The organism is Salinibacter ruber DSM 13855 (genome assembly GCF_000013045.1).
GTDB lineage: Bacteria > Bacteroidota > Rhodothermia > Rhodothermales > Salinibacteraceae > Salinibacter > Salinibacter ruber.
The window spans coordinates 2,067,099-2,181,458 of the sequence record NC_007677.1 but is presented as its reverse complement, the minus strand read 5'-3'; the positions used below and the strand labels follow the sequence as shown (position 1 = coordinate 2,181,458).

The window sequence follows — 114,360 nt, the reverse complement described above, 5'->3', positions numbered from 1 at the left end:
CTTTCGGTGTCGGGGCGGTCCTCGATGCGCCTCGTCCGCCACCCCTGTGCGGGCCGCGCTGACGAGGCGTTCCCCACACCGCATTCGCGGACGTAGCTCAACTGGGAGAGCAGCGGACTCCAAATCCGCCGGTTGGGGGTTCGAGTCCTCCCGTCCGTGCCACACTACGGGCCGGGTGAATGCCCGTTCGAATCGGCCTTTCTCGTGCTGGCGAGCCGCTCCGACGAGCGCGTTCTGTCGCAGGCCACGGTCTGCTCATCTGACTCTTTGCCCATGACCTGGATACGTGAGTACCTGGAAAACGTCGTTGCGGAGATGGAGAAGGTGAACTGGCCCGGCCGTGACGAACTGATCAGTAGCACGCTCATCACGATCGTCGCCACACTGATCGTCTCCGGATTTATATTTCTGGCCGACCAGGTCATCCAGCGAATCCTGGAGATCCTCTACCGGGTATAACCCGAGAGGTGGGCCGCGCATCGACTGCTGCAGGCATTTGACATCCGCTATGGCTGAAGACACAGAGACAGACACGTGGTACGTGCTCCGCACGTTCTCGAACCATGAGAAAAAGGTGCGTCGGTACCTGGAAAGTGAGATCGAGCGAATTGGGCTTGAGGACCAGGTGGAGGAAATCCTGATTCCCACGGAAACGGTCTTCGAAATGAAAGGGGGAGAGAAGAAGACAAAGGAGAAAACATTCTTTCCCGGATACATCCTCCTCAACTGCACCCTCACGTCCGACCTCCGCGACCTCGCCGAGGACCTTCCGTCGGTGATCGGGTTCTTGACGACGGGGACCGGAGACGAACCGACCCAGCTCCGCGAGGAGGAGATCAAGCGCATCCTCGGCAAGATGGATCGTGCGGAGGAGATGGGGGAGCAGCCCGAAATGCCGTTCAAGGTGGGCGACCCGGTGAAGGTGGTGGACGGGCCCTTCGACAGCTTCAATGGGATTGTAGAGGACGTCTACCCCGACCAGATGAAGGTCAAGGTGATGGTCTCCATCTTCGGGCGAAAGACCCCTGTTGAGCTCGACTACCTCCAGGTCGAGCACGAAGAGTAAATGCACACTTCGCAATGACGGCGCCACTGGGGCCGTCGCCCTTTCTCGTGTTTCTCGAACAAACCGGCGGAAGTGGGCCCGACTCCCATCGGGCAACGTTTGTACCGCCCATACGCACATGGCAGCACCGGTCGAACAAACCATCAAGCTTCAAATCAAGGGCGGACAGGCCAATCCCGCCCCGCCCATCGGCCCGGCCCTCGGGCAGCACGGCGTGAACATCATGGAGTTCTGCAAGGCATTCAACTCCCGCACCGAAGACCGGATGGGGACGCTCCTCCCGGTCGAGATTACGGTGTACGCCGACCGCTCCTTTGACTTCATCGTCAAGAGCCCGCCGGCATCCGTTCTTCTGAAGCAGAAGGCCGACATCGAAACCGCCGCGGGCGACCCGCTTCGGGACGATGCCGGCACGGTCACTTGGGACGATTGCCTGGACATTGCCGACCAGAAGCTTCAGGACCTGAATGCCCACACCGTGGAGAAGGGGGCGAGCATGGTGGCGGGCACGGCCCGGTCCATGGGAATTACCGTAGAGGGCAAGCCGGCCCACGAGTAGGTCCCCCGTCCTTTTGGGGGACGACCGCTCAGATCCGTATTGTCGCCGCATTCGTTGTTCACGTGGGAGTCGTCTCGGTACCGATCGAGGGGACGCTCGTACCACACAACCGCATCTGTTATGGCAAACATTGAAGGCAAACGATACCAAGACGCCAACGAGCTCGTGGAGGAGCAGGACGAGCCTGTGAAGCTGCGAGAGGCCGCAGGGTTGGCGAAAGACACCGCAACCGCCAATTTCGACGAGTCGATTGACCTCGACCTTCGTCTCGGCGTCGACCCGCAGCACGCCGACCAGATGGTGCGAGGGTCGATCACCCTTCCCAATGGCACCGGTCGAGAAGTCACCGTGCTGGTGTTGGCCAGTGAGGGCAAGCAGCAGGAGGCCGAGGAGGCAGGCGCCGACTACGTGGGGCTCGACGAATACATCGAGCGCATCGAAGAGGAAAACTGGCTCGACTTTGACGTGGCCATCGCCACGCCGGACGTCATGGGGCAGGTGGGGCAGCTCGGGCGCATTCTGGGCCCGCGCGGCCTCATGCCGAACCCGAAAAGCGGGACCGTCACGATGGACGTGGCCGACGCGATCGAAGAGATTAAGGCCGGAAAGATTGAGTTCCGCGTCGATCAGAGTGGCAACCTGCACACCCCCATCGGAAAGGCGTCCTTTTCCCCCGACGAGCTGTACGAGAACGCCCAGGCGCTCCTCCGCGAGGTCATTCGGCTCCGGCCGGCCTCGGCGGGCGGGCTCTACCTGCGCTCGATCACGCTGTCGGCCACGATGGGGCCGCCGGTGCGCGTGGATCGGAGCTCCGTGCTCAGTGAAGCCCGGTAGCCCCGTCGCCCCTGGCCGTCGTCGTTGCACACCGACCAACTTGCCCATTCCATGTCGAAGAACCGAGCCGAGAAAGCCGAAATCATCGAAGAGATCGGGGAGAAGCTCAACGAGTACCCGATTATCTACCTGACCAACTTTGAGGGCTTGACCGTCGCCCAGTCGAACGACCTCCGGGGGCGCTTTCGGGAGGCGGGCGTCGAGTATCAGGTCACCAAGAACACCCTGGCCCGCCTCGCCCTCGATCGCATCGAGGGGAAGGACGCCCTGGAAGAGTTTTTTGCGGGGCCTACGGCCATCGCCTTCAGCGAAGACCCGGCCAAGCCCGCTCGGGTTCTCCAAGACTTTTTGGAGGAGGAAGAGCTGGGCCGCCCGGAATTGAAGGTCGCCTGGATTGAGGGCGACATGTACGACGATCCGGAGGCGCTCGATACGCTTGCGGAGCTGAAGTCGCGCGAGGAGCTCATTGGGGAGGTCATCGGTCGCCTGCTGGCGCCGGCCCAGAATCTGGTGGGCGGCCTTCAGGGGCCCGGTCAGCGTCTGTCCGGCCTGCTCCAGTCCCTCGCGGACGAAGAGGAAGACGAGTAGCGCAGGTGGCGTTCCGGCCTCACGAACGAGGTCCAAGCCACCGGCGTCCCGACCATCCACACTCGCCTTAATTCGCGGCGCAGCGCCGATTGTGGTCGGTGCCAAGACCGCCGCAGGACCAACTACACAACCAAACCTATGGCTGACATCGAAGAACTTGCCGAACAGCTCGTTGGGCTTACCATCCAGGAAGCCAACGAGCTCGCGAATCATCTTGAAGAGGAATACGACATCCAGCCGGCCTCGGCGGGCGTTGCCGTGGCGGCCGACGGCGGAGGCGGTGCCGACGGAGACGCCGAGGAGGAAGAGCAGACGGCATTCGACGTTGTGCTCACCGGCATTGGGGGCAACAAGATTCAGGTTATCAAAGAGGTCCGCTCCATCACGGGCATGGGTCTCAAGGAGGCCAAGTCGCTCGTGGACGAGGCACCGAATCCGGTGAGCGAAGGCGTCTCCCGTGAGGAGGCCGACGACCTCAAGGCGCAGATTGAAGACGCCGGGGGCGAGGTTGAGCTCCAGTAGGCGCCTGCCTCCATATGAATGAGAAAGCCAAGACAGGGCGGAGACGAGCCCTGTCGCGCCGGTGAGAGGCTTCTTGCCCGCGAAGGCCGATCCTGGACGATTCGGGTTCCGTCCCGAACGTGCTCGGGATTGGCCTTTGGCTTCTTTGGGGGGAATCCCCCCGAAACCCGAAGGGCGGTCCTGAAACAAGCCGTCACGGACGACCGTAGATGCCGTCCTGTCTGAGTGTACTTTCTCGGGTGAACCTTGCCCGCGGGGCCTCTTGCTCAGTCAGGGCCTATGTCTCATGCCGGAAGCGGTGGTTCCGGCGGTCGCCTTCTCCATCTTTGAGCCCGACTCGTGGACTGTCGCGAATGAGCCTGCAAGGCCGGGCGCAGAAGGGCGCTGCGCATCTGACGTACCGAGGCACCGGGACGGCGGCTTGTGGCTTGACCGATGGCTCATGGGCCTGCGCCCCCCGACGACAGACATGGATCCCCCTGCTTCCGAGGCCCCACGCACGGTATTCGCACCCGTGCCGTCCGGCGTGTCGGATGTTTTGCGAACGCAGTATATTCACGCGAGCGATACCTACAGCCTATGCCGACCTTTTTAAACGGAGACATCACCACCCCCGGTCACCTTGTGGACCCGGATCCGCGCGAAAGCTTTGCGGACATTCCGGAGGTGTGGGATTATCCGGACTTCCTGGACGTCCAGCTGAAGACGTTCCACGACTTTGTGCAGGACGACGTGCCGCCCGCCGACCGGGAGGACGTTGGCCTCCAGGCGGTCTTTAACGAGCACTTCCCGATCAAGGACAACCGGGACCGCTACACCCTTGAGTTCGTCAACTACGAGCTCGACGCCCCGAAGCACACGGTCGAGGAGTGCATCGCGCAGGGCCTCACGTACTCGATTCCCCTGAAGGCCACCCTCCGCCTCACGAGCAAGGAGGAGGAAGGGGGCGAAGAGGCCATCGAGGCGATCGAGCAGGAAGTATACCTGGGGACGCTTCCGTTCATGACCGACCGCGGGACGTTCATCGTGAATGGAGCCGAACGGGTCATCGTCTCCCAGCTCCACCGCAGCCCCGGTGCGTTCTTCGAGAAGGAGATTCACTCGAACGGCACGGAGCTGTTCAGTGCCCGCGTGATTCCCTTCCGCGGTTCGTGGATGGAGTTCTCCACGGACGTTCGTGACGTGCTGTGGGCCTACGTCGACCGCAAGAAGAAGGTGCCCGTCACCACGCTGCTTCGTGCGCTGGGCTTCTCCAGCGACGAGGAGATCGTGAAGATGTTCGATCTGGCCGACGCGGTTGACATCGGCGACGAAGACGAATTCGAAGAGCACCTCGGCCGCGAGCTCGCAACGAGCGTCACGATCGAGAAGACGATCGAGATCGTCGACGAGGACACCGGGGAAGTGGTCGACGAAGAGATGGAGCGCGAGGTGCTGCTGCCCGCCGAGCACGAGCTGGAGGAGGGGGATTGGGAGGAGCTCGACGAGTACGACGTGAGCCGCCTCTATCTCGTGCGGGAGGATGTTGAGGACGAGGCACTCGACAAGAGCACGCTCGTGGAAACCCTCCAGAAGGACTCCTCGCACACGGAGGAGGAGGCCCTTGAGGTCATTTATGAGAAGCTGCGTGGGAGCGAGGCGCCCGACCTTGACTCTGCCCGGGAGGCCCTTGAGCGACTCTTCTTTAACGAGGACCGTTATGACCTGGGCGATGTGGGGCGTCACCGCATGAACGCCCGGCTGGACGTCGACGTGGACACCGACGAGAAGGTCCTCACGAAGGAGGATGTGGTCGGCATCGTCCGTGAGCTCATTCGACTCCAGAATGGAGAGAGCACGGCCGACGACATCGACCACCTCAGCAACCGCCGCGTGAAGTCCGTTGGCGAGCAGCTTGGGTCCCAGTTCTCCCTGGGCCTGGCCCGCATGGCGCGCACCATCAAGGAGCGCATGAATCTGCGGGACGCCGACAAGTTTACGCCGAAGGACCTGGTGAACGCCCGGACCATCGAGAGCGTGATCAACACGTTCTTCGGGACCAACCAGCTCAGCCAGTTCATGGACCAGACCAACGCCCTGGCCGAGATGACCCACAAGCGCCGCATGTCGGCGCTGGGGCCGGGCGGCCTGACCCGCGAACGGGCCGGGTTCGAGGTTCGAGACGTCCACCACACGCACTACGGGCGGCTCTGTCCCATCGAGACGCCGGAGGGGCCGAACATCGGGCTGATGCTGTCCCTCTGCGTCCACTCCACGATCAACGACTTCGGCTTCCTGGAAACCCCCTACCGTGTGGTGGAGGACGGCCGGGTGACCGACCGGGTCGAATACCTCTCGGCCGAAGAGGAGGACCAGGCCACGGTGGCCCAGGCCAACGCCCCGATCGGCGACGACGGACACTTCGAGCGCGACGAGGTGCGCTGCCGGCACCAGGGAGACTTCCCCATCGTCGAGCCGGAGGAGGTCGACTACATGGACGTAGCGCCGAACCAGATCGTCTCGCCCTCGGCCAGCCTCGTGCCCTTCCTCTCCCACAACGACGCGAACCGCGCGCTGATGGGATCGAACATGCAGCGGCAGGGTGTGCCGCTGCTCCGAAGCGACTCCCCGATCGTCGGGACCGGTCTTGAGGGACGGGTGGCGAAGGACTCCCGCTCCTGCGTGGTGGCGGAGGGCGAGGGCGTCGTCGAGTACGTAGACGCGGAGCGCCTCGTTGTGCGCTACGACGAGGAGCAGGACAAGACCGACCTAACCTTCGGCGAACCGGTCCAGGAGTACGAGCTGACCAAGTTCCGCCGGACCAACCAGGGCACATGCATGAACCAGAAGCCCATTGTCCAGGCGGGCGACCGCGTGGAGGAGGGCGAGGTCCTCACCGATGGGTTCGCGATGGAGAAGGGCGAGCTCGCCCTCGGCAAGAACGTGCTCTGCGCCTTCATGCCCTGGCACGGGTACAACTACGAGGACGCCATCGTCATCAGCGAGCGCCTCGTGGCCGACGACGTGTACACCTCGGTCCACATCGAGGAGTTTGAGCACGAAGTGCGCGACACGAAGCGCGGTGAGGAGGAGCTGACCCGCGAGATTCCGAACGTGAGCGAGGAGGCGACGAAGGACCTCGACGAGCGGGGCATTGTCCGCGTGGGGGCCGAAATCACCCCGGGCGACATCATCGTCGGGAAGATTACGCCGAAGGGCGAAACCGACCCCACGCCGGAAGAGAAGCTGCTCCGCGCCATCTTTGGGGACAAGGCCGGCGACGTGAAGGACGCCTCCCTGAAGGCCAAGCCGGGCATGGAGGGCGGTGTCGTGATCGACACGAGGCTCTTTAGCCGCCGTGAGCTCGACCCGGCCTCCAAGAAGATGGAGGAGAAGCGCCTCGAAAACATCGAGAGCGACCACGAGCGTAAGCTGGCGGACCTTAACGAGCGCTTCTGGGAGAAATTCTTTGCCCTGGTCGAGGACGCGACGAGCGCCGGCCTCGAAGACCGTGAGGGCGAGGTCCTCCTCACCGAAGGCGCGGACTTTGAGGAAGACGCCTTTGACGAGGTCGACCCGTCCGACCTGAGCACCCGTGCCGAGTTCACCGAGGACGAGGAGCTGAACGACCAGATCAGCACGCTCCTTCGGAACTACAAGTCGCGCCGCCGCGACATCGAGGGCACCACCAAGCGCCAGAAGCACCAGGTCGAGATGGGCGACGAGCTGCCCTCCGGCGTCGTGCAGATGGCGAAGGTCTACGTGGCGCGGAAGAAGAAGATTGAGGTGGGCGACAAGATGGCCGGACGCCACGGCAACAAGGGCGTGATCGCGAAGATTGCGCCGGTCGAGGACATGCCGTTCCTCGACGACGGCACGCCCGTGGACCTGGTGCTAAACCCGCTCGGGGTGCCGTCCCGGATGAACCTGGGACAGATCTACGAGACGCTCCTCGGCTGGGCGGGCGACCGGCTTGGGGTCAAGTACGCGACCCCGATCTTCGACGGTGCGTCGCTCGAAGACGTGGGCGACGAACTGGAGAAGGCCGGCCTCCCCCGCGACGGAAAGGTGCAGCTCTACGACGGGCGCACCGGCGAGCCGTTCGACGAGAAGACGACGGTGGGCCAGATCTACATGATGAAGCTGGAGCACCTTGTCGAGGACAAGATGCACGCCCGGTCCATCGGCCCCTACAGCCTCATCACGCAGCAGCCGCTGGGCGGAAAGGCTCAGTTCGGCGGGCAGCGCCTTGGAGAGATGGAAGTCTGGGCCCTGTACGCCTACGGGGCCTCCAACACGTTGCAGGAGATGCTCACCTTCAAGTCCGACGACGTCGAGGGCCGCTCCGAGGCCTACGAGTCGATTGTGAAGGGCGAGAACCTGCCCTCGCCCGGCGTCCCCGAGAGCTTCAACGTGCTCGTCCGGGAGCTTCAGGGGCTCGGGCTTGAGGTGACGCTCGACTAATTGCGGAGTGCGAAGTGCGAACCGGCGACTCGGTCTGCGGGCCGTGTTCGTCACTTCGTTCGCTCCCCCCCTCCCACTCCGCACGATCCATTCTAGATTTAAAAACCGCATATGCCGTACGGTAATTCCAAGGAGATCGAAACTGACTTCGACAGCATCACCATCAGCCTGGCCTCCCCGGAAGACATCCTGGAGCGGTCTTACGGCGAGGTGATGAAGCCCGAAACGATCAACTACCGGTCGTTCAAGCCCGAGATGGGCGGGCTCTTCTGCGAGAAGATCTTCGGCCCGGTCAAGGACTACGAGTGCCACTGTGGGAAGTACAAGCGCATCCGGTACAAGGGGATTATCTGTGACCGGTGCGGTGTGGAGGTCACCCGGAAGGCGGTCCGCCGAGAGCGCATGGGCCACATTTCCCTGAGCGTGCCGGTGGTCCACATCTGGTACTTCAAGACGCTGCCCAACAAGATCGGGCACCTGCTTGGGCTCAAGTCCAAGGACCTGGAGAAGGTCATCTACTACGAGAACTACATCGTCATCCAGCCGGGCACGGCCGAGCGGCTCGGGGTGGAGGAGAACCAGCTCCTGACGGAGGAGGAGTACTACGAGATCCTCTACCAGATCCGGGACGACAACAACCGCCTCCAGGACGACAACGAGGAGAAGTTCATCGCCAAGATTGGTGGCGAAGCGGTCGAGACGATGCTCGAACGGCTCGAGCTCGATAAGCTCGCCCAGGAGCTCCGCTACCAGGTGCGAACCGAGACGAGCCAGCAGCGCAAGTCGAAGGCGCTGAAGCGGCTCGACGTGGTGGAGGCCTTCCGCGAGGCCAACGAAGACGGCACCAACAAGCCGGAGTGGATGGTGATGCGCGTGATTCCGGTCATCCCGCCGGAGCTGCGCCCGCTCGTCCCTCTCGACGGCGGACGGTTTGCGACCAGTGACCTGAACGACCTGTACCGCCGGGTCATCATCCGCAACAACCGCCTCAAGCGCCTCATCGACATCAAGGCGCCGGAGGTCATTCTGCGGAACGAGAAGCGGATGTTGCAGGAGGCGGTCGACTCGCTCTTCGACAACAGCCGCAAGTCCAACTCGGTGCGCGGCTCCTCGAACCGGCCCCTCAAGAGCCTCAGCGACATGCTGAAGGGCAAGCAGGGGCGCTTCCGCCAGAACCTCCTCGGCAAGCGCGTCGACTACTCGGGCCGCTCGGTCATTGTCTCCGGGCCGCACCTGGAGCTGCACCAGTGCGGGCTGCCGAAGGAGATGGCCGTCGAGCTCTTCAAGCCATTTATCATTCGCCGTCTCATCGAGCGCGGCATCGTCAAGACGGTCAAGAGCGCGAAGAAGTACGTCGACAAGAAGACCGAGGACGTGTGGGACATCTTGGAAAAGGTGATTCAGGGCAGGCCGGTCTTACTCAACCGTGCCCCTACGCTCCACCGGCTCGGCATTCAGGCCTTTCAGCCCGTCCTCACCGAGAACAAGGCCATCGAGATTCACCCGCTCGTCTGCCCGGCGTACAACGCCGACTTCGACGGGGACCAGATGGCCGTCCACGTGCCCCTCTCGCACGAGGCCTGCCTCGAGAGCATGGTGCTCATGCTGTCGAGCCACAACGTCCGCAGCCCGGCCGACGGCGGCCCGCTCGCCGTGCCGAGCCAGGACATGATTCTGGGCCTCTACTACATCACCAAGGCGAAGTCCAACCAGAAGGGCGAGGGCATGCGCTTCGCCAACGTGCAGGAGGTGCGCCAGGCCTTCGACCAGGATCAGGTGGCCCTCCACGCCAAGATCCAGCTCCGCGACCCCGACGGGTCCGGAGAGATGATCGACACGACCGTGGGCCGCGTCATCTTCAACGAAACGCTGCCCGACACGCTCGACTACGTCAACGAGGTCCTGAGCACGAAGAACGTGCGGCCGGTCATTGCCCGCGTCCTGAAGCAGACCGGCTTTGAGGAGACGGCGGACTTCCTGGACGCGATCAAGGACATGGGCTTCCGCCGCTCCACGACCTCGGGCATGACGTTCTCCCTCTCCGACATCATCATTCCGGACGAGAAGGAGGAGCTCATCGAAGAGGCCAACGAGACGGTGGAGGAGGCCGAACAGAACTACTCGATGGGCTTCATCACCGACAACGAGCGCTACAACCAGGTCATCGACGTCTGGACGAAGACGAACAACAAGGTCTCCGAGGTGCTCTTCGACGCCCTGAAGGAGCACAAGGAGGGCTTCAACCCCATCTTTACGATGGCCGACTCCGGGGCTCGCGGCTCGCAGGAGCAGATTCGCCAGCTCGGCGGCATGCGAGGCCTGATGGCCAAGCCGCAGAAGAACATCGGCGAAGGCGGCGGGGGCGGCGAGATTCTCGAGAACCCGATCCTCTCCAACTTCAAGGAGGGCCTGACGGTGCAGGAGTACTTCATCAGCACCCACGGGTCGCGGAAGGGACTGGCCGACACGGCGCTCAAGACCGCCGACGCCGGCTACCTCACGCGCCGCCTCGTCGACGTGTCCCAGAGCGTGACGGTGACCGAGCACGACTGTGGCACCCTGCGCGGCATCAACGTCGGCGCGCTGAAGGACAACGAGGAGGTCGTCGCGCCGCTTTCCGACCGGATTACGGGTCGGGTGTCGGTCCGCGACGTGTACGATCCCCACACCGACGAGCTCATCGTGGAGGCGAACGAGCTCATCACCGACGAGATTGCCGACGACATCGCGCAGACCTCCATCGAGGAGATCGAGATCCGGTCGGTGCTTACCTGTGAGGCCGAGCGCGGCGTGTGCACGCTCTGCTACGGCCAGAACCTCGCCACCGGCCGCATGGTCGAGGTGGGCGAGTCGGTCGGCGTGGTCGCCGCCCAGTCGATTGGGGAGCCGGGCACGCAGCTTACGCTCCGGACCTTCCACACCGGCGGCACCGCGACGCGCGAGGTTGGCGAGTCGACCATTCAGGCGAAGTTTGCCGGCACGCTCGAGTTCGAGAACCTCCGTACGGTCACGTACGAGGACACCGACGGGCCGAAGGAGGTCGTGCTCTCCCGGCAGGGCGAAGTCCGAATCATGGACACGGACGGCGACCGCCGCGAGCTGACCAGTTACGTCGTGCCGTACGGCGCGGAGTTGCTGGTCGACGAGGGCGAAGACGTCGAGGACGGAGACGTGCTGGCGAGCTGGGACCCCTACAACAGCCTGATCCTTACGGAGGCCAACGGCACGGTGCGGTTCGAGGACATTATCGAGGACACCACCTACCGCGAGGAGACCGACGAGCAGACCGGACACAAGGAGAAGGTCATCGTCGAAAGCCGCGAGCGCACCCTCACGCCCGCCGTCATCGTCGAGACCGAGGATGGGGAGCAGCGGGAGTACAACATGCCCGTCGACGCCCGAATCCAGGTCGACGAAGGGGACGAGGTGCAGGCCGGCCAGACCCTCGCGAAGATGCCGCGTCAGGCCGCCCAGACCAGCGACATTACCGGTGGTCTGCCGCGCGTGGAGGAGCTCTTCGAGGCCCGTACGCCGGACGAGCCGGCCGTCGTCAGTGAGATTGACGGCATCGTCAGCTTCGGCGATCAGAAGCGTGGCTCGCAGGAGGTCATCGTGACCAGCCGCGACGGGGACATGGAGAAGAGCTACATGGTCTCCCTCTCGAAGCACATGCTGGTGCACGAGGGCGACTACGTAGAGGCCGGCGACCGGCTCTGTGACGGACAGATTGCCCCGCACGACATCCTGTCCATTAAGGGGCCACGGGCCGTGCAGGAGCATCTCCTCAACGAGGTCCAGGAGGTCTACCGCCTCCAGGGCGTCGACATTGACGACAAGCACTTCGAGGTCGTGATCCGGCAGATGATGAAGCGGGTGAAGATTACCGAGCCGGGCGACACCAACTTCCTCGAGGAGGACCAGGTGGATCGCCAGAAGATGGCGAGCATCAACGACGACCTGTACGACAAATTCGTCGTCAAGGACCCGAGCGACGCGAACGTCGAGATTGGCGAAGTCATCGGCCGCCGGCGCCTGCGCGAGCTCAACTCGGAGCTGAAGCGCGAAGACAAGCCGGAGATTGAGGTCCGCGAGGCTCGACCCGCGGTTGGTGAGCCGCTACTCCTCGGCATCACGAAGGCGTCCCTCGCCACCGACTCGATGATCTCTGCGGCCTCGTTCCAGGAGACGACGAAGGTGCTCACGAACTCCGCCATTCGGTCCCGGACGGACCCCTTGGAAGGGCTCAAGGAGAACGTCGTCGCGGGCCACTCCATCCCTGCGGGCACGGGCCAGCGCGAGTACCGCGACCTGGTCGTGGGCTCGAAGTCCGAGCTCGAAGAGCTGCAGGCGGCCATCGGCGGCGACGGCGAAAGCCCGAGCGGCGACGGGGCGGCCGGCGACGGTGCGCCGAGCGAGGAGGACGTCGAGCAAATCGAGGCGTCCGGCTCCGAAAACTAGCCTCCACCACGTTGTATAGCGTCTTTCCGCCCCGGTCGCGCCGCCAAGCGTGCCGGGGCGGTTTTGTTTTGGGGCGGTGTCGTTGTCCAACAGCGAATCCTCTGTTCGAATGCCTGGTCTTCCCCTTTCTGGAACGGAGAGCCTGATGGTTCTAGGGGCATTGGTCGGACTCGGGGGGCTTGTCGGGCTCGGTGAGAGCCTCCGTGCCTGGGGCCTCCGAGCCTCCACCACACGCCGCCTCGTCCACACGGGCGTCGGTCTGTTCGTGGCCGCCACTCCTGTTCTGTTCGGGCGGCCGCTGCCGGTCTATCTGCTGGCGGGCGTCTTCACGGTGGCGAACGCGACCGCCCGGGCTCGGCACTGGTGGCCCGGCATTCATGCGGCCCGGCCGGGGAGCTGGGGCACGGTTGCGCTGCCGGTGTCCGTGATTGCGGCGCTGGGCATGACGTGGTCCATCGCTCCGGACCGTCTGTTTGCGTTCCAGGGGGCGTACCTCGTGCTCGCCCTGGCGGACCCGGCGGCGTCGTGGGTGGGCGAACGGTCGACGAGGTCGGGGACTGCTCCCCTGAACGCCACTGTGCGGGGCAGCCTCACGTTTGCGGGCGTCGCCTTTGGGCTGTCGGTGCTCGTGCTCGGTGGCGGCACCTCGTGGGGCCTGGGGGCGGTGGTTGGGGCGGCGACCGGAGCGGCCCTGGTCGCGACGCCCGTGGAGGCGGTCAGTGCACGGGGCTGGGACAACTTTTTCGTGCCGGTCGCGCTGGTTCTCGTGTGGGTGCCGTTGCAGGAGGAGACCCTCCGCATCGGCGCTCTCGGCGGGGCGCTCCTCGTGGGCATCTTGTTCGGGGGGCTCGCCCACGGGGCGGATGCGCTGGACCTGCGAGGGGCCGCCGTCGGGGGGCTGTTTGCCGCGTCGCTGGTGGGGCTCGGCGGGACGGCCTGGGTCGTTCCGGGGGTGGTTTTCTTCGGGTTGTCGAGCGCACTGACCTACGTGCAGGACGACCGCCACGCGGCAGCCGCGGCCGGCGCCCCCCGGCGAACGGAGGCCCAGGTTCTGGCGAACGGAGGGGTGGCGTGGGCGGCGCTGGCCAGATCGGCGGTCGTGCCGTCCGGGGGGGCGGTGCTCGCGGGCGGCTACGCCGTCTTCGTCGGGGCCCTGGCGGCGGCCGCGGCGGATACGTGGGCGACGGAAGTGGGCACGCGTTTCTCCACGGCCCCGTGGTCGCTGCGCACCGGGCGGCGAGTCGCCGCCGGCACCTCCGGGGCGGTGTCGGTCACGGGAACAGTCGCGGCGATGCTCGGCGCGGCGAGCGTGGCGGGGGCGGCGGTGCTCACGAACGGCCCTGTGACGGGGGACGTGCGGGGGGACGTTGCCCTGCTCGTGGGGGCGGGGCTGCTGGGCATGGCCGCCGACAGCCTCGTGGGGGCCTTCCTCCAGGCGCAGTACCGGGCCGATTCGGGGGAGTGGAGGGAAACACCGCCGGCCCAAGGGGCCGCGCCCGTGCGGGGATGGGCGCCAATGGGAAACAATGCCGTCAATTTTGTGGGCACGACCGTAGGGGGCGGAATCGCGCTCGCAGGCGTCCTGCTGGTGGGGTAGCCGCGTTGCGGCCGGGAGTGGGGGCCGTTTCGAACGCAGGCACCTGCACTCCTCCCGAGCCGGCGGGGTTGTAGAGGAGGACGATGTGCCTTTAGTTTAGGCGTGTCAAGAAAAGCAGAGCGCCCTTTCTGTCTCCTCCGCGTCAAGTAGAGTGTGCTTATGCCCTGGTACAAGAAGCTTCACTGGCAAATTATCATCGGGCTTGTGCTCGGCCTCGTCTACGGGGTCGTCGCCGCGTCCGCCGGATGGGGCCAATTCACCAGCGACTGGGTCGCGCCGTTCGGGACGATTTTCCTGAACCTCCTCCAACTCATTGCGGTGCCGCTTATTTTGGCGTCGTTGATTGTGGGGGTGGCGTCGCTCGGCGACCTCGAACAGCTGTCGCGGATTGGGGGAAAGACGCTGGGGATTTACATCTTGACCACCACCATCGCGCTCGTGATTGGGCTCGTCCTGGTCAATACCCTTCAGCCGGGCCGAACCGTGCCGCAGGAGATGCGCACACAACTGGAGCAGAAGTATCAGGGCGACATTGAGCAGAACATGGAAGTGGCCGAACAGGCGGAAGGGCGTGGCCCCCTGCAACCGCTGGTCGACATCGTGCCGTCGAACTTCTTCGAGTCGGCCTCGGACAACGGAAATATGCTCCAGGTCGTCTTCGTGGCCCTGTTCCTCGGGGTCGTGCTCCTCCTGCTTCCCGGTGAGAAGTCGGAGCCCTTGCTGGCGGTTTTCGACAGCTTATTCGAGGCGATCATCAAGGCGGTGGAGATCATCATGCTCACGGCGCCGGTGGGGGTGTTTGGGCTTCTGGCCGATGCGATTACCTCGATTGCCGCCGAGAGTCCCGCGGACCTTGCCAGCCTCCTCGGTGCCCTCGGGTTTTACTGCCTGACGGTGGTGATCGGGCTCGCGATCATGGTGTTTGTGGTCTACCCCATCTTTATGCGGCTCTTTACGTCCATCTCAATCGCGGACTACTTCCGGGCCATCGCCCCGGCACAGCTGGTCGCCTTTTCCACGTCGTCGAGCGGGGGCACGCTGCCGGTGACGATGGAGGTGTCGGAGAAGAACCTCGGCGTGTCGGAGCAGGTCTCCTCGTTCGTGCTGCCCCTGGGGGCCACGGTCAACATGGACGGGACGGCCCTCTACCAGGCCGTCTCGGCGGTCTTCATCGCACAGGTGCTCGGCATCAGCCTGGCCTTCACCCAGCAGCTCAACATCGTCCTGATCGCGGTGCTGGCCTCCATCGGAACCGCGGCGGTGCCGAGTGCGGGCATCGTGATGCTCGTTGTGATTCTGGAGTCGATCGGGGTGCCGAGTGCCGGCCTTGCTCTCATTCTCGGCGTCGACCGTCCGCTCGACATGCTTCGAACCACCAACAACGTCACGGGCGATACCATGGTCGCGTCCGTCGTGGCGGCCACGGAAAACCAGCTCAACTTCCCTACCAACGGCGTGAGCGTTGCGACGACCGACGTGCAGGGCGGCGTCCGCGAGGAAACGGCGAGGTAGGGACGAAACAATCGGGTCACGTTCGGGGGGCGGGGCGCACGTCCAGGAAACGGCCGTCGCCCGTCCCGTTGCATGCCCATGCACAAGTTGATCACCACCCCTCCCGTACATGAGCCTTCTTCCTGACCGCATCCAGCCGCTAAACGACAAGGGTGTTCAGGAGGGCGCCCGGTACGTTCTGTACTGGATGGAGCAGTCGCAGCGGGCCCAGCACAATCCCGCCCTGGAACGGGCCCTCCACCATGCCAGCGAGACGGGCCTGCCCCTGCTGGTTGTGTGCGGCGTCACGGACGATTTTCCGGAGGCGACCCTTCGGCACCACACCTTTCTGCTGGAGGGCCTCCAAGAAACAAAACAACGCCTCGCCGACCGCGGGCTCAAACTGGTCGTGCGTGAAGGGGCGCCGGACGACGTGGCGCTCGCGCACGCCGGGGCGGCCGCGGTCCTGGTTACCGACCGCGGGTATCTCCGTCACCAAAAGCAGTGGCGGGCCCGCGTGGCGGAGGAGGCCCCCTGTCGGGTGGAGCAGGTGGAGGGCGACGTGGTGGTGCCGGTCGAGACGGTCACCGACAAGGCGGAGTACGCCGCCCGGACCATCCGGCCGAAGATCCACGAGCACCTGGAGCGGTGTCTACAGCTGCCGGAGCCGGTGCCCGTGGAGACCCCCTCCCTCGACCTGGACATCGATTCAGGACGCTCGCTCGACGACATCGCGGCCGTCACGGACCAGATGGATCTCGACCGGGGCGTGGGGGCGGTTTCCGATCTGTATCCGGGCGGCGTTTCCGAGGCCGAGGCCATCCTGGACGATTTCCTCGCGGAGCATCTGGACGGGTACGACGAGAACCGCAACCAAATCCACTCCCACGCGGTCTCGCACATGAGCAAGTACCTCCACTACGGGCAAATCTCGCCCGTGTGGCTGGCCCAGCAGGTGCGCCGGGCCGAGGGCCCGGAGTCGGACATCGAATCCTACATCGAAGAGCTCGTGGTTCGGCGCGAGCTGACGATGAACCACGTCCACTTCCGGCCCGACACCTACGACTCGTACACGTGCCTGCCGGAGTGGGCCCGCGAAAGCCTGGCCGAACACGCCGACGACGAGCGTGAGTACGTCTACAGCCTGGACGAGCTGGAAGGAGGGACCACCCACGACCCGTACTGGAACGCGGCAATGAAAGAAATGCGGGAGACCGGCTACATGCACAACTACATGCGCATGTACTGGGGCAAGAAGATTTTGGAATGGTCCCCCGACCCGAAGACGGCCTACGACCGCACGCTTCGGCTCAACAACCGGTACTTCCTCGACGGACGTGATCCCAACTCCTTCGCCAACGTGGCGTGGGTATTCGGGCTTCACGACCGCGGCTGGAAGGAACGGCCCGTGTACGGAAAGGTGCGGTACATGAGCCAGGGCGGCCTGGATCGGAAGGCCGATCCGGACGCCTATGTTGAGAAGGTAGACCGTCTTGCGACGGTCGCGCAATCTGCGTAGCCACCGCTGCAACCGTCATGACCAACGACACGAAGGAAACCCTCTTTCCGATCACCTACGCCAGTGCGGTCTTCTTCTACGCGTGGGCAATCATTTCCCTCTGGGTGGGCCCTGATCGGGGCCTGACGGGCGACTGGTACCTCGTCCTTGGGGTCATCCCTGCTTTTCTGGGGGTGACGAGCACCGTGATGGCCCTTGCGCTTCACCTGGAGCTCCAGGACGGAGACTCGGCAAGCTAAGACCGGTCCCGCTCGGCCGCGTCTACGCCGTGGAGCGTGTCGACGACTTCTCGGACTGGATCCAGGCCGGATTGAGGCCGCCGATAATGGAGCCGTAAACGAGGTGAAGCAGGAGCGTCGCGACGACGTACTTGGCCGTCGAGCCGAGATGGAGGGGATCGCTCGCGGCGAGCGTGTGGCCCGAGCCCCCAATTCCGAAGACGCCCCACCCGATGAGCGGGGAATAGACGAGCATCATGAAGGCCCAGAGGCCCGTGGCGAGATAGATGCCTCGTCGAACGTTTGCGTCAGATCCGTACAGGCCCACCAGCACCAGGGACCAGGTGGCCCCGTAGCCGAAGTGAACGAGAAGCGGGAGGGGGCCTGTGTTCAGCCCGAGTTGCTCCAAGAAGGCAGCGGACGGGGGAAGGTTGAAGGGGGCGATGCCCGTTCCGTGAATGCCGAGCATCATGAGCAGAAACATCACGAGGCTTCCGAGGACGCCGACGAGAATCGACTTGAGCCACTTCATAGAAAGGAGACAGGCTGTGAGCACGAGGATGAGCGTGTAGCGGGCGTCGCCACCCCCTTTGGTGAAGACTGCCCCGCACCGTTACGCGCCTGCCCCCCTGATCCGATCTACTGAAGGGACAGGCCGAGCGCGGAGGGGGAAAAGTGTAGCACGTACCCGCAGTACTTACACACCACATTGATGCGGGGGACCGTCGAAGAACTGTCCCCATCTGTCGAGAGGAGGGTCACCTCTTCCTGCACCGTCATGTTGGCGGCGCCGCAGATGGGGCATTGTGGCGGCTGGGCCCGGGACTTGAGGTGACTGGCTACTGCACGTTGCTGTTCTAGGGTCAGAGGCATATCGAGGGAAGGAGGAGGGGTGAGAAAAGGTGACAGGCTTTCAGGAACGCGCCTGTGGGCGAAGAAACGCGAGTCGGTTCACAGGCCCTTTGCCGGGCTCCTGCCATTCGGGCAGGGTTCTCTGCCTGGCATTGCTTTTGGAAGGCAATACCACTGCGTGCGTCGGGTCGTTGCTCGGCCGCCGAAGATGTTTGAACATTTTCGCCCCGTTTGCTCTCACAACCCACAGTCCGGTATGGTTGCCCAGCAGCACTACCAGCGTCTGAAGCATCTCTACTCGGCCGCCTCTTCGGAGCATGCCACCGGCCCCGTAGACATCTCTTACGGATACGCCGAGGTGGTGGGTGCGATTGACGGAGAGACGGACCGCGCCTTGGTCCCCCATGTCCCCCACCAGCAACTCTTGGCTGACGTCGCGTCCCTGGCAGCGGGCTCCGTCGAGAAAGAGGGGCGACTTTCATTGGAGCGCTTCAACATGAGTGTCAGTCAGCCCGATTACCAGGGATCGGTCCAGGCCAACGCAGAGGTGGTGCTTGCGGAGCCGCCCCGCTACCACGTCCGGGCAACCCTATTTGGCGAGGACGGGAACGAGATTGCGGAGGCGCTGGCGTTCTTTGAGCCGAGTGGGGAGGCGCTGCCCCCCGATCCCGCCCCGGAGGCCGACGCCGAAGCCGACGGGACCGCGCCGCCCCCCGCCCCCTTCATGCCCGTCCACGTGACCCGGTACGGGTCGCTGTGTCTGAACTAGCGTCGGGGGTGAGGAAAGGCGACCCCCAAACGGACCGAACACGATGGGGGCGGGGCGTGACCGCGCACGGCCGCGTGTCCGACGGCGCAACGGGATGCGGAGGAGAGAACCCCGCAGTGCAGAGATCTGAGCGCGGGGGCGTCCTGTTCGGAACTTGTGCCCGGGCGGGTCGTGGCGAACGTCGGCACTGTGACTCCGTCGTTCCGACATGCCCCGCATGCTCCCCGACTGGCTTCCAGGACCGTATCTCCTGATCGGCACCGGACTGGCGCTCGGAGCTGTGCTTGCCGTCGTCGCGGTCCGGACCAGCCAGGTCGAGTCGCGCCAGACAGAGACGGAGCCGGTGGCCCCGGCGGTCGCCGCCGATGCGCCCCGGCGGCTTGCCGAGGCCCTCAAGATCCGAACCATTACCCGGCGGGATCCTGCGAAGCTCGACTCGGCGGCGTTCCGAGACTTCTATCGGCACGTGGCCCAGGCCTTCCCGACCGTCCACACCGCCCTCGACACGACGCACGTCAACGGGCTGAGTCGCCTCTATACCTGGAGGGGAAGCGCCCCCTCTCTCTCGCCGATTGTACTCATGGCGCACGTCGACGTGGTGCCGATCGAAGACGCCTCGGCCTGGACGCACCCGCCGTTTGGGGGGCGGATCGCCGACGGATACGTGTGGGGGCGCGGGGCCCTGGACGACAAGGCGAGCGCCGTCGGCATCCTGGAGGCCATCGAGGCCCTGCTGAATCGGGGCGTAACGCCGCGGCGGACGGTGCACGTGGCGCTGGGGCACGACGAAGAGGTGGGCGGGACGCGGGGCGGGCGTGCCCTGTCCGAGCGAATTACGGCCGGAGACGTCTCCCCGGCACTGGTGGTGGATGAAGGAGGCGCCATCACGCGGGGCGCGCTCCCCGGCCTGACGGACCCCCTTGCAGTCGTAGGGGTGGCGGGCAAAGGGTTTTTGAGCGTGGCGCTCAAGGCCGACGGGCCGGGGGGGCACTCGTCCGTGCCGCCGGCTCGGACCAGCATCGAGGGGCTTAACGAGGCGCTGACCCGGTTGCGGGCCAACCCGCTGCCGTCCCGCCTCACGGGGGTGGCGGGCACCATGTTCGACTACCTCGCGCCGGAGGTGACGCTTCCGATGCGGACGATACTGGCAAATCGGTGGCTCACCACCCCAATCCTGCGAGCTGTACTGAACCGCCGCCCGGCGACCCGGGCCGCAATCCGGACGACGACCGTGCCGACGCGCCTCGACGCCGGGGTGAAGGACAACGTCATTCCGACAGAGGCCCGGGCCGTCGTCAACTTCCGGATTCTGCCGAGCCAGTCGGTCGACGAGGTCGTGGCCCACGTCCGGCGTGTCCTGGACGGGCTGTCCGTCCAGGTGGAGCCGATCCGGTCGACCCCCCCTCCGTCGGTTTCGAAAATCGACACGCCGGCGTTCCGGATGATGCAGCGAACCATCGGGCAGGTCACGGCGGACTCGGTCGTCGTGGCCCCCTACCTCCTCCCCGGGCGCACGGACAGCGGCTACTACGCCGACGACAGTGACGCCGTGTACCGGTTCGTGCCGTATCAGCTCGGCCCGGACGACCGGAGCCGCATCCACGGGGCCAACGAGCGCATTGCGGTCGACGACTACCGGACGGTCGTCCAGTTCTACACGCAGCTTATCCGCAACGCTGATCGCCTCCCGGTGGCGCACACGTCCGGCGCCGAGCCGGACGGCTGACGGCCTCCGGTCCATCTCCTCTTGAACCATGAACGCCACCTCCATGTCGCGCTTCGATCGTCAGCTTGGGGGACGTATGGGGCTCCTTGCGGGGCTCTTGATGCTCGTCGTGGGGGCGGGGAAAACGGCCGTCGCCCAACCGGCCACCGAGCCGCAGTCGACCCGGGCGTACATCCGGTCCGTCGTCACCGACACGATCGAGGCCGCGCCGTACACGGGCGCACTCTGGGGCATTGAGGTGACCAACCTGGAGACGGGCGAGCGCCTGTTTCAACACAATCCGGACCACCTGTTCACGCCCGCATCCAACGCCAAGCTTCTGACCGCGGCCGCCGCCCTCCGCCGGTTGGGCCCCTCGTACCGGTACAACACGAGGCTTTACGTGGACGGGCCGGTGCGGAACGGCGTCCTGCGCGGGAACCTGATCGTGCGGGGGAGTGGGGACCCGACGCTGGGCGGCTACGCGCAGCGGGACGACCCCACGGCGGTCTTTCGGGACTGGGCGGATTCGCTGCGGGCGGCCGGCATCACGCGCATCGAAGGCGACATTCTGGGGGACGACAACCCGTTCAGCGACGTGCCGCTCGGGGACGGGTGGAGCTGGAACGACGTGCCCTACGCGTACGCCGCGGAGATCAACGGGCTCGTCTTCAACGGCAACACGATTGACCTGGAGGTGCGGGGCCGTCAGGTGGGGGCGCCCGGCCGCGTTACCTGGTCGCCCTTCGAGACCGATTTCGTTCGGGTCCGCAATCAGAGCCGAACGGTGCCCCGGGACTCGACGTCCGACGAGGACTACGAGCGCCCATTCTCGGAAAACACCTTCACGGTCCGTTCCCGAATCCATCCGAACGAGGTCCAGGAGGAGACCCTCACCATCACGGAGCCGACGAAATACTTCACCCACACGCTGCGGTCCGTCCTGCTCCGGGAGGGCATTTCGGTAGGGGGGCAGGGGCGGGACGTGGACGATTCGCCCCTCACGCCGCGCTACGAGGCCGACTCGGTGCGGCGGGTCGGGACGTACCGGTCGCCCCCGCTGCGGGAGGTCGTGCAGACGATGAACCACGAGAGCCAGAACCTTTACGCCGAGCAGCTCCTCCGCACGCTCGCAGTGGTGGGGCCGCCGGACACCACTGCCGACGACCTCACAGAGGGATCGGCGGCGCTGGGTGCCCTGGCCGTGCGCACGGAGCTATCGGAGGTGGGCATCGACACCAGTCGGGTGCGGGTCGTGGACGGCTCGGGCCTCTCGCGCAAGAACTACGTGCGGCCCCGTGCCATGACTCGGCTCCTCGTGCACATGTGGAGTGAGGCACCGTCCGACCGCCGTGCGGCGTTCTACGACTCGCTGCCGATGGGGGGACGGGAGGGCACCCTTGAGTACCGGTTCCCCCGAGGCGCCGCGGCCCGGGGCGAGGTGCGCGCCAAAACCGGCACGTTGACCGGGGCCAGTGCGCTCAGTGGATACGTACGTACCCCCCGCGGCACGCCGCTCGCCTTCGTGATCTTCTGCAATCACCACCTGGCCGACGCGGAGGACGTGCGGGCCGCCCAGGACGCCATCGTGAACGCGCTGGCCGAACGGCCCCTGTGACACCCCCCTAGTCGTTCTGGGGCGGGACGCAGACCGGATTCCTGCACTATCCGAACAGCAACTGCACCATGTACACCGACGCGAGGAAGCCGACGAAATCGGCGAAGAGGCCGGCGGGGACGGCGTGGCGCGTATCCCGGATGTTGACGGCGCCAAAGTAGACCGCAATGACGTAGAAGGTGGTCTCGGTGGAGCCGAACATGGTCGCGGCCATCTTCACCACGAGGGAGTCCTCGCCGTACTGGTTGATCATGTCGGCCACGAGGCCCGCGGAGCCGGAGCCCGTGAGGGGGCGCACGATGCCCATTGGAAGGACCTCGGCGGGCACCCCGATGACGCCCAGCACGGGGTCGAGCACGTTCACCAGGTAGTCCATGGCGCCCGAGGCCCGAAACATCCCGATGGCGAAGAGGATGGCGATCAGGTACGGAATGATGGTCACGGCGACGTCGAAGCCCTCCTTGGCGCCCTCGACGAATACCTCGTAGACCCGGACGCCCTTGATGAGGCCGTACAGGGGAAAGCCGACGAGCAGGGCCGGCAGCACGAAGGCCGACAGCACGCCAACGACAGAGCGGATGGTTTCAAGCATGGCGGTAGAGGGGAGTGCGTGTATGGGGGGCAGAAGGGCGAGTCGAGAATTACTCGTCCGGGTCCTCGGCGTCGGCCGTGCGGTGCGGGGCCGTCGCCCGGAAGTACGGAAGCCGGTGGAGGGCTAGGGTGCCGAGAATGCCGGCGACGGTCGAGCAGAGGGTCGCCAGCGTGATGGAGAAGAAGAGCTGGTTGATCTGCAGGCCCATGATGGCCACCAGGAGCGAGGGCGGGACGAGCTGCACGCTTGAGGTGTTGAGCGCCAGCAGCATCACCATGTCGTCGCTCGCCTTCTCGTCCGACGGGTTCAGTTCCTGCAGGTCCTCCATGGCCTTGATCCCCAGCGGGGTCGCCGCGTTGCCCAGCCCGAACACGTTTGCCAGTAGGTTGAGGCTGATGTTGGCGAGGGCCGGGTGATCGTCCGGCACGTTGGGGAAGAGGGGACTCAGGATGGGCTGGACGATGCCGGTGAGGGATTCGATGAGCCCCGCCTCCTCGCCGATCTTTACGAGGCCCAGCATGAGCCCGAGGACGCCGATGAGGCTGAGGGCGAGGGAGGCGGCCGTCTCCGCAAAGTTGAGAGCCGCCTGCGCGATGTCGTTTAGTTTGCGAAAGCGAACCGGCTCGAACTGAAGGGCCGTCTCGGTCCGGCCCACCCCGGCGGTCGTCCGGGACGTTCCCTGGAGGGCGCCGCGGAGGGCTGGATTGTCGTCCGTCGCGTGGAACGACTGAATGGTGGCGAGCGGCTCGGGAAGATCGGCGTCCGGGTCGAATTCAACCTTTCGGCCCTCCTGGGTCTGCACGAGCGTGCCGGCATAGACCGGGTCCGGCGCCGCATTCACGCCGTACACGTCCCGGTACGTGGCCGAGTCGATCCGGATCTCGACCGGCTGACGACGCGCGTCCGGCGCGTAGCCGTCGGGGAAGTCGAGCGCGACCGGAAGGGCGGTCTCGTTCCGGAACCGGTTCTCGACCAGCTCCTGGGTGTCGACGGTCAGGGCGAACAGCAGGCTCCCAATAATGAGCCCACTCCAGATATAGTTGAGCATGGGCACGTGGCGTCGTGGGGCAGGCACGAATCGCTTCTCATCATACGGACTGCCGGCCGGAAGAGAAATGAACGAGGCGGCGGGGTGGGGACAAGGTGCGGCCGAGAACACAGGAACACTGCCCGAAAATCGGTGGTTGCAGGGCGCGGTGTCTTGTTGCCTGGAGCTCATCGTGAATCTGTGCCCGATTCGTCGTCCCCGCCGCCAGACGTCCCGGAATCGCCCCTCGTGGTGTTCAAGTTTGGGGGAACGTCGGTGGGCCGGCCGGACCGATTCCGGACGGTCGTGCAACTGATCCGGGAGGCAGCCGCCGAGGGGCGCGTCGTCGCCGTCGTGTCGGCGCTCTCGGGGGTGTCGCGGCAGCTGGCGAGTGCGCTTGAGGCGGTATCGACCCGGGCCGACGGCGCGACGGCGGTGGAGACCCTGACCGACACGCTCCGGACCCGTCACGCCGAGCAGGCGGAGGCGGTGTTGTGTGCCGACCGGAAGCGCACCTACGAAGCGATCCTTGACGAGCGGCTGGAAGCCCTCCGGTGTGCGTTCGAACGGGTCGAGCAGGACATAGATGTCCCCGCGGCCCGGGACGCGGTGCTCGCCGTGGGGGAGCAGCTCTCGGTGCCGATGGTCACCCTTGCGCTCCGCGACGCGGGCCTCCACGCCCCGCGGTGCGACGCTACCGACCTGGTCGTGACGGATGATACCTTCGGGGCGGCCCAGGTGCAGCACGACGACACGTCCGAACGGGTGCGTGCCTGGTACCGGTCGCTGGACCCGGCGGCCGTGCCGGTGGTGGCCGGGTTCATCGGGGCTACGGAGGACGGCAGGCCCACGACCCTCGGATTCGAGGGGAGCGACTACTCGGCGGCCCTCTTCGCAAAGCTGCTCGGGGCGCAGGGGCTTACCCGGTACACCGACGTCGATGGGATTTACACCGACGATCCGGACGCGAACGAGGATGCCGAGCGGGTCGACCACTTGTCGATGGAGGAGGCCCTCGCACGCAGTGCGTCGGGCGGGCTCGGGATGCACCCCAAAACGCTACGCCCGCTCGCCGACGCAGGCATTCCCATGCAGGTGCGGTCCATCGTCGCACCGGAGTGTCCGGGGACCCCAATCGTTCCGGCGGAACGCACCGCCGATGCGCTCTGGCCGGCGCCGTAAGGCGCTGGGCCCCTGTCCTGTGGGGCATCGAGCGTGCCCCCTGTACATTCCCTTTGCCAAACTGCCATTCGTCTCGTGCCGACCGATTCCCTTCGTGTTCTCCAGTACGGCCTCGGCCCCATCGGGCAGGCGGTCGCCCGGACGGTGCTCGAAAAGGAGCCTCTGACCCTCGTCGGGGCGGTGGACATCGATCCGGACAAGGCGGGGCGCGACGTTGCCGATCTGGTCGACGGTGAGGCCTCGTCCACCGGCGTTCACGTATCCGACGACGCCGAATCAGCCCTGGCCGACACTGCGCCCGACGTGGTGCTCCACACCACCACCTCTTTTCTGGAGGGCGTGACCGACCAACTGGTTCAGTGCGCCCGGGCCGGCGCCCATGTCGTCTCCTCCACCGAGGAGCTCTCGTTCCCCCACCACCGGTCGCCCGACACGGCCGATCGGCTCGATCAGGTTGCGCGGGCGGAAGGGGTCGCGCTGGTGGGCACCGGCGTGAATCCCGGCTACGCCATGGACACCGTGCCCCTCATGGCGACGGCGGGGTGTACCGACGTGCGGGCCGTGCACGTCGAGCGAGTCGTCGACGCGGGGGAGCGGCGCGAGCCGCTCCAGGCGAAGGTCGGGGCCGGGCTGTCTCCGCAGGCCTTTGACGAGAAGAAGGAGGGGGGAGGCTTCGGGCACATCGGGCTCTGCGAGTCCCTGCGACTGGTGGCGGACGAACTCGGGTGGCCGGTGGAGGACATTACAGAGAAGCTCCGGCCGGTCCGTGCCGACGGGCCGGTCGATACGGGCGTCCGGCAGGTGGCGGCCGGGCAGGTGGCGGGCATTCACCACACTGCCGTGGGGCAGGTTGGTGGTGAGTCGCGGCTGAGCCTCGACCTCAAGATGTATGTCGGCGCGGACGCGTCCTACGACGCCGTGACGGTGGACGGGGACCCGCCCATCAACCTCCGGTTCCAGGGGGGGATCTTTGGGGATACCGCCACGGTGGGTATGCTGGTGAATATGGCCCCGCGGGTCGCCGCCGCCCCGCCCGGGCTGCATACCATGGCCGACCTGCCCGTACCCCGCGCCTTCGCGACGAGTCCTGCGGCGGAGGCCTGAGAAACGAGAGGCGCCCGCATGAGCCGCTACGTTCAAATCCCCGGTCGGTCTCGTGACCATTCTGCACCGCGATGAGCACCTTTTGGTCGTCAGCAAGCCGCCCGGACTGCTTGCCCAGCCCGACCAGACCGGCGATCCGGACGTCGTCTCGCGCGGCAAAGAGATGCTGTCCGACGAGACGGAAGGGGCGCCGTTTCTTGGGCTGGTGCACCGGCTCGACCGGCCCGCCTCGGGGGTGATGGCCCTGGCACGGTCGCCGGAGGCCGCCCGAGAGCTGTCCCGGCAGTTTCGGGAGCGGCTGGTCGAGAAGCGGTACGTGGTGGCCGTGGAGGGCACACTTCAGGGCATCGGGGCGTGGACGGACTACATCGCGAAGCCCGACCGGCAGCCCCGGCTCGTCGATCCCGATCATCCCGAGGGCAAGCGGGCCGCCCTCGACTGGCAGGTGCTCGAATCGAGCAGTGCCCATACGCTCCTCCAGGTGACGCTTCAGACCGGGCGCTCGCATCAGATTCGCCTTCAGGCCGCAAGCCGGGGCCACCCGGTGGTGGGGGACGACCGGTACGGCGCGTCGGATTCGCTGCCGGACCGTGCCGTTGCACTGCACCACGTTCTCCTGCGGGCCGACCATCCTGCTCGCCCGCGCCGCGAGACCTTCGTGGCGCCGCCCCCGACGCACTGGTCGGGGGTGCTCACCGACGCCATGGACACGGTGCTCCACCGAATGCTCGACCGCGAGCAGCCGTCCTGACAGCCAGGGGCAAGAGGGGGCAAGAAGCGTCGGCTGTCCCGGGGCCCGGTCCGTCACGCGTCTTCCGATCTCTCCGAACGAATTGCAGTCTACGATCATGGGCGATGATTTCGACCGTCTCGAGACCCTCCGCGAGGACCCGCGGGACGACCTTCCGATGGCACACCGCATGAAGCGGTTCGTGGAGGCCTTGCAGCTCCGAATGACCCGGGCCTTCGACGACCTCGACCCGGGGGCTTCGTTCGAGGTGGATCGCTGGTCCCGGGACGAGGGCGGCGGCGGCATCACGGCGGTGATCGAGGGGGGCGACGTATTTGAGAAAGGGGGCGTGAATACCTCCGCGGTCCACGGCCCGCTGCCGGAGCGGATGGCGCGCGAGTTTGACGTCGAGGAGGCCCCGTTCTACGCCACGGGCCTCTCCCTGGTGATGCACCCCCGCTCGCCGTACGTCCCCACCGTCCACGCCAACTTCCGGTATTTTGCGCTGGGCGACGACCTCATGAATCCGGTGGACCAGTGGTTCGGCGGCGGGGCCGACCTTACGCCGTACTACCCCCGCCTCGACGACACGCAACACTTTCACCGGGTGTGGAAGGAGGTGTGTGATCGGCACGAGGGGGCCGACTACGCCGCCTTCAAGGACAAGTGTGACGACTACTTCTATCTGGACCATCGAGACGAGGCGCGGGGCGTGGGCGGCATCTTTTACGACTACCTCCGCGAAGATCCGGAAGGGCTGTTTTTCTTTACGCGGGAGGCCGGCCGCGCCTTTCTGGAGTCGTATCTTCCCATCGTGAAGCGACGCAAGGACACGGCCTACGGGCAACAGGAAAAGGCGTACCAACGCATCCGTCGGGGGCGGTACGTGGAGTTCAACCTGGTGTACGACCGAGGGACCAAGTTCGGGCTGGAGTCCGACGGCCGTACGGAGAGCATTCTCATGAGCATGCCGCCGCAGGTGCAGTGGCCGTACGATTATACGCCGGAGCCGGGCACGCCCGAGGCCGACGCGCAGTGGTACTTCACGGCCCGGGATTGGCTTTCGGTGACGGAGGCCGAGGCCCCGGACAGCACCACGTGAAGACCCTGCTGAGAGGGTGTTTTAGGGCGAATTTCAACGCGTCTCAGGAACGGGAGGGAGGGGCCAGCGCTCAATTTACCACAGTCACTCTACCCCCTATCTCGGTCCCTGAGTTTCCGCTCGGCCCGTATGACTCCGCTCGACATTCTGCGTGCCCATGAGCCCGGTCAGTGGACGCGTCCCGAGGATTGTGCCTCCCGAACCCCCCTCCCGATTGACGAGGGCGACCGCGTAGGCGTCGTGCTGTTCAACCTAGGCGGGCCGTCGACCCTGGGGGAGGTCGAGCCGTTTCTGTACCGCCTGCTGATGGACCCGCTTCTCCTCGATGTTCCAGTGGGGGGGCGGATGCGTCGATGGCTGGCCAGGTCGGTCGCCTACCTTCGGGCCGGAACGCTCCGTGAGCACTACGAGCTCATCGGGGGCGCCTCGCCCGTGCCTCGTCTGGCCCGGGAGCAGGCCACGGTGCTCCAGGACCACCTCGACGCCCGCTACGGAGGCCCGGCCGGTGTGGGGGTTCGCGTGTACTCGGCGATGCGGTACGGGCGTCCGTTCCCGGAAAAGGTGGCGGCCGACATGGAGGCCGATGGGGTGGACAAGGTTGTGCTGGTGCCCTCGTACCCACAGTACGCCGCCGGCACGACGGGCTCGGCGCTTGCGTACTGGAAGGCACTGGGGGCGAGGGGGGAGCGTCCGTCCTGGCCCACGACCGTCGTGCCCGAATACGCCGCCAATCCGAAGTACGTGCAGGCCGTTTCGGAACGGATCGACGAGGCCCTGCAGCGGTTCCCGCGACATGTGCGCGAGGAGGTCGCACTCGTCTTCAGTGCGCACGGTTCGGTGTTCGACGCGCAGGGGCCGCGCAAGCCCCCGTACTGCTGCCACGTGCACTCGACCGTGGATCGGGTGATGCAACACCGAGGGCGAGACCGGCCCTTCCGCACGGCCTTCCAAAGCCTAATGGGGCCGAACCACTGGCTCACGCCCTCGACCCCGGACACAATTGCCGCCCTCGCCGAGCAGGGCCACCGCGCAGTGCTGGTCGTTCCCATTGCCTTCGTGACCGACCACGTCAACGTCCGCTACGACCTCGACGTGGACGTGCGCGAGACGGCGTCGGCACACGGAATTGACTACTTCGAAGTGACGGCCGGCCTAAACACCCATCCGCTGTTCATTGAGGCACTCGGGGAGGCCACCATGGCGCAGCTCGACGTGCCCATCGACACGAACCAACGCCGCCACGGAGGGGACGGCCACGCCCAGACCTATCCGCTCCGGCCCCTTCAACAGCTTCCGCGCCACAAAGTGACCCGCGACGGCGCCTGCCCGACCTGTGGACGGCAGTGGGGGGCACGACGATGGACGCATCCCGACCGCCCGACCCAGTCGGCAACCGCCACCGACCGCCCCGCCTCGCCCCCCGACGAACGATCAAGTCCCCTCGCAGAGTCGCGGTCGAAGGAAGACCCGTAGCGGTTTGTCCGGGGGGCGGTCCAGCATATTTTCCGCATTCACCTGCTCGCCGACGATGAGCCTTTCGCCGTCCGACGAATTGTTGCGCACCCTGGCGCCCGTTCCCGTCTCCAGTCCCGTTCTGGACCTGGGATGTGGGGCGGGAGACCACACCGAGGCCCTTCTGCGCCTCGGGTTTCCCGTCCACGCCTGCGACCCCCGGCCGGAAGCGGTGCAGGACACGCAGGCCGTCGTTCGCGATCTGGTCGATGCGGAGACCGCGGAGACGTGCGTCCAGCAACTCTCCCTACAGGGGCTCGACGAGCTGGAGGCGACCTTCGACTGGGTCATTGCCGACCGGACCGAGGCCCTGGTCGACTCGCCGGCCGACCTCGCAACGCTCCTGAACAAGAGCCAGAATGTGCTAGCGCCCGGCGGATGGGTGTATCTCACCGTTCCGGCGACGACGGAGGGCCCCGACGGGGCGTCCCACGACGACACTGTAACTCGTTTTGCACCGGCGGACCTCGACACCGAGGCTTTGGATATAGCACTGGTGGAGTCCCAGGCCCCATCTCGCGTCGAAGAGAACGGAGAGGTTCGGGTTCACGCCCTCTACCGACACGTAAAGCGGCCGACCCCCAAATGACCGCGGCCGAGACGCTGCGCCGCGGGCCCACGACGGCTCCATCCTGCTCGTCACTGTTTGACCGACCACGCCACTGATGCCATGGAAGTTGCTCCCTCCGACGTTGACCTGCGGACCAGCCGCCGGTTCTACGAGCGTGCTCAGCACTCCATCCCGGGCGGCGTGAACTCCCCCGCCCGTGCCTTCGACAGCGTGGGGGGGACCCCGCTTTTCATCGAACGCGCCGAGGGGGCGTACCTGGAGGACGCTGACGCGAACGAGTACCTCGACTACGTCGGCTCCTGGGGCCCGATGATTTTTGGACACGCCCACCCGGACGTAGTGGAGGCGGTTAAGGATCAGGCCGAGGCGTCCACCTCCTTCGGAGCCCCCACCGAGATTGAGATCGAGGTGGCCGACCTGGTCTGCGACCTCGTCCCGTCCGTCGAGAAGGTGCGGATGGTGAACTCGGGCACGGAGGCGACCATGAGTGCCGCCCGATTGGCGCGAGGGTACACGGGCCGCGATAAGATCATCAAGTTTGAGGGCAACTACCACGGCCACGGCGACTTCTTCCTGATTTCCGCCGGCAGTGGGGCGATGACCCTCGGCAAGCCCGACTCGCCCGGCGTGACCGACGGCAACGCAAAAGACACGCTGCTGGCCCAGTACAACGACCTGAGTCACGTCCAGCGGCTCGTGGAGGCCAATCAGGGGGAGGTGGCCTGCATCATCGTGGAGCCGATTGCCGGCAACATGGGCTGCATCCCGCCGGAGCCCGGATTCCTGGAGGGGCTGCGGGAGCTGTGCGATGCCCACGACATTGTGCTCGTCTTCGACGAGGTCATGACGGGCTTCCGGGTGGCGCCAGGCGGCGCCCAGGAGCGCTACGGCGTGATTCCGGACCTGACCTGCCTCGGCAAAATCATCGGCGGGGGACTGCCGGTCGGGGCGTACGGCGGCAAGCAAGAGATCATGGATTACGTGGCCCCGACGGGCCCGGTCTACCAGGCCGGCACCCTGAGCGGCAACCCCCTGGCCATGCGGGCCGGGCACGCCATCCTCTCAAAAATTGCCGAGGAGAAGGATCGCATCTACGACCAGCTAGAGGACTACGCGGAGGCCCTGCAGAAGGGCACGGAGCACAACCTCGACGCGCTGGGGCTGGACTACACGACGCATCAGGTGGGGGCGATGGGGAGCCTCTTCTTCACGGACGCGGAGGTCGTAGACCAGGACACGGCCCAGACCGCGGACACGGAGGCCTACGCCGCCTACTTCCACGCCATGCTGGAGGAGGGGATTTATCTTCCCCCGTCCCAGTTCGAGGCGGTGTTCTACGGCACCTGCCACGGCGAGGACGAGCTGGAGACGACCCTGGAAACCCAGCGCCGCGCCCTCAAGCGGGTCCACTCGTAGCAGGCCGCCCCGCTACTTCCTCTCGCGTCTTCGAGCCGAACATGGACGACCGCACGTCTTCTGGGGGGCAGCTTTTCGGGGTTGATCGGCGCGTGCTTGCGCTCGCCCTCGCCCGCATGGCGGACGCCGTGGGCAACTCGTTTCTCATCATCGTGCTGCCGCTCTATGTGGCCAGCGAGGCGGTCGGGGGGCGCATCTTTGGCGTTCCCGCCTCGATGGTCGCGGGCGTCGTCCTCGCACTGTTTGGCATCGCGAGCAGCATCGCACAGCCGCTGGCCGGGCGCCTGTCCGATCGGGCCGGCCGCCGAAAGATCTTCGTGATCGGGGGGCTCGTGGTCCTCGGGGCCATCAACCTGGCGTTCGCCGCGGCCACGGCCTACTGGCACCTCTTCGTGCTGCGGGTGGTCCAGGGCCTCGCGGCGGCCTTCACGATCACGGCGAGCCTGGCCATCGTCAACGAGCTGAGCGACGCGGGCAGCCGGGGCGGCAACATGGGCGTGTACAATTCCTTCCGCCTCATCGGCTTCGGGGCCGGTCCCCTCTTGGCGAGCGTGCTCCTTGAGATGGGGCCGTTCACGATGCCGGGCGGGGCGGAGGTGACGGGGTTCGAGGCGACGTTCGCCGTGGCCGCGGCCACGGCCTTTCTGGGAACCGGCCTTGTGGGGGTGCTCGTGCAGGATCCCGAGGGCACGGCCCCCACGGAGCGGCGCCTGGCCCTCCGGGTCTGGGACCGGTCGGGATCGGGGTGGCGGCTCGACACCATCTTCGCGTTGGGGGTCGCGACCCTCATCATGGCGAGCTGCATGGCGCTGCTGTCCGCCATCGAGCCGGAGGTGAATGCCCGGCTGGGGCAGGGGCCGTTCCTCTTTGCGGTCGAGTTCGTGGCCCTCATTGCGGCCCTTGCGGCCCTGCAGCCCGTGGTGGGACGGGCCAGCGACCGGATGGGGCGCAAGTGGTTCATCGTGCTCGGGCTGATGGGGCTCGTCCCCACCACGCTGCTACAGGGCGTCGTCGGGGCGCCCTGGCAGATGATCGTGGTGCGGATGCTACAGGGCGGGGCGGGCGCACTGGTGTTTGCCCCGGCGCTGGCCCTGGCGGGTGATCACACCGAGCAGGGACAGTCGGGGGCGCAGCTGGCCGTCCTGACCGTGGCGTTTGGGCTCGGCATCTCATCCGGCCAGCTGATGGCGGGCTTCTTCGTATCGTTCGGGTTCATCGTGCCGTTTGGGATTGGCAGCCTGCTCGCGGTGGGCGCCGCGGTGTTGGTGGGCACACAGGTCGACGAGGCCGAGCCGGCCCCGTCCGCGGCGTAAGCGGGGCGTTTCGGGCGGGCCACGGTGGGGCCATCCCCATAAGACCCAATAAAGAAGCCCGCCCCGAGCCAGGGGACGGCTCCGAGCGGGGGCCATTCAGGCGCAAGCGGGGAGGGGTCACTCCTCCGTCCGCTCCAGAAGAAGGTTCTTCAGCTTCTCAAACTCGTCTCGTTCGAACGAGAGGCTGTACTTCCCGGGCTCCTTGTCCTCCCCCACTTCGGTGAGCGGCTCTACGTCCGACGACTGGACCACCTCAATGAAGTCCTCGGGTTCCATTTCGAAGGCCCCGGCAAAGTCCTCGGCCGTGGCGGCGTAAATGCCACCGTACGACTTGATCTCGCCCGTCGAAAAGTCTTCGGCGTCCTGCGGCTTGAAGCTAACTCCACGCATGAAGGCGGTCTGGGTTGGTGGTCGTCATGGTGAACCGTTTGTTTTGGAGATCAATTGATTGTCCGATAAAAAGTTTCTCTTTTCGGCAGGGCATCGGCCGGCTGTGCGGAGTGCGCCGCTAATGGCGGTCCGCTACCAGACGTGGCCTTCACATTCTGAGGGCGCTTCTTTACATTCTGGAGAGTCACCCTTCCCAGACACAGCAGGCCGTGATGCTCTCCATCCGCCGAATTCTCTGGCCCACCGACTTTTCGAAAGGGGCCGACCGGGCGTTCCCACATGCCGCGGCCCTCGCGTCCTGGCACGAAGCGGAGCTACACGTGCTCCACGTGACGGAGGGCCGATCGGGAAACGCACCGGACGCCGACATCCCGATTCCCAAGTCCACCCTGTCCTCGCTTCTGTCGGGGGACGGGGACCCTCCGCCGCACGTTGACCTGGACGCCCTCACACTCGTGCAGGAGCAGCGGGAGCATCGGTCGCCGCCCGAGGCGATCGTGGGATACGTCGAGGAGCAGGAGATTGACCTCGTCGTGGCGGGGACGCGCGGGCGCCGCGGCCTCCAACGCCTGCTTATTGGCAGCGTGGCCGAGGAGGTGCTCCGCACGGCCCCCTGTCCGGTTCTCACGGTGCGGGGGGCGGCGGACAGGGCCCCGGCCTGGGCCGTGCGCAACATCCTCGTGCCCGTGGACTTCTCGGATGCCTCGCTGGAGGCGCTCCGGCACGCGAAGGAGCTGGCCCTGACCTACGGGGCACAGATCACGCTGCTTCACGCGGTGGAGGAAGTGATCTACCCGTCCGCCTACGGGGTGGAGCCCGCCAATCTGCCGGGGCCGCAGGTCATCGAACGGGTAGAAGGAAGCCTCGCCGAACTCGTCCAGGCCGAGGTTGGGCACGAGCACGCCACCGTTGAGGCCAAGGTCGGATACGCCCCGTCCACCATTCTCGATTACGCCGAGATGAACGAGGTAGACCTCGTGGTCATTGCCACCCACGGCCGAACGGGCTTCGAGCGGATGCTATTGGGAAGTGTGGCGGAGCGGGTGCTGCGCCGCGCCCCCGTTCCTGTGTTTACCGTCCCGTCCTTCGGGAAATCACTGCTCCCGGCGTCCGACGACTCCTAATCCCCTTGCTTTGTGATGCCCCATCGCATCTTGGTTCCGACAGACTTTTCGCCCAGTGCTGAGGCCGCGCTGGCCCACGCCGGGGCGCTGGCCGATCGGTTCGGGGCGCCCCTTCACCTGCTTCACGTCGTGCACCAGACCAACACCGACCTGTACGGACTGGGCACTGCGGAGGCGCACACCGATCGGCTGCGAGAAGAGGCGGAGGCGAGTGCCCGAGCCCAACTCGCGGAGCTCGCCCCCGAGAGGGCGGCGCAGGAGGTGCATACGGCCGTCGCCCAGGACCCGGACGGAAGCGTGGTCGGTGCGATCGAGGAATACGTGCTCGATTCCGAAATCGACCTCGTGGTGATGGGCACGCACGGCCGCCGGGGGCTCGGCCGCCTCATGCTGGGCAGCGTCGCCAACCGGCTCGTGCGGCGCGGGGTGGCCCCGGTCCTCACGGTCCGTCGGGGGGACGACGGAGCGACGCCGCCGGTAGCGTACGACAACGTCCTCGCGCCCATTGACTTTTCGGATCACTCGAAGACGGCGCTGCGCCGGTCCAAAGAGGTGGCCTCGCGGTACGGGGCGAGACAGCAGCTTCTGTTCGTCGCCGAGACGCGCGTTCAGCCCACCTTCAGTGACACGGGCATTCCGGGGGTGAGCGTCGTGGAGATGGATCCGGAGATTGTGGCCAACGCGGAGGAGGCCCTCGATGAATTGAACGCGTCCGTGGGCGGACCGGGGGTGCCCACCACCTGTCACGTGGAGGAGGGCGATGTCGCACAAACCATTGTTGACGTTGCGGACGCCCGCGAGGCAGACCTGATCGTGATGGCCACGCGCGGGCTGACTGGCATCGACCGGTTCGTTCTGGGCAGCAATACGGAACGTGTTCTGCGCACCGCCCCGTGCCCGGTTTTGACCGTCCCCGCCTCCGTGGACGGGGACCCCAACGACTAATCGTCACTGCTCCCAACACCCCTTGCACATGCTTCCCGACGAATCTATCGACGAAATCAAAGCGGCCGTCCAGGCCTGCGACGACGCCCGGGCGGCCCTGGTAGACGCCCTGGACGACGCCGACGCGGCGGACGACGCGTTGGCCGATTCGGCGGCCCTAGAGCCCGTGGGCCAGGCGCTTGCCGACTGGCGGGACGCGCAGGCACGGTTCATGGCCGCGGTCGACGCCGCCGACGCCTCCGACCCCGCCACCACGGCGCTGCTCCTTAAGACGAATCACGGGGTCGATGCCTCCAACGCGCGCTGCGGCATTCCGGGAACGGACGTGGAGGGGGCGGACCAGCCGTTTCCGCTCGATCTGACGGGGGCGAAGGGCATGCTGGTCACGCAGGCGGCGACGGAGCACCTCGACTAGAGGACGCTCCGCCGTTGAGGGCGTCGCGGAGCGCTCGGGCGGCGTCGGCGGCGGCGTTGGCATAGTTGGGCCCCTCGGAGGCGTAGAGGATGCTGCGGCTCGAATTGACGAGTACAGGTCCCTCGTCGGTCGCCGCCGCGTCCATGACGGCCGCCGCATCGCCCCCCTGCGCCCCGACGCCCGGCACCAAAAAGGGAAGGGACGGGCACAGGGACCGGAGGTCCTGCAGCGCCGCGGGGGCCGTTGCACCGACCACGAGGCCGGCCCCCCCGGGGGCGTCCGCATTCCACGCCTGTACCCGCCGCGCCACGTGCCGGTAGAGGGGCGTGCCGTCGCAGGTGCAGGCCTCCTGCAGGTCGGCGGCCCCGTCGTTGGACGTGCGGGCGAGGACGAACGTGCAGGTGCCCTCGTGCTCCAGAAAGGGCATCACACTGTCCCGGCCTAGGTACGGCGAGACGGTGCAGGCGTCCAGCCCCAGCTCCTCGTAGATCGACGCGGCGTAGTGGCGGGCCGAGTGGCCGATGTCGCCGCGCTTGGCGTCGCCCAGCACCAAGCAGTCGTCGGGGATTGTCGTCACCACCTGGTCCAGGACGGTCAGGCCCGCCGGGCCCAAGGCCTCGAAGAACGCGAAGTTGGGCTTGAACGCGCAGGCGTAGGGGGCGGTCGCCTCCACGATGGTCGTGCAGAAGGCGCGTACGGCGTCCGTGCGGAGCCGGCCGTCCTGGAGAGAGGGCGGAAACCGCGCGGGGACGGGGTCGAGCCCCACGCAGAGTGCCGTCTCTTTCTGGGACTGAAGACGGCGGAGGCGGCGGGAGAAGGAAGTCGACATGCGTCTGCTAGACTGATCGGAAGGACGCGCCGTCCAAACGTAGCGGTTTGGTCGGGCGCACGCAACCCCCCGTCCGGTCCAAAAAGGCCCTGAGAATTCCGATTGGGGAAAGCCTGTGGAAGGAACCGAATGCAAACAGGCAATTACCAGTTTTGGAACCTGATGGAAGCCCTTTCAAGGCGCCCCTCAGACATGATGGGGGCTCGGGAAATGTCGCTTCGGACTCCCGTTGGGTATCGTTGGCCGACGCCCGCCGACGCCCGCCGACGCCCTTCACGTCTCGCACACAAACCACTCCGACCAACCATGGCAGACCAAGGACTCAGTGACATCAAAGGGGTCTCCGAAGAGGACCAGAAAATGATTGAGAACATCGAGACGATGATGGGCCCCGAGCCGGAGGACATGGGGTTTATCAAGAACGCCTTCTGGGGGCGCCTCCGCGACGACCTCTTGTTTCCTTACCCCCAGGAAGGAGACGAGGAGCGAGAGCGGTGTGATGCCCTGCTGGAGGAGCTCGAAGCGTACCTGGAAAACGAGCACCCGCGGGTCGAGATCGACCAGGAGCAATACATTCCGGAGTGGGTGATCGACCGGCTGTTCGACATGGGTGTGATGGGGATGATCATCCCGGAAGAATACGGGGGACTTGGGCTCGGGGTCACGAGCTACAACCGGGTGCTGGAGATGATCGGTCGCTACTGCGCGTCCACGGCCGTCATGGTGTCGGCGCACCAGTCGATCGGCTGCAAGGCGATCGTGATGTTCGGAACGGAGGAGCAGAAGGAAAAATACCTGCCCCTTGTCGCCCGGGAGGAGCTGAGTGCCTTCTGCTTGTCGGAGCCGAACGTGGGGTCCGACGCGGCGGCGCAGGAGTCCTTCTCTGTGAAGACGGACGACGGCGACTACATCCTGAATGGCGAGAAGAAATGGTCCACCTCGGGCGCCATGAGCGGGCTGTGCACCGTTATGTGCAAGAACATGGTGCCCAACCCCGAGACGGGCGAGCTGGAGCAGCAGGGCGTGAACGCGCTCATCGTGACGCCGGACATGGACGGGGTGGAGGTGTTTGAGAAGAACCGCGCGAAGACCGGCATCCGCGGGACGTGGCAGGCCCGCTTCCGCTTCAACGACGTCCGCGTCCCGGAGGAGAACGTCCTCCACGAGGAGGGGGCAGGCCTGAAGGTCGCACTCTCGTGCCTCAACTACGGGCGGTGCACGCTCAGTGCGGGCGTGACCGGTGCCGCCAAGGCGGCGCGGGATCAGGGTATCAAGTGGGCCCAGACGCGCTACCAGTTCGAGCGGCCCCTGGCGGATTTTGAGCTCGTGAAGCAGAAGATCGCCCGCATGTCGGCGGTGACCTACGCGATGGACGCCATGCTCTACATGATGACGGGGCTCCTCGACCAAGGGGAGGACGACATTATGGTAGAGACGGCCATCACCAAGGTGTTTTGCTCCGACTTCGGGTGGAACGTCATTGACGAGGCGCTGCAGGTCATGGGCGGGGAGGGCTACATGACCGAACACGAGCTGGAGCGGGCGTGGCGCGACAACCGCATCCACGGCATCGTGGAGGGCTCCAATGAGGTCATGCAGTCCTTCATCTTCGCGTACGGCGGAAAGCAGCTCGCCGAGAAGATGGTGTCGATCCAAGAGGCGCTGCTGTGGGACTCGGACGAGTCGATCGGCGACAACCTCTCGCGCATTCTGACGGCCGCAACCACGCCGGCGGTGATTAAGAAGGCCCTGCCGATGGGGGCCCAACTGTTCCTCGGGCTGAAGCCGCGTGCGCCCGAGATCAACGGCGTCCACCCGGCCCTTCAGGAACAGGCCGACACGCTCGCGTCGCTCGTCCAGAAGCACTCCCACTACTTCAAGCTCGTAAGCAAGTGGGAACGGGAGGACGTGGTAAAGCACCAGGCCCAGCAGGCCCGTGTGGCGGACAATGCCATTTACCTCTTCGCGCTCGCATCGTCGCTCTCGAAGATGGACGACCAGCTTCGCTCCGGCGAGTTCGGGCCGGAATTCGAGCGGGACCGTGCCGCGTTTGAGTACCTCTTCGAGTGGTTCAGGCGCAAAATCCACCGCAACTTCGGCAGGATGCGCGACAATGCGGACGAGAGCATGCGAGACGCCGCGGAGGCCGCCCGTGCGCACAGCGACACCCTGCCCAACGACGACTTCTACATCCACGAGGGCAGTCCCCTGGGGCGCGACGCGGGCAAAGAGCACCCGCAGGAGCACATCCCGCAGTTTGAGGGGGAGGGCGAGGACCCCCGCGCGGTGGACCGCGAACCGGGCGACACCGACGACCTCGACCTCGACGAGATGGTCGACGACATGACCGAGCCGGTGGACCGGGGCGACGGGGCGCCCGAAGAGTCCACTGCGGCCCCCAACCCGGAGGACAACTAACCGCCAGGCATCGGCGCGTCGCCATACGGACGAAGCAAAACTGCGCAGTGTCGGGGACGGCCCGGCACTGTGCTTTTTTGTTTTGGGCGTAGCAGGGCCCGACGGGGAATGGCTGCGCCTTCCCCCCATCAATCCCCCTCCCCCCATCGCGGACCGGCAGACGCCGCGGGGACGAATCGTGCCGGTGCCGCGTGCATTGGTAGTGTACCGACGCGCATCCTCTCTCGACGCTCCACTGCAGGCCTTCGCCCCATGCAATCCCTCTATCTCGTGTACCTTGATCGGCATCACCTTGGGGACGAGCTCTTCCTCAAATCGTTGGCCCAGCACTTCTCCAATGCGGGGACGGACGCGCCGACCTGCGTCCTGGTGCACGGAAGCGGCGAGAAGGTCGAACGCACCCTGGAGGCGCAGGGCTATTTCCCGGAGCGCAGCGGCGGAGTGATTGACGTGGAGACCGAAGACCAGCGGCGGCTGGTGGAGCGGGCCGTGCGGGAGGTCAACCAGGACATTGTGGCGGCACTCACCGACGAGGTCGTCTCCACCGTGGGGATTCAGGGCGTGGATCGCGGTCTGTTTCGGCTGGGCGACGATGCCTCCCTGCAGGCGGCCAACGTGGGATGGCTATCGGCCCTTCTCAAGCAACACGTCGTTCCGGTCGTGTCCGCCCTCGTCGAGGCCTCGGACACCGGAACCGTGCACGAAGTGGGTACGGAGGCGGCCGTGCGGGCATTGGCGCGGGCGCTGGGGGAGGCGTTTGAGCCGGAGATTTGCGTGCTGACGACCGCCGACGTTGCAGGGGTGCCCGACGAGACGGGCGGGGTGCAGTCGGAGATTGAGAGCACGGCCCTGGGCGATCACCCGGTTCCGGAGCCGGCCGCCGTGCGCCGCCTGGTGGAGACGGAGGTGCCGGTCCGGGTCACGAACCTGCAAGGGTTGTTTAGCGGCAGTGCGCCCACGGGGACGCGGGTCCGGCCGGAGCCGCCGCCCGAATGAGCCCACCGATTGAACCTTCTGACAAATCAGACGCGGACGCAATCGGGACCGTACTCCGGCCGAGATCCGGCTTGACAGCGGCTGAGGGGGCCATTATGTTCTTGCTGCACAATCGAATCATTCACGCTCACATTTGTTGAGGTTATCGCATGAGTACATTTGAGGAACGCTACAGCGAGCTGTCCGAAACCCTTGAGGGTGCCGAAGAGGACCTGATGAAGTTTTACGAGAAGGGCAACAAGGCCGCCGGCACACGCGCCCGGAAGAGCCTCATGAAGCTGAAGAAGTTGTCCCACGAAATCCGGCAAGAAATCCAGGACATTAAGAACGAAGAGCTTTAGCTTCTCAGGGGCCAATCCGTCCCCCCGATCGCCACACTTCTGGAGCGCACGGGTGGGGCGAATTGGTCACCGATCCGACGTTTCACGTCGCGGAAGAAGCCCTTGCTTTTTGTCGGCAAGGGCTTTTTGCGTTGAGGAGCGGCCTTGACTGCTGACGGCTGGTCGTAGTGTTGCCGGCTGGTCTCGTTTTATTTTTTCTCTAGCTTTCCGACGCGATGCCCTATCACCCCATTTCTAGCGCCCTCGCAGTCCTTTGTCTTTTCCTGGTGGGACTCCCCGTTTCGGCCCAGCCGGGACTGCCCTCGCTCCCCAATCCCCAAGAGAGCCCGACCTCCGATACGGCCGACGCGGAGTGGGACTCAGAACTGACCGGCAAGATTTCCGTCTCGCAGGCCGCGTATCGCAACTGGCAGGAGGGAGGAGTCAACTCGCTGTCGTTCACGACCTCGCTGGACGGGGCCACCGAGCGGAAGGGGGACCGCTGGGCGCAGGCGTACACCGCACGGTTCGCCCTCGGCTACATCAACCAGGAAGATCAAGAGGTCCGGAAGGCGGAGGACCGGATCCGCCTGCAGGCCAACCTGCAGTATCAGGGGGACGGCTTTTTCAACACGTTCAGTCCCACCCTGGCCGGGGACCTTCGGACGCAATTTGCGCCTGGGTTTGCGTACTCCGACAACCCGTATGAAGATGAAGCGGGTGTGGACCCCAACAACCCGCGGATCGGCGAGGACCCTCCCGTTCGAACCTCCTCGTTTTTTGCCCCGGGGACCGTCACGGAGTCGATCGGTCTTACCTACGATCCACTCGATCCGCTCTCGCTCCGGTTGGGCGTTGCCGCGAAGCAGACGGTCGTGGCTGAACCGGACTTTCGGGTCCTCTACGGGGTAGATCCGGACAATCTGGTGCGGTCGGAGGCCGGAGGACAGTTTTCTGCAAACCTGGACCAGCAGCTTTCCGAAAGCATCCGGTACCGGTCGCAACTCGACGTCTTCTTTGCCGTGAACCAGCTCGACAATCCCCCCGATGCCGTCTGGGACAATGTCATCAACCTCCAGGTGAACGACTGGATTACCACGGACCTGGAGTTCGTGGCACTCTTCGACGAGGACACCTCCAGCGCAATCCAGATCAGGGAGGCCATATCGGTCGGGGTGTCGTTTACGCTCCTGTAGGTTCCCAGCGTTTTCGTTTCGTCTGCCGTTGATGCATCAATGCGTCGCGCCGCCGCCGCGTATCTTGTGCTGGGCCTGTTGTTGGCCCCGATCCCTCTCCTCAACGTGTTGCAGGCCGAGTCCGCCGCGGTGGTGGCCCTGGCGGCCTATTTCATCAGCGGGGGGGCGGCCGTTCGGGCGTTCGACGCCACGTCGATGTCGGTGTGGCAGGTGATGGGGCGCCAGGCGGCGGCCCTTCTCGTCCCGCTCGCGGTACTCCTGCTTGCGCAGGCCTGGGCGCCGAATTGCACCCTGGGACAGGGACTTCTCTTCTACGTCCTGTTCCCGGGGATCACGGTCGTGTTCGCGGTGGCGGTGGCGTATCTGCTTCGGGGACTGCCGGTGTCGCGACCGGGGTGGGTGCTGAGCGGCCTCGGGGGGCTTCTCGTCGTGGCCGGGCCGCTCTACGACCTGGGCCTGCATCCGCAGTTCTACACCTACAATCATGTCTTCGGGGGCGTGCTGGGGCCCATTTACGACGAGCAACTGGCCGTTCGCCCGGGGCTCTTTGCCTTTCGGGGCCTGACGCTGCTCTGGGCCCTGCTGGCTGTGCTCCTCGGGCACCGGGTGCGGGGGCGCGGGTCTTGGGGGGCCGTTCTTGCGTGTGCCCTCGTCCTTGGAACAGGGTACGCGTTCTCCGCTGCCCTCGGGATCAACACGACGGCGGCCTCCCTGCAGGAGCGCCTCGGCGGGCACACGCGGACGCCCCACTTTGACCTCTACTACGATTCGACGCAGGTCGACGCGGCCGCCGCCGCGGACCTCGCCGCCGCCCACGAGGCAGAGTACGACTGGGTGCGGCGCCGGCTGGGCCTGGAAGCCGACGCGGAACGCCCTCGAATCCGGAGCTACATCTACCCGAATCCGGACACGAAAGGGCGTCTCACCGGCGCCCGCACGACGAGCGTGACGCCGGTGTGGCTCGACACCCCGCAGGTGCACCTGCTCCGCGATCGGGTGTCGCAGAGCCTGGGCCACGAGCTGGCACACGTCGTCAGTCGTCCTTACGGCTTGCCCGGGCTAAAGGCCTCCTGGGCACCGGGACTCATCGAAGGATGGGCGGTGGCCCTGGAGCCGCCGTCGCCGGGGCCGCCCCCCGATGACCTCGTCCGCACCGCGGCCCAGTCCGACACGACGACCACGCTCGCCGCCGAGGCGGGAGCGGTGGCACAGCGGCTGTCGCCCTGGGGCTTCTGGACGAGCCGGGGGCCCGTCTCGTACGCCACGATGGGATCGTTCGTCCGGTACCTGCTCGACCAGTACGGCGCGGCCCGGCTCAGGCGCGTCTACGCGTGGGGGAATTTTGAAACCGTGTACGGACGGTCGCTGGGCACGCTCGCAACCGAGTGGGCGGCCCATCTTCGTCGGGCGCCCGCCGTGTCGCGGGCGGCCCACGATGTGGTCACCCGGCAGTTTACGCGCCCGTCCCTCTTCGAAACCGACTGTCCTCACTATGTGCCCCCGGCGCGGCGGCACTACCAGACAGCGCAGCGGGCCGCGCGGCGCCGCGACACCACCGAGATGGTGCAACACCTGGCAAGAGCCCTCGACGCACAGCCGCGGTACGCGGCGGCCCACGCGGCGTTGGCCCGCCACCGGCTCGCCCAGGGACGACCGGACGCCGTGTGGCGCCAGATCGACACGCTCTCGGTGGCGGCCCGGACGGTTCCGCTCCAGGTTGCAGGGGCCGACGCGGCTGTGCTGCGACGGGCCCCGGACACGGCCCGGGCGCTGTACGCCCAAGCCCGGGCACAGGCGCCGGACTACGCCCACGACCTTCGGGCCCGCCTCGCCCTCCGGGACGCGATCGCCGACCGTCCCTCCGTCGTTCGGGTGCTCACGAGTGCAGGCTCCGCAGCCGCGCAGGCCCGCCGCCTGGCGGACACGGGGGCCCAGGACGCCGAGGTACGGGCTTGGCGGGCGGTCCGGTGGATGGACGCGCGGCGGTACCGCCGCGCACTGCCCCTGTGGGAGGGGCTGGGCGTGCCGGTACGTGCCGGTCGGCCGCGGGCCTGGCACCGGACATGGGAACTGCAGCGTGCGGCGTGGGGGGCCAAGGCGGCCCTGCGGGCGGACTCGACGGCGGCGGCGCGGCGATGGGCCGCCGGGGGGGCACGCCGGGCCCGGGCGCTCGGGGACGAGGAACGAGCCTCCGTCTTTGCGTGGTGGGAGAGGCGGGCAGTCGATTCGGGGACCCCGAACCGGGCCGGTCGGCCTCGCCGTCCGGTCCCGAACCACGCCTCTCGACTGCTGGTTGGGTCAAGCAAATCCCCAACGGAGACTTCTCGGTGTAACAGTGCCCCTTTCGCCAACCACAATGAGCCACGCAATCGGTAATATGCGCGTCGTCTCCCGTTGGGCGTTTGGGCTCCTCGTTTGTGTCGTGGCGGTCGCTCTGACGATGGGGTGCAAGTCGACGGAGGAGGCGGAACAGGCCGACTCGTCCGCTCCGGCTTCGGCAACAGTTCAGCCCGAATTGGCCCCGCCGTCCGCCTCGGTCCGTACCGTTCAGTTGTATCAGGGGGACGACGAGCAGAGCCTGCCGGTCACGTCGATGACGGGGGGAGACGGCCTGACCCTAGAGTTCGATCTCTTGGCGGCGGAGGGGCGCCCGCTTTCCGTCTATTTTCAGCACGCCGACCGGACGTGGCGCCGAGACCTCTCGCCGGGACAGACCCTGGAATCGTTCCAGGACGATCGCCTCGTCGACTACCGCCCGTCTCGGGGGACGAAAGTGCCGTACGTGCACTACCGGTACCGTTTCCCCAACGACGACATTCGGTTCCGGATCAGTGGCAACTACGTTCTGCGGGTGACTGAGCGGGGGCGCCGGGACTCGGTTCTTTTCGAACAGCCGTTCTTCGTGACGGAGGGGGAAGGGGGCCTCCAGTTGGACGCCGAGGGGCTTCCGGTACCGGGGCAGCAACAGCCCTCCGTCCGTCCGCGTGCCCGCTTTGCCCCGCCGTCCGCGATTCGAGGCGACCCGTTCGGGCACGCCGTGTGCTTTGTCCGGAACGGCCGCCTCGCGGACACCCGGTGCGAGGACCGTCCGCTACTGGTGCGCCAGCCCAAACTGGAATTTGAACTGGAGCGGGATCGGGCCTACGCCCCCGCAACGGCGGAGTACAAGGTCGACCTCAGCACACTCCGGTCGACCGCCCAGATTGCCCGGGTGGAACGCACCCCGTCGCCCATCCGGGTGTTCTTGGATCCCGACTACGCCCGCTTCACGGAGGCGTCGAGGGGGCCGGCCCTCAACGGACAGACGGTCGTCCGGGGCGCCTTCTCGGCCCAGGCGGACCCGGGCATTACCGCCGAGTACGTGGAGACCACCTTTGCCTTCGTGCCCGCCGGCGAAGCGCCCTACCGAGCCCCCCTGGTGGTGGCCGGAAGCTTCAGCGGGATGGACCCGGCCCAGGGCACCTCCATGGACTGGAACGCGCGGGAGGGGCGGTACGAGGGGCGCGTCCTCCTCAAGCAGGGCCGCCACCAGTATTTCTACTCGACGTCGGACCCGAGCCTTGCGGAGGAGATGCGCCGAACGCAACCCCGACGGGCCAGTACCTACACGGCGTTTGTCTACTACCGAGATGCCCAATACAACACCGATCGCCTGCTCCGCGTGGGCGGGGTTCGGCCCTAACCCCACAAGAGAGACGCCCCATCCCGCATGGAATGGGGCGCACGTTCCGGGATGGGACGAGCGGGGACAGCCCTTATCCGATGACCACGACGTCCTGGGCGTTGGGCCCCTTGTCCGTATGCCCGACCGTAAATTCGACCCGATCGTCCTCGTCGAGACTCTTGAAGCCCTCCGTGTCAATCTCGCTGTAGTGGACAAACAGATCCTCGTCTCGGTCCTCAGCGACGATGAACCCGTAGCCCTTCTCGTTGCTGAACCACTTGACGGTTCCCGTTTCGCGCTCTGCCATGGTGCTGCTGAAAGGTCAGTCGAAAGAACGTATGCTGCGCGGCAGAGCATCCGCAGTCCGATGCACACACCACGATGGCGTGGCGCCAGATGTGAATGGTCTGCCATCTGAGATCCATTATATAATTTTCAAAACTCGAAGTCAATTTTTCCAGCAAAAGAACGTGAGGGCGGCTGGTTCAAGAACCCATCCCGGTCTCAAAATCGTCCCGCCGTTCATAAATTTGTTCGCGTCAGCATGTCGTTTGCGTTAACGAGCCTCGTCGACGAAACCCCCACCTTCCGGGCGCACGGCACGGTCCGCTCTCCGATTGAGTCGGCCTGTGCACAGCACCCCGATGTTGCGACCTTTCGTGAGTTGGGCTCAAGCGAAGACGGGACCATGCTCTACGGGGCGGTGGTGGGCACCGGGCCGATCACGGTAAGCCTCATTGCCGGAAACCACGCGGACGAGCCCGTGGGACCGGAAACCCTTCGGTCCTTTCTCATCAACGGGCTGGCGCGGCGGGACGACATGGAATCGTTGCTTCGGCGTTTCCAGTTCGTGGTCGTGCCGCACACGAACCCGGACGGGGAGGCGCGCAACCGGGCCTGGATGGAGGCGTGGCCGGACCTGGAGGCGTACCTGATGGAGGCCGTTCGGGAAAACCCGGGGCGCGACATGGAGTACGGATTCCCGGACATGCGCCCTGAGAACACGCACGTCTCGGCCTTCTTGCGGGAGCACGGCCCGTTCGACCTTCACGCCAGCCTGCACGGCATGTCGGCGGGAGAGGGCGCGATGCTGCTCATCAACCGGCCCTGGACCTTCCGCACGCAGTCGCTTCGGGACGACTTTGCGAGCGCCGCCGCGGCGAAAGGACTGCCCCTGCACGACCACAACCGGAAGGGGGAGAAGGGATTCTTCTGGATCGAGCCGGGCTTCCAGACCACCCCGCGCGGCGATGCCATGCGGACGTACTTCCGGGCCCGGAGCGATGCCGCGATGGCCGAGCGGTTCCACGACAGCTCGATGGAGTTTGTCGCGTCGCTGGGGGGCGACCCGCTCTCGCTCGTGACGGAACTCCCTCTATTTCTTATTCGCGGCGAGGAGGGCGACGGACACCAGCCCACACGGTACCTCAAACTTCGGGAGCGCCTGCCGGACATCAAGGCGCGGCTCGATCGGGGCGAAGACGTGGACGAGCTGCTCGCGCCGTTTGACGTCCGTCCCGTCCCGCTCAAGACGGCGATGCACCTGCAGTTTCGGGCCTTGGAGCTGGGGCTTCGGGCCGTTGCGCCGGACTATACGTCGTGAACTGTCTTCTCAGCACGGACCAGAATCACAAATGTCTGCACTCATCTACGGCGCCTACGGCTACACGGGGCAACTGATTGCCCGGGCGGCGGTCGAACGCGGGCTCCAGCCCGTACTGGCGGGCCGAAACGCCGATCGACTTGCGGAGCTGGGCGCGGCCCTGGATCTCCCGACCCGAACCGTGTCCCTATCGGACCCGGAGCGGCTCCGGACGGCCCTCGACGGGATCTCCGTGGCCCTCCACTGTGCGGGGCCCTTCGTCCGCACGGCCCCGCCGATGATTGCCGCGTGCCTGGAGACGGGGACCCACTACCTGGACCTGACGGGGGAGGTGGACGTGTTTCGGCGGCTGGCCGACCGCGGCGCGGACGCCGAGGCTGCGGGCTGCATGGTGCTTCCCGGCATTGGGTTTGACGTGGTGCCGAGCGACTGTCTGTCACGCTTCGTGGCGGCACATACCCCGGACGCCGACATCCTTGAGGTGGCGCTGTACGCCGAGGGCACGGTGTCGCAGGGCACCCTCAAGACGCTCATCGAGCAGATGGGGCGGGGCGGGGTGGTGCGCCGGGAGGGGCGGCTCCACGACGTGCCGCCGGGGTGGACGAGCCGGAACGTCGACTTCGGGGACCGGCGCCGCGGGGTCACGTCCATCCCCGAGGGCAGCGTTGTGACGAGTGGGGTCTCGACCGACGTGCCCAACGTCACCGCCTACATTGCCGTGCCGCTCCTCGTCCAGTCGCTGCTCCGGGCCAGCCGGCACGTGCAGGGGATTTTGACGTGGCCCCCCCTGAAGCAACTCCTAAAACGGCTCGTGGAGCAGGGCCGTCCCGGCCCGTCCGCCGAGGAGCGCCAGCAGGGCCGCACCGTGGTCTGGGCCTCGGCACGGGGCTCGGAGGGAGGCGTCACGACCGCCCGGCTCCACGGGCCGGAGGCCTACACCTTCACGGCACGGTCCGCGGTGGAGGCCCTCCAGCGGGTCCTCGATGGAACCGCCCCCGCCGGGTACCAGACGCCGGCCACCGCCTTCGGGGCGGACTTTGCACTCGCCGTGGACGGAACGTCGCGACAAATCGTTGAGGAGCCATCGAGGGCGTAGGGCGCCTCTCCTCCGGTTGGCCCCGCCTCACGTTCTTTCCCGTAGCATGCTGCTCTCTGTGTCTGCTTCGTCCTCCGCCTCGGAATCGAATCTCAACTGGACGGCCATCACGGCGCTGTACGCCGGGCTCGTCTTCGGAATTGGCGTCATGCTCCTGGCCGGGCAGTACCGCAATGCCGCGTGGCTGGGGCTGCTCGGGTGTGCCGGCGGCTGCACGGCGTACGGCCGCGTGCTGACCCAGCAGGGCCGCGCACGGGCCGCGAAGTGGTGGAACCGGGCCAGCGGCGTCCTCTACGCCGTCTTTTTCCTGTGGGCCGGAACGGTTTTCCTGCGGGCCCTTCTTGGCTAGGAGAGGGCCCCAGACAACAGGAGATTTCCGGAAAAAGACCAGATCGTTGAGGTGGGCGAACTCTCTGGGAAGCCAAAACAAAGATCCAGATTGGGGCGTTTATCCAAACAGTAGCACAATGAAAAGCTTCGGCGTATTCACCAACAAATTAGACAACGGCTTATGGCTTTTGATCTCCCTGACCTGCCGTACGACTACGACGCCCTGGAGCCGCACATTGACGAGCAGACGATGCGGATCCACCACGACAAGCACCATGCCGGCTATACGCGAAAGCTGAACAACGCGCTGGAGGGGCACGACGACCTCCAGGAGCACTCGATTGAAGAGCTTCTTGCTGGCCTCGACACGCTCCCGACGGACGTTCAGACGCCGGTGCGCCAGAACGGGGGCGGCTTTTACAACCACCGCCTCTTCTGGAACGTCATGTCCCCGGACGGCGGCGGCACGCCCGACGGAGACCTTGCGGACGCCATCCACGACGCCTTTGGCTCCTACGAGGACTTCAAGGACGCCTTTGCCGATGCGGCGACCGGGCAGTTTGGCAGCGGCTGGGGGTGGCTCGTCGCGCAGCCCAACGGCGACGTGACCGTGACCAGCACGCCCAACCAGGACAATCCCTTGTTGGAGGGACACACGCCCATTCTCGGGATTGACGTGTGGGAGCACTCCTACTACCTCAACTACCAGAACGAGCGCGGCACCTACGTCGACGAGTGGTGGAACGTCGTCGACTGGGACGCCGTCGGCGAGAACTACGACGAGATTGTGGGGGCGTAGTTCTGGTTTCCGGTGGGCCTGAGAAGGCCGATCCGCATTGCCTGAAAGATGCCCTGAAGGGATGGCCGGCTGCCCGGCCATCCCTTTTCGTCGTTGGGGGCAGGGGGGAGGCGCTGGGATGGGGGCCGCCGAAGCGGCCCGCCTACGCGTCTTGGAGGGCCTGCACGAGGGTCCGGCAGAAGGCCGGAATGTCTTTCACGACGCGCCCCCAGACGAGGTGGTCCTCCTGGAAGGCGGCCTCGTCGACCCAGGTTGCGCCCGCGTTCACGAGGTCGTCCTTGATGCCCGTACTTCCGGTGGCCTGGCGGCCCTCCACGATGCCCGCGGAGATGCCCACGAGGCCGGCGTGACAGATTTGAGCCACGATCTTCTGCTGGGCGTCCATCTCGCGCACCAGGGCCTGGACCCCCTCGTCGCGGCGGAGCTTGTCGGGGGCCCAGCCGCCCGGGACGACGACGCCGTCCAGATCGCCGGGGGCAAGTGTGCGGGCGGCCACGTCGGTGGTGGCCGTGAGGCCGTGCTTGCCGGTGAACGTGGCGTCGGCCTCCCGGCCGGCGACCACGACCTCGGCGCCCTCCTCCCGGAGCCGCATGGTCGGGACCCAGAACTCGAGATCCTCGAATGATTTGTCGACGAGAACAGCAACGCGGCAGTGACTCAGAGACATAAACAAACGAGGGTTGGAGTGAGACTGTGCGAGATGATTCTGTTATTGCAAGTAACTCTTCGGCAATATGGGTTCCGACGACCGCTTGGCGGGGACTAGTGCGGCCCTGTGCGGTCGTACACGTCGTCGATAAATTCTTTGAACCAGGCGGGGCGTGCGACGAGGACGTACGCCGCCAGTACGGGAACGATGGGGATCATGAACACGAGCAGGTCGACGGCGATGAGGCCGGCGGCGATAAGCCAGATCTGACGGTCGGAAATGATCAGGCAGTGGATAATGCTTGGGGGCGCGGGCCTGAATAGACGACATCGCATCGGGGAGGTTGCGACCGGCGGTCGTTCCACGGAGAGCGACGGGTCCGTCTTCACGCTCCGCTTCTGAGAAGGGCGGAGGGTGGCCCGTGGCGCGTTACGACGCCTGTCCCATCGCGGCCTCCCGGTTTTGCCGGCTGATGCGCTTCCACTTCTGCGTCCGGAAGCGGTAGTAAATGACCGCCGCGGGCACGGCCGTCTCGGCGAACAGGGTGCCGTAGAGCCCCCAGATGCCGAGCGACGTGACGGCCCCGAGGTAGGCCAGGGGGAGGGCGAAGACGAAGAGCCCCAGCAGCTGGCCGTAGAAGGGCCACGTGGTGTCGCCGCTGGCGCGGAGCGGCCCCAGGGCGCCGTTCATGACCCCCCAGAGCAGCACGCTCACGCAGGCCGCCCGGATGAGGGCCGTCGTGGTGGCCCGCACGGCGCCGTCGTCCACGAAGAGGGCACTGACCGGGTCGGCCACCACGAACACGGCGGCGCCCACCAGGGCGTAGGTCGCAACGGTGAAGCGGAGGGTGTCGCGGGCGTAGCCGTCGGCGTCCTGTTCGTTGCCCGCGCCGAGCGACTGGCCGACGAGGCTGCTGGAGGCCAGCCCGAAGCCCCAGCCGGGCGTGTTCATGAGGGCCCGCACGCGGAGCGCAACCACGAAGGCGGCCACCATGTTGGGCCCGTAGAGGCCCACGATGGCGAGCAGGGGAAACTGCCCGCCGTTCTGGGCCACCTTCCGCAGGGCCAGGGGCGTCGAGATGCGGGCCAGGTGCCGGGCGTCCGCCGCGTCCCAGTAGGGGGCCGACCAGTCGACCTGCACGGGCAGGGGCCCCACAAACGGAAGGCGCCCCACAGTGAGCCCCCACCCGAGAACGAGCACGCCGCCGACGCTCCCGAGCACCGTCCCCAGCGCGGCCCCGACCACGCCCAGGTCGAAGACGAAGATAAAGACGGCGTTCAGCCCCACGTTGATCACTGCACCCCCGGCCCGCACGATCATGGGCGTCCACGCGTCGTCGGCCCCGATGAGGGTGCGGCTGCCGATCAGGTTGAGGGCTGCGAAGGGCATCGCCAGGCTCGCGACCCGCAGGTACCGCGTGCCGTACTGGATGGCCGCCTCGCCCGTCCCGATGAGGCGAATGAGCGGCTCCGGCAGCGTCCAGAACACGACGACCAGGGGCAGTGTCACCAGGAGCGCGGCCATCACGCTCACCTTCACCGCCCGGTCGATGTCGTCGTACCGCCCTCCCCCGTACCGCTGCGAAACGAGGCTAATTGTGCCCCCGGCAATGCCGCCCCCGAGCATGTACGTCATGGTCCAGTACGGCACCCCGTAGCCGACGCCCGCAATGGCGGCCGGCCCCACGGCCACGCCCACCATCGCCACGTCGGCGGTCGCCTTCGACATGCGCGCCAGGCCCGTCAGGATGCGGGGCCAGGCCAGGCCCGCAATCCGCTGCGCCCGCGACGCCGTGATGAGTCGCAGATACACGAGGAGGCGCCCGATGCCCTCGACGGTGGCGCGGATGGGATTTGGCACAGAGGCGAAACGGAGCGGAACAACAGCGTGGACGGGACCGACACCCATTTTCTCAGAGTGTCGTGAACGTAGGCACTCACGGAGCCGAGGGGTTGTTCGGGCGAGCCCGCTGGAGCAGGAACGCATTCCCAGGAATAACTGATTTCTGCCATTCCCCTCACGTGCTCTTGACCTGCGGGCCGCTACCTGTCCCGGTCCGCTCCGCCTCAGGGCGCCGATTGAGAATGTGAGGGGAATGAAATTCCCGTCATCAATCGGAGGAGGAGGGCGTAGGCAACCCACATTCCAATCTCCTCTCCCCAGCGCCCCGAATTTCATGCTCTCGTTTTATCTGCTGGCCGCCGTCGTTCTGGTGGCGGTCGTCCTCGTCGTGCGCACCTTCAAGGTCGTGAAGGAGTACGAGCGGGGCGTCAAGTTCATGCTCGGCCAGTTCGTCAAGGTGATGGAGCCGGGCCTCGGGACCGTCATCCCGCTGATCCAGTCGTGGGAACGGGTCGACATGCGCGTGAAGGCGGTCGACGTGCCGCGGCAGGAGAGCATCACGCGCGACAACGTGACCGTCGAGATCGACGCCGTCATCTACTACCAGGTGCGGGATGCGGAGAAAGCGATCCTAGAGGTGGAGGAGTACATGTACGCCACGCAGCAATTGGCCCAGACCACCATGCGCAACATCGTCGGGGAGGTGGACCTCGATGCGCTCTTGGCCGAGCGGGAGCGCATCTCCCAGCAGATCCGCGAGATCATCGACGAGGCCACCGACCCGTGGGGCATTGAGGTGCAGTCGGTTGAGCTCAAAGACATCATCCTGGCGGAGAACATGAAGCGGGTGATTGCCCGGCAGGCCGAGGCCGAGCGCGAGCGCCGCGCCGTCACCATCCAGGCGGAGGGGGAGCTGGAGGCGGCCCAAAACATGGCCGACGCGGCGAGCACGCTCAACGACGAAGAGGGCGCCCTCCACCTTCGCACCCTGCAAACGCTCAACAGCCTTAGCAGCGACGACTCGAACACCGTGATCTTCGCGGTGCCCACCGAGGCCCTGCGGGCGCTGGAGTCGATCGGGGCATCGGACGAGAAGTAGTCCAGCGCCGCCGCGCTCCTGTAGGGAATAGGACCAGGACTCAGGCGTCCGTGGATTCTTCCCGGACCACGTCGATAATTCGCTCCGCGTCCATCCGAGCGGATCTGGAGAGGTCGTCGAGCCGCGATGCGAGGGCGGCAGCGGCGGACGGGGGGATCTGAACCGAGCCGTCCAACATGAGCGCCCCCCTCAGCGACTTTGCTGCCGCACCGACGACGCTGGTGTTGTCGTGGTCGAGCAGATCGATGAGTCGGTCGGCCACGGGGGAAATCGTGTGCGGGTTGGCTTCACCGAGTTTGTACACGAGACGCAAATCAGGCGGAGAGGGCCACTCTGTCAGTCGGTCAACCGCCTGGCAGGCGAGAGCCGTCGCGGTCTCCGGGTGATCCGGGGCCAGAGTCGCAAGGGGCTCCCATCCCATTCCCGGTTTGGTGTTCACGTCGGTGCCGTCGACGGCCTCGGTGAGGGCCTCGACGTAGTCGGGAACGAGCGTCGAGTCGACACGGTGGACCTCTGCGAGCGCCTTCGCGGCAGTCCGACGGTCCGTGTGCTTGGGACTGCCGAGCAGATCGGTGAGGGACGAGACGGCCGAGTGGGCGGCCTCGCCGTCGGCGGGGGCAAGCCGCCCCAGAATCGTCGCGGCGGTTGCGTCCTTATGGTTGCGCAGTCGGTCGAGGAGGAAGGAGCTGTGATCGCTGAGGGCCGAGGGATGGTCAGCGGCTAGGGATTTGAGCGCCCGCTGAATCAACGTGCTGTTGGGCTGCACGCTCCATCCGTAGTCGACGAGGCGGTCGACGTGCGGGATGAGGGCCCGCGTCTCGAAGCGAGCGTAGATGTGTAGGGCGGCCGCCGCCTGCCGGACGACGGGGGTGGACGGATCGTCGAGGGCCTCAACGAGAGCGTCAACCGCCGCGTCGATGCGGTTGCGGTCGACGGTCTCGATCCAACAGCGATCGCCTTCATATTCCACCCAGTAGTGCGCCTCGGCAAAACACGCAGCGGCGTCGTACCGGGCGCGCTCGTCGTCGTCCGTGAGCAACCTCGTTCCCGCATCGATAATCTCGGGGGTGGCCGCGACGGGGGCGTCCTCTTCCCCCCGATCCTGAAACGCAATGTCGCCGAGCGCCGCGATGGCGTGTGCCCGCACGAGCGGCGACGAGTCGCAGGTACAGTCGAGCAGGGGCGGAATCGCGTCGGTTCCGTCGAGGTGGTGTGCCCACATTGTCGCGAACGCCCGGACGGCCGCGGTCCGGACGGCCTCGTCCTCGCTCGATAGGCCGTCGACGAGGGTGGGCTCCACGGTCGCGACGATTCGGTCCCAGCGCGTCGCGATCCGCGACAAATAGCGAACCGCCGAAACGGTGGTGTCGGTGCCGATCTGCCGGGCGAGGTCCTGGACGAGGGCCTCCCGGTCGCTGCGGAAGGTTTCTCCGCGCATGCCTTCGTAAACGATGTGGGTCAGGCTCCCGGCGATGTAGGGACGCGCCGGGTCGTCGTCGAGGGCAGGGATCAATTCCGTCCCGTACGTCACGAGTGCGCCGGGAACGATCTCCGAAAGCTGGTACACCGCGCGGGCACTCCGCCGCCGAACCGAGGGGGCCGACGCCCCCGTAAGGTTCGCGAAGAGCCGGTACAGGGCCGATTCGAACTCGGCCCGCCGATTCGTTGCGGCGGTTTCGACGACCGCGTCGGCGGTGGTCGCGTCGGCATCGGGTTGGAGTCGCCGGGCAAAGTCAACGAGTGGTCTGCTCATTAGGCCGCCCCCACGAGCCCGTGCTCGCGTTGCATGTAGGCAAGAACGTCCCGCCCGAAGTAGCCCTCACCGCCCGACATGGCATCCAGAAGGATAAATTCCGAGTCGATTCGTTTGTAAAGCCGACCGCTCCCCGAATTCGACGTGTCGCTCACGTGCATGACGAGGGCCCGAGACGCCTCAATCCCGAGATCAGTCAGGCGCTGAGCGTCGACCTCGTCGAAGGCCTTCCACACGACCATGTCGTTATGGATGAATGTATCCGGATCTTCCAGTGCCTTCTGGAGGTCGTTGGTGATCGCCTCAATCCCGGTTTTCCCCGGATCGAATGAAACGCGAGTCCAAGAACTCATCGTACCGTGATTGATGGGGCAGCCGACGAGAGAAACCCTGCCGGAAACGACGCTGGCCGCTGATTCGCCAGTCTTGACCCGACGAATAGGGTGGTTATAATTCACAACGATCTGAGCTTTCTTCCGAAGCTTGTTTCCAGATCTAGCCCCCAATTTTGTTGAGCTCACGACCGGGGGGGCCGTGACGTCCGATCTCGGCGTGGTGGTGCGCCCCCCATCGACGCCTCCGCGGGGGCACAGGGTTGGATGCGCTCCCCAATCTCCTCAGTCGGGAGACGGCGAGTCGTTACTCTTCACTGTTGCCAAACCGAAGGGCGACGCCGACCTGGGGCTTCGTGGGCCAGAAATGCATCTACAACAGAAAACCGATCTCGGGCGCCAGGGCCCAAAATCGGCGAGGGGAGCTGTCTATGACGATGTGCGCTCGGGAGGATTCGAACCCCCGGCCTTCGGTACCGGAAACCGATGCTCTGTCCGACTGAGCTACGAGCGCAAGTGTAAAAGTGCCACTACAGTGTTCGCGAGACGCCCCAAAGTGTTCCTACGAAGAAACGGCAAAGGGGCAAACAGGAGGGGAGGCCGCACTTTCAAGGCGCCCCGCCTATTTCTCGTCTTGGGTCTTTCACGCTGTGGCGTCTTCCTCCTCTGCTCCCGGCGGTGTCCTGATCGATCTGTGGACCCGACGGGGGCGCCTTCCGCTGAACGGCCCGCTGGAGCGGGCATCGGTGGGGCGACCTACCCTGAGCTTCGTAACGGGCCTGCTGGGCCTCGGGGCCGCGTTTCTGCTGTTTCAGTTTCTCCTCACCCCAATCGCGCTCCTCGCCCAGATCGCGATGGCGGAGGGCGGGCTGTCGATGGAGGCGTTCCAGAATCCGGATCGCCTGATGGCGTCCTACACGCAGGAGCTGCTGGTCAGCAACAGCATCGGGCAGGCGCTGGGGCTGGCGGTGCCGGCGCTGCTGGCGGCGCGCCTGCACTCCTCCGAGTGGGCGGCGTACCTGCGCCTGCGGGGCGTGGACGGGCGGCTTCTGGCGCTGGCCCTGGTCGGGATCGTGGGGCTGCAGCCCGTGACGCAGTGGCTCGCCGAAGTGAACCGGGCGCTGCCGCTGCCGGAGTCCGTTCGGGTGATGGAGCAGTCGCAGTTGGAGATGATCCGGAGCGTGCTGCAGAGCGACCTGGGGCTTGTCTTCAACATCACGATGCTGGCGCTCGTCCCCGGGGTGTGTGAGGAGCTGCTGTTTCGGGGCTACGCCCAGCGGCAGTTCGAGCGGGCCGCCGGGCCGGCCGGGGGGATTCTTCTGGCGGGGGGGCTTTTTGGGCTGTACCACCTTCGCCCATCCCAGGCCCTTCCGCTTACGGTGCTCGGGCTGTATATGGCCTACCTCGTGTGGCGTACGGGCAGCCTCGTGCCGGCCGTGCTGGTGCACATCGCCCACAACGGCATGGCCGTCGTCGGGGCCCGGTACGCAGAGACGCATCCCGACTACTCGGTCCGCGCGCTTGAGCAGACCTCCATGCCGTGGTCCCTGGTGGGGCTTGGGTTCGTGATTGTGGGGAGTGTTCTCTATGTTATGCACCCCTTTGCTGCACGCATTCGAGATGCCCAGGGCGGGACGGAGCGCTCTTCTCACTGACCGGTTCCACCACCCATGAGTTCGCACGAGGACTGGGCGAGTGTTTTTCGGACCAGCACCGACTACGAGGCCGATCTCGTTCGGGATCGGCTCGACGACAGCGGCATCCCCGCCGTCGTGCTGACCCAGCGCGACCACGCCTTCAACCTCACCGTGGGCGACCTCGCGTCGGTGCACGTGATGGTGCCGCCGGAGCAGGCCGACAAGGCGGTGTCGCTGCTGGAGGAGCAGCTCACGGACGAGGAGTTGGAGGCGGCAGCGCTCGGGGCCGACCCCGACGCCCCGCCGGCCAACACCCCCGATCAGGACTCGAAGCTCGACTCCGGCCACGAGCACATGGACCTGGGGCCGCCCGAAGACGACCCGCCCGAAGACGACGCGGAGGACGCTGCCGACGATGCGTCTGCGTAAGAGAGGGGCACCGACGCCATGGAGTGGATTGACCAGACCGCGTCTTCGTGAGCAATAACCTTCGCCGGATCGTCACGGCCCTGCTGGCGGCACCGGTCGTGCTGGGACTGGCGTACCTGGGGGGCTGGTGGTTTGCGGGCCTCGTCGCGGGCATCGGGGTGCTGGGCCAGCGGGAACTGTACCGGATGGCCCAGCAGGGCGGCGCGTGGCCGCAACAGGCCTGGGGGGTTCTCGTCGGCATCCTCCTCGTGGCCACGTTCCTGCGGCCGTCCCTCTGGCCCGTCGGAACGGCGGTGCTGCTCCTCTTCGTCGTGGCCGCGCCGCTGCTGGTGCCGCAGGAGCAGTTCCTGTTTAGCTTTGCGGTGACGCTTGCGGGCGCCGTGTACCCGACGGGCCTGCTCGGAAGTTTGATCTGGCTCCGCGAGACCCAGAGTGCGGCCGTCGGCGATGGGGAGGCGTTCTGGCTGGTCCTGTTTGTTCTGCTGGTGGTATGGGCGACGGACGTGGCGGCCTACTACGTCGGCAAGAGCGTCGGCCAGCGTCCGCTCGCCCCCACCATTTCCCCGAACAAAACGTGGGAGGGCACGCTTGGGGGCCTGGGGGCGGCCCTGGTCGTGGGCGTCGTGCTCAAGCTGACCGTCGTGGACCTCCTTGCGTGGGGCCACGTGGCCGCGCTCATCGGGATCGGGGGCGGGGTGAGCCAGCTCGGCGACCTGCTGGAGAGCAAGCTCAAGCGCTCGGTGGCGGTCGATGATTCGAGCCAGCTCCTGCCGGGCCACGGCGGCATGCTGGATCGGTTCGACGCGATGGCCGTGGCGGCCCCGCTCAGCGTGCTCTACCTTCATCTGGTCGCGGGCCTGGTGTAGCGTGCAGGGGGGCACCGGAGGCAAGGAAGATGCGTCGAGGGAAACGAAGGGCTGAGGGCCGCTGAGGGCCGCCGCACACCGCATTTTGGGAACGACGGCTCCGACCGCCCTGTTCGGTCCGGTGCACAGGCTTTCGATACCCAGCCGACGCGCCCATGGGTCTGTTCAGTGCCGGGCGCGGGCCCCGGTCGTTCGACTACCAGCCCCGCCACCACAATCCCGAGGAGGACGACGACCGCGACATCCGACGACGGATGCAGTCCCGCCGTGCCCAGGAGGCACAGCGCAGCCCGCTCAGCCTGCTGTTCTTCCTGGCCCTCCTGTTTCTCACGCTGCTCCTCTACTACTCGCTGTAAATTTTCGCAGTCCGTCCGTGCCGTGGCCGACGAGTCCTCCCCGTCCGGGGGCCTCATTGAGGTGATGTCCGACCGCCTCGCCAACCAGATTGCGGCGGGCGAGGTGGTGCAGCGGCCCGCCTCGGTGGCGAAGGAGCTGATCGAAAACGCCCTCGACGCGGGGGCGTCGTCGATCGAGGTGCTCCTGAAAGACGCGGGCAGCACCCTCGTGCAGGTCATCGACGACGGGTGTGGCATGGGGCCGGGGGACGCGGAGCGCTGCTTCGAGCGACACGCCACCAGTAAGCTCCGCTCGGTAGACGACCTGGAGCGCATCCGGACGCTCGGCTTTCGGGGGGAGGCCCTTGCGTCGATCGCCGCCGTCGCGCAGGTGACGCTCAAGACGAAGCGGGTGGAGGACGACGCGGGGACCTTAGTTCGGGTGGAGGGGGGAGAGCAGGTGGAGAAACGGCCCTGCGCGATCCCGAACGGGACCTCGGTGGCGGTCCGCAACCTCTTCTTCAACGTGCCGGCCCGGCGCAATTTTCTGAAGACCCCGGCCACCGAGCTGAAGCACCTCACGCAGACCGTTCAGTCGCTGGCCCTCGCCAACCCCGACACGGCAGTCCGGTTGGAGCACGACGGGCACGAGCACTACGACCTGCCCGCGGCGCCGGACAGCGACTGGCACGCCGCCACCCGCGCCCGCATCCTCGGCCTCTTTGGCGGCGACCACGAGGACGAGCTGGTGGCGGTCGAAGACGAATCGAGCGACCTCAGGCTGCGCGGGTTCGTCGGGGCGCCGTCGTTTCACCGGAAGACGCGGGGCGAGCAGTTTCTGTTCGTGAACGGCCGGGCGGTGACGGACCGGTATCTGAGCCACGCGGTCAAGAAGGCATACGGCGAGCTGGTCCCGGACGGGGCGTTTCCGTTCTTTGCGCTCTTCCTGGCGATGAACCCGGAGCGGGTGGACGTCAACGTGCACCCGCAGAAGGAAGAGGTCAAGTTCGACGACCAGAGCGGCATCTACGGATTCCTGCGGAGCGCGGTGCGGCGGGCGCTGGGCCGGGTGCACGTGTCGCCGCAGATGGACGACGGGGACGACGAGGCCGACAACGAAGAAGACAGCCCCGGCCCTGAGTCCGACGGAACGGGGAGCGGGGGACACGCCGTGTCGGGGGACGGGACCTCGTCCCCGCGCCCCACGCCGACTTCCTTTCAGCCGCAACGATCGTCCGGGGACGCGACCGACTCGTCGGGACGCTCGTCGTCCGGGCCGTCGCCCCAGTCTCCGAAGCCCAGGCCCGAAAATCCGTCGGTGTCGCCCGGGGACCAGTCCGATGCCCTCTACCGCCGGCCGGATGGGGGCGACGAGTCCTCACCGGGGGACGCCCCGGCATCGCCCCCCCATCGGGAAGGCGGGTCGTCTTCAACGTCTGCCGCCGACGAAGCGGAGCGGTCGGGCCGGCGTCCGGTGTGGGGGCTACACGACACCTACGTCGTGACGCCGACCGAGACCGGCATGATGCTCGTCGACCAGCGGGCGGCGCACCTCCGCGTGCTCTACGAACGGGCCCGGGCCCACCTCCGCGACCAGCAGGGGGCGTCGCAGCGCCTGCTCTTTCCGCATACCGTCGACCTGTCCCCGGCCGAGGTCGAGCTGCTGGACGAGCTGCGAGACGACCTCGACGCCCTCGGGTTCGAGCTGGAGCGCCTCAGCGGGCGTACCGTCTCGGTGCGGGGGGTGCCCGCCGACGTGCCGGACGGCAACGAGGACACGATCCTGGAGGAGCTCCTGGAGCAATACCGGTCCGCCCAGGACGCGGTCGAGGACGAGCGCCGCGAGCACCTCGCGAAGACGATGGCCCAGCGGAGCGCCGTGGACCGGGGACAGCCGCTGTCGGAAGAAGAGCGCCGGGCCCTCCTCGACGACTTGTTCGACTGCGAAATGCCCTACGCCGACCCCACCGGCACGCCCACGATCGTCAAGCTCTCGATGGAGGAGCTGGCCGACCGCTTCGGGCGCTAGGCGGCTTCTCCCCCACGCGTCTGCTTCCCCGATGCCCCACCCGCTCGTCGACACGGTCGCGGCGTTCAGTGATCGGCACGCCCTGCTGGACGAAGGCCCGGTGCTGGTGGCGGCAAGCGGCGGCGTGGACTCGATGACGTGCCTCTCCGTCCTGCGCCGATTGGATGTCGACGTGCACGCGTTACACGTCAACTACGGGCTGCGGGCGGGGGCCGACGGGGACGAGGCCCTGGTGCGCCGGTGGTGCCACGAGCAGTCGCCGGCGGTGCCGCTCTCCGTGGTGGCCCTCGACGCGGAGGCCCGCGCCGCGTCCGAGGACGAGTCGCTCCAGGCGGCCGCGCGCCGACTGCGCTACGACGCCCTGGCGGCGGCCGCCGCGGAGATCGGGGCGCCCGTCGTGGCGACCGGCCACCACCGCGACGACCAGGCCGAAACGCTCCTCCTCAATCTCGTCCGCGGCAGCGGGCCGGAGGGGGTGGCCGGGATGCGGCCGGCCCGTCCCCTGGAGGCCGACCCGTCCGTTTCTCTCGTTCGGCCCCTGCTGGACGCCCGACGGGACGCGATCGAAGCCTACGCCGAGTCGATGGGGCTCCCGTGGCGGACCGATCCGACCAACCAGCGCCACGACTACGACCGGGGGGTGATCCGGACCGAGATCCTTCCCCGGCTGGAAGCGCACTTCGAGGGCGCGACCGACGCCCTGGCCCGGTCGGCGGACCTCATGCAGGAGTACGTCGACCAGGCCCTCCGGCCCGCCCTAAAGCGGCGGATGGGCCGGGCGTACACCGATCACGAGGCGGGCGGGGCCCTGTCCGTGGAGGCCCTGCGCGAGGCCCCGCCCGTCTGGCGCCGTCGCCTCCTCTTGGAGGCGCTGCGTCGCGCGCTGCCCACAGCCCCTTACTCCCGGGCGGTGGCCGAGGAGCTGGAGGCCCTCGTCGAGGCGCAGGTGGGCCGGCGCATGGAGGTGGGGACGGGCACCGTCTGGCGGGAGCGCGGGCGGCTGCGCTTCGTCCCCGACGCCGCCACGCCGGATCCGCTCTCGCCCACGCCCATCGACTGGGGGACGCCCGTGGCGATTCCGCAGGGCCGCCTCCGGGTGGAGCTGTGTGACGGGCGGCCCGCGTCGCTGGCCTCCGGCCCGCCGCACCTTGCCTACGCGGATGCGGACCGGCTGTGGACGGCGCTCACGGTGCGTCCCTGGGCGGAGGGCGACCGCTTCCGGCCGCTGGGGCTGGACGGCACGAAACTTGTGAGTGACGTGCTTACCGAGGCCCGCGTGCCGCCCCACCGACGAACGCACGTCTCCGTGCTGTGCCGGGACGACCGCATTGCCTGGGTGGTGGGGCACCGGCTCGATCATCGGGTCCGCGTGCGTCCCGACACCGACCGCGTAGCCCGGCTCGTCCTACGACCACGTGAAAAACCCTCGGACAATTGACACTCTTCGGAGCCGCCGCCTAGCTTCAACCGTCGTTCTCGCGCCTCACTTTCTTTCCACCGATGGCCTCAAACATGCCCGCTACGCGCGACCTCTTGGAGACCCCCGTCCAGCCCACCGACGCCGCCGTGACCGTACAGGGAGAACGCTTCCGCCGATACCTGTCGGCCGAGCGGATTAAAAAGCGGGTTGCGGAGATGGGAAAAACCATCGCCCGCGACTACGCCACCACCACCCCCATCCTCGTGAGCGTCCTGAACGGAGCGTTCATGTACACCGCGGACCTGATGCGGGCCATCGACACCGACTGCGAGATCGACTTCATCAAGCTCTCCTCGTACGGGGACGAGAAGGTGTCGAGCGGGGAGGTGCGGGAGCTCAAAAGCGTCGACGCGGAGCTGGAGGGCCGCGACGTGCTCGTGGTGGAGGACATCGTGGACACGGGGCTGTCGATGGAGTTCATGAAGCGCCGCCTCGCGGAGTACAACCCGGCCTCCCTTCGCGTGTCGACCCTGCTCCACAAGCCCACGGCGACGGAGCCGGACCTTACGCTCGACTACGTCGGCTTCCGCATTCCGGACCTCTTCGTCATCGGCTACGGGCTCGACTACGGCCAACTCGCGCGCAACCTGTCCGACATTTACATTCTCGACGAGGGGTGATGGAGGCACGGCTCCGGTTCACGGATCGACACGCCTGCCTGTGGGCGGCTCGACCGTGCCTGAGAAGAAGGAGGCTGATCCGTCGGGCCGTCTTGGCGGAGGCCTTTCGCCCGAGCGTTTTACTTGAATTGCGACATTGGTTTGATGGCCGCGTCTTCGCCCCGCATTCTGGTGGTGTACACCGGGGGCACCCTGGGCATGGTGGAAAGCGAGGAGGGATACGTGCCGGGGTCCGGCACCCTCGAAGCCCTCATGGAGGAGCGCCTCTCGTTTCAGTCGGAAGACCTCCCGGCCTACGACGTGCACGCGTTCGACCCGCTGCTCGACAGCGCAAACATGGAGCCGGCCGACTGGCTCCGCATCGCGGAGGCCATTCGGGATCGCTTTGAGGCCTACGACGGTTTTCTGGTCGTCCACGGCACGGACACGATGGCGTTCACCGCCTCGGCGCTGTCGTTCATGCTGCACCCGCTCGACAAACCGGTGCTCCTCACGGGCGCGCAACTGCCCCTTGACGAGACACGCAGCGACGCGCAGGGCAACCTGCTCACGTCCCTTTTGCTCCTGGGCACCTATCCCGACCGGCTGGGCGGGGTGCACGTGTTCTTCCACAACCGCCTCTACCGGGGCACCCGCGTGACGAAGGTGAACGCGGACTCGTTTGCGGCCTTCGACTCCCCGAACTTCCCGGCCGTGGGCACGGCGGGCATCGACCTGGACGTGGAGTGGGAGCGGGTGCCGGCCCCGCACCGGCCGCCCCGTCCCCCCGCCGTGACGGAACTCGGGGCGGCGACCGTCTCGGCGTTTCGGCTCTTTCCGGGCCTCGGGGTGGCCTCCCTGGAAAACGTGCTGGCCCCGCCGGTGCAGGGCGTTGTGCTGGAGTGCTTTGGGGCGGGCAATGCGCCGGCCCAGAACGACGCGTTTCTGGAAGCCTTGCGCGAGGCGACGGCGCGGGGCGTCGTCATCGTGGCGGTGACGCAGCCGCTCCGGGGCACGGCGGACCTCGACCTCTACGCCACCGGCCAGGCCCTGGCGGAGGCGGGCGTGGTGAGCGGCTACGACATGACGACGGAGGCGGCGCTGGCCAAGCTGTATTACCTCTTCGAGCAGGACCACGCGCCCGACGAGGTGCGCCGCCTCGTGCAGAACAACCTCCGGGGGGAGTTGACGCCGCCGGAGGAGGTGCCGCCCGCCCTCGGCCGCACGCGGCGCCGCCTGGCGGGGTACCGGTAGCGGCGGGCTACGACGATGCCTCCACGGGCCCGTCCGTCTCGTGGTGGACCGCTTCGGGCGCCTTCGGGCGGAGGTGGGCCGTGAAGTGCCGGAGCTGAGGGGGCTCTTCGGTGATCTCGTAGCCGCAGAGGGCGCCTTTGCGCCCCACCAGTGCCTCGAAGCACTCGATTACGTAGTCGACGTGGCTTTGGGTGTAGACGCGGCGGGGGATGGCGAGGCGCAAAAGCTCCTGGTCCGCCGGCTCTTCGCTGCCGTCGGGCTGCCGGCCGAACATGACCGATCCGATCTCGACCCCGCGGATCCCGCCCGTCACGTACAGCGCCACGGCCAGCGACTGGGCCGGGTAGTCCAGCGGCGGGATGTGGGGGAGAAGCGACTTCGCGTCGATGTAGACGGCGTGCCCGCCGACCGGCTTCACGATCGGCACGCCCAGCTCGGTGAGGGCCTCGCCGAGGTAGCGGGTCGAGGCCATGCGGTACTCCAGGTAGTCCTCGTCGACGATCTCCTGCAGCCCCACGGCGATGGCCTCCAGGTCGCGTCCCGCCAATCCCCCGTAGGTCGGAAAGCCCTCCGTGAGGATTAGTTGATTGCGGGCCTTTCGGGCCCACGCGTCGTCATCGAGGGCCAGCCAGCCGCCAATGTTGACCAGCGCGTCCTTCTTGGCGCTCATCGTCATGCCGTCCGCGTGCGAAAACATCTCCCGGACGATCTCCTTGACCGAACGGTCGCCGTACCCGTCCTCGCGCTGTTTGATGAAGTAGGCGTTTTCCGCGAAGCGACAGGCGTCGAGGACGAGCGGCACATCGTACGTGTCGCACAGGGCCTTCGCGCCGCGGATGTTGGCGAGCGAGACCGGCTGGCCGCCGCCGGTGTTGTTGGTGACCGTGAGCATGACGATGGGCACCCGGTCTCCTTCCGCGTCCAGCAGCGCCTCCAGCCGGTCGAGATTGATGTTGCCCTTGAACGGGTGCTCCGCGTCCGGGACGTGCCCCGCGTCGATGACGAGGTCGACCGCCTCGGCGCCCGTGGCCTCGATGTTGGCGCGGGTGGTGTCGAAGTGCGTATTGCTGGGAATTTTGGCGTCGGGGCCCGCCACGATGCCCATCAGAATGCGCTCGGCGGCCCGACCTTGGTGGGTCGGGATCACGTGTTCGAACGGCATCAGGTCCTTCACCGCCTCCTCGAACCGGAAGTAGGAGGGCGACCCCGCGTAGCTCTCGTCGCCCTGCATCAGGCCGGCCCACTGCGCCGCACTCATCGCGGAGGTGCCCGAGTCGGTCAGCAGGTCGATAATGACGTCGTCGGCGTGCAGGTTGAAGAGGTTGTAGTGCGCGTCCCGAATCATTCGCTCCCGCTCGGCCCGAGAGGTGAGCTGAATGGGCTCGACCGACTTGATGCGGAACGGCTCGATGATTGTGTCCATCTCCATGGCGAGCTGAGAAATTCTGGAGTTGAAACGGACTCGTAAATTATCAACTCAGCCGCCCAAGGACAATGCGGGACGCACACCGAGGAGGCGATCGCTAGGCGGGCACCGGATCGAGGGCGCGGTCGAGCTCAGCACGCAGCTTTTTGTGGCCCCGGTGGAGGTAGACCTTGACCGTATTGAGCGGCATGTCGAGGGCCTCGGCAATCTCCTTGTACTTGAGGCCCTGCAGTTCACGGAGGGCCACCACCCGCCGGTACGGATCATCGACCCGGTCCAGGGCGTCGAGCACGTGGTCGTGGAGGTCGGCCGCCTCGGCGTGGCGGTCGGGCGTCCGGTCCGGGCTCGGGGCCCGGTCCACGCCGTCGGGGTCGTGCCGGACGGTCTTGCGCCGCCGCTGCCGGGCCCGAAGCCGGTCGATGCAGGCGTTTCGGGTCACGCGCATGAGCCAGGCGATGACCCCCTCCTCGTCGAGCTCGTCCTGATGCTCCCAGAGCGTCACCAGCACCTCCTGCGTCACGTCCTGGGCGGTGGCGTCGTCGTTGAGCATCGAGCGGGCGAACCGGTAGACCTGGTCCTCGTGGGCAGACACCTGACGTTCGAAGGCGGGAAATGTATTCATCGCGATGGAACCCTGAATGGAACGAACCAAGTGAGCGCGGCGATGGGCCGTCGCACAACCGCGGTGGACAGGCCGTGTCCATCCTTGGTTGCGGGGGGCTTTACGGCGCAGTTCGGGTCCGAGATGCCGGGTGCGCGATGAGTGGGAGGATTCGTGCGATCAATCGCCCGGACGTGCTTCTCTGGGCCATCCATAAAGTGCGGGTCCCTCACGAGAAGCCCCCAGGCCGGTCTTCAGGCCCGTGCGGGAGAGACGATCCTCCCGTCCGCCGACGCGGAAGCCCCGGTTACCCCTCAGAGACTGCGCCCAGCTCCAGGTCGACCGGCTTCGGGAAGCACACGTAGGGCTTCTCCACGAACCCTGTGAGGTCCGAGATGGTGGTGGTGTCGGCCATCTCGGAGAGCTCGCGGGCGGTGCCGTCCCGCCCCAGGATGCCGATTAGCTCCTCGTCGCTGTCGTAGGCGGTGTGGCGCGACACGTTGAGGGTGAGGTAGTGCCGGGCGGCCGCCGCGGCCTCGGAGCGGGGCACGAGGCCTTCGGCCACGAGCCAGTCCGCCACGTCGGCGCGCCAGGCGTCGATCTGCGCCTCGTCTGGACGCTCAGAGAGAAAGCGGACGCGGAGGAAGACGCGATTGACGAAGCGGTGGCACAGGTCGGCCAGCACCGGGTCGGGGCCTCGCATCCACTGCTTGAGGCTGAAGAGGACGTCGGTGTCGTCGAGCTGCAGGTAGTGATCGCGGACCTCGGGGGTCTCGATCGCGTCGGCGTGTACGTCGTGGTCGAGAAAGAAAAGCAGTGCGCGCGATCCCCGTTGTAGCCAGTCGGGGGCGGGCCCGGCGTCGAGGTGGGTCTGTGCGCGGCGCAGGATGCCCCGGAGCAGCTCGTCGCCGGCCAGCACGGTCTTGTGGAGGTAGGCCTGCCAGTACATGAGCCGGCGGGAGATGAGGAAGTTCTCGACGGCGTAGATGCCCTTCGCCTCGATCATGACCTCCGCGTCGGCCCCGCCCGAGAGGGGATGCACGCGCATGGTCTTGAGCAGGCGCTGGACCCCCACCTCCCCCTCCGCCACGCCGGTGTAGAAGGAGTCGCGCCGGAGGTAGTCGAGCCGATCCATGTCGAGCTGGCTCGAGACCAGCTGGTGGAAGAAGGGGCGGTCGTACGTGTCGTCGAACATGGCGAGGGCCAGGTCGAGCGCACCGTCCATGCGCTCGTTGAGGTCGGTCAGGAGGACCCGGCTCATGTCCTCGTGCGAAAAGTCCTCGATGAGCTCGTGTTCGAGGGTGTGGGAGAAGGCGCCGTGCCCCACGTCGTGCAGCAGGGCCACGGCCAGGGCGGCGGTCTGCTCCTCCGGGCGCACGGGCGTGCCCTTCTCGGTCAGGTTGGCGAGGGCGTCCTGCATGAGGGCCATCGCCCCCAGTGCATGGTTGAAGCGGGTGTGCTCGGCGCCCGGAAAGACGAGGTGCCCGACGCCGAGCTGACGGATCCGGCGCAGCCGCTGGACCTCCGGCGTCTGGACGAGGTCCATGATCACGTTCTTCGGCACAGAGATGAACCCGTGCACCGGGTCCGAGAAGAGCTTAAAGCGCTGGTTGGACGACACGAGGAAAGGACGAACAGGTGCGGAAGAGCGTCACAAAAAGGATGGACCGCAGGGGGCAGAGCGGTACGTTTTTCCTACCACCCGTCGTCGGCTAAATTCTGGACGATGGAGGTGTAGAAGGCGTTCGAGTCGAAGTCGGCGGCGAGGCCTGACGAGAGGCCCACCTGCCGGGCGTGATCGGCGTCGACGGTGCCTTGGTAGTCGCCCCAGCGGGCGCTCTCGACGCTCACGATGCCGTCGTTTTCGCCTTCTTCCTCGTACAGGTAGCGGTTGAGGTAGCGGAAGATGGGGGCAATGGGAATGGCGGTCCCTTTGCCCGCCCGGCAGCCGTAGGACCAGTAGTCGACGTCCGGATGATTGGGGACCTCGGGGTTGAACGTGTTTTCCATGTGTTCGGGCGTCAGCTCCGTGAGGGCCTGTCGGAGGTTCGCCGACCCGTCCTCCAGAATGTGGGTCCCCACCCAGTCGGCCATGTCCGCGAGCCAGTCGCGCACCAGCTCGGGCTGGTCGAGCACGAGGGAGGCGACGGAGGAGCCGCGGTGGGGGGTCGCAATCGTCACGAGGACGTCGACCACCTCGTGCCAGCCCAGGGCGGAGATCAGGTAGCGGGCGTCCAGGCCGCCCATTGAGTGGGCGATCAGCAGCAGGCGGTCGGCGTCGGTCTCGTCGAGGACGCGCCGCAGGCGGTCGTTCCAGGTGGCGGTCCGGGCGCGGACGGTGTTGTAGGGGGAGACGTTGGGCGCCACCGCCCGCACGCCCCGCGACCGCAGGTGGAGGGCCTCCTTGTGCAGGTGCCCGCCCCGCCGGAAGGAAGCCCCCACGCCGAAGCCGTGCATGAGCACGACCGGGGTTCGGATCGGAATCAGCTCGGGCTGCGGAAAGGGCTCCAGGCCGGTAAGGCGCCGCAGGGCGGAGGCCGGAATCGTGGGGTCCGAGTCGTCGGGCATGGGGGAGGGCGATGCTCGGAGAAGCCGCTGCCTGGGTGATACCCGAACCGAGCCGGGCGGGTTCATGGGCCCGACGGGCCTAGAGCGAGAGCACGGGGAGGAGCGAAACGGAACGGCCCAGGACGAGCGCCTCGCCAACGACCACCGTCGCCGCCGCCGCCACGGGCACGCGGATGTTGTCGTTGACGGGCAGCGGGAGGGCTTCAATGCCGGCCCCCACCAGCACGCCGCCGGCGGCCGGGCCGAGGGCGACGGAGGAGAAGAAGGCCATCACGCCCAGGCCCGTGACGATGAACGCGGTGGTGCCCTCCACGGTTGCCGAGAGGGCCCCCCACGTGTGGCGGCCCCACCGGCGCCCCACCAATGCGGCGGCGGCGTCCGCCAGCATGGCCATCACGAGCACCGGCACCGCGATCCGGAGGGGGAACAGCGCCACCATCACGGCGGCGCCCACCAGCACGCACGTGGCCCCGTTGAATTGGACCCCCGTCCTCGGTGCCGGCAGCTCCTCCGCCCGCATCAGGGCCCCGAAAATTCCCCGGATGACCGCGTTGACGGACTCCGAATAGGCCCGGGTCACGTCGGCGGCCCCGGCCACGAGCGCGGCCGGGGCCAGAAGATATAGTGCCGTGGGCATTCCGACCGCCCACGCCCCAAACGGAATGGAGAGGGCGAGAAGGTGGAGGGCCTTCCGGCCCACTTCGCCGGCGTACGAGAGGGAGGAGGCGGACACGAGACCACGAAAGTAGGGCGTGAGAATCCGTTCATCCCCCGAACCTTCCGGCTCGGCAATGGTTCGGGCACTACTTGGTTTTGGACCCTTGCAGACGACCCGCAGTGGCGGTGGGGGGCCTGCCCCGAAGCCGACGCACCTCCTGGATTGGCCGCGGGCCTCCGCCCGCCCTCACCCACTTCTCCAAAACGCCCCTGTGCCCATGCGCGTCGCTGGTTCCGTCCTCATCCTGTGTGCGCTCCCCCTGCTCACCGGCTGTGGCTCCGACAGCGGCTCCGAGGCTGAGCGCATGGCGGAGGAGCACGAGGGTGACACGCCCACGGCCACCGAGGCCGCCCAGGCGCCCAAGATTCCGGTGGAGGGGCGCACGGTCACCTACGGGCAACAGAACGGGACGGCCCGGACCGGGTACCTGGCCGCGCCCGCCGATGTGGACTCGGTGCGGTCGGCGCGCGGGGGCGACGCCCTCCCCGGCATCGTGGTGATTCACGAGTGGTGGGGCCTCAACGACAATGTCCGGGCGGCCACCCGGCGCCTTGCCGGTGAGGGGTACCGCGCCCTGGCCGTGGACCTGTACGGCGGTGCCGTGGCCGAAACGCCGGACTCCGCACAGGCACTCATGGGCCAGGCGATGAGGGAGCCGTCACGGCTCGTCGAGAACGTACGGGACGGGCGGGCCTACCTGTCCTCGGAGGCCGACGCGCCCCGGACCGCCCTGCTGGGGTGGTGCTTCGGCGGGGGCATGACGTACCGAACCCTGGCGGAGGAGGCGTCCGCCTTCGACGCGGCCGTGGCCTACTACGGCACGCCGGATCCCCTCGCGGGGGAGGCCCTGCAGGCGCTGGAGACGCCGATCCTCGCCCACTTCGGGACGCAGGACCAGGCCGTCCCGATCGACGCGGCCCGGAAGTTTCGGGACCGGATGGAAGACGCCGGGACATCGCTCGCGTACCACGAGTACGACGCCGGCCACGCCTTCGCGAACCCGTCGGGGGAGAGCTACGAGCCGGCGGCCGCCGAGCAGGCCTGGACGCGCACGACCGACTTTCTCCAGACGCACCTCACCCGGTAGGCGTTCTCGGGGCCCGGCGAGCACGTCGGGAGCGGCACCGAGCCGATCTGCTCAATACCTGTTCATTCCGTTGGACCTCCAGTCGCGCATATGGCCTCCTTTCCGTCCCTCGACAACGACCGCCTTCTCCGCACCGCCCGCGGGGAGCCCACCGACTGCACGCCCGTCTGGATGATGCGGCAGGCCGGCCGGTACCTGCCCGAGTACCAGGCGATCCGGAAGGAGCACAGTTTTTTTGAGGTGGTGGAGACGCCCGAACTCGCGGCGGAGGTGACCATCCAGCCGGTGGAGCGCTTTTCCCTCGACGCGGCGATTCTCTTCTGCGACATCATGGTGGTGCCGGAGGCGATGGGGCTCACGGTCAAGATGGTGTCGGGACAAGGGCCGACCTTCCCCAAGCCCCTCACGACGCCCGACGAGATGGAGCGCCTCGTGGAGCCGGACGTGGAGTCGGCCCTCGGGCACGTGTTCGAGGCCTTGACGGTGACGCGGCACGAGTTGGCCGGGCGGGTGCCGCTGATTGGCTTCTCGGGGGCGCCGTGGACCCTCATGGCGTACATGGTGGAGGGGGGCGGCAGCAAGTCCTACCGGGCCGCCCGGCGCTGGCTCTACCGCCACCCCGACGCCAGCAAGGCCCTGCTCCAGCGCACGACGGACGTGATCGTCGAGTACCTGATTCGGCAGGTGGACGCCGGGGCGCAGATGCTTCAGGTGTTTGACTCCTGGGCGGGCCTCCACACCCCCGAGAATTTCCGCACGTTCTGCCTGCCGTACCTCGCCGAGATCGCCACGCGGGTGAAGGCGGCGCATCCCGACGTGCCGCTCGTCATCTTTGCGAAGGGGGCCCACTACGCCCTCGACGCGCTGGCGGATACGGACTACGACGTGATCAGCCTGGACTCCACGATGGACCCGGACGCCGCCCGCGATACGGTCGGGGACCGGGCCGTCCTGCAGGGCAACCTCGACCCCTGCGCGCTGTACGCCCCGCCCGACGTTCTGCGGCGCGAGGTGCAGCACATGCTGGCGGGCTTCGGGCCGCACCATCACATTGGCAATCTGGGGCACGGCATGCTGCCGGACCACGACCCCGAGCACGCCCGCGTCTTCGTCGATGCCGTCCACGAACACTCCCGGCACATGCGGACCGTTTGACAAAGGGCGGGGTGAGGTCGGGATCGCGCCGTCCACTTTTCGTTTCACGCATCCACTCTGCTTCCATGCTCGATACCGACTCGCCACGGGTCCGCGCCGTCCTTCCACTGCTGTACGTGGCCTGGGCCGACGGGGTGCTCACGCCGTCGGAGGCGGAGACGATCCGGGGCCACCTTCGCACGCAGGAGTGGCTCGATGCCTCCACCCGTGAGGCGATTTGCGACCACCTCGATCCCCAGTCGCCCCCCACGCCCACACAGTACTTCCGGTGGATTCGCACGCTGCGGGACGGGGCCGGAGACGCGGCAGTGACGACCCGGTCCTCCCTCGCGGAACTCGGAATGGCCCTCGCGAACGTGGGCGGCGACGGCACGGCGCTGCCGGAGGCCTCCCGTCGGGCGCTGGAAGACATCGAGGCGGCCCTCAACATTGACGGGGAGGAGGTCGTGCGCGATCTCCTCGGGGAGCGGCCCGAGCCGTCGCCCGTGGAGCCGGAGGCGCCCTTCGACACGGACGCCATGCGGCGCCTCCTCGACGGCCCCCACGCGGAGCTGCGCGAGGACATCCGCACCCTGCTTCAGGATCCGGTGTTCGAGTACCAGGACGGCCTGGGCACCGAGGCCTACCGGGAGCAGGTCCTTCGTTGGTGCGAGCACCTGGCCGACCAGGGGCTCGGGGCGCTGGCCTATCCCGACGCGTACGGCGGGGGCGGCGACATGGAAAAGTTCATCGTCGCCTTCGAGACGCTCGCCTACCACGACCTGAGCCTGGTCGTCAAGTTTGGCGTGCAGTTTGGCCTGTTCGGGGGCAGCATTCATCACCTCGGCACGGAGCGGCATCACGAGGAGTACCTGGACCGGGTGGGCACCCTCGACCTGCCCGGCTGCTTCGCCATGACGGAGTGGGGGCACGGCTCGAACGTGCGGGAGCTGGAGACGACGGCCCGCTACGACCCCACGACCGAAGAGTTTGTGATCAACACGCCGCACGACGGCGCCCGGAAGGAGTGGATCGGCAATGCCGCGGCGCACGGGCAGGTGGCGACCGTCTTCGCGCAGCTCCGGACCGACGGAGAGGAGCACGGGGTCCACGCCTTCCTCGTCCCCATTCGGGCCGACGACGGGACCCCGAAGCCGCGCGTCCGGATCGAGGACTGTGGCGAAAAGGTCGGCCTCAACGGCGTCGACAACGGGCGCCTCTGGTTCGACCAGGTGCGCATCCCGCGGGCGAACCTGCTCGACCGGTACGCACAGGTGGCCCCGGACGGCACCTACGACAGTCCGATCCCCAGTTCCGGGAAGCGCTTCTTCACCATGCTGAGCACCCTGATCGGGGGGCGCATCAGCGTGGCGCGGGCGGGGCTGAGCGCGACGAAGTCGGGCCTTACGATTGCCGTGCGCTACGGAAATCGGCGCCGCCAGTTCGGGCCTAAGGACGAACCGGAGGTGCCCCTCCTCGACTACCGCACCCACAAGCGGCGGCTCCTCCCGCGCCTGGCCACGACCTACGCCCTCCACTTTGCGCTCGACGACCTCACGGCGCGGTTTGCGCGGAAGGGGCGCGGCGAGTCGCTGGAGGCCATCGAGGCGGAGGCCAACGCGCTGAAGGCGTACGCCACGTGGCACACCAGCGCCACCCTCCAGGAAGCGCGCGAGGCGTGCGGCGGCCAGGGCTACCGGGCCGACACCCGAATCGGGCGCCTCCGGGCCGACACGGATGTCTTCACGACATTCGAGGGCGACAATACCGTGCTCATGCTGCAGGTGGCGAAGGGGCTGCTCTCGGACTTCCAGCGGGAATTTCGGGACATGAACCTGTGGGGGATGGCGCGCCTCGTGGCCGACGAGGTGGCCACGCAGGTGCAGGAGCTCAATCCGGTCGTCACGCGCACCACCGACCCCGACCACCTGCGGGCCCTCCCCTTTCAGCAGAGCGCGCTTACGTACCGGGCCGAGAAACAGCTCCAAAACGTCGGCCGGCGCCTCCAACGCCGCATTGACGACGGGATGGAGCCGTTCGATGCGTTCGTGGACGTGCAGGATCACCTCGTGCAGTGCGCCCGGGCGGACGCCGAACGGGTGATCCTAGAGCGCTTTGCGGATGCGGTTGAGGGCGTCGAGGACGCGGACCTCCGCGAGACGCTCACGACGCTCCGCCGCCTGTTTGCGCTGTCCCGCATCGAGGCCGACCTGGACTGGTTTCTGGAGGCCGGCTACGTGAGCGGGTCGAAGGCGAAGGCCATCCGGGGGGCCGTGAACGACCTCTGCGATGAGGTGCGTCCCCAGGCGGAGGCCCTCGTCAATGCGTTCGGCATCCCGGACGCCCTGCTGGGCGCCCCGATTGCGACGAAGCCGGGGCCCGGCCCGAAATGACGCACGGACATGATCCGCCCCAACGCGGTCGACGGGCCGTCGGCGTCAGAGCAGCAGCCCCCACGCGACGGCCATCCCTGCGCAGCCCCCGAGGAGCAGGAGGTCTCCGGGGCGGGTCCACGTCTCCCGTTTGTACACCCCGTAGAGGGCCGCGGGCCAGCATACGAGGACAAGGAGGCCGAGCCACCCGGTCTTCTCGTGCCACGGCGGGCCCGTGGCCTCGGAGAGGTGAACCTGCGTGAGCGTCTCCCCACAGACGGGGCAGTAGTCGTCCGACGGCTCACGGCGGGCACCGCAGGAAGGGCAGCGCTCCATGGGGGCAGTGGGGGCAACTCGTGAAACGCGACCTGACGGAGGGCGGGGGCGGCCCTGCCGGCAGGACTGTACGGTTAGCTGAAGGTCTGCTCCCGCTGCTCCATGGCCTGGCGGGCATTTCTCTGGAGCCACCGCCCGAGCTGCATGGCGTGCTCGGGCGTCATGACGAGGGACGCCTGCACCTCGCGCGTCAGTTCCCCGCGTGTGACCTGCTCGCTGTGCTCGCTGAGGTCGACCTGGCCGGTCTCGTCGATCTGGTGACTCACGTGGTGGGGAATGCTGCTGCGCTCCACGTACAGGTTGGCCACCACGGAGGCGCCATCCGGGGACGGGCCGCCGTGTGCCCCCGTCGCGGTGATGGTGGGCACCGTGTCAGCGTCTTCGTAGACGAACGTGATTTCGTCTTGGGCGTCGTCGGGCATGGGGCGAACCGGTCGGGTCGAACAGGTCGTGCGGGGGCGGAATGAGGGATCGGGGCGCGTCAGTTCTCGGCGACCTGAATCTCGAACGGTACGCGTGCCTCGGCCCAGTAGAGGACACACGTGCCGGAGGTGTTGGTCACCTCCTCGAACACGAACGTCATCATCTCGTGTTGAGGGGCGGATCCGGGCGTGACGTCCACCCGTAGGGCATCCTCGTTCTGGTTGTACTGCGTGCCCCACTGGTTCGCCACGTTGTTGAAGATGATTGTCCAGGAGTCGGGGCCCGGAATGGTGTAGAGCGAGTAGGTCCCGGCGGGCAGCGGTTCGCCCTCGACGGTGACGTCCGACGAGACAGAGATCGTCGTGGCCTCGTTCGCACCGGTGCGCCAGACCTCATCGTACGGTACCAGGCCGCCGAAAATGGTACGGCCGTTTACCTGTGGCCGGCCGTATGTGAGGCGGACCTCGGTGGTGCCGATGGTCTGAGAGACTGCCGCGTTGGGGCTGGTGCGAGGCTCCTCGTTGCCCCGTTCCTGGGCGGTCGCCGGGGCGGTTGCCATGAGGCCGAGAAGGCCGACAGAGAAGAGAAGGGTGAGCAGGCGAGAGAACGGTATGGACACGGGGTACGTGGGGCTTCGTTAAGAGAATGTCGGACGTTGAGGGACAGGGGCGGCATCGCCGGCCCTACTCGCAATGAGACGGCTACTCCGTGTCCAGGGACCCGGGGCCTGCGATGCTTCCGTCCCGGGTCTCGTACCATTCAATCTCCAGCTCGAGGCTGATCTCGGAGGAATCCCGGTCGTTCGATTCGCGTTCGAGTTCCACCTCGAATTCCACGTGGTCGGGAACCCGGACGGTCGTGGACTGCTCGTCGGACGAAAAGTCGAGCTCTCCGGAGTCGTCCAGCTCGTCGGCAATGGTGCGGAGGTAGGTGGCCACGTCCGCACGCGACAGGTTTCGCTCGAATTCGTAAAGCGTATCGTCGGGCATTGTTGGGCGAGGTGTTCGGGGAAGACTATGATGCAGATACCACCGTACGTACACGAGCCTGGGGCGTCCGTTCATCCTTCATGGATGAAAAATTGGGGCGGTCGAGTGGGGGCTCGCGGCGGCGCCGGGCCCGCAGAACCATGAGGTCTCGGTGAATGAGATGAGACTTCACGAGCCAGCACTTACCCTGAAGGCTGTAAAATTACAGGGGCGCTCCTATCGCCACCGCGCATGAGCGCAATGGGGCGCGGCGTCGTCGTCATTTGCAAGAGTTGGGCCCGGTGTTATGGTAGAGCTTAGCGGCGCTCCGGCCTGGTTTGCGTCCGCCTGTCTGATCGCGATCGCCCTCTCGCTCGTGATGACGGTGGCTCGGCTGCTGCGAGGCCCGGCCCTGCCAGACCGGGTGGTCTCGTTGGACCTCATCGCCTACCAGGCCGTCGCGTTCATGCTCGTGTACGCTGTCCTCGAGGGGCAACCTGCCTTTCTGGACGTGTCGCTGGTACTGGCCCTGGTGGCCTTCCTCGGGACGGTCGCGTTTGCCCGGTATATTGAGTACTTCTCGGTTGCGGAGGACACGCCGGCTCAGAAGTCAGAATAGTACGTCGGGCCGGTCCCGCCCCCCCAATATTCAAATTCTGCTATGCTCGCCCAGCAGATTGTTGGTATTTTTCTGATGACCACGGGCACACTGTTCGTGTTTGTCGCCGGGCTCGGGGTGCTGCGGCTGCCGGACGTCTACATGCGCCTTCATGCCTCCACCAAGGCCGGGACCTTGGGCGTAGCGCTGAACGCGGCCGGCCTCGTGGTCTTTCATCCGGACCTCGGGATCTTTACGCGCGCTTTCGCCCTGGTGCTGTTCTTGCTCCTCACGGCCCCGGTGGCCGCCCACATGATCGGGCGGGCCTCCTATTTTGCCCGGGAGGAAATGGGGGTTTCCATCTGGGACGGAACAGTCGTGGACCGCATGCTGGACCACCGGGGGGAGGCGCTGTTCTCAACCGGCGCCCCGGAGGACGGGGCTGACGCCTCGGGCTCTCCGTCTTGAGCGTTGGGAACCGCGCCGCAGAGGGGCTCTGATCGCCTCGTTTTTTCGGTCGACCGCCACGCATCATGGCAATTCTGTTTGCCGTCTTCTCGGGCTTTGTGCTCGCCCTCGCCTCTCCCTGGCTGACACAGCTTACAGGGCGGGCCACGGGGTGGGTCTACGGGCTGCTGCCGGCCGCCATCACGGGAACGCTGGCGACCCTCGTGGGGCGCGTGGCGGCGGGGGAGACGCTCCGGGTGTCCTACACCTGGGTGCCGGGACTAGACGTCAACCTGTCGTTTTACGTCGATGGGCTGAGCCTCTTTTTCGCCCTCCTCATCACCGGCATCGGGACCCTGATCTACGTCTACGCCGGGGGCTACCTGAAGGGGCACCACCATCTGGGCCGCTTCTTCAGCTACCTGTCGATGTTCATGGCCGCCATGGTGGGGCTGGTGTTGGCGGACAACCTGATCACATTCTACATTTTCTTTGAGCTGACGAGCTTCGCCTCGTTCGTCCTGATCGGCTTCAACCACGACGAGGCGCCCTCGCGGCGGGCGGCCTGGCAGGCGCTGCTGGTCACCAAGGCCGGCGGGCTCGCGCTGCTCGTCGGGTTCATCCTCATGCAGCAGGCGACGGGCACCTTTCAGATCTCCGCCATCCTGGAGTCCGGCGACGTGATTCGCCAGCACAGCTTCTACCTGCCCATTGTCCTGCTGGTGCTGGCCGGGGCGTTCACGAAGTCGGCCCAGTTTCCCTTCTACTTCTGGCTTCCCAACGCGATGGAGGCGCCCACGCCGGTGAGCGCCTACCTCCACTCCGCGACGATGGTGAAGGCCGGCATCTACGTGATGGCCCGCTTCCACCCCGTGCTGTCGGGGACCGACCTCTGGATGTGGATCGTGGGCGGGATCGGGGCCCTGACGATGGTCCTCAGCGCCTGGCTCGCCCTGCAGTACACCGACATGAAGGCGATCCTGGCCTACACCACCATCATGGCCCTCGGGCTCCTGACGATGCTGCTGGGGCTGGGGACCGAGGTCGCCGTGGAGGCCTGCATGGTCTTCATCCTGGTACACGCCTTCTACAAGGCGGCCCTCTTCATGGTGGCGGGGGCGATCGACCACGAGGTGCACGTCCGGGACATTACGAAGCTTCGAGGCCTCTGGAACCGGATGCCCGTGACCGGGGCGGCGGCCGTCCTGGCGGCCCTGTCGATGGCCGGCATTCCGCCGTTTTTCGGGTTCGTGGGGAAGGAGTTGATCTACAAAGCAGCGACCCACTTTGACCCGGCCGCGGTGGCGGTCACGGTCGCCTCGGTGCTGGCGAACGTGGCGCTGGTCGCGTCCGCCGGCCTGCTGGTGATTCGGCCGTTCTCCGGCGAGGTGAACGACGTGACGGAGCATGCCCACCGGCCCGCCGCGGGGCTCTGGTTCGGGCCGGTCGTCCTGGCGGTCTTCAGTGTGGGCCTCGGCCTGGCGCCGTGGCTGCTCGACGCTGCGTTCCTCGGCCCGTCGGCCGGGGCGGTGCTGGGCGCCTCCATCGCGCCGCACCTCGCCCTCTGGCACGGCTTCACGCTCGAACTGGGGCTCAGCGCCGTGACCGTCGCGGCGGGCGTGGGAACGTACCTGGCCTGGACCGGCCTCCGCACCAACGTGGCGTTCCAGCAGTTTGAGCGCTGGCTCGGGACGGGCCTCGACCGCGGGTACGACAATGTCGTCGACGGGCTCCTGGGCGTGGGGCGGTGGCAGACAAATGTGCTGCAGAGCGGGGTGCTGCGCCGCTACCTCACGATTGTCTTGGGGACGACCATCGCGCTCGTGGGGAGCGCCTTCTACCACTACGGGTTCTTCGGCGGGCCGATTTCGGTGGCCGGGGTGGCGGGCCACGAGTGGGTGCTGGCGATCTTGTCGGTGGTCGGGGCGTTCGGGACCCTCTTCTTCCGGTCGCGCATCGGCCTCATCACGTCGCTCGGCGTCTCCGGCTTCAGCATTGCCCTGCTCTTTCTGGCCTTCGGCGCGCCGGACCTGGCCAAGACCCAGTTCCTCATCGAGACGCTGACGGTCATCCTCGTGGTGCTCATCCTGACCGCCGTTTCGGACGTGAAGGAGACGCTCACGATGGGGCAGAAGGTCACGAACGGCGCCGTGGCGGCCGGGATGGGGGTCGTCGTGTCGGGGCTAATTCTGGCCGTCCTCAAGCTGCCCTTCGAGAACCCGATGGGGGACTACTACGCGCAGAACACGTACGTGAAGGGAGAGGGCCACAACATCGTCAACACCATCCTGGTCGACTTCCGGGCCCTGGACACGCTCGGGGAGATCACGGTGCTGCTGGTCGCGGGCTTCGGCATCTACGCCCTTCTGCGCATGGGAACGGCGCCGGACCCCAACGCCGAGGAGGAGCCCCCACCCGAGGACGCATCCGCGCCGATCGAACAGCCTGAACAGACCCAACAGGTACCGTGAGGTTTTCCGTCATTTTGCGCACCGCGGCGCGCCTCCTCGTGCCGCTGATCCTTCTGTTTTCGATCTTTCTGCTCCTTCGCGGGCACAACGAGACCGGTGGGGGCTTCATCGGGGGGCTCGTGGCCGGCATTTCGTTTTCCCTCTATGCGATTGCCTACGGGACGGCGGCGTCCCGCGAGTCCCTGCGGGCCACGCCCCCGCGGCTGATGGCCGTGGGGCTAGGCATTGCGGTGCTGAGCGGGGTGCTCCCGCTGTTCATGGGCGGGGCCCTGCTCGAAGGGCTGTGGGTGAAGTGGCCGTTGAAGGTCGGCACCCCCGTGCTCTTTGACGTAGGGGTGTACCTGTTGGTCATCGGCCTAACCCTCATGATCGTCTACGAGCTGGAGGAGCACAATCCGGGGCTCTTTCCGCAGTCGGCCGCCTCCGAGTAGGCGCGCCGAGCGACTGGTTCTCTCACAAACCACACGCGGCTTTCGATGGAAACCCTCCTTGCCCTCGTCACCGGCGCGATGGTCGCCATCAGCGTCTACCTGCTGCTGCAGCGCGACCTGGTGCGTAAGATTATCGGCGTGGTCGTTCTCTCGAACGGCATTCACCTGCTGATCTTCGCGATGGGGCGGGTGACGCGGGCCGCGTCGCCGCTCATTCCGGCCGGCGACAAGTACCCGCCCGAGGTCATTGCGAATCCGCTGTCCCAGGCCCTCATCCTCACGGCCATCGTGATCGGCTTTGGGCTGCTGGCCTTTTCGCTCGTGCTCGTCTACCGGCTGCACGAGTCCAACGGGTCGGCCGACGCCGACTCGATCATTGAAGTGACCCTCGGCGACCAATAGCGTCCGCGACCCCTTCTGCCTGTTGAACTGACTGCTCTGGTTCATGTCCGCCCATCTCCTGATCATCCTGCCGCTGATCATCCCGTTCGTGGCGGCGGTGGCGGCGCTCTTGTTCGCCCGATGGCCCACGGTGCAGAAGGGCATCAACATCGTCAGCATGGGGGGCATCCTGGCGGCGTCGCTGGGGCTCCTGTCCCGGATCACCGAGCAGGGCATCCAGGTCACGACGATTGGGGACTGGCCCGTGCCGTTCGGGATCGTGTTCGTGGTGGACCACCTGAGCGTGGTCATGCTCATCGTGTCCGCCATCATTGGCCTGGCCGTGGCCGTCTACGCGGTGCCGGACGTCGACGATGCGCGGGTGCGATTTGGGTTCTACCCGTTCTTCAACCTGCTCATGATCGGCATCAACGGGGCCTTTCTAACGGGGGACCTCTTCAACCTCTACGTGTGGTTCGAGGTCATGCTGATCTCCTCGTTCGTGCTGATCGTGCTGGGCAACACGGACGAGCAGCTCGCCGGGGCGGTCAAGTACGTCGTGATCAACCTGGTGTCGTCGCTCCTCTTCCTATCCGGCGTGGGGCTGGTGTACGGCATGACCGGCACGCTCAACATGGCCGAGCTCTCCCTGGCCCTCTCCGAGGTCGGCCAGCCGGGCCTGGTGACGGTGGTGGCGATGCTGTTCCTGATTTCCTTCGGCATCAAGGCGGCGCTCTTTCCGCTCTTTTTCTGGCTGCCGGCCTCCTACCACACGCCGCCCGCGTCGGTCTCGGCCTTCTTCGCGGGCCTGCTGACCAAGGTAGGCGTGTACGCGCTCTTTCGGGTCTTCACGCTGCTCTTCACCCAGGACGTGGGCTACACCCATACGCTTCTGCTGTGGGGGGCGGGGCTCACCATGGTGACGGGCGTCCTCGGGGCCGCCGTGCAAAACGACTTCCGGCGCGTGCTCTCCTTCCACATCGTCAGCCAGATCGGCTACATGATCATGGGGCTCGCGCTGTACACGCCGCTGGCCATCCTGGGCGGGGTGTTCTACATCGTCCACCACATTATCGTGAAGGCAAACCTGTTCCTCGTCAGTGGGGTGGCGAAGCGCCTGCGGGGCTCCTTCAGCCTCAAGTCGCTCGACGGCCTCTACGCGTATCACCCGTGGCTGGCGGCCCTCTTCATCATTCCGGCGTTCTCGCTAGCCGGCTTCCCGCCGCTCTCCGGCTTCTGGGCAAAACTGATCCTGACGATCGCCGGCATTGAGACGGGGGCCTACTGGATTGTGACGGTGGCCGTCGCCGTGGGGCTCTTCACGATGTTCTCGATGACGAAGATCTGGGTGAAGGCCTTTCTTCCGGGGGGCGGGGGCGACCTGGCGGACGCGGTGTCGTCGATGGGGCTGGGCACGCGCGTCATGTACGTGCCGATTGCCGGGCTCGCGGCCCTTACAATCATGATTAGCGTCTTTGCCGGGCCGGTGTACGACCTCGCCGAGCGGTCGGCGGACGAGCTCTACAATTCCTCTGAATACGTCGAAGCGGTGCTCAACCATGAAAAATCTGCTGCTGACGCTGGTCCTCGCCCTGGTGTGGACGGCCGTACAGGGCGCGTTCACGCTCGCTAACTTTGCGCTCGGCTTCGTCCTCGCCTACGGGGTGCTTCGGCTGTTGCGGCCCCTGCTCGGGGAGGCCAGCTACGACCAGCGCATCTGGTACAAGGCGTCCCTGGCGGGCTTCTTCGTGAAGGAGCTTATCAACTCGAGCGTCCGGGTGGCCTGGGAGACGATCACGCCGGGCTACCGCATGCGGGCGGGCATCCTCGCCGTGCCGCTGTCCGTGCGGTCGGACCTGGGGATCACTCTCTTCGCAAACCTCATCTCGCTGACGCCGGGCACGCTGAGCCTCGACGTGTCGGAGGACCGGGAGTACCTTTACATCCACACCATGTACATCGATCAGGGGGAGGAGGAGGACATCCTCCACCTGAAGCGCACACTGGAGCGGCGCGTCATTCTCGCGCTCGGGGCGGAGTCGACGGAGGCGCCGCCGCCGGTCTCCGACGCGGCGCCCGCCTCGTAGCGCCCACGCGGAGCGGACCGAATTCTAGAGGGCGATCCGGGGGCGACCGAGGACGCTACGAGGCCCGCCACCGGCGGAGGAGCCAGGCCCCGAGGGCGGTGCCACCCAGGCCCACCAACAGGGGCGCGAGGGAGGGCGTGGATGCGGCGTTTGGGTCGACGAGCCCGCTCGTGCGCCCGATGTCGTCGATCTGGGGCACCGTGAGGGTGCCCTCCATCGTCGAGGTGACGGCGGCCTGGACGGCGGCGGCCGCCACGAACTCGACGGGCAGCGGCCGGCCCTCGGCCGTGGCGTACGGATGGGGCCGCATGCCCTGGGCCTGATTGAGGACGGCCGCGAGCGTCGGCGTGCCCGTCTTGCGGGCTCCGTAGACGAGATTGGGGCAGAGCGTCACGGTCCGGAGCGAAGGGTGGTCTTCGCGAAGGGCCCGCTCGGCCCGGCGCTTGGCCGACAGGAACGCGTAGGGGACGAGGGGCGGCTTGTCGCGCACCGACAGAAAGACAACGGCGCCGACGTCGGCCGCGACCGCCGCCTCGGCCGCACGGAGGGCCGACTCCGCGTTCACGCGGTCGAACGTGACGTTGCGATCGGGATGCTCGCGGATGGTGGCGATGGTGTGGACCACCGCGTCGGCGCCGTCGAGCAGATCCCGCCAGGCGTCCGGGGCGAACACGTCGGCCGCGCGCCACTCCACGTCCTGGACCCAGGGGTGCCGGGCGGGCGTGAGGGCGGGCCGGCCGGTGCGCCCGAAGGCGGCCACCTCGTGCCCGTTTTGCACGGCGACGCGGCAGATTTCGGTGCCGATGAACCCATTGCCGCCGGGAACGACGAGTTTGGCCACGGGACGACGAGAGGCTTGGTCGAGAGAGGGGATGCGAGGCGAGACGCGTCGGGCGGCGTCTCGTTGCACGGACGACACAGGGGCGAAGGGGTTCCCGGAGAAGAGGAACTCCGGCTGAGAACGAGGGGGGGGTGGGGCACGGATTCCGAGTGTGTGCACTCGACCCGTGGTTCGGGGGCGGCGCACGGACGCGGGCGCTTCGTGGAACGGGGAAGATGTATGCAACGTGTCTTTGCACTGCCCGTAGCCCCTTACGGAAGCGCTTCCTGGTCCCCTCATCCCCTTCCTCGGATTTCGCACACAACGCCCTTGTCCCATGGACGTCGACCGCTATCAGCCCACCCATCCGGTTCGGTTCGTCACCGCCACGAGTCTGTTCGACGGGCACGACGCGGCGATCAACATCATGCGCCGCATCCTGCAGCAGACGGGCGCGGAGGTGATCCACCTCGGCCACAACCGCTCGGTGCAGGAGATCGTGGACACGGCCATTGAGGAAGATGCGCAGGGCATTGCCGTGTCGAGCTATCAGGGGGGGCACATGGAGTACTTCAAGTACATGCACGACCTGCTCGAGGAACGGGGCGCGGAGCACGTGCGCGTGTACGGCGGGGGCGGTGGCGTCATCGTGGCCGAGGAGAAAGAAGAGCTGGAGGACTACGGCATCGCCCACATCTATTCGCCGGACGAGGGGATGGACATGGGGCTCCAGGGGATGATCAACGACATGGTGGAGGCGTGCGACTTCCCGGTCGTGGACGCCGAGTTCCACGTGCCGGACGACGTCCCGATGCGGGACCCTCGAACCGTGGCCCGCAACCTGACCCGCGTGGAGGCGCCGGAGCCGGAGCGGGCGGCAGTCGTTGTTGGCGCCGAGCAGGAGGCCGAATCGCAGTCTGTGGACGGCGACCCGCGAGGAGACGGGAGTCCTGAAAAGATGGACGTTGAAACGTTGAACGTTGAACGTTCCAACGTTCCAACGCTGGGGATCACAGGGACCGGGGGCGCCGGGAAGTCGACGCTGACCGACGAGCTCGTGCGGCGGTTTCTGAACGACCACGACGACCTGGAGCTGGCCGTCCTGTCGGTGGACCCGACGCGGCGGCGCACCGGGGGGGCGCTGCTGGGCGACCGCATCCGCATGAACGCGATCTACGGGACGAACGCGGACCGGGTCTACATGCGCTCCTTCGCGACGCGGGCGGCGAACCGCACCACCACGGAGGCCCTGAAGGAGGCGATCGGAGTGTGCCAGGCGGCGGATTTCGACCTGATTCTCGTGGAGACGGCGGGAATTGGGCAGAGCGACACGGAGATCGTGGACCTCACGGACCTGACGCTCTACGTGATGACCCACGACTTCGGCGCGCCGACGCAGCTGGAGAAGATCGGCATGCTGGACCTCGCCGACTTCGTGGCGATCAACAAGTTTGAGAAGCGGGGGTCGGAGGACGCCCTGCGCGACGTGCGGAAGCAGGTGCAACGCAACCGGATGCGGTTCGATGAGGACCCCGAAGAGATGCCGGTCTACCCGACGATGGCCTCCCGCTTTGGGGACCCCGGGGTTACGCGCCTCTACCTCGGCCTGCTCGACCGCCTGAACGCAAACTTCGACTTCGAGCGCGAGTCGGGCACGTACGACGCGGACGAGGTGCCCGAGCCGGACCCGTCCGAGGTGGCCATCATCCCGCCGGACCGGCAGCGCTACCTCGGCGAGATTGCGGAAACATGCGACGCGTACCACGACTGGGTAGAGCGGCAGGTGGAGTACGCCCGGAAGTGGGGGGAGGCAAAGGGCGCGCGCCAGCAGGTGGAAGACTGGGCGCCGGAGGACCAGGACCAGATTGCCGGCCGGCTCGACGAGATGGAGGCCCACTGGTGGGACAAGCTCGACAAGCGGTGCAAGGAGATCTTGGAGAACTGGGACGACCTGGCCGACGAGTACCGGCAGGACGAGTTTACCTACACGGTGCGGGGCCGCGACTTTACGGTGCCGCTCTACCGCGAGAGCCTGAGCGGCACCCAAATCCCGCGCGTCGCCCTGCCGCAGACCGACGCCCCGGGGGAGCGGCTGGAGTTTGCCCTCACCGAGAACCTGCCCGGCTACTTCCCCTTCACGGCGGGCGTCTTTCCGTTCAAGCGGGAGGGGGAGATGCCGACCCGTCAGTTTGCGGGCGAAGGGTCGCCCGAGCGTACGAACCGCCGCTTCCACCTCGTGTCGCAGGGGGACGAGGCGAACCGCCTCTCCACGGCCTTCGACAGCGTCACCCTCTACGGCCGCGACCCCGCCGAACGCCCCGACATCTACGGGAAGGTCGGCAACGCCGGGGTGTCCATCTGCACGCTCGACGACATGAAGAAGCTCTTCTCGGGCTTCGACCTCTGCGACCGCAAGACGAGCGTGTCGATGACCATCAACGGCCCGGCGCCGATGCTGATGGCGATGTTCTTCAACGCGGCCATCGACCAGCAGGTGGAGAAGCACCTGCGCGAGGAGGGCCGGTGGGAGGAGGTGGAGGCGGCGATCGACGACCACCTGGGCGACGACCGCCCCGAGTACGTGCCGTACGGGCCGGACGGCCGGGAGGACGAGCTGCCGGAAACCCACGACGGCAGCGGGCTGGGCCTGCTCGGCACCAGCGGCGAAGAGCTCGTGGAGTGGGGCGTCCTCGACCGCGAGACGTACGAGGAGATCAAGGCCGACACCCTCCACACGGTCCGGGGCACGGTACAGGCCGACATCCTGAAGGAGGACCAGGCCCAGAACACCTGCATCTTCTCCACGGACTTCGCCCTCCGGTTGATGGGCGACATCCAGCAGTACTTCATCGACTGGGACGTCCGCAACTACTACTCCGTCTCCATCTCCGGCTACCACATCGCCGAGGCCGGCGCCAACCCGATCACGCAGCTGGCCTTCACCCTGGCCAACGGCTTCACGTACGTGGAGTACTACCTGAGCCGGGGCATGGACATCGACGACTTTGCCCAGAACCTCTCGTTCTTCTTCTCGAACGGGATGGACCCGGAGTACAGCGTCATCGGGCGGGTGGCGCGGCGCATCTGGGCGGTGGCGATGAAGGAGCTCTACGGCGCCAACGAGCGCAGCCAGAAGCTCAAGTACCACATCCAGACCTCCGGCCGCAGCCTGCACGCGGAGGAGATTCAGTTTAACGACATCCGCACCACGCTGCAGGCGCTCATGGCGGTCTACGACAACTGCAACTCCCTCCACACCAACGCCTACGACGAGGCCATCACCACGCCGACGGAGGAGAGCGTGCGGCGCGCCATCGCGATCCAGCTCATCATCAACAAGGAGCTGGGAATGACGAAGAACGAGAACCCGCTGCAGGGGTCGTACATCATTGAGGAGCTGACGGACCTCGTGGAGGAGGCCGTGCTGCACGAGTTCGAGCGCCTGAACAACCGCGGCGGCGTGCTCGGGGCGATGGAGTCGATGTACCAGCGGGGCAAGATCCAGCAGGAGTCGATGAAGCTGGAGGAGTCGAAGCACTCCGGCGACCGCCCGGTGGTGGGCGTCAACACCTTCCTGCGCGACGAGGACGACGACGCGTCGGGGACCGAAGAGGTGGACCTCATGCGCTCGTCCGACGACGAGAAGCAGCACCAGCTCCACAACCTGAAGGCGTTCCAGGAGCGCTACGCCGACAAGAACGAGGCCGCAATCGCCGAGCTGAAAACGGCGGCCCGGGACGGGGAGAATACGTTCGAGGTGCTGATGGAGGCGGTCAAGTACTGCTCCCTCGGGCAGATTACCGAGGCGCTCTTCGAGGTGGGTGGGGAGTACCGGCGGAATATGTAGGGCTCCGTTGCCGTGCCGCCTCCCGACCTCCCGGAAGGCACTCCACGGCCCGGCGAGAGGCGCACCCGCTGCCCGAGCCCTTCAGACGCGGCCCATCGAGATGGACGATCCCGTCGTCTTCGCGTGCATGAACGCCCTCGGCTGCGTGCTCCTGTACTTTGGGGGCGACTTCGTCCGGCGTGGGATTGCGGGACGGTCACACACGAACGAGGAAGGGGTCTGGATGACCCACGTGCCGGACCTGGTGTCGGGGGCCATGTTGCTGTTCGCGGGCGCCTGCGTCTGGCTCGGGTCGTTCCACTGGCTCTGATGCACCGTCCCCACTCCGGCGACGCGAGGACGGAGGCACGCGCGGGGCACGAATCTTCCCGGGCGAGAGGCCGGCTCAGGGTCCCTGACTTACGTCCAGAGGAGGGGCACGTCCATGCCCAAGTCGAAGAGCAGCGCCTCGGTCTCGGCCCCGAACGCAAAGTGAAGCGCGTCGGTGTCGGCAATCCCGGCCCCGTCGCCGCTCTGGAGGGTGACGCCGGCGACCTCCACCTCGCCCTCCACCACCTGGACCCAGGCCCCACGGTTCCGGGCCAGGGCGTGTTCGACCCGATCGCCCGCCTCGAATAGGCCGGCGTAGACGTAAGCGTCGGTGTTCACGGGCATCGGACCGTCCGGCCCGGCCGTCTCGGACGTATACGGGGCCACGTAGCAGCGGAACTGGCCCTGCCGCTCGTCGGGCGAGAACCCGCGCTCGTGGTAGGCAAAGTCGGTCCCGGCCCGATCCGGGATGAGCCACATCTGGTAGTTTTGCTCCACCACGTCGTGGTGGTTCTCCTCGGAGTGGACCATGCCCTCGCTCCCGGCGCTGATGAGCTGCATTTCCCCAGCCGAGATGCCGGCCTCGTGGCCCTGGTCGTCGCCGTGGGTCAGCGTGCCCGACGAGACGTACGTGAGGATCTCCGCGTCGCGGTGTGGGTGCGCCGAGAATCCTTCGTGGGGCTGGATGTGGTTCTCCACCATCACCCGCAGCGGCCCGAAGTGCATCCAGTCCGGGTCGTGGTAGTCCGCGAACGAGAAGGTCATCCAGTTGTCGGTCCACCCCATGTCCTCGAAGCCCCGCTCGTCACTGCGGCGGAGGCGAATGGTGGGGGACTCAGGGGCGGATGTCTCTGGCGTGGTCATGGGGCAGGGAATTGGGAAGAGGGTGGAAGGATGGGGAGGATCGGTCAGCCGCGCGCCTTGAGCTCCGAAAGGGCGTCGAGGGTGTCGAACGAGACGCCGTTCTGGAGCTCCTCCCAGGTCGGGTAGTCCGTGTACCCGTGCTCGTCGCCGTTGTAGAAGGTGTCCTCGTCGGGGACGTTGATGGGCAGGCCTTCCTTCAGGCGCCGGGGCAGGTCGGGGTTGGCCAGGAAGGCGCGCCCGAATGCGACGAGGTCCGCGTACCCGCGCTCGATGGCGTCGGTGGCGGAGTCGGTGTCGTAGTTGCCGTTGGCGACGAGGGCCCCGTCGAAGGCCTCCCGGATTGCGCCGAAGACATCGGCCGCGTCTCCGTCGCCGGCCACGGGCGGCTTGGGGGCGTCCGGCTCCACGAGGTGGACGTAGGCGAGATCGTGGTCGTTGGCGGTCGCCGCCGCCCCACGGAAGGTGGCCTCCGGCGTGTCGTCGTAGATGCCGTGAATGGGGGCCAGGGGCGAGAGGCGCACGCCCACCCGGTCCGACGTCCACACGTCCGTCACGGCGGCCATCACCTCACGCAGAAAGCGCAGGCGGTTGTCGAGCGATCCCCCGTAGCGGTCGGCGCGGTCGTTGGTGCCGGAGCGAAGGAATTGGTCGATGAGGTACCCGTTCGCCCCGTGGATCTCCACACCGTCGAACCCGGCCCGCTGAGCATTCTCGGCGCCCCGGCGGTACTGCTCCACCACCTCGGGCACTTCCTCCGTCTCCAGGGCGCGCGGCGTCTCGAATGACGTCATCTCCAACTCCGGCGTGATGACCTCCCCCTCGGCCGGAATGGGGGACGGGGCCACCGGCTTCTCGCCGTCGTGGTACAGGGAGTGCGAGATGCGCCCCACGTGCCAGAGCTGCAGGAAGATGCGCCCGCCGGCGTCGTGGACCGCGTCGGTGACCGCTTTCCAGCCCTCGACCTGCGCGTCGGAATGGATGCCGGGCGTGCGCGGGTAGCCCTGGCCCTTCGGCGCCACCTGCGTGGCCTCGCTCACGATGAAGGCGGCATCGGCGCGCTGGCGGTAGTACTCGGCGTTCATCTCGGTGGGCACGTTGCCCGCCGCCGCCCGGTTGCGGGTGAGCGGCGCCATCGCCACGCGGTGCGGAAGGGGAAGGGGGCCAAGGTCCAAGTCGTCGAAGAGGGGAGAAGCCACGAGGAAAAGAGGATTGGTGCATATGAGTGTAATACCGATGCCATGTACTCCAATTCTGAAACGTACGTTCCAGTTCGTGTGCGCAATTTCGCAGGGTCTCCGCATGGACAAAGATGCGGTCAATCTGGAACGATCATTCCAGAGGCCCTTCATTGAGCCTGTCATTGTGAGCAAAACCCCAATCGTGCCCCGTTCAGTGTCCATGCCGAGCGGTGTGGGCCGGACGTTGCCGCGATGGGTTTCCGCTTCGCCCGCAGTCGGCTTTCCCCTCATAGGTACAGTTTCTCTTATGGATGCCATTGAGCTCGACCCCACCGGCGACGCCTTCGACGCCCTGGAGCCCACGGAGCGTCCGCGCCCGGCGCCCGGCCCGGGGCAGGTGCGCGTGCGACTCCGGGCCGCGTCCATCAACTACCGGGATCTGTCAATTGCCTGGGGGACGTATCCGGCCCAGCAGGACGCACCCGTCATCCCGCTCTCGGACGGGGCCGGGGTTGTAGATGCTGTGGGAGAGGGGGTGACGCGCTTCGAAGAGGGCGACCGGGTGGTGAATACCTTCTCGCAGGTACCGCCCGATGCCCCGCCCTCGGCCCCCCGGCAGGCCCTCGGCGCTCCGCTCGATGGCACCCTGTCGGAGTTCCAGGTCTTCCACGAAAGCGGCCTCCTGCCCGTGCCCGACTCCCTTTCCTTCGAGGAGGCCGCCACGTTGCCGTGCGCGGCCCACACGGCCTGGCACGCCCTCTTCGGGGCGGGCACGCCCGTTCAGCCCGGTCAGACAGTTCTGATGTTGGGGACGGGCGGGGTGTCCATCTTTGCCCTCCAGTTTGCTAAGGCGGCCGGCGCCCGTACGTTCATCACCTCGTCGAGCGACGACAAGTTGGAGCGCGCCCGTGCCCTCGGGGCCGACGAGACCATCAACTACGAGCGCACGCCCGACTGGCACGAGCCCGTTCTAGAGCGGACCGACGGGGAAGGGGTGGATTGCGTGGTCGAGGTGGGGGGCACCGGTACACTGGGGCGCTCCTTCCAGGCCGTGGCGCCGGAGGGCAAAATTGGACTGATCGGGGTGCTCACCGACGCGGACGAGAACCCGAACCCGCAAATGCTCATGCAGCGCCGGGGGCACCTCCACGGCATTTACGTGGGCTCGATCGACCACCCGCGCGACTCCTTCGCGGCTATGAACGCCGCGATTCAGACCAACGACATCCGGCCGGTTGTGGACCGGACCTTTCCGATGGAGGAGGCGCAGGAGGCCTACCAGTACCAGGCCGACCAGGCCCACTTCGGGAAGGTCGTCATCTCGATTTAGGAACCGATGGCGGACAGAACGGGGGCGAGCCGGTGTTTGAGAATCGTTGCGGACGAAGGCATCGGCGGGGCAACGAAGCACTAGGGGGAACGTACCTTAGGTTGACAGGCGTTGTCCTACGGATCCCCCTAGCACCCCGTGTTTGACCCTCAGACCCTCGCCCGCCCGGGAACCGTCCTGCTCGACTCGGCCCGGCCCGACGCCGAAAACCAGTGGAGCTACGGCTTCACGGCCCCGAAACGCGTCCACACTGCGTCCACCGCGGCGGCCGTGAAGGGGCTGGTCGAAACGCTCCAGCAGGAAACGGCCCGTGGCAATTACGTTGCGGGGTACCTTTCGTACGAGGCCGGCTACCCGTTTGTGGACCTCGACATCCCGGAGCGGGCCGACTCCCCCCTCGCGTGGTTTGGCGTCTACGACGCGCCGTGCCGCCTCGCGCCGGCGGACGTGGAGGCGGGCCTGCGAACCCTCGACGGGCGTCCTGCCGTGGAGGACCTTCGACTCGGCGTCGCGGAGTCGGACTACATCGAGGACATCCGGGCGGTCCGGCGCCACATCGGGAAGGGGAACGTGTATCAGATCAACTACACGGCGCCGCTCCGCTTTCGCCTGGAGGGCGACCCGCGGGGCCTCTATCGTCGCCTGCGGGCCCGGCAGCGCGTCCCGTACGCCGCGTACCTGCACTGCGGCGACCGACAGATCCTGTCCCTGTCGCCCGAACTGTTCTTTCGGCGCGAGGGCGACCGGCTGGTGACCCGGCCCATGAAGGGCACCATCCGGCGCGGCCGTACCCTGGAAGAGGACCAAGCCCTGCGGGACGAGCTTGCCGCCGATCCGAAAAACCGGGCGGAGAACCTAATGATTGTCGACCTGCTCCGCAACGACCTGTCGGTGTGTTGCCGCCCGGGCACGGTTACGGTGCCGTCCCTCTACGACACGGAGCCGTACCGGACGGTCACGCAGATGACGTCCACCGTCGAGGGGCGCCTCCGAGACGAGGCGGGCCTCGCCGAGGTGCTCCGCGCGCTGTTTCCGTGCGGCTCCATCACTGGGGCCCCCAAGCGCCGCGCCATGCGGACCATCCAAACCCTGGAATCGGATCCCCGCGGCGTCTACTGCGGGGCCGTCGGCATGGCGGGCCCGGACGACACGGCTGTCTTCAGCGTGGCGATCCGCACCGCCGTCCTCGACGGGGGCGACGGCACCATGGGCATTGGCAGCGGCATCGTATGGGACTCCGACCCGGCGGCCGAGTACGACGAGTGCAAGCTGAAGGGCGATTTCCTGACGCAGGACCGGTCCGTGCAGACGACATCGACGACGCCTCCCGACGAGGACCTGAAGCTCATCGAAACGATGCGTGCCGACGACGGGCAGATTGAATTTCTCGACCGGCACGTGGCACGTCTCGCCCGTTCGGCCGGCTACTTCTCGTTCCCCTTCGACGAGGCGCGGTTTCGGCGCCGCGTGCGGCGGGCGGTGGCTGAAAACGAGAACGAACCGCACGCCAAGGTCCGAGCGACGCTCGACCGCTGGGGCCGCATCGCGGTTCAGACCACCCCGATCCAGGGGGCGTCGGGCGTGCCGTGGCGGCTGACCATTGCGGAGGAGCGGGTGGACCGCTCCGACCCGCTGTTCTTCCACAAGACCACGCGGCGCGGCCTGTACGAGCGCGCCCTCCGCAGGGCTCGCGATGAGGGGTTCGACGAGGCAATTCTCCTGAATCAGGACGGGCAGGTGACCGAGGGCGCCTACAGCAACGTGTTCGTTCGGCGGGGCGATGCGCTGTGGACCCCGCCGGCGGAGGCCGGCCTCCTGGCGGGCGTGTATCGGGACCACGTATTGGAGACGCATCCGGAGGCTACGGAGCGCCCCCTGCGCCTTCAGGATCTTCGAGAGGCGGACGCCCTGTACTGCTGCAACGCGGTCCGGGGCTGGTGCGAGGCGGAGCTTGTGGTGGCGGCCGAGGTCCCCGCTCCGAGTTGAAATTGGGCCCCCAAATTCCTAAGGTAGCCCCAGTGGGAGTGGGCAACCCTCCGAAAAATCGAAGCCCTTCCGGATGGGGCGCCCCCGCACTTCGCTGCTCCGCACACGACCCCTCTGCCCGTCATGGCCGACGCCGACGCTGCCCTCGAAGCCCGACTGTCCGACCAGGAGTATCTCCGCCCTCCCTCCGCATTCGTGGGGCAGGCCAACGTGTCGGACCCGGCGATCTACGATCGGTTCGACGACTTTCCGGAAGGATTTGAGGAGTACGCCGACCTTCTGGACTGGGACACCCGCTGGGACGAGGTCTTCGACGGGTCCGACCCGCCCTTCTTCGAGTGGTTTACGGGCGGGGAGCTCAACGCCTGCTACAACTGCGTGGACCGTCACCTCCACGAGCGGCCCAACCAGGCGGCCTTCATCTGGGAGGGCGAGGACGGCACCCGGCGCACGCTGACGTACCGGGATCTCTACCGGGAAGTCAACAAGATGGCGGCCTCGCTCCGCGACGTGGGGGTCCAGGAGGACGACGTGGTTACGCTCCACCTTCCGATGGTGCCCGCGCTGCCCATCACCATGCTCGCCTGTGCCCGCATCGGCGCGCCGCACTCGGTCGTCTTTGGCGGCTTCTCGGCCAGCGCCCTCGCCCAGCGCGCCACCGATGCCGACTCCGACGTCATCGTCACGATCGACGGCTACTACCGGCGGGGCGAGTTCTTGCACCACAAGGAGAAGGCCGACACCGCCGTGGAGGAGGCGGACACCGACATCGACACGGTGCTGGTGTGGGAGCGCCACGAGGGAACCCTTCACCCCGAGGCCGACCTGGAGGAGGGACGCGACATCCTCGTGTCCGAGCTCCTCGCCAACAACGAACGGGCGCGAGTCGAGCCGGTGTCGCGCGACGCCGAAGACACTCTCTTCCTGATGTACACGTCCGGCACCACCGGCAAGCCGAAGGGGGCCCAGCACCGGACCGGCGGCTACCTCAGCTACGTGGCGGGCACGTCGAAGTACGTCCTCGACATCAAGCCCAATGACACCTACTGGTGTGCCGCCGACATCGGATGGATTACCGGCCACTCCTACATCGTCTACGGCCCGCTCGCCCTAGGCACGACGAGCGTGATGCGGGAGGGCGCGCCCGACCATCCGCACAAGGGCGTCACCTGGGAAATTGCCGAGCGGCACGACGTCGACATCTTCCACACCTCCCCCACGGCGGTGCGGATGTACATGAAGTGGGGGAAGGAGCACCCGGCGTCGTACGACTTCAACTTCCGCCACATGACGACGGTCGGGGAGCCCATTCAGCCGGAGGCGTGGCTCTGGTACTACACGCACATCGGAAACGAGGACGCCGTCATCGTCGACACCTGGTGGCAGACGGAGACGGGGGGCCACCTCATCACCAACCTGCCGGCCCTACAGGACATGAAGCCCGGCTCGGCCGGGCGTCCGTGCCCCGGCATCCAGCCGGCCATCTACGACAACAACGGCACGCCCGTGGAGGCCGCGAGCGGGCAGGCCGGCAACTTGGTGATCGAGCGCCCCTGGCCGGGCATGCTGCAGACCGTGTACGGCGACGACCAGCGCTTCATCAACGAGTACTGGCGCCGCTTCTCGGACGTCGACTCCGACGACTGGCGCGACTGGGTCTACGAGGCCGGGGACGGGGCCGTGCACGCCCAGGACGGCTACTTCCGCGTCCTGGGGCGCCTCGACGACGTGATGAACGTGGCCGGGCACCGGCTCGGCACCATGGAGCTGGAGTCGGCCGTGGCCCAGGTGTCCGAGGTGGCCGAGGCCGCAGTGGCCGCCCGGCAGGACGACCAGAAGGGAAACGTGCCCGACGTGTACGTCACGCCCCGCGACGGGGTGGCGGCGTCCGACGAGCTCCGGCAGGACATCGTCGCCGCCGTTGAGAAAGAGATCGGGGCCTTTGCCCGCCCGGGAAACGTCATCTTCGTCGGGGATCTCCCCAAGACGCGCTCCGGCAAGATTATGCGTCGCCTCCTCGAAAACATCTCCAACGGGAAGGACCTCGGCGACACCACCACCCTCCGCGACCCGAGCGTCCCCGAAGAAATACGGCGGCAGGTTCAGGAGGCGTAGCCCCGTCCCTCCTGGCCCCGAGGATTACGGGGATGGGGGAACGAGACGGGTTGTGTTTGGGATCGGGGCCTGCCCAACCGAGACGGGCGGGGGACGGGTGCGGGACAGGAGGGAGCGGGCAAAGAACCGTGAGGGCTCGAACCGCAGGCGCCGCACCGTGAGGCCGCCGCGGGGGCCCTGCATCCATCCGTCCCAGTGCGTTGGGGCGGGCCCGAGGGGAAGCGGGACGATGCGGGCCGGCCCCCCGGAAAGGCTGGAGGCGTGGCCCCGGCCGGGACGGTCCAGCGGCGCGAATCGGGTGCTGCTCAGTGCGGACACGTCCTCCGCGACGAGACTGTCGGCCGCCCATACGGGAAAGAAGCGGCGCTCGGAGGCAGCGCGCTCCCACCGCCACTGTCGCACGTCGGTGCCGTAGCGACGCGTGAGCGAGTCGACGGCCGCGCGAAATGTTCGGCGCCGGCGCGGCCCCGCAAAGAAGACCGAATCGGTCGGGGTTGGGCGACGGCCAATCTCGCGTCGGTAGGCGCGCATCCACTCCGCAAAGACCACCGCCCCGATGCTGGCCGGATCGTAGACGGCGTCCCAGTTGCGCAGGTAGGAGCGGGCGTCGATGGTCGTGGAGTCGGGAGCGTTGAGCGACGCCAGGTCGGGAAGGAGGGTCGGAAGGAGGGCGGCCGCCCAGGCGCTCGAGTCGCTCGCGCTCCACTGGGCCGGAGCAACGGGGCGAGACCGGGCCTGCGCCCGGAGCACGTCGGCCTGGTGGGCGGCCCAGCCGGACCGACCGACGAGGATGGAGGCGGGCCCGCGGTCGACCACAGGCGGTTGGCCCTGGACCGACCACGCCCCCGTCGAGTCCACCCGGAGTCCCTCGCCCTCCACGAGATGGAAGTCCGGCGCGGCGGCGTCACGCTGCGCGTCCAGGTGGGCCGTGGCGAGCCACCGCGGTAGATCCGTGCGGGCGCGGAGGCCGGGCCACTCCAACACCCAGGCCGAGTCGGGGGAGATGGGGCCCACGCGGACCCGCGCCCCGTGCCGCTGAATCTCAACCAACTGCTCGCCGCCCTGGGCCGGCGCGATGCGCTCGTGGCGGGAGCGGGCCTCTGTGGAGTCAACCTCGATTGGGACGAGTGTGGCGTCGCTGTGGAGCAGATAGGTCCATCGACGCCCGTTCGTGCGGCCGGTCGGGAAGAGCGGAGCGCCCGGGAGGGAGGCCGCGACCGTGGGGGCGGCATCGGGGCGCCGAATGACGACCTCCTGCACCACCGGATTGGCCGTGGCCCCCAGCACGTGCTTGGCGAAGAGAACGGTCCGGGTCGTGTCGCCCGGTGCCCCCGCGGCCCACGCCACGCTGCGCGACCGCCCATGCAGGCGGAGCCAGCGTCGGAGCCGACGGTCGGCGGCCCGAAAGTCGGCCAGGCCGGAATCGGGGGCGGTGGGGGCGGCCGTAGGGGCGGTGCCCGTCCAGGCCACCAGCCGTGCGAGGGCCAACGAGTGCCAGGGGGCCCAGCGCTTCGGGGCAAGGTCAAAGTGCAGAAAGGGCTCCCGCTGTTGCACGCGGTTGGACCGAAGGGCCGCGTTCAGCCCGCGGGCGTAGGCCTGAAGGCGCTCCCGGGTCGCGGTGCTGAGCCGCTCGTAGGCCCGGCGCGCGTGGTGCGCGAAGCCGAGCCGACGCGCATGTCGATCGACGGGCACGAGGCCGTCGCCGAACGCAGTGGAGAGCGTGCCGAGGGCCGTGTGACGCCACACCGTCAGCGTCCAGGCCCGCTTCATGCCGTGCACGTAGCCCAATGCCGTGAGCGCGTCGGTCGCGTGGGTGGCTTCGATCGTCGCGGTATGGCGATCCGTCCAGCCGACCGTCGTGGTGTCCCGGAGGTCCGCGATCGGATGCGCGGCCGGTGGGGGGGAGACCGGGCCGCCGAGGGCCCACCACAGGACGGCTCCGCCGACAGCGATGAGGACCCCCGCCAGCCCAAAGTAGAGGCGTCGAGACACGAGCTTGGGGGATGGGACGTGGAAACGAGCAGCGGGCCCTACGGCCGGGTGTCATCGAGCCACTGCACGAAGGCATCCAGGGACTTCGCGTTGAGGCACTGGTCGGGCGTGAGCCAGCCCTTCCGGCCCACGGCCACGCCCCACTTCACGTAGTCGAGCTCCGCGGTTGCGTGGGCGTCCGGATTGATCGAGATCAGGACCCCCTGATCGGTGGCGTGACGAACCCACCGCCAGTCGAGGTCGAGCCGGTGCGGGTTGGCGTTCAACTCCAACGCCACGTCGTGCTCGGCGCACGCCGCAATCACACGTTCGTGGTCGATCGGGTACCCCTCCCGGCCCAGGAGGAGGCGGCCCGTCGGGTGGCCCAGGATGCGGGTGTGCGGGCTTTCGACGGCGCGGACGAGGCGCTCGGTGGCTTCCTCCTCCGTCATGCTAAAGCCGGTGTGGACACTCCCCACCACGAAATCGAAGGCCTCGAGGACCTCCTGCTCGTAGTCGAGGGATCCGTCGCGGAGAATGTCGCTCTCGATGCCATGGAAAATGCGGAAGGGGGGCTCGTCGTCCGCAAGCTCATCGTTGAGCCGGTCCACCGCGTCGCGTTGATCGCGGACCTCCTCGGGCGACAGGCCGTCGGCAATACGAAGCGACTGGCTGTGGTCGCAGATGCCGAAGTACGAGTAGCCGCGGTCCCGCGCCGCTAGGGCCATCTCGCGCAGGGTGTGCGCCCCGTCGCTGTAGGTGGAGTGGTTGTGGAGGCAGCCGTCGAGGTCCTCCGTCGTGAGCAGCTCCGGCAGCGCATTGTCGGCCGCCGCCTGCACCTCCCCTTGTCCTTCGCGAAGGGCGGGCGGAACGACCGACAATCCAGCGGCCCGGTAGAGGGCTTCTTCGTCAGCGTGATCGGCGGGGGAGTCGGCGTGTTCGGTCACCGCAGTGCAGTGGTCGGCGGTGCCGGTGGTGCGCCACCAGGCCGTCCCGAACCGGTCCGGCGACGTGAGGTGTACCGCGACCGGCAGTCCCTCGTCGAGGCGGCCCGTCACCACCGAGTCTTCCCGGGTCGGGGCGTCGAGGTGCGCGTCGAGCCAGTCCACGACCGATGGGGCGGTGGCGGTAGACACGAGAACGTCGGCCCGTTCCATCGTTTCGGTGTGGCGCCGGAGGGCCCCGGCGGGCACGGCGCGGTCGACCGCGTCGAGGCCCCGGAGCGACTGGAGAAAGGAATGGGCTGCCGCCCAGGCGTCGGCGAGGCGCCACTGTGCTTCATAGCGCCGGAGCTGGCGCACGTTCTCCAGAATGTTCTGCTGCGTCTTGGCGCCGAAGCCGTCGAGGGCTGTGATCCGATCGGCCTCCGCGGCGTGCTCCAGCTCGTCGAGCGAGGCAATGTCGAGCTCCGTCCAGAGGCGGCGGGTTCGTTTCGTCCCGAGCCCGTTCACCTGCAGGACATCCAGGAGGCCGGGCGGGACGGCACTGAGCAACTCGTCGCGAAGGGCGAACGAGCCCCCATGAACAATGTCGCTGATGTGATCCGCCATGCCGTCTCCAATTCCGGACACCTCGACGAGGGTGTCCTCACGGAGCCGGTCGGCGGCAGGGGCGTCGAGGTCCTGCAGGGACCGGGCCGCCCGGGCGAAGGCCCGGGCCCGGTGCGGATTTCCGCCCGTGAGTTCGAGCAGGTCGGCCGTTTCCTGTAAAATCTGGGCAACCTCGTCGTTGCGCATAGACGTACGGGACTCCAGGGAATCATGGCGGCGAGTGGGACACATCCGCAACATACCGGGCCGCCGAATTGATTCCAACGAGGGACGGAAAGCGTCACGCTACACGAACCGGTGAATTTGAGCAAAAGTCGTGGGCCTCGCGGTACTGTTGAAGGAGTGTTCACGGCAGTCAGGGGCGGAACGGAGAGGAACCCTGGACGGGCGGGTCCCTTGGGAATGGGGGCATTTCGAGAATCGCGCCCCGGCGTGTTGTGCACGGCCGTAAATGTTGCCTGAACGTGTTCTTCCCACTTCGTTCACGAAAAGCAGCCGCAAAAACCCGGGGTGCGCGTAAATTCGTCAATTTCGTCCTTTGACACCCTCTGCCGGGCTGTGTATACTAGGTAATTGTGAAGCAGAGCCTACGGATCTGCTTGCACGCATGCTGCTGTATTCGCTTGTGAGAGACTGATTCTACGGGCCTTCCCCCTGCTGGCGTGTAGCGTTCAGGGCCGCTCCGGCCGGTCCCATCAACCGGGCTTGTCCCAGTCTCGTACCCCTCACACCTGACTTTCATCCTCCAATAGACTCGACTGAGCACTAGCCACTTATGGTCATCCTGGATAAATTGTCGGTTCACCTTCTGCTTCTGCTGCCCCAACAGTCCGGCGGAAGCGGTGCCATCAATGCCCTCGTTGAACGCTTCAACGAGGGGGGCGAGTGGATGTGGCCCGTTCTCATTTGCCTCATCATTGGGCTTGCAATTTCGTTTGAGCGCATCATTTCGCTGAACCGTGCCGACATCAACACGCAGGCGTTTCTACAGCGTGTGAAGGAGGCCCTCGACGAGGGGGGGATCCCGGCGGCCGAGGAGGAGTGCGCCAGCACGCGTGGCCCCGTTGCGTCTGTCTTTCAGGCCGGGCTGCTCCGGGCCGACGAAGGCATCGACGCCGTAGAAGAGGCGGTCGTCTCCTACGGCTCCATCGAGATGAGCTTCCTCGAACGGGGACTCGTCTGGCTTTCGCTCTTCATTAGCGTCGCCCCGATGCTCGGCTTCCTCGGAACCGTTATCGGCATGATCGAGGCCTTTGACTCGATCGAGCAGGCCGGAGACATTTCCCCGCGGCTCGTGGCCGGCGGCATTAAGATTGCCCTCCTGACGACCGCCTTTGGGCTTATCGTGGCGGTCATCCTTCAATTCTTCTACAACTACGCCGTGTCGAAGATTGACCGGTTGGTGGCCGAAATGGAGGATGCATCCATCGAGTTGGTCGACGCGCTCGTGGCCCTGGAGCGGGGCGAGTCCGCCACGGCCGAGAAGTCAATTCCGGAAAGCGTTGGCGAACGAGAAGAGTAGGGATGCGGACGGCCCCCTGCGTGCCGCCGACCCCGCGGGCGCAGGGGCCTGGTTCCCGGGTCCCCTTCTCTCTTTTTCCAACGATAGACCGATAGTCCTTTTATGAGTCAAAATGCCATTCTCCCCATTGCCATCTGGGCCGCCATCGCCCTCGCCGGGCTCAGCCTGTTGGGCATGGGCATCTTCGGCCTCCGCAGCCTCGTGTACGGCAAGGTGCAGCCCCTTAGCATCGCCATCATCGCCATCCCCGGGGTGCTCATTGCCGTCCTCGGGGCCACGATGCAAACGTGGGTCCAGGCGGGCATATACACCCTCGTCGTCATGTTTGGCCTGGCTGCCTTGAGCCTCTTGTTAACGGGCCTGCGCAAACTCTTTATGATGTAGCCGCCCGGCCCCCGACAATGCACTGAACTGTCCACCGGTAGCGATCTCACAATTATGCCTGGACTGCTGGAAAAGCGGCGCAGCGACCGAGAAGAAGCGTCCATCCCGACCGCGGGAATGGCGGACATTGCCTTTCTGCTCCTCATTTTCTTTCTGGTGACCACGACCATTAACGTCGACACCGGAATCGGCATGACCCTGCCGCCGAAGCTGAAGCCGGAGCAGGAGCCCCCCCCGGTGAAGGAGCGCAACCTCATGAACGTGTTGGTGAACGCCTCCGGGGACGTGCTGGTCGACGAGGAGCGGGCTCGCGTGGCCGAAATCCGCGACCGCGTCAAGAAGCACGTGCTGAACTATGGAGAGGACCCGAGCCTGTCCGCGAGCCCGGACGACGCGGTGATCTCGATCAAGACCGACGCGGCGACGCCCTACAACACGTATATCGAGGTTCTCGATGAGGTGTGGATGTCGTACCGCGAGATCTGGGACCAAATTGCCCGGACCAACCGGCTTCCGGGCCCCGATGGCGGGTCGGCCGGGCTCGACCAGACCTATTCGAGCTACCGGGAGTATTACAACCAGCTCGGCCCGGACGAGGACAATCAGATTCGGGACACCTTCGGCGCTCAGATCTCGATTGCCGAGCCCGACACCGGTGAGTAGGGGCTTCGCCTCCCGGACAGGAGCGTCCGACCCATCCGTTTTTGTTCACTGATACCTCCTTCTCATGGCGTCGCAGAAGTTTCAACGGGGAAGCTCGAGCACGGAGCCGGAGTTTACGACCGCTTCGCTCCCGGACATCGTCTTCATGCTGCTGATCTTCTTCATGGTAGCAACGGTGCTCCGAGAGACGGACATCAAGGTCCGGACCCAGCTCCCACAGGCGGAAGCCTTGACGAAAATCGACCAGAAGCGGCTCATCTCGAAGGTGCACATTGGCCCTCTCAAGCGGGGCGAGAATCAGGGCGACACCGCGATCCAGATCGATGACGCCTTGATCGAGAACCGACGCACCATCCGCCAGATCATGTACAACAAGTTGCAGGAGCAGCCGCAGCTGATTGTGTCTCTCAAGGTCGACCAGGAGTCCGAGATGCAGATCGTCAACGAGGTGCAGCAGGAGCTCCGAGAGGCGAATGCGCTCCGCATCAACTACTCGTCCAACCGCGAGGGCCCCCCTCCGTCCTGATGAGTTGCGCCCTCGCCCCAAAAAAGCTCTGCTTCCCGGCAGGGCTTTTTTGTTTGGCCCGGCGTGTCTTTCGCGGCCCTGCGTCGAGGAACGGAGGGCCCTCAAATTGCAGTTCCGCTTTTCTCACTGATTCCGAACCACATCCCCATCTATGGCTCATCAACTCACCCTGCTTCCCGGCGACGGCATCGGCCCCGAAGTTACCGAGGCGACCCTCCAAGTCATTGAGGCCGCCGGTGTAGACATCGACTGGGACCGCCACCGCGTGATTGGAGCGAATGCGGTCGAACGAGGGCGCCCCGCGTTGCCGTCGGACATCGTCGACTCCATCCAAGAACGCGGGACGGCCCTCAAGGGGCCCGTGACGACGCCGGTGGGACAAGGGTTTACGAGTGTCAACGTGCAGCTCCGTCAGCGCCTGGACCTGTACTCGAACGTCCGGCCCGCCACGAGCCTGGAGGGGCTGGACACGCCCTTCGACGACGTCGACCTGATCATCTTCCGCGAAAATACGGAGGGGCTCTACTCCGGCATCGAGTACTACGACGAACGGCTCGACATTGCGGACTCGATTGCCCGGGTGACCAAGCGGGGGGCCGAGCGCATCATCCGCTTCTGCTTCGAGTACGCGCAGGCCCACGGCCGTGAGCACGTCACGCTCGCCCACAAGGCCAATATTCTCAAGAAAACGTCGGGGCTCTTCCTGGACATTGGCCGCGATTTGGCGGCGGAGTATCCGGACATTGAGTTTGAGGACAGCATCATCGACAATCTGTGCATGCAGCTCGTCACCAACCCGGAGAACTACGACTGCATCGTGTCGACGAACCTCTTCGGCGACATCCTAAGTGACTTGACGGCCGGGCTCGTCGGGGGGCTGGGGGTGACGCCCGGGGCCAACATCGGGGACGAGCTGGCGGTCTTTGAGGCGGTTCACGGGAGCGCGCCGGACATTGCGGGCCAGAATGTGGCGAACCCCACGGCGATGACCCGGACGGCCGCGATGATGCTCCAGCACATTGGCGAGGACGAGGCGGCCGCGGCGATCGAACAGTCCCTCTTTGCCATGTACCGGGACGGCGACACGCTGACGCAGGACGTGGGGGGGGACGCCTCGACGTCCGAGTTCGCCGACGCCCTCTCGGACCGAGTGGCGAGCAAAGTTGAAGCGTAACTGATTGCCCGACCTGACCGCCATGATCCAACGCATCCAAACCGTCTACCTGCTCCTCGGCGCCCTCGCACTGGCGGCCACGGGTCTCTTCGAGGTCCCCTGGAGCGACCCCGCCGCGCAGCGGTACGCCTGGTTCGTCCCGTCGGTCGCTGGGCTGGTCGTGGGGACCGCCGCGACCGCACTCGGCGCCATTTTTCTCTACGAGCGGCGCAAGACGCAGCGAACGGTCGTGTACGGGCTTCAGGTGCTCACCATCGTGCTCGCGGGGGTACTGTACGGCGGGCTATATACGACCGGCACCCTCACCTTCACCGATCCGACGGGGATTCTGTGGAGCCGTACGATCGTGCTGCTGCTTCCCATGGTCGCGTACGTCCTGTTTCGGCTGGCGCGCCGGGGCATCGAAAGCGACATCGAGCTCGTGGAGTCGATGGACCGGATCCGGTAGCCGCGGCACTGGCCCGCTCCCCTCATGTCCGACTGGCCCCGCCGGATCTACGTCGTCCTGAGCCTCGGCGTCCTCAGCTTCGCCTTTGCGCCCATTCTGGTGCGCTGGGCGGGGGACGTGCCGGGCCTCGCGATTGCGGTGTGGCGGACCGTGACGGCGGCGGCCGTGCTGATTCCGGTCGCGGCGGCCCGCACCGCACCGGAGCTCCGGCGGTTGACGCGTCGAGACGTCATGCTGACGGGCGCGGCCGGCGTCTTTCTGGGGCTGCACTTCATTGCGTGGATTGAGTCGCTGTACCACACGACGGTGGCCAGCGCTTCGGTGCTGGTGACGACGAGCCCGATCATCCTGGCCGCCCTGGGCTACCTGTTTCTGGGGGAGCGACTGCGCCGCGGAACCGTCCTTGCCATTGGAATTGCGGTCGGCGGGGCGGGGCTGATCGGGTGGGCCGACGCGGGGACGGTGGCCCTGGGACAGGGGGCGCTCCTGGGGAACGCGCTGGCGTTGAGCGGGGCGCTTCTGGTGAGCGTGTATCTGCTCATTGGGCGGGTCGTCCGGCAGAAGGTGTCCTGGCTGGCGTACGTGACGCCCCTCTACGCGGTGGCGGCGCTGACGGCCCTGGCGGCCGCCGTCCTGCGGGGCGTGCCGCTGACGGGCTACTCCTGGTCCTTCTACGCGGTTTGTGCCGGGCTTGCCCTGGGGCCGCAGGTGCTGGGGCACGGGTCCTTCAATTACGCCCTTCAGCGCGTGCCGGCTGCCCTCGTGGGCATGCTGGCGCTCCTGGAGCCGGTGGGGGCGTCGCTCCTCGCGTACGGCCTGTTCGGGGAGGTGCCGCCGCCCGCCTCCATCGTGGGGATGGTGGTGGTCCTGGCCGCGGTGGCGGTCGTCGTCTGGCGGCGCGAGGCGCGGCCCGAGGGGGCCGCCGACCCGGCCCCCTCAGGGGCGGTCGTCCGGGAGGACGAAGCGTGACCGCGGGAGGTCAGCGAAGGTGCGGCGGCCGCGGAGAAAATAATCGGCGGGCACGAGGCCGCGGTAGAACGGCAACACCGCCGGGTCGGCGGGGGCGGGCCGCGTGTCGTGGTAGTGCCGGCGCATGCGGAAGGCGTCCCGGTAGGACCGGAGGATGGCCGTGGCCTCCCGCCCTCGTCCCTGTGCGAGCACGCGCCCGAGGGCCGCTACGTCACAGGCCACCCGGAGCGGCAGGGTCTGGCGCCAGGCCGAGGGCGGGAGGTTCTTGTAGAGCATGAGCAGGCTGTTCCGGTAGTTGTAGTATGTCTTCCGGGGGGACGACTGTGGAAGCGACGCGCCCCCGATGTGGTACACCGTGCTCTCCGGGGCCACGCGGACCCGGTAGCCGTGACGCCAGAGCCGCCAGCAGAGGTCGATCTCCTCCATGTGCATCTCGAACCGCTCGTCGAGGGGGCCGACCTCGTCCAGGGCCGAGCGACGGAGCAGGAGGGCCGCCCCGGTGGCCCAGAAGACGTCGCGCGGATCGTCGTACTGCCCCCGGTCGCGTTCCATGGTCTCGAAGAGGCGCCCCCGGGTGAAGGGGTAGCCCGCGCGGTCCAGGAAGCCGCCGGCGCCCCCGGCGTACTCGAACCGGCCGCGGTCGTCGTACTGAAGCAGCTTGGGCTGCACGGCGGCGACATCAGGCCGCCCGGCGGCTGCTTCCACGAGCGGGTGCAGCCAGCCGGGGGGGACTTCCACGTCATTGTTCAGCAGCACCACAAACCGGCCGGAGGCGTGGGGCAGGGCGGCGTTGTTGCCGCGGCAGAAGAGCCAGTTGCCGGGGTGGCGGACGATTTTGACCTCCGGATGTTCGCGGGCGACCCAGGCCGCGGTGCCGTCCGTGGAGGCGTTGTCGGCCAGGATAATTTCGAAGTTCGGGTAGTCGGTGGCCACCACGGAGGGGAGACACGTCTGCACCAGCTCCTTCGCGTTCCAGGTGACGATGATGATGGACACCGGCGGGGCGGACATGAGAGAACCGGCCTGCGGCCGAACCGCGTGGGGAAGAGAACGAACGCTGCGCCCGGGCAAACATAATAGCTGATCGCGGAAAATGGAATTTGACTTGAGCCCCCCTTGTTGATGGCCGACCTGACGTCGCATTCGGTTGAGGAGGCGCGCCGTGCGATGCAGCGCGGGTGGGGGCACGAGTCGTTCCGGCCCGGCCAGGAGGCGGTGCTGGAGCCGCTCCTGGAAGGCCGCAACGTACTGGGTGTGATGCCGACGGGGGGCGGGAAGTCGCTGTGCTACCAGCTCCCCGCCGTTCTCGGCGATGGCTTCGTACTGGTCGTCTCGCCGCTCATCGCGCTGATGCAGGACCAAGTGGAGGCGCTTCAGGCTCAGGGCATCGCCGCCACGTTCATCAACAGCACCCTCCCCGGCTACGAGGTGGAACAGCGCTGGACGAATGCGGAGCACGGGCAGTACGATCTTGTCTACATGGCCCCCGAGCGCTTCGCGACGGAGGTCTTTCAGGCCCGGGCGGAGCGCCTGGACGTGTCGCTCATGGCGGTTGACGAGGCCCACTGCGCGAGCGAATGGGGCCATCACTTCCGGCCCGACTATCTCCAGATCCCCGACGCCCGGGCGCAACTGGGAACGCCCCCCACCGTGGCCCTCACCGCCACGGCCACCCCGGCGGTGCGTGAAGACATCCTCGAACTGCTGGAGCTGCCGGACGCCGTCGAGGTGGTGCGGGGGTTCGACCGCCCCAACATCACGTGGTCCGTCTTCCGCACCGACAAGAAGTGGGAGCGCCTCCGTGCGGTCGTCGACGCGGTGCCGGGGACGGGCATCGTCTACGTGCCCACGCGCCGGGACGCGGCCCGGTGGCGGAAGCGGCTCGATGCGCACGGCGTGTCCGTGGCGGCGTACCACGGCGGCCTGGATTCCGAGGCCCGCGAGCACCGCCAGCAGGCCTGGGTCGACGACGACGTGCGGGTCATGGTGGCGACCAACGCCTTTGGGATGGGCATCGACAAGCCCGACGTGCGCTTCGTGGTGCACATGGCCCCCCCCTCGTCGCTGGAGAGCTACTACCAGGAGGCGGGCCGGGCCGGGCGTGACGGAAAGCAGGCCCACGCGGTGCTCCTGTACCAGCCCACCGACGCCGACACGCAGGCGGCCCTGATCGAATCCTCACACCCCACGGCCGAAGAGGTGCGGGCGGTCTACGACGCGGTCTGCAGCGTGGGACAGATACCGGTGGGGAGCGAGCCGGACGGGCCGCTCGCCGTCCGTCTCGACGCCGTCCTGAAAACGACGGGCTTTTCGCGGACGAAGGTGCGAACCGCCGTCGACCTGATCGACCGGCAGGGGGCGTGGACGCTTCTGCCGCGCCGCAAACACTTCGGCCTCCTGCGGTTTTCGGCGTCGGCCCGGGAGGTTCGCGAATACGCCGACACGGTCGGCAACCGGGCGCTGGCCGCGTTCGTGCGGACCCTATTGCGGGCCGTCCACGCCGACGCGTTTCGGGGGTGGTGGCCCCTTGACCTGCGGGCCGTCGGGCGCCGGGCGGACCTGTCCCGAGACCGCCTCCGGGCCGGGCTGCGCTACCTGGAAGAGCAGGGGGTGCTCCGTTGGAAACCGCCGGGGGCGGCCCTTCAGGTGGAGCTTGCCCACCCCCGCGCCTCGAAACTGCCCGTGGACGACCAGACCGTCCAGAGTGCCCGGCGGCGGGCCGAAACGCGGCTCCAATACATGCTCCGGTACACGCGATCCGTGGCGTGTCGGCGGTGGGCCCTGCTCACCTACTTCGGGGAGGAGGCCGACGAGCAGTGCGACGCGTGCGACGTGTGTCTCGGCCGGCATCAGCCCGCGGCCATTACCCCCGATGACGAGCCGGTCCTTCGCCGCATCCTGGAGCAGGTGGCCGCGTCGACCCCGCGCGACGAGTGGTTCGACGACCCGCCGGCACCGCCCCGGCGCATCGACGAGCTCGTGGACTGGCTCGTCGAGGAGGACTACCTGGCCGTGGAGGATCCCCTCGACGGATCGGTGCGCCTTACGGAGCGGGCAGAAAACTGGCTCTGAGGCGGGGCGCGGGGCTACGGAGCGTCGGAGGCCTTTCGAGAACGGTCCTCAAGAGAGTCCGGGATGCTCCGCGAATCAGGCCTGCGTCGGTCCGGGCGCCGTAGGGCCTGGAGGGTATCGATCACGGTCTGGTACATCGTCTCGAGGCGATCCGGACGACGGGTGTAGTGCCGCAGGGTGGCCTCGAATTCGGACGGCTCCACGTCGTACCGCGCGAGAATCGAGTCTCGAAGGCCCGGAGGCGTCGCCACGTCCCGGGATTGGCGGGAGGAGGCCATGTGTAGCTCCGTCAGCACGCGCGTGAACGTGGTGTCCGGAAGCGGCGTGTCGCCGGCCGAGAACCCCGAGCATCCCACCATCAATCCGAGACCGATGGCGGCCCCGACCATGCCCCACCGACGAGGGGAGACCGAGCGGAGAAGAGAGGAGACCGTGGGCATTACTTTGCGGCGGTCGGCGACGCATCCGGCGAGCGGCTCCCCTCCGCGGTGCGGAAGGTGCGGGCCATGACCTCCATCTGCCGGAGGAGGTCGATCTTGTCGTTGTCGGGGGCAAAGATCGACCCGTCCAGCATGTACACCCGATCCGTAGCCTGGTCGTAGAACGTGTAGTTTACGAACGGACCGCCGCCCCCGACGGGGCGAAGCTCATTGCCCCCACCGAGCGGGGCGACCATGTACCAGAGGCCCCGCGAGTCGTACGCGTACCGGTCCAGGAACGAGCGCTGTTCGGTCTTGAGGGGGCGCCGGTAGTCGATCTTTGCGAACCCCCGGACGTTGCCCCGTAGGTGGCGACGCGTGAGCGAGTCGCGGGTGTTGTAGATCCACTCGGGGGTGATCTGGTCGGGACTGACGTCCTCGACGTAGTAGACGAAGAATTCGCGTCGCGTCTGGGCGAGAAGACGCCGCAGCCAGACGAACCCTTCCGATCCGGTCGTGGTGTCGACGGCAATCTGAAAGTCCGACTGCATGTTCACGGCAAAGCCGTGGCGCTGCATGAGGGTGTCCTCGAGCGCCGACCGGCGATCGTCCTCGTACATGTTCCGGTCCATGCGTTGGAGCGTCGCCTCCGTGAACGTGTCCCGGATCTGCGTCCCCTGGCTCTGGAACGTCTCGGCGAGCGCGTCCGGGCTGGCCGCCGCGACGTAGTAGATGCGCTGGCTGCGGCGCCACAAGTTCGGCTTGGGGACCACGGCGGTCTGGCCGTCCAGGATGGCCTGCTCCGCCTCGTCCGAAAGACGCCGCCGCAGAAATGACGTTTCGTTCGTCGAGTCGCTGAGGGGCGCCGCGATGATGACGTTTTTCAGGTCCTGGACGCGCTCGTACGTGCGCTCGTCCGTCAACTCCAGGTGGCGCAGCTGAAAGGAGCGCTCCGACACCGGAAGGGTCTCGACCCAGGGCGTGACGTTTGCGCGCAGCGCCTCGCCGCTGGGGCCCGTCCAGTGGGAGCTGTCCATGACGACGGTGATCTCGCCGATGGGCCCCACGGCACGGGGGCGGTAGTCGCCCTCACATCCGGACAAGAGGAGCAGACCGGCGAGTAGCGTCCCGAGCAGGAGGACGTCGGGGACGACAAGAGTGCGGCGCATGGGAGGGAAGATGGAGAAGTGAAGTGGAACGCACCCCCTCACACGACCAAGCGCAACGATTGCTCCGGAGCAATTCCGTTCCCGACGCGCGTTTTGAGGCGACGACCGAGCGCGCCGCCCGGCCTCATGCCGGGTTGGGTTGAGGGGTAGGGACCGGCGTCCCCGATTTGAGGTGGCGGGCAAACCCCTCCACCGTATCGAGGCGGTCCGTCGTCGACCGCTCCGGGTCCTCCCAAAGGGCCTCAACGCGGTTGATGAGGGCGGAGCCGACAATGAAGCCGTCGGTGTGCCGGCTCAGCTCCATTGCGTCGTCGTGGGTCTTGATGCCGAAGCCGACGAGGAGGGGGTTTTGTGCCACAAAATCTCGGGCGTGCATCAGATACTCGTCTACGCTCGGCGTCTCGGCCAGGTCGCTGCCCGTGAGGCCGGTTACGCTCACGGCGTAGACGAAGCCCGTGGCCCGCTCGTCGACGACCCGAATCCGTTCGTCGGAGGTGTTGGGGGCGATCAGGAAGACCAGCTCCAGGCCGTGGGCGGCGGCCGCGTCGCAGAGCGCGTCGCTCTCCTGCGGGGGCAGGTCCGGCAGGATGAGGCCGTCGACGCCGGCCTCCGCCGCGTCCCGGCAGAAGGCATCGACCCCGTACTTGAACACCGGGTTGACGTAGCCCATCAACAGGAGGGGCGTGTCGCTGTCCTCCCGAAACGCCTCGACGGTCCGGAGGGTGTCGGGCAGTGTGACCCCGTGGGAGAGGGCCCGGGCGCTGGCCCGCTGGATGGGACGCCCTTCGGCCAGTGGATCGCTGAAGGGCATGCCCAGCTCGATGAAGTCAGCCCCCCCGCGATCGATCGCGTGGAGCAGGGGGACGGTCGCGTCGGGATTCGGGAACCCGTCCGTGAGGAAGAGCCCCATGGCCTTTTCGTCAGGGCCGAGGGCATCGAACGTCTCGTCGAGTCGGGACATGGAGGGCGGGGGAAGGCAGCAGGGGAGGCGAGAGGCACCGGACGGCTCGTCCTTACCGGTGTGCGGCGATGGTCTGCATGTCCTTGTCGCCCCGGCCGGAGCAGTTAAAGACGAGGACGGCGTCGTCCCCGCGCTCCTCGGCCAGGGTGCGCGCCAGCTCGGGCAGGAGGGCGACGGCGTGCGCCGTTTCGAGCGCCGGGATGATGCCTTCCGTTTGGGAGAGAAGCTCCACCCCGTCCAGGGCCTCGTCGTCGGTCACCGGGTGGTACGAGACGCGTCCCTCGTCGCGCAGGTGGGCGTGCTCGGGCCCCACGCCGGGGTAGTCGAGGCCGGCGGAGAGCGAGTGGGCGAGGCTCACCTGACCGGCGTCGTCCTGCAGGAGGTAGCTCATCGCCCCGTGCAGGACGCCCGGCGACCCCTCGGCAAGGGTGGCCGCGTGGTCGCCGTCGAGGCCGCCGCCCGCCGCCTCCGTCCCGTGCAGTTGCACCTCGGGGTCGTCGAGGAACGGATGGAAGATGCCGATGGCGTTGGAGCCGCCCCCCACGCAGGCCGCGATGGCGTCCGGCGTCTCCCGGCCGGTCTCCTCACGGAGCTGGCGACGCGTCTCGGTGCCGATCACCCGGTGAAAGTTGCGCACCATCATGGGATAGGGGTGCGGGCCCACGACGGAGCCGATGATGTAGAACGTGTCGTCCGGGTTGGACACCCAGTCCCGAATGGCCTCGTTGGTGGCCTCCTTCAGGGTTTGGCTGCCCGAGGTCGCCGCCCGAACCTCCGCGCCCAGCAGCTCCATGCGCTCCACGTTGAGGCGCTGGCGTTCCATGTCCTCCGCCCCCATGTAAATCACGCAGTCGACGCCGAACTTGGCGCAGACCGTGGCGGTGGCCACCCCGTGCTGCCCGGCCCCGGTTTCGGCAATGATGCGCTCCTTGCCCATGCGCGTCGCCAGCAGGATCTGGCCGAGCGTGTTGTTAATTTTGTGGGCCCCGGTGTGGCAAAGGTCTTCCCGCTTCGCGTAGATGCGGGCCCCGCCGATCCGTTCGGTCAGGCGGTCGCAGTAGGAGAGGGGGGTGGGCCGCCCGGCGTATTCACGGAGGAGGGCGCGGAGGTCGGCCTGGAAGTCCGGGTCGTCCTTATACGTGTCGTAGGCGGCCTTCAACTCCTCCAGTACAGGGGTAAGGGTCTCCGGCACGAACGCTCCCCCGTACGAGCCGAAGTGGCCATCGGTATCGGGGAGGGTGTCCGCACGAGACGTGGTAGCGGGAGAGGACATGGCGGGCAACTCTTGCAGAGTGAATAGCGGTCGGGAATACCGGTACTCTCTTACGCGACACTCGCGTTGCGGTCCGGGTCAGGGGTCATGCGTTTCGGCTTCTTCCAACTCGGCCGCCGCGGCCTGAAACGCATCCATGAACGCGTCGATCTTCTCGAAGCTCTTCTGTCCGGGGGCGGACTCCAGGCTGCTGGACAAATCGACGGCGAACGGGCGCATCGTTTCGAGCGCCCGGGCCACGTTGTCGGCGTTCAGCCCACCGGCCAGGAAGACCGGATAGTCCTCCGCCAGCTCGCGGGCGAGGCGCCAGTTGAACGACTCGCCGGTGCCGCCCCACACGCTCGAGTCGTGGGTGTCCAGCAGAAAATACTCGACCCCGTCTTCGTAGCGTTCGAAGAGGGTCCGGAGCTGGTTCGGGGCCGCGTCGTGCCGCACGTGAATCGCCTTGATCACGGGGCAGTCGACGCGCTCCACGACGTGGGCGGGCTCCTGCCCGTGGAGCTGGGCAAGCTCGAAGCCGGCGGTGTCCACGGCCTCGTTGATCGTGTCGGCGCCGTCGTTCACGAACACCCCAACCGGGGCCGGCCCGTGCACCCATTCGATAATGTCGCTGGCGAGGGCCGGAGGGGCGTAGCGGGCGCTCTCCTCGTGTTGGACGAAGCCGAGGTAGTCGGCCCCGGCGCCCGCCAGGTAGCGTGCGTCTTCGAGTTCTGTGATGCCGCAAACTTTGAGCTCAACTCCCATGGGGCATTGCTCTGTGACTAGGGAAAGCGGATGGAGGGATAGCCGTCGCGAGGCCGGCGCCCAGTGGCCGTTAGCCGGCCTGCTGAGCGGCGATCTTCTTGCCCTCGGCGCGCAGCCGAGAGAGCGCCTCGCCGGGATGCTCCGCACGCATCAGGTGCTCGCCGATCAGGACGCCGTTGACGCCGGCCTTGCGGAGGCGGACGAGCGTCTCGGGGTCGCTCAACCCGCTTTCGGCCACGCGCCCGACCCCCTTCGGGGTTTGGTCGAAGATGCGGAGCGAGTTGTCGAGGTCGACCTCGAAGGTGTGGAGGTCTCGGTTGTTCACCCCGAGGACGCTCACCTGCTCCCAATCGATCTTGTCGAGGTCCTCCTCCTCGTACACCTCCACGAGGCAAGAGAGCCCGAGCTCGGTGGCGGCGGCATGCAGCTCGGCGAGCTGACCCGGGTCGAGGGCCGTCGCGATGAGCAGGACCGCGTCGGCCCCCACCGCCCGCGCCTCCACCAGCTGGTACGGGTCGATGATAAAGTCTTTTCGCAGCAGCGGCGTCTCGGGCACGTGGGCACGGATCCAGGCCATGTGCTCCAGGGCCCCCTCAAAGTGGAGCGGCTCCGTAAGCACACTGATCGCGGCGGCGTCGTGCTCGGCGTACTGCTGAGCGATGGCGGCGGGATCGAACGGGTCCCGGATGACGCCCTTGGAGGGAGACGCCTTTTTGACCTCCGCGATGAACGAGAGGCCCCGCTCTTTCAGGGCCTCCGCGAGGGAGAGGGGCTCCCGCTCGTCGTAGAACGGACGCTCCTTGAGCTCCGAGGTCGGGGTTTCTTGTTTCCGCTGCTCCACGAGCTCGCGGGTGTCGTCGATAATGTCGTCCAGGATGCTCACGGTGAGTGGGGGCGGTGTTGGGAAGGACGCGGTGCGTGCCGTCGCGGGCCGTCCGGCGCCTTACTCGGACTTGGCCTCCTTCGACACGCTTGCGAGGGTGTTGAGGGCGTCGAGCGCGGCGCCCGAGTCGATGCTCTCCGCGGCGGCCTCCAGGCAGGCGTCGAGGTCGGCGTACTGGTCGCTGACGTGGAGCGCATAGGCGGCGTTCAACAGCGCGACGTCGCGGCGGGGGCCTTGGTCCTCCCCGGACAGGATGTTGCGGAGGATGGAGGCGTTTTGCTGAGCGGTACCGCCTTCGAGGGTGGATATGGAGGCCCGATCCAGGTCGTGGCGCTCCGGACCCACCTCGTGACTCCGTGGGACCGGGTTCTGGTCGGAGGCGTCGTACTCGAAGAGCGTGGTGGAGGCGGAAATGCTGACCTCGTCCAGCCCGTCGTCGGCGTGGAGTGTGATGACGTGGTCGGCGTCGAGCTCGGCGAGGATGCGCACCATCGTCTGGGCCGTGCTCGTGTCGAAGGCGCCCACGATCTGTCGGGTGACGCCGGCCGGGTTGCAGAGGGGGCCGAGGATGTTGAAGAAGGTCCGGACCCCGAGCGCCTTGCGCACCGGCATCACGTGCCGCATGGCGGGATGGAAGAAGGGGGCGAACAGGAACGCGATGCCGGCCTCGTGGAGGCAGTGCTCCACGCCCTCCTTTTCGAGGTCGATCTGTACGCCTAGGGCCTCCAGGACGTCGGCGGAGCCGGACTGGGACGAGACCGAGCGGTTGCCGTGCTTGGCCACGGTCGCCCCGGCGCCCGCCGCAATGAAGGAGGCGGTGGTGGAGATGTTGAAGGTGCTGGCCCCGTCGCCCCCGGTGCCGCAAAGGTCGATGGTCTGGGGGTCGTCGGTCTCCACCGAGACGGCAAACTCCCGCATGGTTTTCGTGAACCCGACCAGCTCGTCCAGCGTCTCGCCCCGGGTGCGCAGGCCCATCAACAGGGCGGCGATGTGCTCGTCCCGCGCAGAGCCGCTCATCATCGTGGCCATGGCCTCCTCGGCCTCCGGGCGGGAGAGCGGATCGCCGTCGGCGATGGTTTGAAGCAGGGTGTTCACAGGCAGAAGGGGATTTCGAGAAAGACGTGGAAGGACTGGGATGGATTAGGATGTGGGGGCGGGGGACCGCTCGTCCAGTGCGATCGAGAGCCAGTTGGCAATGATCGTCGGCCCGGCCCGCGTCATCACGCTTTCCGGGTGGAATTGGATGCCGTACAGCGGATGGGTGCGGTGGCGGAGGGCCATGATCGTGTCGTGCTCCTCCGTCGTGGCCGTCACCTCCAGGGCCTCGTGGGGGAAGGTGTCCGGGTCGATGACGAGGGAGTGGTACCGGGTTGCGTCAAACGACGGGTCGACATCTTCAAAGAGCGGGGTGCCCTCGTGGAGGACCGGGCTCGTCTTGCCGTGCATCAGCTCGTCGGCCTGGGTGACGGACCCGCCGTAGACCTCCCCGATGGCCTGGTGCCCGAGGCAGACGCCCAGGATGGGGGTCGTCGCGCCGAGCTCCCGGATGACCGGCTCCGTGATGCCGGCCTCCGACGGATGCCCCGGGCCCGGCGAAATCAGAATGCCGTCCGGGTCGCGGGCTGCCACGTCCGCGACCGTAAGGTCGTCGTTGCGGACCACTTCTAGGTCGTCCGTCTCGCGGCCCGCAAGGTGGACGAGGTTGTAGGTGAACGAGTCGTAGTTGTCTATGACCAGAATCATGGGTGGGGCGGAATGGGGGCGGGGAGTCAGACGGGTCTTCGGGGAGCGGGGACGGCCGGAGTCGTCGCGTCGTCACCCGGGCCGCGCACCGAGGGGGCACAACGGCCGGGCCGACACCGTCCGTTAGTGGGTGCGGACCAGGCCGACCCGGTCGCGCACCTTTTCCAGGAGGGGCTCGGCCTGGGCCCGGGCCTCCTTCGCGCCCTGCCGGAGCACGTCGCGCACGTAGTCCGGCCGCTGTTCGAGGTCCTTGCGCCGGGCCCGTGCTTCGGCGAAGTGTTCCTCGATCAGTTCTTGGAGCGCCTGCTTGGCGTGCCCGTAGCCGTACCCGCCGGCCCGGTACTTGTCCGCGATCTCCTGCTGGGTCTCCGCGTCGGCAAACAGGGTGATCAGGGCGAAGACGTTGCAGGACGCCGGGTCCTTTGGGGCGTCGAGGGGGGTGGAGTCGGTCACGATGTTCATCACCTTCTCCTCCAGCGCATCGCCCTCGTCGAAAATGCCGATGGTGTTGTCGTAGCTCTTCGACATCTTGCGCCCATCGGTGCCGGGGACCACGGCCACGTCGTCGAGAATCTGGGGCTCAGGGACGGGGAGGAGCGGCTCGTCCTCCGGGCAGAACCGGTTGTTAAAGCGACGGGCCAGGTCGCGGGCGATCTCCAGGTTCTGTTTCTGGTCCGCCCCGACGGGCACCAGCGAGCCGCCGTACGCGAGGATGTCGGCGGCCTGGAGCACCGGGTAGTTGAAGAGGCCCGCGTTCGGCGTAAGGCCGGCCTCCACCTTGTCCTTGTAGGCCACCCCCTTCTCGAGGGCGCTCGTGGGGAGGAGGTTGAAGAAAATCCACATGAGCTCGGTTACCTCCGGCACGTCGCTCTGCACGAAGAGGGCCGCCTCGTCGGGGTCGAAGCCGAGGGCAAGGTAGTCCAGCGCCACGTTGAAGGTGTGCTCGCGGAGCCGCTCCGCGTCCTGCACCGTCGTCATCGCGTGGTAGTTCACGATGAAGTAGTAGGCGTCGTGCTGCTGGTGCAGATCGATGTGTTGACGAAGGGCCCCAAAGTAGTTGCCCAGGTGCAGGCGGCCGGACGGCTGGATGCCGGAGACCACGACCGGGTCGGCGGGGTGTTCGGTGTCCGGGGGCGAGGCAGAGTCGGTGGCTTCCATCGGGGCAGGGGGGCGTG

104 protein-coding genes and 2 tRNA genes are annotated in these 114,360 nt (G+C 67.0%); 69 read left to right on the top strand and 37 right to left on the bottom strand.

The window, feature by feature from the left end:
* Positions 1-86: 86 nt before the first annotated feature.
* The 13 genes from SRU_RS09315 to SRU_RS09255 all read left to right on the top strand — a co-directional run bounded on the left by SRU_RS09315 (position 87) and on the right by SRU_RS09255 (position 17,316).
* Positions 87-162, top strand: a tRNA-Trp gene (locus SRU_RS09315).
* Between the two features lie 111 nt (positions 163-273).
* On the top strand, positions 274-459 hold the full coding sequence (gene secE / locus SRU_RS09310) for a preprotein translocase subunit SecE (protein WP_043553312.1): 186 nt from the start codon (positions 274-276) through the stop codon (positions 457-459).
* Positions 460-508: 49 nt separating this feature from the next.
* Positions 509-1,066, top strand: a complete 558-nt coding sequence (gene nusG, locus SRU_RS09305) for a transcription termination/antitermination protein NusG (protein WP_011404507.1) — start codon at positions 509-511, stop codon at positions 1,064-1,066.
* 118 nt (positions 1,067-1,184) lie between these two features.
* The gene (gene rplK, locus SRU_RS09300) at positions 1,185-1,625 is read left to right on the top strand and encodes a 50S ribosomal protein L11 (protein ID WP_013062207.1); all 441 of its coding nucleotides are present in this window, start codon (positions 1,185-1,187) and stop codon (positions 1,623-1,625) included.
* 120 nt (positions 1,626-1,745) lie between these two features.
* Positions 1,746-2,459, top strand: coding sequence for a 50S ribosomal protein L1 (gene rplA / locus SRU_RS09295; protein ID WP_011404505.1), 714 nt, complete (start codon positions 1,746-1,748; stop codon positions 2,457-2,459).
* Positions 2,460-2,510: 51 nt separating this feature from the next.
* Complete coding sequence (gene rplJ, locus SRU_RS09290) at positions 2,511-3,047, top strand: 50S ribosomal protein L10 (protein WP_011404504.1); 537 nt, start codon at positions 2,511-2,513, stop codon at positions 3,045-3,047.
* A gap of 138 nt (positions 3,048-3,185) precedes the next feature.
* Positions 3,186-3,569, top strand: a complete 384-nt coding sequence (gene rplL, locus SRU_RS09285; protein WP_011404503.1) for a 50S ribosomal protein L7/L12 — start codon at positions 3,186-3,188, stop codon at positions 3,567-3,569.
* 435 nt (positions 3,570-4,004) lie between these two features.
* Entirely contained in the window at positions 4,005-8,012 is a 4,008-nt protein-coding gene (gene rpoB / locus SRU_RS09280) for a DNA-directed RNA polymerase subunit beta (RefSeq protein ID WP_011404502.1), read from the top strand.
* A gap of 111 nt (positions 8,013-8,123) precedes the next feature.
* Positions 8,124-12,470 carry a DNA-directed RNA polymerase subunit beta' gene (rpoC, locus tag SRU_RS09275; protein ID WP_011404501.1) on the top strand — a complete coding sequence of 1,449 codons (4,347 nt, stop codon included), beginning with the start codon at positions 8,124-8,126 and terminating at the stop codon, positions 12,468-12,470.
* A gap of 109 nt (positions 12,471-12,579) precedes the next feature.
* Positions 12,580-14,067 carry a DUF92 domain-containing protein gene (locus tag SRU_RS09270; protein WP_011404500.1) on the top strand — a complete coding sequence of 496 codons (1,488 nt, stop codon included), beginning with the start codon at positions 12,580-12,582 and terminating at the stop codon, positions 14,065-14,067.
* Positions 14,068-14,226: 159 nt separating this feature from the next.
* Positions 14,227-15,579 (top strand): dicarboxylate/amino acid:cation symporter, encoded by a 1,353-nt coding sequence (locus SRU_RS09265; protein ID WP_011404499.1) that lies wholly within the window; start codon positions 14,227-14,229, stop codon positions 15,577-15,579.
* Between the two features lie 109 nt (positions 15,580-15,688).
* A complete protein-coding gene (locus tag SRU_RS09260; RefSeq protein ID WP_011404498.1) occupies positions 15,689-17,077 on the top strand; it encodes a deoxyribodipyrimidine photo-lyase in 1,389 nt (462 codons plus the stop codon).
* A 17-nt stretch (positions 17,078-17,094) separates the two neighbouring features.
* Complete coding sequence (locus SRU_RS09255) at positions 17,095-17,316, top strand: hypothetical protein (protein WP_011404497.1); 222 nt, start codon at positions 17,095-17,097, stop codon at positions 17,314-17,316.
* 22 nt (positions 17,317-17,338) lie between these two features.
* On the opposite strand, the gene SRU_RS09250 is transcribed toward SRU_RS09255, so the two are convergent.
* Positions 17,339-17,827, bottom strand: coding sequence for a hypothetical protein (locus SRU_RS09250; RefSeq protein ID WP_013062202.1), 489 nt, complete (start codon positions 17,825-17,827; stop codon positions 17,339-17,341).
* Positions 17,828-17,934: 107 nt separating this feature from the next.
* Positions 17,935-18,168 (bottom strand): hypothetical protein, encoded by a 234-nt coding sequence (locus SRU_RS09245; protein ID WP_011404495.1) that lies wholly within the window; start codon positions 18,166-18,168, stop codon positions 17,935-17,937.
* A 235-nt stretch (positions 18,169-18,403) separates the two neighbouring features.
* On the opposite strand from SRU_RS09245, the gene SRU_RS09240 reads away from it, so the two are divergent.
* The 3 genes from SRU_RS09240 (at position 18,404) to dacB (ending at position 22,239) form a co-directional block, all read left to right on the top strand.
* On the top strand, positions 18,404-18,916 hold the full coding sequence (locus SRU_RS09240; protein ID WP_231847083.1) for a hypothetical protein: 513 nt from the start codon (positions 18,404-18,406) through the stop codon (positions 18,914-18,916).
* A 208-nt stretch (positions 18,917-19,124) separates the two neighbouring features.
* Positions 19,125-20,642: a M20 family peptidase gene (locus SRU_RS09235; protein ID WP_011404493.1), complete on the top strand. Its 1,518-nt coding sequence runs from the start codon at positions 19,125-19,127 to the stop codon at positions 20,640-20,642.
* A 43-nt stretch (positions 20,643-20,685) separates the two neighbouring features.
* Positions 20,686-22,239 carry a D-alanyl-D-alanine carboxypeptidase/D-alanyl-D-alanine endopeptidase gene (gene dacB, locus SRU_RS09230; RefSeq protein WP_158442696.1) on the top strand — a complete coding sequence of 518 codons (1,554 nt, stop codon included), beginning with the start codon at positions 20,686-20,688 and terminating at the stop codon, positions 22,237-22,239.
* Between the two features lie 46 nt (positions 22,240-22,285).
* On the opposite strand, the gene SRU_RS09225 is transcribed toward dacB, so the two are convergent.
* Positions 22,286-22,831, bottom strand: a complete 546-nt coding sequence (locus SRU_RS09225; RefSeq protein WP_011404491.1) for a spore maturation protein — start codon at positions 22,829-22,831, stop codon at positions 22,286-22,288.
* Positions 22,832-22,880: 49 nt separating this feature from the next.
* Positions 22,881-23,879, bottom strand: a complete 999-nt coding sequence (locus SRU_RS09220; protein WP_231847082.1) for a nucleoside recognition domain-containing protein — start codon at positions 23,877-23,879, stop codon at positions 22,881-22,883.
* A gap of 180 nt (positions 23,880-24,059) precedes the next feature.
* Between SRU_RS09220 and SRU_RS09215 the strand changes: the two genes are divergently transcribed.
* From SRU_RS09215 to SRU_RS09180, 8 genes are all read left to right on the top strand, one after another.
* A complete protein-coding gene (locus SRU_RS09215; protein WP_158442695.1) occupies positions 24,060-25,040 on the top strand; it encodes an aspartate kinase in 981 nt (326 codons plus the stop codon).
* A gap of 75 nt (positions 25,041-25,115) precedes the next feature.
* Positions 25,116-26,144, top strand: a complete 1,029-nt coding sequence (locus tag SRU_RS09210) for an oxidoreductase (RefSeq protein WP_011404488.1) — start codon at positions 25,116-25,118, stop codon at positions 26,142-26,144.
* 52 nt (positions 26,145-26,196) lie between these two features.
* On the top strand, positions 26,197-26,895 hold the full coding sequence (locus SRU_RS09205) for an RluA family pseudouridine synthase (RefSeq protein ID WP_011404487.1): 699 nt from the start codon (positions 26,197-26,199) through the stop codon (positions 26,893-26,895).
* A gap of 97 nt (positions 26,896-26,992) precedes the next feature.
* Positions 26,993-27,976 (top strand): oxygen-dependent coproporphyrinogen oxidase, encoded by a 984-nt coding sequence (gene hemF, locus SRU_RS09200; RefSeq protein WP_112904167.1) that lies wholly within the window; start codon positions 26,993-26,995, stop codon positions 27,974-27,976.
* A gap of 129 nt (positions 27,977-28,105) precedes the next feature.
* Positions 28,106-29,449, top strand: a complete 1,344-nt coding sequence (gene hemH / locus SRU_RS09195) for a ferrochelatase (protein ID WP_011404485.1) — start codon at positions 28,106-28,108, stop codon at positions 29,447-29,449.
* A gap of 55 nt (positions 29,450-29,504) precedes the next feature.
* Entirely contained in the window at positions 29,505-30,077 is a 573-nt protein-coding gene (locus SRU_RS09190) for a class I SAM-dependent methyltransferase (protein ID WP_013062196.1), read from the top strand.
* 81 nt (positions 30,078-30,158) lie between these two features.
* The gene (hemL, locus tag SRU_RS09185; protein ID WP_013062195.1) at positions 30,159-31,475 is read left to right on the top strand and encodes a glutamate-1-semialdehyde 2,1-aminomutase; all 1,317 of its coding nucleotides are present in this window, start codon (positions 30,159-30,161) and stop codon (positions 31,473-31,475) included.
* A 41-nt stretch (positions 31,476-31,516) separates the two neighbouring features.
* A complete protein-coding gene (locus SRU_RS09180) occupies positions 31,517-32,788 on the top strand; it encodes an MFS transporter (protein WP_013062194.1) in 1,272 nt (423 codons plus the stop codon).
* A 117-nt stretch (positions 32,789-32,905) separates the two neighbouring features.
* On the opposite strand, the gene SRU_RS09175 is transcribed toward SRU_RS09180, so the two are convergent.
* Positions 32,906-33,178 (bottom strand): hypothetical protein, encoded by a 273-nt coding sequence (locus SRU_RS09175; RefSeq protein WP_011404482.1) that lies wholly within the window; start codon positions 33,176-33,178, stop codon positions 32,906-32,908.
* A 212-nt stretch (positions 33,179-33,390) separates the two neighbouring features.
* On the opposite strand from SRU_RS09175, the gene SRU_RS09170 reads away from it, so the two are divergent.
* Genes SRU_RS09170 through SRU_RS09160 form a run of 3 tightly spaced genes read left to right on the top strand, consistent with a single transcriptional unit; the run spans position 33,391 to position 35,662 of the window.
* A complete protein-coding gene (locus tag SRU_RS09170) occupies positions 33,391-34,302 on the top strand; it encodes a universal stress protein (RefSeq protein ID WP_011404481.1) in 912 nt (303 codons plus the stop codon).
* 15 nt (positions 34,303-34,317) lie between these two features.
* Complete coding sequence (locus SRU_RS09165; protein WP_011404480.1) at positions 34,318-35,247, top strand: universal stress protein; 930 nt, start codon at positions 34,318-34,320, stop codon at positions 35,245-35,247.
* Between the two features lie 28 nt (positions 35,248-35,275).
* The gene (locus SRU_RS09160) at positions 35,276-35,662 is read left to right on the top strand and encodes a hypothetical protein (RefSeq protein WP_011404479.1); all 387 of its coding nucleotides are present in this window, start codon (positions 35,276-35,278) and stop codon (positions 35,660-35,662) included.
* Here SRU_RS09160 and pyrF read toward each other — a convergent pair.
* Positions 35,631-36,491: an orotidine-5'-phosphate decarboxylase gene (gene pyrF / locus SRU_RS09155; RefSeq protein WP_112904163.1), complete on the bottom strand. Its 861-nt coding sequence runs from the start codon at positions 36,489-36,491 to the stop codon at positions 35,631-35,633. The genes SRU_RS09160 and pyrF overlap by 32 nt on opposite strands.
* Positions 36,492-36,797: 306 nt before the next feature.
* Between pyrF and SRU_RS09150 the strand changes: the two genes are divergently transcribed.
* The 6 genes from SRU_RS09150 to SRU_RS09125 all read left to right on the top strand — a co-directional run bounded on the left by SRU_RS09150 (position 36,798) and on the right by SRU_RS09125 (position 45,103).
* Positions 36,798-38,909, top strand: coding sequence for an acyl-CoA dehydrogenase family protein (locus SRU_RS09150; RefSeq protein WP_081580696.1), 2,112 nt, complete (start codon positions 36,798-36,800; stop codon positions 38,907-38,909).
* Between the two features lie 252 nt (positions 38,910-39,161).
* Positions 39,162-39,905 (top strand): acetylglutamate kinase, encoded by a 744-nt coding sequence (locus SRU_RS09145; protein ID WP_011404476.1) that lies wholly within the window; start codon positions 39,162-39,164, stop codon positions 39,903-39,905.
* A gap of 149 nt (positions 39,906-40,054) precedes the next feature.
* Positions 40,055-40,246 (top strand): histone H1, encoded by a 192-nt coding sequence (locus SRU_RS09140; RefSeq protein WP_011404475.1) that lies wholly within the window; start codon positions 40,055-40,057, stop codon positions 40,244-40,246.
* Positions 40,247-40,512: 266 nt separating this feature from the next.
* Positions 40,513-41,421 (top strand): DUF3078 domain-containing protein, encoded by a 909-nt coding sequence (locus tag SRU_RS09135; protein WP_231847081.1) that lies wholly within the window; start codon positions 40,513-40,515, stop codon positions 41,419-41,421.
* Between the two features lie 39 nt (positions 41,422-41,460).
* Positions 41,461-43,797: a hypothetical protein gene (locus SRU_RS09130; RefSeq protein ID WP_112904161.1), complete on the top strand. Its 2,337-nt coding sequence runs from the start codon at positions 41,461-41,463 to the stop codon at positions 43,795-43,797.
* Position 43,798: 1 nt separating this feature from the next.
* Positions 43,799-45,103 (top strand): type IX secretion system plug protein domain-containing protein, encoded by a 1,305-nt coding sequence (locus tag SRU_RS09125; RefSeq protein ID WP_162713381.1) that lies wholly within the window; start codon positions 43,799-43,801, stop codon positions 45,101-45,103.
* A 73-nt stretch (positions 45,104-45,176) separates the two neighbouring features.
* On the opposite strand, the gene SRU_RS09120 is transcribed toward SRU_RS09125, so the two are convergent.
* Positions 45,177-45,392, bottom strand: coding sequence for a cold-shock protein (locus SRU_RS09120; RefSeq protein ID WP_011404471.1), 216 nt, complete (start codon positions 45,390-45,392; stop codon positions 45,177-45,179).
* A gap of 237 nt (positions 45,393-45,629) precedes the next feature.
* Between SRU_RS09120 and SRU_RS09115 the strand changes: the two genes are divergently transcribed.
* The 4 genes from SRU_RS09115 to SRU_RS09100 all read left to right on the top strand — a co-directional run bounded on the left by SRU_RS09115 (position 45,630) and on the right by SRU_RS09100 (position 48,913).
* Positions 45,630-46,688, top strand: a complete 1,059-nt coding sequence (locus SRU_RS09115; protein ID WP_011404470.1) for a M14 family zinc carboxypeptidase — start codon at positions 45,630-45,632, stop codon at positions 46,686-46,688.
* A gap of 31 nt (positions 46,689-46,719) precedes the next feature.
* A complete protein-coding gene (locus tag SRU_RS09110) occupies positions 46,720-47,784 on the top strand; it encodes a saccharopine dehydrogenase family protein (RefSeq protein ID WP_112904159.1) in 1,065 nt (354 codons plus the stop codon).
* Positions 47,785-47,842: 58 nt separating this feature from the next.
* Positions 47,843-48,133 (top strand): hypothetical protein, encoded by a 291-nt coding sequence (locus SRU_RS09105; RefSeq protein ID WP_162892965.1) that lies wholly within the window; start codon positions 47,843-47,845, stop codon positions 48,131-48,133.
* Between the two features lie 162 nt (positions 48,134-48,295).
* Positions 48,296-48,913 (top strand): superoxide dismutase, encoded by a 618-nt coding sequence (locus SRU_RS09100; protein WP_011404468.1) that lies wholly within the window; start codon positions 48,296-48,298, stop codon positions 48,911-48,913.
* Positions 48,914-49,055: 142 nt separating this feature from the next.
* Here SRU_RS09100 and SRU_RS09095 read toward each other — a convergent pair whose 3' ends face one another.
* The 3 genes from SRU_RS09095 to SRU_RS09085 all read right to left on the bottom strand — a co-directional run bounded on the left by SRU_RS09095 (position 49,056) and on the right by SRU_RS09085 (position 51,470).
* The gene (locus SRU_RS09095) at positions 49,056-49,580 is read right to left on the bottom strand and encodes a type 1 glutamine amidotransferase domain-containing protein (RefSeq protein WP_011404467.1); all 525 of its coding nucleotides are present in this window, start codon (positions 49,578-49,580) and stop codon (positions 49,056-49,058) included.
* Between the two features lie 95 nt (positions 49,581-49,675).
* A complete protein-coding gene (locus SRU_RS09090) occupies positions 49,676-49,897 on the bottom strand; it encodes a hypothetical protein (RefSeq protein WP_112904155.1) in 222 nt (73 codons plus the stop codon).
* Positions 49,898-49,991: 94 nt separating this feature from the next.
* A complete protein-coding gene (locus SRU_RS09085) occupies positions 49,992-51,470 on the bottom strand; it encodes an MATE family efflux transporter (RefSeq protein WP_183956831.1) in 1,479 nt (492 codons plus the stop codon).
* Between the two features lie 268 nt (positions 51,471-51,738).
* On the opposite strand from SRU_RS09085, the gene SRU_RS09080 reads away from it, so the two are divergent.
* Positions 51,739-52,503, top strand: coding sequence for a slipin family protein (locus tag SRU_RS09080; RefSeq protein ID WP_011404464.1), 765 nt, complete (start codon positions 51,739-51,741; stop codon positions 52,501-52,503).
* A 40-nt stretch (positions 52,504-52,543) separates the two neighbouring features.
* Here SRU_RS09080 and SRU_RS09075 read toward each other — a convergent pair whose 3' ends face one another.
* From SRU_RS09075 to SRU_RS09065, 3 genes are all read right to left on the bottom strand, one after another.
* Positions 52,544-54,256 (bottom strand): HEAT repeat domain-containing protein, encoded by a 1,713-nt coding sequence (locus SRU_RS09075; RefSeq protein ID WP_011404463.1) that lies wholly within the window; start codon positions 54,254-54,256, stop codon positions 52,544-52,546.
* Complete coding sequence (locus tag SRU_RS09070) at positions 54,256-54,609, bottom strand: hypothetical protein (protein ID WP_112904149.1); 354 nt, start codon at positions 54,607-54,609, stop codon at positions 54,256-54,258. Before SRU_RS09070 ends, SRU_RS09075 begins: the two co-directional genes overlap by 1 nt.
* 419 nt (positions 54,610-55,028) lie before the next feature.
* Positions 55,029-55,102: transfer RNA gene (locus SRU_RS09065), tRNA-Arg, on the bottom strand.
* Positions 55,103-55,238: 136 nt separating this feature from the next.
* On the opposite strand from SRU_RS09065, the gene SRU_RS09060 reads away from it, so the two are divergent.
* From SRU_RS09060 to ansA, 8 genes are all read left to right on the top strand, one after another.
* A complete protein-coding gene (locus SRU_RS09060; RefSeq protein WP_103015941.1) occupies positions 55,239-56,243 on the top strand; it encodes a CPBP family intramembrane glutamic endopeptidase in 1,005 nt (334 codons plus the stop codon).
* Between the two features lie 15 nt (positions 56,244-56,258).
* A complete protein-coding gene (locus SRU_RS09055; protein ID WP_011404460.1) occupies positions 56,259-56,654 on the top strand; it encodes a putative signal transducing protein in 396 nt (131 codons plus the stop codon).
* Positions 56,655-56,701: 47 nt separating this feature from the next.
* Positions 56,702-57,520: a phosphatidate cytidylyltransferase gene (locus SRU_RS09050; protein ID WP_011404459.1), complete on the top strand. Its 819-nt coding sequence runs from the start codon at positions 56,702-56,704 to the stop codon at positions 57,518-57,520.
* A 155-nt stretch (positions 57,521-57,675) separates the two neighbouring features.
* Positions 57,676-57,876, top strand: a complete 201-nt coding sequence (locus tag SRU_RS09045) for a hypothetical protein (protein ID WP_011404458.1) — start codon at positions 57,676-57,678, stop codon at positions 57,874-57,876.
* A 22-nt stretch (positions 57,877-57,898) separates the two neighbouring features.
* On the top strand, positions 57,899-59,884 hold the full coding sequence (gene mutL, locus SRU_RS09040; RefSeq protein ID WP_221405821.1) for a DNA mismatch repair endonuclease MutL: 1,986 nt from the start codon (positions 57,899-57,901) through the stop codon (positions 59,882-59,884).
* A gap of 31 nt (positions 59,885-59,915) precedes the next feature.
* Positions 59,916-61,322, top strand: coding sequence for a tRNA lysidine(34) synthetase TilS (gene tilS / locus SRU_RS09035; RefSeq protein WP_011404456.1), 1,407 nt, complete (start codon positions 59,916-59,918; stop codon positions 61,320-61,322).
* 62 nt (positions 61,323-61,384) lie between these two features.
* Entirely contained in the window at positions 61,385-61,984 is a 600-nt protein-coding gene (gene hpt / locus SRU_RS09030) for a hypoxanthine phosphoribosyltransferase (protein WP_011404455.1), read from the top strand.
* Between the two features lie 144 nt (positions 61,985-62,128).
* Positions 62,129-63,217 (top strand): asparaginase, encoded by a 1,089-nt coding sequence (gene ansA / locus SRU_RS09025; RefSeq protein ID WP_011404454.1) that lies wholly within the window; start codon positions 62,129-62,131, stop codon positions 63,215-63,217.
* Between the two features lie 7 nt (positions 63,218-63,224).
* Here ansA and SRU_RS09020 read toward each other — a convergent pair whose 3' ends face one another.
* The 5 genes from SRU_RS09020 to SRU_RS09000 all read right to left on the bottom strand — a co-directional run bounded on the left by SRU_RS09020 (position 63,225) and on the right by SRU_RS09000 (position 68,545).
* Complete coding sequence (locus SRU_RS09020) at positions 63,225-64,640, bottom strand: tryptophanase (RefSeq protein ID WP_011404453.1); 1,416 nt, start codon at positions 64,638-64,640, stop codon at positions 63,225-63,227.
* A 100-nt stretch (positions 64,641-64,740) separates the two neighbouring features.
* Positions 64,741-65,265 carry an RNA polymerase sigma factor gene (locus SRU_RS09015; protein WP_112904145.1) on the bottom strand — a complete coding sequence of 175 codons (525 nt, stop codon included), beginning with the start codon at positions 65,263-65,265 and terminating at the stop codon, positions 64,741-64,743.
* Between the two features lie 286 nt (positions 65,266-65,551).
* Positions 65,552-66,865, bottom strand: coding sequence for an HD domain-containing protein (locus SRU_RS09010; RefSeq protein WP_011404451.1), 1,314 nt, complete (start codon positions 66,863-66,865; stop codon positions 65,552-65,554).
* 74 nt (positions 66,866-66,939) lie between these two features.
* Positions 66,940-67,812, bottom strand: coding sequence for an esterase/lipase family protein (locus SRU_RS09005; RefSeq protein WP_237701694.1), 873 nt, complete (start codon positions 67,810-67,812; stop codon positions 66,940-66,942).
* A 79-nt stretch (positions 67,813-67,891) separates the two neighbouring features.
* Complete coding sequence (locus tag SRU_RS09000; protein ID WP_011404449.1) at positions 67,892-68,545, bottom strand: phosphatidate cytidylyltransferase; 654 nt, start codon at positions 68,543-68,545, stop codon at positions 67,892-67,894.
* 202 nt (positions 68,546-68,747) lie between these two features.
* Here SRU_RS09000 and SRU_RS08995 point away from each other — a divergent pair, with 202 nt between their 5' ends.
* From SRU_RS08995 to SRU_RS08985, 3 genes are all read left to right on the top strand, one after another.
* Complete coding sequence (locus SRU_RS08995; RefSeq protein WP_112904141.1) at positions 68,748-69,617, top strand: dienelactone hydrolase family protein; 870 nt, start codon at positions 68,748-68,750, stop codon at positions 69,615-69,617.
* Positions 69,618-69,707: 90 nt separating this feature from the next.
* Positions 69,708-70,772 carry a uroporphyrinogen decarboxylase gene (gene hemE, locus SRU_RS08990; RefSeq protein ID WP_011404447.1) on the top strand — a complete coding sequence of 355 codons (1,065 nt, stop codon included), beginning with the start codon at positions 69,708-69,710 and terminating at the stop codon, positions 70,770-70,772.
* Between the two features lie 65 nt (positions 70,773-70,837).
* Entirely contained in the window at positions 70,838-73,144 is a 2,307-nt protein-coding gene (locus tag SRU_RS08985; RefSeq protein ID WP_013062161.1) for an acyl-CoA dehydrogenase, read from the top strand.
* Positions 73,145-73,189: 45 nt separating this feature from the next.
* On the opposite strand, the gene SRU_RS08980 is transcribed toward SRU_RS08985, so the two are convergent.
* The 4 genes from SRU_RS08980 to SRU_RS08965 all read right to left on the bottom strand — a co-directional run bounded on the left by SRU_RS08980 (position 73,190) and on the right by SRU_RS08965 (position 74,871).
* Positions 73,190-73,459, bottom strand: a complete 270-nt coding sequence (locus SRU_RS08980) for a hypothetical protein (protein ID WP_013062160.1) — start codon at positions 73,457-73,459, stop codon at positions 73,190-73,192.
* A 74-nt stretch (positions 73,460-73,533) separates the two neighbouring features.
* Positions 73,534-73,881: a hypothetical protein gene (locus tag SRU_RS08975; RefSeq protein WP_011404445.1), complete on the bottom strand. Its 348-nt coding sequence runs from the start codon at positions 73,879-73,881 to the stop codon at positions 73,534-73,536.
* 59 nt (positions 73,882-73,940) lie between these two features.
* A complete protein-coding gene (locus SRU_RS08970) occupies positions 73,941-74,501 on the bottom strand; it encodes a DUF2911 domain-containing protein (protein WP_011404444.1) in 561 nt (186 codons plus the stop codon).
* An 82-nt stretch (positions 74,502-74,583) separates the two neighbouring features.
* Entirely contained in the window at positions 74,584-74,871 is a 288-nt protein-coding gene (locus SRU_RS08965) for an amphi-Trp domain-containing protein (protein ID WP_231847077.1), read from the bottom strand.
* A gap of 286 nt (positions 74,872-75,157) precedes the next feature.
* Between SRU_RS08965 and SRU_RS08960 the strand changes: the two genes are divergently transcribed.
* The 7 genes from SRU_RS08960 to SRU_RS08930 all read left to right on the top strand — a co-directional run bounded on the left by SRU_RS08960 (position 75,158) and on the right by SRU_RS08930 (position 81,265).
* Positions 75,158-75,469 (top strand): monovalent cation/H+ antiporter complex subunit F, encoded by a 312-nt coding sequence (locus tag SRU_RS08960; protein ID WP_011404442.1) that lies wholly within the window; start codon positions 75,158-75,160, stop codon positions 75,467-75,469.
* Between the two features lie 42 nt (positions 75,470-75,511).
* Positions 75,512-75,916, top strand: a complete 405-nt coding sequence (mnhG, locus tag SRU_RS08955) for a monovalent cation/H(+) antiporter subunit G (protein ID WP_011404441.1) — start codon at positions 75,512-75,514, stop codon at positions 75,914-75,916.
* 65 nt (positions 75,917-75,981) lie between these two features.
* Complete coding sequence (locus SRU_RS08950; protein WP_011404440.1) at positions 75,982-78,366, top strand: putative monovalent cation/H+ antiporter subunit A; 2,385 nt, start codon at positions 75,982-75,984, stop codon at positions 78,364-78,366.
* Positions 78,363-78,797 carry a Na+/H+ antiporter subunit B gene (locus SRU_RS08945; RefSeq protein ID WP_011404439.1) on the top strand — a complete coding sequence of 145 codons (435 nt, stop codon included), beginning with the start codon at positions 78,363-78,365 and terminating at the stop codon, positions 78,795-78,797. The genes SRU_RS08950 and SRU_RS08945 overlap by 4 nt, the downstream gene beginning before the upstream one ends.
* 45 nt (positions 78,798-78,842) lie before the next feature.
* Entirely contained in the window at positions 78,843-79,199 is a 357-nt protein-coding gene (locus SRU_RS08940; protein ID WP_011404438.1) for a sodium:proton antiporter, read from the top strand.
* 43 nt (positions 79,200-79,242) lie between these two features.
* Entirely contained in the window at positions 79,243-80,811 is a 1,569-nt protein-coding gene (locus SRU_RS08935; protein WP_011404437.1) for a Na+/H+ antiporter subunit D, read from the top strand.
* Positions 80,738-81,265 carry a Na+/H+ antiporter subunit E gene (locus SRU_RS08930; RefSeq protein ID WP_011404436.1) on the top strand — a complete coding sequence of 176 codons (528 nt, stop codon included), beginning with the start codon at positions 80,738-80,740 and terminating at the stop codon, positions 81,263-81,265. Before SRU_RS08935 ends, SRU_RS08930 begins: the two co-directional genes overlap by 74 nt.
* Positions 81,266-81,320: 55 nt before the next feature.
* On the opposite strand, the gene SRU_RS08925 is transcribed toward SRU_RS08930, so the two are convergent.
* Positions 81,321-82,106 (bottom strand): NAD-dependent epimerase/dehydratase family protein, encoded by a 786-nt coding sequence (locus SRU_RS08925; RefSeq protein WP_237701693.1) that lies wholly within the window; start codon positions 82,104-82,106, stop codon positions 81,321-81,323.
* Between the two features lie 316 nt (positions 82,107-82,422).
* Here SRU_RS08925 and SRU_RS08920 point away from each other — a divergent pair, with 316 nt between their 5' ends.
* Together SRU_RS08920 and SRU_RS08915 are read left to right on the top strand one after the other, a co-directional pair.
* Positions 82,423-85,932, top strand: a complete 3,510-nt coding sequence (locus SRU_RS08920) for a methylmalonyl-CoA mutase family protein (protein ID WP_112904139.1) — start codon at positions 82,423-82,425, stop codon at positions 85,930-85,932.
* A 100-nt stretch (positions 85,933-86,032) separates the two neighbouring features.
* Entirely contained in the window at positions 86,033-86,242 is a 210-nt protein-coding gene (locus tag SRU_RS08915; protein ID WP_043552388.1) for a hypothetical protein, read from the top strand.
* 89 nt (positions 86,243-86,331) lie between these two features.
* Here SRU_RS08915 and SRU_RS08910 read toward each other — a convergent pair whose 3' ends face one another.
* Complete coding sequence (locus SRU_RS08910) at positions 86,332-87,105, bottom strand: pirin family protein (protein ID WP_011404433.1); 774 nt, start codon at positions 87,103-87,105, stop codon at positions 86,332-86,334.
* A gap of 44 nt (positions 87,106-87,149) precedes the next feature.
* Complete coding sequence (locus SRU_RS08905; RefSeq protein WP_011404432.1) at positions 87,150-88,301, bottom strand: alkene reductase; 1,152 nt, start codon at positions 88,299-88,301, stop codon at positions 87,150-87,152.
* Between the two features lie 289 nt (positions 88,302-88,590).
* On the opposite strand from SRU_RS08905, the gene SRU_RS08900 reads away from it, so the two are divergent.
* The 3 genes from SRU_RS08900 (at position 88,591) to acs (ending at position 93,714) form a co-directional block, all read left to right on the top strand.
* On the top strand, positions 88,591-89,613 hold the full coding sequence (locus SRU_RS08900) for a zinc-dependent alcohol dehydrogenase family protein (protein WP_011404431.1): 1,023 nt from the start codon (positions 88,591-88,593) through the stop codon (positions 89,611-89,613).
* A gap of 138 nt (positions 89,614-89,751) precedes the next feature.
* On the top strand, positions 89,752-91,599 hold the full coding sequence (gene pabB / locus SRU_RS08895; RefSeq protein WP_011404430.1) for an aminodeoxychorismate synthase component I: 1,848 nt from the start codon (positions 89,752-89,754) through the stop codon (positions 91,597-91,599).
* 123 nt (positions 91,600-91,722) lie between these two features.
* Positions 91,723-93,714, top strand: a complete 1,992-nt coding sequence (gene acs, locus SRU_RS08890) for an acetate--CoA ligase (RefSeq protein ID WP_011404429.1) — start codon at positions 91,723-91,725, stop codon at positions 93,712-93,714.
* 24 nt (positions 93,715-93,738) lie between these two features.
* On the opposite strand, the gene SRU_RS08885 is transcribed toward acs, so the two are convergent.
* A complete protein-coding gene (locus SRU_RS08885) occupies positions 93,739-95,706 on the bottom strand; it encodes a penicillin acylase family protein (protein WP_011404428.1) in 1,968 nt (655 codons plus the stop codon).
* Between the two features lie 38 nt (positions 95,707-95,744).
* A complete protein-coding gene (locus tag SRU_RS08880; protein WP_237701692.1) occupies positions 95,745-97,421 on the bottom strand; it encodes a helix-hairpin-helix domain-containing protein in 1,677 nt (558 codons plus the stop codon).
* A gap of 589 nt (positions 97,422-98,010) precedes the next feature.
* Between SRU_RS08880 and SRU_RS08875 the strand changes: the two genes are divergently transcribed.
* The 7 genes from SRU_RS08875 (at position 98,011) to SRU_RS08845 (ending at position 102,921) form a co-directional block, all read left to right on the top strand.
* Entirely contained in the window at positions 98,011-98,757 is a 747-nt protein-coding gene (locus tag SRU_RS08875; protein ID WP_013062145.1) for a MotA/TolQ/ExbB proton channel family protein, read from the top strand.
* Between the two features lie 102 nt (positions 98,758-98,859).
* Positions 98,860-99,141 (top strand): hypothetical protein, encoded by a 282-nt coding sequence (locus tag SRU_RS08870; protein ID WP_011404425.1) that lies wholly within the window; start codon positions 98,860-98,862, stop codon positions 99,139-99,141.
* A 54-nt stretch (positions 99,142-99,195) separates the two neighbouring features.
* Positions 99,196-99,804 (top strand): ExbD/TolR family protein, encoded by a 609-nt coding sequence (locus SRU_RS08865; protein ID WP_011404424.1) that lies wholly within the window; start codon positions 99,196-99,198, stop codon positions 99,802-99,804.
* A 64-nt stretch (positions 99,805-99,868) separates the two neighbouring features.
* The gene (locus tag SRU_RS08860) at positions 99,869-100,330 is read left to right on the top strand and encodes an ExbD/TolR family protein (protein WP_011404423.1); all 462 of its coding nucleotides are present in this window, start codon (positions 99,869-99,871) and stop codon (positions 100,328-100,330) included.
* A 151-nt stretch (positions 100,331-100,481) separates the two neighbouring features.
* A complete protein-coding gene (locus tag SRU_RS08855) occupies positions 100,482-101,504 on the top strand; it encodes an isocitrate/isopropylmalate dehydrogenase family protein (protein WP_011404422.1) in 1,023 nt (340 codons plus the stop codon).
* Between the two features lie 22 nt (positions 101,505-101,526).
* The gene (locus SRU_RS08850) at positions 101,527-101,952 is read left to right on the top strand and encodes a DUF4293 family protein (protein WP_011404421.1); all 426 of its coding nucleotides are present in this window, start codon (positions 101,527-101,529) and stop codon (positions 101,950-101,952) included.
* Positions 101,953-101,976: 24 nt separating this feature from the next.
* Positions 101,977-102,921 (top strand): DMT family transporter, encoded by a 945-nt coding sequence (locus tag SRU_RS08845; RefSeq protein ID WP_011404420.1) that lies wholly within the window; start codon positions 101,977-101,979, stop codon positions 102,919-102,921.
* On the opposite strand, the gene SRU_RS08840 is transcribed toward SRU_RS08845, so the two are convergent.
* Positions 102,889-103,932, bottom strand: coding sequence for a glycosyltransferase family 2 protein (locus tag SRU_RS08840; protein ID WP_112904127.1), 1,044 nt, complete (start codon positions 103,930-103,932; stop codon positions 102,889-102,891). The genes SRU_RS08845 and SRU_RS08840 overlap by 33 nt on opposite strands.
* A gap of 111 nt (positions 103,933-104,043) precedes the next feature.
* Between SRU_RS08840 and SRU_RS08835 the strand changes: the two genes are divergently transcribed.
* A complete protein-coding gene (locus SRU_RS08835; RefSeq protein ID WP_011404418.1) occupies positions 104,044-105,993 on the top strand; it encodes a RecQ family ATP-dependent DNA helicase in 1,950 nt (649 codons plus the stop codon).
* A gap of 14 nt (positions 105,994-106,007) precedes the next feature.
* Here SRU_RS08835 and SRU_RS08830 read toward each other — a convergent pair whose 3' ends face one another.
* The 9 genes from SRU_RS08830 to trpS form a co-directional block, all read right to left on the bottom strand.
* Positions 106,008-106,433 (bottom strand): DUF4296 domain-containing protein, encoded by a 426-nt coding sequence (locus SRU_RS08830; protein ID WP_011404417.1) that lies wholly within the window; start codon positions 106,431-106,433, stop codon positions 106,008-106,010.
* Complete coding sequence (locus SRU_RS08825; protein ID WP_011404416.1) at positions 106,433-107,581, bottom strand: DUF4837 family protein; 1,149 nt, start codon at positions 107,579-107,581, stop codon at positions 106,433-106,435. The genes SRU_RS08830 and SRU_RS08825 overlap by 1 nt, the downstream gene beginning before the upstream one ends.
* Before the next feature lie 124 nt (positions 107,582-107,705).
* The gene (gene trpA, locus SRU_RS08820) at positions 107,706-108,542 is read right to left on the bottom strand and encodes a tryptophan synthase subunit alpha (RefSeq protein WP_011404415.1); all 837 of its coding nucleotides are present in this window, start codon (positions 108,540-108,542) and stop codon (positions 107,706-107,708) included.
* A gap of 52 nt (positions 108,543-108,594) precedes the next feature.
* Positions 108,595-109,815 (bottom strand): tryptophan synthase subunit beta, encoded by a 1,221-nt coding sequence (gene trpB / locus SRU_RS08815; protein WP_011404414.1) that lies wholly within the window; start codon positions 109,813-109,815, stop codon positions 108,595-108,597.
* 78 nt (positions 109,816-109,893) lie between these two features.
* A complete protein-coding gene (locus SRU_RS08810; protein WP_011404413.1) occupies positions 109,894-110,559 on the bottom strand; it encodes a phosphoribosylanthranilate isomerase in 666 nt (221 codons plus the stop codon).
* 70 nt (positions 110,560-110,629) lie between these two features.
* Positions 110,630-111,442, bottom strand: a complete 813-nt coding sequence (gene trpC / locus SRU_RS08805; protein WP_011404412.1) for an indole-3-glycerol phosphate synthase TrpC — start codon at positions 111,440-111,442, stop codon at positions 110,630-110,632.
* Positions 111,443-111,502: 60 nt separating this feature from the next.
* Entirely contained in the window at positions 111,503-112,537 is a 1,035-nt protein-coding gene (trpD, locus tag SRU_RS08800) for an anthranilate phosphoribosyltransferase (protein ID WP_011404411.1), read from the bottom strand.
* Positions 112,538-112,582: 45 nt separating this feature from the next.
* Complete coding sequence (locus SRU_RS08795) at positions 112,583-113,185, bottom strand: anthranilate synthase component II (RefSeq protein ID WP_011404410.1); 603 nt, start codon at positions 113,183-113,185, stop codon at positions 112,583-112,585.
* Between the two features lie 123 nt (positions 113,186-113,308).
* Positions 113,309-114,343 (bottom strand): tryptophan--tRNA ligase, encoded by a 1,035-nt coding sequence (gene trpS / locus SRU_RS08790; RefSeq protein ID WP_011404409.1) that lies wholly within the window; start codon positions 114,341-114,343, stop codon positions 113,309-113,311.
* Positions 114,344-114,360 lie beyond the last annotated feature (17 nt).

What these genes read in the sequence shown, in the direction of transcription:
- secE (WP_043553312.1), top strand. Translation starts at nt 274, where the DNA reads ATGACCTGGATACGTGAGTACCTGGAAAACGTCGTTGCGGAGATGGAG.
- nusG (WP_011404507.1), top strand. Translation starts at nt 509, where the DNA reads ATGGCTGAAGACACAGAGACAGACACGTGGTACGTGCTCCGCACGTTC.
- rplK (WP_013062207.1), top strand. Translation starts at nt 1,185, where the DNA reads ATGGCAGCACCGGTCGAACAAACCATCAAGCTTCAAATCAAGGGCGGA.
- rplA (WP_011404505.1), top strand. Translation starts at nt 1,746, where the DNA reads ATGGCAAACATTGAAGGCAAACGATACCAAGACGCCAACGAGCTCGTG.
- rplJ (WP_011404504.1), top strand. Translation starts at nt 2,511, where the DNA reads ATGTCGAAGAACCGAGCCGAGAAAGCCGAAATCATCGAAGAGATCGGG.
- rplL (WP_011404503.1), top strand. Translation starts at nt 3,186, where the DNA reads ATGGCTGACATCGAAGAACTTGCCGAACAGCTCGTTGGGCTTACCATC.
- rpoB (WP_011404502.1), top strand. Translation starts at nt 4,005, where the DNA reads ATGGCTCATGGGCCTGCGCCCCCCGACGACAGACATGGATCCCCCTGC.
- rpoC (WP_011404501.1), top strand. Translation starts at nt 8,124, where the DNA reads ATGCCGTACGGTAATTCCAAGGAGATCGAAACTGACTTCGACAGCATC.
- SRU_RS09270 (WP_011404500.1), top strand. Translation starts at nt 12,580, where the DNA reads ATGCCTGGTCTTCCCCTTTCTGGAACGGAGAGCCTGATGGTTCTAGGG.
- SRU_RS09265 (WP_011404499.1), top strand. Translation starts at nt 14,227, where the DNA reads ATGCCCTGGTACAAGAAGCTTCACTGGCAAATTATCATCGGGCTTGTG.
- SRU_RS09260 (WP_011404498.1), top strand. Translation starts at nt 15,689, where the DNA reads ATGAGCCTTCTTCCTGACCGCATCCAGCCGCTAAACGACAAGGGTGTT.
- SRU_RS09255 (WP_011404497.1), top strand. Translation starts at nt 17,095, where the DNA reads ATGACCAACGACACGAAGGAAACCCTCTTTCCGATCACCTACGCCAGT.
- SRU_RS09250 (WP_013062202.1), bottom strand. Translation starts at nt 17,827, where the DNA reads ATGAAGTGGCTCAAGTCGATTCTCGTCGGCGTCCTCGGAAGCCTCGTG.
- SRU_RS09245 (WP_011404495.1), bottom strand. Translation starts at nt 18,168, where the DNA reads ATGCCTCTGACCCTAGAACAGCAACGTGCAGTAGCCAGTCACCTCAAG.
- SRU_RS09240 (WP_231847083.1), top strand. Translation starts at nt 18,404, where the DNA reads ATGGTTGCCCAGCAGCACTACCAGCGTCTGAAGCATCTCTACTCGGCC.
- SRU_RS09235 (WP_011404493.1), top strand. Translation starts at nt 19,125, where the DNA reads ATGCCCCGCATGCTCCCCGACTGGCTTCCAGGACCGTATCTCCTGATC.
- dacB (WP_158442696.1), top strand. Translation starts at nt 20,686, where the DNA reads ATGTCGCGCTTCGATCGTCAGCTTGGGGGACGTATGGGGCTCCTTGCG.
- SRU_RS09225 (WP_011404491.1), bottom strand. Translation starts at nt 22,831, where the DNA reads ATGCTTGAAACCATCCGCTCTGTCGTTGGCGTGCTGTCGGCCTTCGTG.
- SRU_RS09220 (WP_231847082.1), bottom strand. Translation starts at nt 23,879, where the DNA reads ATGCTCAACTATATCTGGAGTGGGCTCATTATTGGGAGCCTGCTGTTC.
- hemF (WP_112904167.1), top strand. Translation starts at nt 26,993, where the DNA reads ATGGGCGATGATTTCGACCGTCTCGAGACCCTCCGCGAGGACCCGCGG.
- hemH (WP_011404485.1), top strand. Translation starts at nt 28,106, where the DNA reads ATGACTCCGCTCGACATTCTGCGTGCCCATGAGCCCGGTCAGTGGACG.
- SRU_RS09190 (WP_013062196.1), top strand. Translation starts at nt 29,505, where the DNA reads ATGAGCCTTTCGCCGTCCGACGAATTGTTGCGCACCCTGGCGCCCGTT.
- hemL (WP_013062195.1), top strand. Translation starts at nt 30,159, where the DNA reads ATGGAAGTTGCTCCCTCCGACGTTGACCTGCGGACCAGCCGCCGGTTC.
- SRU_RS09180 (WP_013062194.1), top strand. Translation starts at nt 31,517, where the DNA reads ATGGACGACCGCACGTCTTCTGGGGGGCAGCTTTTCGGGGTTGATCGG.
- SRU_RS09175 (WP_011404482.1), bottom strand. Translation starts at nt 33,178, where the DNA reads ATGCGTGGAGTTAGCTTCAAGCCGCAGGACGCCGAAGACTTTTCGACG.
- SRU_RS09170 (WP_011404481.1), top strand. Translation starts at nt 33,391, where the DNA reads ATGCTCTCCATCCGCCGAATTCTCTGGCCCACCGACTTTTCGAAAGGG.
- SRU_RS09165 (WP_011404480.1), top strand. Translation starts at nt 34,318, where the DNA reads ATGCCCCATCGCATCTTGGTTCCGACAGACTTTTCGCCCAGTGCTGAG.
- SRU_RS09160 (WP_011404479.1), top strand. Translation starts at nt 35,276, where the DNA reads ATGCTTCCCGACGAATCTATCGACGAAATCAAAGCGGCCGTCCAGGCC.
- pyrF (WP_112904163.1), bottom strand. Translation starts at nt 36,491, where the DNA reads ATGTCGACTTCCTTCTCCCGCCGCCTCCGCCGTCTTCAGTCCCAGAAA.
- SRU_RS09150 (WP_081580696.1), top strand. Translation starts at nt 36,798, where the DNA reads ATGGCAGACCAAGGACTCAGTGACATCAAAGGGGTCTCCGAAGAGGAC.
- SRU_RS09145 (WP_011404476.1), top strand. Translation starts at nt 39,162, where the DNA reads ATGCAATCCCTCTATCTCGTGTACCTTGATCGGCATCACCTTGGGGAC.
- SRU_RS09140 (WP_011404475.1), top strand. Translation starts at nt 40,055, where the DNA reads ATGAGTACATTTGAGGAACGCTACAGCGAGCTGTCCGAAACCCTTGAG.
- SRU_RS09130 (WP_112904161.1), top strand. Translation starts at nt 41,461, where the DNA reads ATGCGTCGCGCCGCCGCCGCGTATCTTGTGCTGGGCCTGTTGTTGGCC.
- SRU_RS09125 (WP_162713381.1), top strand. Translation starts at nt 43,799, where the DNA reads ATGCGCGTCGTCTCCCGTTGGGCGTTTGGGCTCCTCGTTTGTGTCGTG.
- SRU_RS09120 (WP_011404471.1), bottom strand. Translation starts at nt 45,392, where the DNA reads ATGGCAGAGCGCGAAACGGGAACCGTCAAGTGGTTCAGCAACGAGAAG.
- SRU_RS09115 (WP_011404470.1), top strand. Translation starts at nt 45,630, where the DNA reads ATGTCGTTTGCGTTAACGAGCCTCGTCGACGAAACCCCCACCTTCCGG.
- SRU_RS09110 (WP_112904159.1), top strand. Translation starts at nt 46,720, where the DNA reads ATGTCTGCACTCATCTACGGCGCCTACGGCTACACGGGGCAACTGATT.
- SRU_RS09100 (WP_011404468.1), top strand. Translation starts at nt 48,296, where the DNA reads ATGGCTTTTGATCTCCCTGACCTGCCGTACGACTACGACGCCCTGGAG.
- SRU_RS09095 (WP_011404467.1), bottom strand. Translation starts at nt 49,580, where the DNA reads ATGTCTCTGAGTCACTGCCGCGTTGCTGTTCTCGTCGACAAATCATTC.
- SRU_RS09090 (WP_112904155.1), bottom strand. Translation starts at nt 49,897, where the DNA reads ATGCGATGTCGTCTATTCAGGCCCGCGCCCCCAAGCATTATCCACTGC.
- SRU_RS09085 (WP_183956831.1), bottom strand. Translation starts at nt 51,470, where the DNA reads ATGGGTGTCGGTCCCGTCCACGCTGTTGTTCCGCTCCGTTTCGCCTCT.
- SRU_RS09080 (WP_011404464.1), top strand. Translation starts at nt 51,739, where the DNA reads ATGCTCTCGTTTTATCTGCTGGCCGCCGTCGTTCTGGTGGCGGTCGTC.
- SRU_RS09075 (WP_011404463.1), bottom strand. Translation starts at nt 54,256, where the DNA reads ATGAGCAGACCACTCGTTGACTTTGCCCGGCGACTCCAACCCGATGCC.
- SRU_RS09070 (WP_112904149.1), bottom strand. Translation starts at nt 54,609, where the DNA reads ATGAGTTCTTGGACTCGCGTTTCATTCGATCCGGGGAAAACCGGGATT.
- SRU_RS09055 (WP_011404460.1), top strand. Translation starts at nt 56,259, where the DNA reads ATGAGTTCGCACGAGGACTGGGCGAGTGTTTTTCGGACCAGCACCGAC.
- SRU_RS09045 (WP_011404458.1), top strand. Translation starts at nt 57,676, where the DNA reads ATGGGTCTGTTCAGTGCCGGGCGCGGGCCCCGGTCGTTCGACTACCAG.
- tilS (WP_011404456.1), top strand. Translation starts at nt 59,916, where the DNA reads ATGCCCCACCCGCTCGTCGACACGGTCGCGGCGTTCAGTGATCGGCAC.
- hpt (WP_011404455.1), top strand. Translation starts at nt 61,385, where the DNA reads ATGGCCTCAAACATGCCCGCTACGCGCGACCTCTTGGAGACCCCCGTC.
- ansA (WP_011404454.1), top strand. Translation starts at nt 62,129, where the DNA reads ATGGCCGCGTCTTCGCCCCGCATTCTGGTGGTGTACACCGGGGGCACC.
- SRU_RS09020 (WP_011404453.1), bottom strand. Translation starts at nt 64,640, where the DNA reads ATGGACACAATCATCGAGCCGTTCCGCATCAAGTCGGTCGAGCCCATT.
- SRU_RS09015 (WP_112904145.1), bottom strand. Translation starts at nt 65,265, where the DNA reads ATGAATACATTTCCCGCCTTCGAACGTCAGGTGTCTGCCCACGAGGAC.
- SRU_RS09005 (WP_237701694.1), bottom strand. Translation starts at nt 67,812, where the DNA reads ATGCCCGACGACTCGGACCCCACGATTCCGGCCTCCGCCCTGCGGCGC.
- SRU_RS08995 (WP_112904141.1), top strand. Translation starts at nt 68,748, where the DNA reads ATGCGCGTCGCTGGTTCCGTCCTCATCCTGTGTGCGCTCCCCCTGCTC.
- hemE (WP_011404447.1), top strand. Translation starts at nt 69,708, where the DNA reads ATGGCCTCCTTTCCGTCCCTCGACAACGACCGCCTTCTCCGCACCGCC.
- SRU_RS08985 (WP_013062161.1), top strand. Translation starts at nt 70,838, where the DNA reads ATGCTCGATACCGACTCGCCACGGGTCCGCGCCGTCCTTCCACTGCTG.
- SRU_RS08980 (WP_013062160.1), bottom strand. Translation starts at nt 73,459, where the DNA reads ATGGAGCGCTGCCCTTCCTGCGGTGCCCGCCGTGAGCCGTCGGACGAC.
- SRU_RS08975 (WP_011404445.1), bottom strand. Translation starts at nt 73,881, where the DNA reads ATGCCCGACGACGCCCAAGACGAAATCACGTTCGTCTACGAAGACGCT.
- SRU_RS08965 (WP_231847077.1), bottom strand. Translation starts at nt 74,871, where the DNA reads ATGCCCGACGATACGCTTTACGAATTCGAGCGAAACCTGTCGCGTGCG.
- SRU_RS08960 (WP_011404442.1), top strand. Translation starts at nt 75,158, where the DNA reads ATGGTAGAGCTTAGCGGCGCTCCGGCCTGGTTTGCGTCCGCCTGTCTG.
- mnhG (WP_011404441.1), top strand. Translation starts at nt 75,512, where the DNA reads ATGCTCGCCCAGCAGATTGTTGGTATTTTTCTGATGACCACGGGCACA.
- SRU_RS08950 (WP_011404440.1), top strand. Translation starts at nt 75,982, where the DNA reads ATGGCAATTCTGTTTGCCGTCTTCTCGGGCTTTGTGCTCGCCCTCGCC.
- SRU_RS08940 (WP_011404438.1), top strand. Translation starts at nt 78,843, where the DNA reads ATGGAAACCCTCCTTGCCCTCGTCACCGGCGCGATGGTCGCCATCAGC.
- SRU_RS08935 (WP_011404437.1), top strand. Translation starts at nt 79,243, where the DNA reads ATGTCCGCCCATCTCCTGATCATCCTGCCGCTGATCATCCCGTTCGTG.
- SRU_RS08930 (WP_011404436.1), top strand. Translation starts at nt 80,738, where the DNA reads ATGAAAAATCTGCTGCTGACGCTGGTCCTCGCCCTGGTGTGGACGGCC.
- SRU_RS08920 (WP_112904139.1), top strand. Translation starts at nt 82,423, where the DNA reads ATGGACGTCGACCGCTATCAGCCCACCCATCCGGTTCGGTTCGTCACC.
- SRU_RS08915 (WP_043552388.1), top strand. Translation starts at nt 86,033, where the DNA reads ATGGACGATCCCGTCGTCTTCGCGTGCATGAACGCCCTCGGCTGCGTG.
- SRU_RS08910 (WP_011404433.1), bottom strand. Translation starts at nt 87,105, where the DNA reads ATGACCACGCCAGAGACATCCGCCCCTGAGTCCCCCACCATTCGCCTC.
- SRU_RS08900 (WP_011404431.1), top strand. Translation starts at nt 88,591, where the DNA reads ATGGATGCCATTGAGCTCGACCCCACCGGCGACGCCTTCGACGCCCTG.
- acs (WP_011404429.1), top strand. Translation starts at nt 91,723, where the DNA reads ATGGCCGACGCCGACGCTGCCCTCGAAGCCCGACTGTCCGACCAGGAG.
- SRU_RS08880 (WP_237701692.1), bottom strand. Translation starts at nt 97,421, where the DNA reads ATGCGCAACGACGAGGTTGCCCAGATTTTACAGGAAACGGCCGACCTG.
- SRU_RS08875 (WP_013062145.1), top strand. Translation starts at nt 98,011, where the DNA reads ATGGTCATCCTGGATAAATTGTCGGTTCACCTTCTGCTTCTGCTGCCC.
- SRU_RS08870 (WP_011404425.1), top strand. Translation starts at nt 98,860, where the DNA reads ATGAGTCAAAATGCCATTCTCCCCATTGCCATCTGGGCCGCCATCGCC.
- SRU_RS08865 (WP_011404424.1), top strand. Translation starts at nt 99,196, where the DNA reads ATGCCTGGACTGCTGGAAAAGCGGCGCAGCGACCGAGAAGAAGCGTCC.
- SRU_RS08860 (WP_011404423.1), top strand. Translation starts at nt 99,869, where the DNA reads ATGGCGTCGCAGAAGTTTCAACGGGGAAGCTCGAGCACGGAGCCGGAG.
- SRU_RS08855 (WP_011404422.1), top strand. Translation starts at nt 100,482, where the DNA reads ATGGCTCATCAACTCACCCTGCTTCCCGGCGACGGCATCGGCCCCGAA.
- SRU_RS08850 (WP_011404421.1), top strand. Translation starts at nt 101,527, where the DNA reads ATGATCCAACGCATCCAAACCGTCTACCTGCTCCTCGGCGCCCTCGCA.
- SRU_RS08845 (WP_011404420.1), top strand. Translation starts at nt 101,977, where the DNA reads ATGTCCGACTGGCCCCGCCGGATCTACGTCGTCCTGAGCCTCGGCGTC.
- SRU_RS08840 (WP_112904127.1), bottom strand. Translation starts at nt 103,932, where the DNA reads ATGTCCGCCCCGCCGGTGTCCATCATCATCGTCACCTGGAACGCGAAG.
- SRU_RS08835 (WP_011404418.1), top strand. Translation starts at nt 104,044, where the DNA reads ATGGCCGACCTGACGTCGCATTCGGTTGAGGAGGCGCGCCGTGCGATG.
- SRU_RS08830 (WP_011404417.1), bottom strand. Translation starts at nt 106,433, where the DNA reads ATGCCCACGGTCTCCTCTCTTCTCCGCTCGGTCTCCCCTCGTCGGTGG.
- SRU_RS08825 (WP_011404416.1), bottom strand. Translation starts at nt 107,581, where the DNA reads ATGCGCCGCACTCTTGTCGTCCCCGACGTCCTCCTGCTCGGGACGCTA.
- trpA (WP_011404415.1), bottom strand. Translation starts at nt 108,542, where the DNA reads ATGTCCCGACTCGACGAGACGTTCGATGCCCTCGGCCCTGACGAAAAG.
- trpB (WP_011404414.1), bottom strand. Translation starts at nt 109,815, where the DNA reads ATGTCCTCTCCCGCTACCACGTCTCGTGCGGACACCCTCCCCGATACC.
- SRU_RS08810 (WP_011404413.1), bottom strand. Translation starts at nt 110,559, where the DNA reads ATGGGAGTTGAGCTCAAAGTTTGCGGCATCACAGAACTCGAAGACGCA.
- SRU_RS08795 (WP_011404410.1), bottom strand. Translation starts at nt 113,185, where the DNA reads ATGATTCTGGTCATAGACAACTACGACTCGTTCACCTACAACCTCGTC.
- trpS (WP_011404409.1), bottom strand. Translation starts at nt 114,343, where the DNA reads ATGGAAGCCACCGACTCTGCCTCGCCCCCGGACACCGAACACCCCGCC.